The sequence below is a fragment of the Parageobacillus caldoxylosilyticus genome (assembly GCF_019272935.1).
Classification (GTDB): Bacteria; Bacillota; Bacilli; order Bacillales; family Anoxybacillaceae; genus Saccharococcus; species Saccharococcus caldoxylosilyticus.
Window position 1 is genome coordinate 3,381,664 of the sequence record NZ_CP040553.1, and the last position, 115,343, is coordinate 3,497,006.

Annotated in this window: 104 protein-coding genes, 4 pseudogenes and 1 riboswitch (2 of these 109 only partly in view); of the genes and pseudogenes, 80 read left to right on the forward strand and 28 right to left on the reverse strand. The window is 42.2% G+C overall.

What is annotated here, in order from left to right; genetic code table 11:
* From BV455_RS17325 to BV455_RS17345, 5 genes are all read right to left on the reverse strand, one after another.
* Positions 1-1,074, reverse strand: partial view of an ATP-binding protein gene (locus tag BV455_RS17325; RefSeq protein WP_061579492.1) — the 5' portion only. It extends 195 nt beyond the left edge of the window; only the first 1,074 of its 1,269 coding nucleotides appear in the window; it begins with the start codon at positions 1,072-1,074; its stop codon lies beyond the left edge, outside the window.
* Positions 1,075-1,168: 94 nt separating this feature from the next.
* On the reverse strand, positions 1,169-1,819 hold the full coding sequence (locus BV455_RS17330; RefSeq protein WP_061579493.1) for an amino acid ABC transporter permease: 651 nt from the start codon (positions 1,817-1,819) through the stop codon (positions 1,169-1,171).
* An 18-nt stretch (positions 1,820-1,837) separates the two neighbouring features.
* Positions 1,838-2,491: an amino acid ABC transporter permease gene (locus tag BV455_RS17335; RefSeq protein WP_017437278.1), complete on the reverse strand. Its 654-nt coding sequence runs from the start codon at positions 2,489-2,491 to the stop codon at positions 1,838-1,840.
* A gap of 76 nt (positions 2,492-2,567) precedes the next feature.
* The gene (locus BV455_RS17340) at positions 2,568-3,428 is read right to left on the reverse strand and encodes a glutamate ABC transporter substrate-binding protein (RefSeq protein ID WP_218687469.1); all 861 of its coding nucleotides are present in this window, start codon (positions 3,426-3,428) and stop codon (positions 2,568-2,570) included.
* 46 nt (positions 3,429-3,474) lie between these two features.
* Complete coding sequence (locus BV455_RS17345; protein WP_017437280.1) at positions 3,475-4,203, reverse strand: amino acid ABC transporter ATP-binding protein; 729 nt, start codon at positions 4,201-4,203, stop codon at positions 3,475-3,477.
* 226 nt (positions 4,204-4,429) lie between these two features.
* On the opposite strand from BV455_RS17345, the gene BV455_RS17350 reads away from it, so the two are divergent.
* A complete protein-coding gene (locus BV455_RS17350; RefSeq protein ID WP_017437282.1) occupies positions 4,430-5,377 on the forward strand; it encodes an aldo/keto reductase family protein in 948 nt (315 codons plus the stop codon).
* A 120-nt stretch (positions 5,378-5,497) separates the two neighbouring features.
* Here BV455_RS17350 and BV455_RS17355 read toward each other — a convergent pair whose 3' ends face one another.
* A complete protein-coding gene (locus tag BV455_RS17355) occupies positions 5,498-7,066 on the reverse strand; it encodes an IS1182 family transposase (protein WP_218687463.1) in 1,569 nt (522 codons plus the stop codon).
* Positions 7,067-7,805: 739 nt separating this feature from the next.
* Between BV455_RS17355 and BV455_RS17360 the strand changes: the two genes are divergently transcribed.
* From BV455_RS17360 to BV455_RS17480, 27 genes and pseudogenes are all read left to right on the forward strand, one after another.
* Positions 7,806-8,837 (forward strand): TRAP transporter substrate-binding protein, encoded by a 1,032-nt coding sequence (locus BV455_RS17360; protein WP_061579496.1) that lies wholly within the window; start codon positions 7,806-7,808, stop codon positions 8,835-8,837.
* A gap of 42 nt (positions 8,838-8,879) precedes the next feature.
* Positions 8,880-9,470: a TRAP transporter small permease gene (locus BV455_RS17365; RefSeq protein ID WP_081804201.1), complete on the forward strand. Its 591-nt coding sequence runs from the start codon at positions 8,880-8,882 to the stop codon at positions 9,468-9,470.
* A gap of 24 nt (positions 9,471-9,494) precedes the next feature.
* Complete coding sequence (locus tag BV455_RS17370; RefSeq protein ID WP_061579497.1) at positions 9,495-10,772, forward strand: TRAP transporter large permease; 1,278 nt, start codon at positions 9,495-9,497, stop codon at positions 10,770-10,772.
* 65 nt (positions 10,773-10,837) lie between these two features.
* Positions 10,838-11,890 carry a TRAP transporter substrate-binding protein gene (locus tag BV455_RS17375; RefSeq protein ID WP_218687470.1) on the forward strand — a complete coding sequence of 351 codons (1,053 nt, stop codon included), beginning with the start codon at positions 10,838-10,840 and terminating at the stop codon, positions 11,888-11,890.
* A gap of 192 nt (positions 11,891-12,082) precedes the next feature.
* The gene (locus BV455_RS17380; protein WP_017437287.1) at positions 12,083-13,339 is read left to right on the forward strand and encodes a nickel pincer cofactor-dependent isomerase, group 22; all 1,257 of its coding nucleotides are present in this window, start codon (positions 12,083-12,085) and stop codon (positions 13,337-13,339) included.
* Between the two features lie 101 nt (positions 13,340-13,440).
* A complete protein-coding gene (locus tag BV455_RS17385) occupies positions 13,441-15,639 on the forward strand; it encodes a dihydroxy-acid dehydratase domain-containing protein (RefSeq protein WP_042410647.1) in 2,199 nt (732 codons plus the stop codon).
* A gap of 202 nt (positions 15,640-15,841) precedes the next feature.
* Entirely contained in the window at positions 15,842-16,618 is a 777-nt protein-coding gene (locus BV455_RS17390) for an IclR family transcriptional regulator (protein WP_017437289.1), read from the forward strand.
* 74 nt (positions 16,619-16,692) lie between these two features.
* Positions 16,693-17,592, forward strand: coding sequence for a fumarylacetoacetate hydrolase family protein (locus BV455_RS17395; protein WP_218687471.1), 900 nt, complete (start codon positions 16,693-16,695; stop codon positions 17,590-17,592).
* A gap of 87 nt (positions 17,593-17,679) precedes the next feature.
* Positions 17,680-19,146 (forward strand): alpha-ketoglutaric semialdehyde dehydrogenase GucD, encoded by a 1,467-nt coding sequence (gene gucD / locus BV455_RS17400; protein ID WP_218687472.1) that lies wholly within the window; start codon positions 17,680-17,682, stop codon positions 19,144-19,146.
* A 128-nt stretch (positions 19,147-19,274) separates the two neighbouring features.
* The gene (gene larE / locus BV455_RS17405; RefSeq protein ID WP_061579501.1) at positions 19,275-20,102 is read left to right on the forward strand and encodes an ATP-dependent sacrificial sulfur transferase LarE; all 828 of its coding nucleotides are present in this window, start codon (positions 19,275-19,277) and stop codon (positions 20,100-20,102) included.
* A complete protein-coding gene (larB, locus tag BV455_RS17410; RefSeq protein ID WP_218687473.1) occupies positions 20,099-20,923 on the forward strand; it encodes a nickel pincer cofactor biosynthesis protein LarB in 825 nt (274 codons plus the stop codon). The genes larE and larB overlap by 4 nt, the downstream gene beginning before the upstream one ends.
* On the forward strand, positions 20,904-22,175 hold the full coding sequence (gene larC, locus BV455_RS17415) for a nickel pincer cofactor biosynthesis protein LarC (protein WP_218687474.1): 1,272 nt from the start codon (positions 20,904-20,906) through the stop codon (positions 22,173-22,175). The genes larB and larC overlap by 20 nt, the downstream gene beginning before the upstream one ends.
* Positions 22,175-22,804 carry an urease accessory protein gene (locus BV455_RS17420; RefSeq protein ID WP_218687475.1) on the forward strand — a complete coding sequence of 210 codons (630 nt, stop codon included), beginning with the start codon at positions 22,175-22,177 and terminating at the stop codon, positions 22,802-22,804. The genes larC and BV455_RS17420 overlap by 1 nt, the downstream gene beginning before the upstream one ends.
* Positions 22,805-22,828: 24 nt before the next feature.
* Positions 22,829-23,212 (forward strand): dihydrodipicolinate synthase family protein, encoded by a 384-nt coding sequence (locus BV455_RS20700; RefSeq protein WP_280638357.1) that lies wholly within the window; start codon positions 22,829-22,831, stop codon positions 23,210-23,212.
* Positions 23,213-23,238: 26 nt separating this feature from the next.
* The gene (locus tag BV455_RS20705) at positions 23,239-23,778 is read left to right on the forward strand and encodes a dihydrodipicolinate synthase family protein (protein WP_280638358.1); all 540 of its coding nucleotides are present in this window, start codon (positions 23,239-23,241) and stop codon (positions 23,776-23,778) included.
* Positions 23,779-23,882: 104 nt separating this feature from the next.
* Positions 23,883-24,836 carry a U32 family peptidase gene (locus BV455_RS17430; protein WP_017437297.1) on the forward strand — a complete coding sequence of 318 codons (954 nt, stop codon included), beginning with the start codon at positions 23,883-23,885 and terminating at the stop codon, positions 24,834-24,836.
* Between the two features lie 23 nt (positions 24,837-24,859).
* On the forward strand, positions 24,860-25,183 hold the full coding sequence (locus BV455_RS17435; protein ID WP_218687476.1) for a UxaA family hydrolase: 324 nt from the start codon (positions 24,860-24,862) through the stop codon (positions 25,181-25,183).
* On the forward strand, positions 25,155-26,321 hold the full coding sequence (locus tag BV455_RS17440) for a UxaA family hydrolase (protein WP_042410633.1): 1,167 nt from the start codon (positions 25,155-25,157) through the stop codon (positions 26,319-26,321). The genes BV455_RS17435 and BV455_RS17440 overlap by 29 nt, the downstream gene beginning before the upstream one ends.
* Positions 26,322-26,632: 311 nt before the next feature.
* Positions 26,633-27,592: a sugar kinase gene (locus tag BV455_RS17445; RefSeq protein WP_218687477.1), complete on the forward strand. Its 960-nt coding sequence runs from the start codon at positions 26,633-26,635 to the stop codon at positions 27,590-27,592.
* Between the two features lie 13 nt (positions 27,593-27,605).
* Positions 27,606-28,280: a bifunctional 4-hydroxy-2-oxoglutarate aldolase/2-dehydro-3-deoxy-phosphogluconate aldolase gene (locus BV455_RS17450; RefSeq protein ID WP_042410630.1), complete on the forward strand. Its 675-nt coding sequence runs from the start codon at positions 27,606-27,608 to the stop codon at positions 28,278-28,280.
* Positions 28,267-29,415, forward strand: a complete 1,149-nt coding sequence (gene dgoD, locus BV455_RS17455; RefSeq protein ID WP_017437302.1) for a galactonate dehydratase — start codon at positions 28,267-28,269, stop codon at positions 29,413-29,415. Before BV455_RS17450 ends, dgoD begins: the two co-directional genes overlap by 14 nt.
* Positions 29,416-29,654: 239 nt before the next feature.
* On the forward strand, positions 29,655-30,659 hold the full coding sequence (locus BV455_RS17460) for a C-terminal binding protein (protein WP_218687478.1): 1,005 nt from the start codon (positions 29,655-29,657) through the stop codon (positions 30,657-30,659).
* Positions 30,660-30,812: pseudogene (locus tag BV455_RS21010) on the forward strand (aldo/keto reductase); the annotation flags it as partial.
* Positions 30,813-30,933: 121 nt separating this feature from the next.
* Complete coding sequence (locus BV455_RS17465) at positions 30,934-32,664, forward strand: sigma 54-interacting transcriptional regulator (RefSeq protein WP_218687479.1); 1,731 nt, start codon at positions 30,934-30,936, stop codon at positions 32,662-32,664.
* A gap of 175 nt (positions 32,665-32,839) precedes the next feature.
* Complete coding sequence (locus tag BV455_RS17470) at positions 32,840-34,036, forward strand: iron-containing alcohol dehydrogenase (RefSeq protein WP_042410622.1); 1,197 nt, start codon at positions 32,840-32,842, stop codon at positions 34,034-34,036.
* 20 nt (positions 34,037-34,056) lie between these two features.
* Positions 34,057-35,391, forward strand: a complete 1,335-nt coding sequence (locus BV455_RS17475; RefSeq protein ID WP_017437306.1) for a GntP family permease — start codon at positions 34,057-34,059, stop codon at positions 35,389-35,391.
* Between the two features lie 5 nt (positions 35,392-35,396).
* Positions 35,397-35,983, forward strand: a pseudogene (locus BV455_RS17480) (aldehyde dehydrogenase family protein); the annotation flags it as partial.
* 137 nt (positions 35,984-36,120) lie between these two features.
* Here BV455_RS17480 and madM read toward each other — a convergent pair.
* Positions 36,121-36,882 (reverse strand): malonate transporter subunit MadM, encoded by a 762-nt coding sequence (gene madM / locus BV455_RS17485; protein ID WP_017437308.1) that lies wholly within the window; start codon positions 36,880-36,882, stop codon positions 36,121-36,123.
* A gap of 28 nt (positions 36,883-36,910) precedes the next feature.
* The gene (madL, locus tag BV455_RS17490) at positions 36,911-37,276 is read right to left on the reverse strand and encodes a malonate transporter subunit MadL (RefSeq protein ID WP_042410617.1); all 366 of its coding nucleotides are present in this window, start codon (positions 37,274-37,276) and stop codon (positions 36,911-36,913) included.
* Positions 37,277-37,662: 386 nt separating this feature from the next.
* Here madL and BV455_RS17495 point away from each other — a divergent pair, with 386 nt between their 5' ends.
* The 8 genes from BV455_RS17495 (at position 37,663) to BV455_RS20710 (ending at position 44,714) form a co-directional block, all read left to right on the forward strand.
* Positions 37,663-38,316 (forward strand): GntR family transcriptional regulator, encoded by a 654-nt coding sequence (locus BV455_RS17495; RefSeq protein ID WP_017437310.1) that lies wholly within the window; start codon positions 37,663-37,665, stop codon positions 38,314-38,316.
* Between the two features lie 78 nt (positions 38,317-38,394).
* Positions 38,395-39,333 carry a malonate decarboxylase subunit epsilon gene (mdcH, locus tag BV455_RS17500; protein WP_042410615.1) on the forward strand — a complete coding sequence of 313 codons (939 nt, stop codon included), beginning with the start codon at positions 38,395-38,397 and terminating at the stop codon, positions 39,331-39,333.
* Between the two features lie 75 nt (positions 39,334-39,408).
* Positions 39,409-41,061, forward strand: a complete 1,653-nt coding sequence (mdcA, locus tag BV455_RS17505; RefSeq protein ID WP_042410614.1) for a malonate decarboxylase subunit alpha — start codon at positions 39,409-39,411, stop codon at positions 41,059-41,061.
* A gap of 17 nt (positions 41,062-41,078) precedes the next feature.
* The gene (locus BV455_RS17510; RefSeq protein ID WP_042410612.1) at positions 41,079-41,954 is read left to right on the forward strand and encodes a triphosphoribosyl-dephospho-CoA synthase; all 876 of its coding nucleotides are present in this window, start codon (positions 41,079-41,081) and stop codon (positions 41,952-41,954) included.
* 25 nt (positions 41,955-41,979) lie between these two features.
* Positions 41,980-42,291: a malonate decarboxylase subunit delta gene (locus tag BV455_RS17515; protein ID WP_042410611.1), complete on the forward strand. Its 312-nt coding sequence runs from the start codon at positions 41,980-41,982 to the stop codon at positions 42,289-42,291.
* Entirely contained in the window at positions 42,272-43,966 is a 1,695-nt protein-coding gene (mdcD, locus tag BV455_RS17520; RefSeq protein WP_042410607.1) for a biotin-independent malonate decarboxylase subunit beta, read from the forward strand. The genes BV455_RS17515 and mdcD overlap by 20 nt, the downstream gene beginning before the upstream one ends.
* A complete protein-coding gene (locus tag BV455_RS17525) occupies positions 43,957-44,577 on the forward strand; it encodes a malonate decarboxylase holo-ACP synthase (protein WP_042410605.1) in 621 nt (206 codons plus the stop codon). Before mdcD ends, BV455_RS17525 begins: the two co-directional genes overlap by 10 nt.
* A gap of 5 nt (positions 44,578-44,582) precedes the next feature.
* Entirely contained in the window at positions 44,583-44,714 is a 132-nt protein-coding gene (locus BV455_RS20710) for a hypothetical protein (RefSeq protein ID WP_017437317.1), read from the forward strand.
* Positions 44,715-44,845: 131 nt separating this feature from the next.
* On the opposite strand, the gene BV455_RS17530 is transcribed toward BV455_RS20710, so the two are convergent.
* Positions 44,846-45,250: a DUF1259 domain-containing protein gene (locus BV455_RS17530; protein ID WP_042410603.1), complete on the reverse strand. Its 405-nt coding sequence runs from the start codon at positions 45,248-45,250 to the stop codon at positions 44,846-44,848.
* A 251-nt stretch (positions 45,251-45,501) separates the two neighbouring features.
* On the opposite strand from BV455_RS17530, the gene BV455_RS17535 reads away from it, so the two are divergent.
* From BV455_RS17535 to BV455_RS17580, 10 genes are all read left to right on the forward strand, one after another.
* A complete protein-coding gene (locus BV455_RS17535; RefSeq protein ID WP_042410600.1) occupies positions 45,502-46,920 on the forward strand; it encodes a PTS mannitol transporter subunit IIBC in 1,419 nt (472 codons plus the stop codon).
* A gap of 197 nt (positions 46,921-47,117) precedes the next feature.
* Positions 47,118-49,193: a BglG family transcription antiterminator gene (locus BV455_RS17540; protein ID WP_042410598.1), complete on the forward strand. Its 2,076-nt coding sequence runs from the start codon at positions 47,118-47,120 to the stop codon at positions 49,191-49,193.
* A gap of 27 nt (positions 49,194-49,220) precedes the next feature.
* Entirely contained in the window at positions 49,221-49,652 is a 432-nt protein-coding gene (locus tag BV455_RS17545) for a PTS mannitol transporter subunit IIA (protein WP_375154099.1), read from the forward strand.
* Between the two features lie 2 nt (positions 49,653-49,654).
* On the forward strand, positions 49,655-50,803 hold the full coding sequence (locus BV455_RS17550; RefSeq protein WP_218687480.1) for a mannitol-1-phosphate 5-dehydrogenase: 1,149 nt from the start codon (positions 49,655-49,657) through the stop codon (positions 50,801-50,803).
* A gap of 160 nt (positions 50,804-50,963) precedes the next feature.
* The gene (locus BV455_RS17555; protein ID WP_061579604.1) at positions 50,964-51,980 is read left to right on the forward strand and encodes a tripartite tricarboxylate transporter substrate binding protein; all 1,017 of its coding nucleotides are present in this window, start codon (positions 50,964-50,966) and stop codon (positions 51,978-51,980) included.
* Between the two features lie 54 nt (positions 51,981-52,034).
* Positions 52,035-52,490, forward strand: a complete 456-nt coding sequence (locus tag BV455_RS17560) for a tripartite tricarboxylate transporter TctB family protein (RefSeq protein WP_061579603.1) — start codon at positions 52,035-52,037, stop codon at positions 52,488-52,490.
* A gap of 12 nt (positions 52,491-52,502) precedes the next feature.
* The gene (locus BV455_RS17565; protein ID WP_218687481.1) at positions 52,503-54,029 is read left to right on the forward strand and encodes a tripartite tricarboxylate transporter permease; all 1,527 of its coding nucleotides are present in this window, start codon (positions 52,503-52,505) and stop codon (positions 54,027-54,029) included.
* 64 nt (positions 54,030-54,093) lie between these two features.
* The gene (locus BV455_RS17570; protein WP_218687482.1) at positions 54,094-55,722 is read left to right on the forward strand and encodes an ATP-binding protein; all 1,629 of its coding nucleotides are present in this window, start codon (positions 54,094-54,096) and stop codon (positions 55,720-55,722) included.
* Entirely contained in the window at positions 55,682-56,380 is a 699-nt protein-coding gene (locus tag BV455_RS17575) for a response regulator (RefSeq protein WP_218688068.1), read from the forward strand. Before BV455_RS17570 ends, BV455_RS17575 begins: the two co-directional genes overlap by 41 nt.
* 11 nt (positions 56,381-56,391) lie before the next feature.
* Positions 56,392-57,315: an AEC family transporter gene (locus tag BV455_RS17580; RefSeq protein WP_061579599.1), complete on the forward strand. Its 924-nt coding sequence runs from the start codon at positions 56,392-56,394 to the stop codon at positions 57,313-57,315.
* A 47-nt stretch (positions 57,316-57,362) separates the two neighbouring features.
* On the opposite strand, the gene BV455_RS17585 is transcribed toward BV455_RS17580, so the two are convergent.
* Positions 57,363-59,009, reverse strand: coding sequence for an alkaline phosphatase (locus BV455_RS17585; RefSeq protein ID WP_218687483.1), 1,647 nt, complete (start codon positions 59,007-59,009; stop codon positions 57,363-57,365).
* 224 nt (positions 59,010-59,233) lie between these two features.
* On the opposite strand from BV455_RS17585, the gene BV455_RS17590 reads away from it, so the two are divergent.
* The 3 genes from BV455_RS17590 to BV455_RS17600 are packed head-to-tail and all read left to right on the forward strand — an operon-like array spanning position 59,234 to position 63,209.
* Complete coding sequence (locus BV455_RS17590) at positions 59,234-60,244, forward strand: LacI family DNA-binding transcriptional regulator (RefSeq protein ID WP_061579597.1); 1,011 nt, start codon at positions 59,234-59,236, stop codon at positions 60,242-60,244.
* A gap of 19 nt (positions 60,245-60,263) precedes the next feature.
* The gene (gene gntK / locus BV455_RS17595; protein WP_061579596.1) at positions 60,264-61,808 is read left to right on the forward strand and encodes a gluconokinase; all 1,545 of its coding nucleotides are present in this window, start codon (positions 60,264-60,266) and stop codon (positions 61,806-61,808) included.
* 51 nt (positions 61,809-61,859) lie between these two features.
* Positions 61,860-63,209, forward strand: coding sequence for a GntP family permease (locus tag BV455_RS17600; RefSeq protein WP_061579595.1), 1,350 nt, complete (start codon positions 61,860-61,862; stop codon positions 63,207-63,209).
* A gap of 97 nt (positions 63,210-63,306) precedes the next feature.
* Here BV455_RS17600 and BV455_RS17605 read toward each other — a convergent pair whose 3' ends face one another.
* A complete protein-coding gene (locus tag BV455_RS17605) occupies positions 63,307-63,642 on the reverse strand; it encodes a GNAT family N-acetyltransferase (RefSeq protein WP_342393775.1) in 336 nt (111 codons plus the stop codon).
* 113 nt (positions 63,643-63,755) lie between these two features.
* Here BV455_RS17605 and BV455_RS20505 point away from each other — a divergent pair.
* A pseudogene (locus BV455_RS20505) lies at positions 63,756-64,031 on the forward strand (PDC sensor domain-containing protein); the annotation flags it as partial.
* Positions 64,032-64,174: 143 nt separating this feature from the next.
* Here the strand turns inward: BV455_RS20505 and atzF are convergent.
* The 4 genes from atzF to BV455_RS17630 are packed head-to-tail and all read right to left on the reverse strand — an operon-like array spanning position 64,175 to position 71,024.
* Positions 64,175-65,953 (reverse strand): allophanate hydrolase, encoded by a 1,779-nt coding sequence (gene atzF / locus BV455_RS17615; RefSeq protein WP_061579592.1) that lies wholly within the window; start codon positions 65,951-65,953, stop codon positions 64,175-64,177.
* A gap of 5 nt (positions 65,954-65,958) precedes the next feature.
* Complete coding sequence (gene uca / locus BV455_RS17620; protein WP_061579591.1) at positions 65,959-69,597, reverse strand: urea carboxylase; 3,639 nt, start codon at positions 69,595-69,597, stop codon at positions 65,959-65,961.
* Positions 69,598-69,624: 27 nt separating this feature from the next.
* Positions 69,625-70,269, reverse strand: coding sequence for an urea amidolyase associated protein UAAP2 (locus tag BV455_RS17625; protein ID WP_409991355.1), 645 nt, complete (start codon positions 70,267-70,269; stop codon positions 69,625-69,627).
* 35 nt (positions 70,270-70,304) lie between these two features.
* Positions 70,305-71,024 carry an urea amidolyase associated protein UAAP1 gene (locus BV455_RS17630; RefSeq protein ID WP_061579589.1) on the reverse strand — a complete coding sequence of 240 codons (720 nt, stop codon included), beginning with the start codon at positions 71,022-71,024 and terminating at the stop codon, positions 70,305-70,307.
* 93 nt (positions 71,025-71,117) lie between these two features.
* A riboswitch (guanidine-I (ykkC/yxkD leader) is annotated at positions 71,118-71,219 on the reverse strand.
* Positions 71,220-71,585: 366 nt separating this feature from the next.
* Here BV455_RS17630 and BV455_RS17635 point away from each other — a divergent pair.
* Positions 71,586-72,926, forward strand: coding sequence for an APC family permease (locus BV455_RS17635; RefSeq protein ID WP_061579588.1), 1,341 nt, complete (start codon positions 71,586-71,588; stop codon positions 72,924-72,926).
* A gap of 260 nt (positions 72,927-73,186) precedes the next feature.
* On the opposite strand, the gene BV455_RS17640 is transcribed toward BV455_RS17635, so the two are convergent.
* Positions 73,187-74,068: a hypothetical protein gene (locus BV455_RS17640; protein WP_061579587.1), complete on the reverse strand. Its 882-nt coding sequence runs from the start codon at positions 74,066-74,068 to the stop codon at positions 73,187-73,189.
* Between the two features lie 314 nt (positions 74,069-74,382).
* Positions 74,383-75,717, reverse strand: a complete 1,335-nt coding sequence (locus BV455_RS17645; protein WP_061579586.1) for a 5'-deoxyadenosine deaminase — start codon at positions 75,715-75,717, stop codon at positions 74,383-74,385.
* A 439-nt stretch (positions 75,718-76,156) separates the two neighbouring features.
* Here BV455_RS17645 and BV455_RS17650 point away from each other — a divergent pair, with 439 nt between their 5' ends.
* The 7 genes and pseudogenes from BV455_RS17650 to BV455_RS17680 all read left to right on the forward strand — a co-directional run bounded on the left by BV455_RS17650 (position 76,157) and on the right by BV455_RS17680 (position 82,313).
* Positions 76,157-77,482 carry an NCS2 family permease gene (locus BV455_RS17650; RefSeq protein ID WP_218687484.1) on the forward strand — a complete coding sequence of 442 codons (1,326 nt, stop codon included), beginning with the start codon at positions 76,157-76,159 and terminating at the stop codon, positions 77,480-77,482.
* Between the two features lie 88 nt (positions 77,483-77,570).
* Positions 77,571-78,019: pseudogene (locus BV455_RS20820) on the forward strand (XdhC family protein).
* Between the two features lie 49 nt (positions 78,020-78,068).
* Entirely contained in the window at positions 78,069-78,350 is a 282-nt protein-coding gene (locus BV455_RS17660; protein WP_218687485.1) for a glycosyltransferase family protein, read from the forward strand.
* Entirely contained in the window at positions 78,331-78,711 is a 381-nt protein-coding gene (locus BV455_RS21015; protein ID WP_218687486.1) for an NTP transferase domain-containing protein, read from the forward strand. The genes BV455_RS17660 and BV455_RS21015 overlap by 20 nt, the downstream gene beginning before the upstream one ends.
* A complete protein-coding gene (locus tag BV455_RS17670; protein ID WP_015375199.1) occupies positions 78,662-79,528 on the forward strand; it encodes an FAD binding domain-containing protein in 867 nt (288 codons plus the stop codon). The genes BV455_RS21015 and BV455_RS17670 overlap by 50 nt, the downstream gene beginning before the upstream one ends.
* 2 nt (positions 79,529-79,530) lie before the next feature.
* Positions 79,531-81,831 (forward strand): xanthine dehydrogenase subunit D, encoded by a 2,301-nt coding sequence (gene pucD, locus BV455_RS17675; protein WP_218687487.1) that lies wholly within the window; start codon positions 79,531-79,533, stop codon positions 81,829-81,831.
* Positions 81,810-82,313, forward strand: coding sequence for a (2Fe-2S)-binding protein (locus BV455_RS17680; RefSeq protein WP_218687488.1), 504 nt, complete (start codon positions 81,810-81,812; stop codon positions 82,311-82,313). The genes pucD and BV455_RS17680 overlap by 22 nt, the downstream gene beginning before the upstream one ends.
* A gap of 117 nt (positions 82,314-82,430) precedes the next feature.
* Here the strand turns inward: BV455_RS17680 and uraH are convergent, their stop codons facing one another.
* The 4 genes from uraH to BV455_RS17700 all read right to left on the reverse strand — a co-directional run bounded on the left by uraH (position 82,431) and on the right by BV455_RS17700 (position 87,543).
* Positions 82,431-82,793, reverse strand: a complete 363-nt coding sequence (uraH, locus tag BV455_RS17685) for a hydroxyisourate hydrolase (RefSeq protein ID WP_004439900.1) — start codon at positions 82,791-82,793, stop codon at positions 82,431-82,433.
* A 15-nt stretch (positions 82,794-82,808) separates the two neighbouring features.
* Positions 82,809-84,299, reverse strand: a complete 1,491-nt coding sequence (pucL, locus tag BV455_RS17690; protein ID WP_218687489.1) for a factor-independent urate hydroxylase — start codon at positions 84,297-84,299, stop codon at positions 82,809-82,811.
* A 21-nt stretch (positions 84,300-84,320) separates the two neighbouring features.
* Complete coding sequence (locus BV455_RS17695; protein WP_218687490.1) at positions 84,321-85,640, reverse strand: nucleobase:cation symporter-2 family protein; 1,320 nt, start codon at positions 85,638-85,640, stop codon at positions 84,321-84,323.
* 286 nt (positions 85,641-85,926) lie between these two features.
* Complete coding sequence (locus tag BV455_RS17700) at positions 85,927-87,543, reverse strand: PucR family transcriptional regulator (protein ID WP_015375193.1); 1,617 nt, start codon at positions 87,541-87,543, stop codon at positions 85,927-85,929.
* A 176-nt stretch (positions 87,544-87,719) separates the two neighbouring features.
* Here BV455_RS17700 and BV455_RS17705 point away from each other — a divergent pair, with 176 nt between their 5' ends.
* The 19 genes from BV455_RS17705 to BV455_RS17785 all read left to right on the forward strand — a co-directional run bounded on the left by BV455_RS17705 (position 87,720) and on the right by BV455_RS17785 (position 104,543).
* Positions 87,720-88,958, forward strand: coding sequence for an allantoate amidohydrolase (locus tag BV455_RS17705; protein WP_041470520.1), 1,239 nt, complete (start codon positions 87,720-87,722; stop codon positions 88,956-88,958).
* A gap of 32 nt (positions 88,959-88,990) precedes the next feature.
* On the forward strand, positions 88,991-90,247 hold the full coding sequence (locus BV455_RS17710; protein ID WP_218687491.1) for an ArgE/DapE family deacylase: 1,257 nt from the start codon (positions 88,991-88,993) through the stop codon (positions 90,245-90,247).
* Between the two features lie 308 nt (positions 90,248-90,555).
* A complete protein-coding gene (locus tag BV455_RS20510; RefSeq protein ID WP_245005296.1) occupies positions 90,556-90,693 on the forward strand; it encodes a hypothetical protein in 138 nt (45 codons plus the stop codon).
* Positions 90,694-90,702: 9 nt separating this feature from the next.
* Positions 90,703-92,043 carry an NCS1 family nucleobase:cation symporter-1 gene (locus tag BV455_RS17715; protein WP_245005297.1) on the forward strand — a complete coding sequence of 447 codons (1,341 nt, stop codon included), beginning with the start codon at positions 90,703-90,705 and terminating at the stop codon, positions 92,041-92,043.
* Positions 92,044-92,056: 13 nt separating this feature from the next.
* Positions 92,057-92,845 (forward strand): amidohydrolase family protein, encoded by a 789-nt coding sequence (locus BV455_RS20825; protein WP_342393764.1) that lies wholly within the window; start codon positions 92,057-92,059, stop codon positions 92,843-92,845.
* Positions 92,846-92,907: 62 nt separating this feature from the next.
* Entirely contained in the window at positions 92,908-93,420 is a 513-nt protein-coding gene (locus BV455_RS20830) for an amidohydrolase family protein (protein ID WP_342393765.1), read from the forward strand.
* A gap of 786 nt (positions 93,421-94,206) precedes the next feature.
* Positions 94,207-95,463: an urea ABC transporter substrate-binding protein gene (gene urtA, locus BV455_RS17725; RefSeq protein ID WP_218687492.1), complete on the forward strand. Its 1,257-nt coding sequence runs from the start codon at positions 94,207-94,209 to the stop codon at positions 95,461-95,463.
* A 67-nt stretch (positions 95,464-95,530) separates the two neighbouring features.
* Positions 95,531-96,430 (forward strand): urea ABC transporter permease subunit UrtB, encoded by a 900-nt coding sequence (gene urtB / locus BV455_RS17730; RefSeq protein WP_218687493.1) that lies wholly within the window; start codon positions 95,531-95,533, stop codon positions 96,428-96,430.
* A 12-nt stretch (positions 96,431-96,442) separates the two neighbouring features.
* Positions 96,443-97,516, forward strand: a complete 1,074-nt coding sequence (urtC, locus tag BV455_RS17735) for an urea ABC transporter permease subunit UrtC (protein ID WP_218687494.1) — start codon at positions 96,443-96,445, stop codon at positions 97,514-97,516.
* Entirely contained in the window at positions 97,473-98,222 is a 750-nt protein-coding gene (gene urtD / locus BV455_RS17740; protein ID WP_218687495.1) for an urea ABC transporter ATP-binding protein UrtD, read from the forward strand. The genes urtC and urtD overlap by 44 nt, the downstream gene beginning before the upstream one ends.
* Positions 98,216-98,917 (forward strand): urea ABC transporter ATP-binding subunit UrtE, encoded by a 702-nt coding sequence (urtE, locus tag BV455_RS17745; RefSeq protein WP_218687496.1) that lies wholly within the window; start codon positions 98,216-98,218, stop codon positions 98,915-98,917. Before urtD ends, urtE begins: the two co-directional genes overlap by 7 nt.
* A gap of 27 nt (positions 98,918-98,944) precedes the next feature.
* Positions 98,945-99,247: an urease subunit gamma gene (locus BV455_RS17750; protein WP_013401012.1), complete on the forward strand. Its 303-nt coding sequence runs from the start codon at positions 98,945-98,947 to the stop codon at positions 99,245-99,247.
* A 19-nt stretch (positions 99,248-99,266) separates the two neighbouring features.
* Positions 99,267-99,593: an urease subunit beta gene (locus BV455_RS17755; RefSeq protein ID WP_218687497.1), complete on the forward strand. Its 327-nt coding sequence runs from the start codon at positions 99,267-99,269 to the stop codon at positions 99,591-99,593.
* Positions 99,594-99,597: 4 nt separating this feature from the next.
* On the forward strand, positions 99,598-101,307 hold the full coding sequence (ureC, locus tag BV455_RS17760) for an urease subunit alpha (protein ID WP_218687498.1): 1,710 nt from the start codon (positions 99,598-99,600) through the stop codon (positions 101,305-101,307).
* Positions 101,308-101,319: 12 nt separating this feature from the next.
* Positions 101,320-101,769, forward strand: a complete 450-nt coding sequence (gene ureE, locus BV455_RS17765; protein WP_081161991.1) for an urease accessory protein UreE — start codon at positions 101,320-101,322, stop codon at positions 101,767-101,769.
* Positions 101,762-102,433, forward strand: coding sequence for an urease accessory protein UreF (locus tag BV455_RS17770; protein WP_042411791.1), 672 nt, complete (start codon positions 101,762-101,764; stop codon positions 102,431-102,433). The genes ureE and BV455_RS17770 overlap by 8 nt, the downstream gene beginning before the upstream one ends.
* Before the next feature lie 26 nt (positions 102,434-102,459).
* Entirely contained in the window at positions 102,460-103,074 is a 615-nt protein-coding gene (gene ureG / locus BV455_RS17775) for an urease accessory protein UreG (protein WP_042411793.1), read from the forward strand.
* Positions 103,071-103,886 (forward strand): urease accessory protein UreD, encoded by an 816-nt coding sequence (locus BV455_RS17780; protein WP_218687499.1) that lies wholly within the window; start codon positions 103,071-103,073, stop codon positions 103,884-103,886. Before ureG ends, BV455_RS17780 begins: the two co-directional genes overlap by 4 nt.
* Positions 103,887-103,910: 24 nt before the next feature.
* Positions 103,911-104,543, forward strand: a complete 633-nt coding sequence (locus BV455_RS17785) for an urease accessory protein UreH (protein ID WP_082791620.1) — start codon at positions 103,911-103,913, stop codon at positions 104,541-104,543.
* A gap of 201 nt (positions 104,544-104,744) precedes the next feature.
* On the opposite strand, the gene BV455_RS17790 is transcribed toward BV455_RS17785, so the two are convergent.
* Positions 104,745-105,224, reverse strand: coding sequence for a GNAT family N-acetyltransferase (locus tag BV455_RS17790; RefSeq protein WP_061579563.1), 480 nt, complete (start codon positions 105,222-105,224; stop codon positions 104,745-104,747).
* A 498-nt stretch (positions 105,225-105,722) separates the two neighbouring features.
* On the opposite strand from BV455_RS17790, the gene BV455_RS17795 reads away from it, so the two are divergent.
* A complete protein-coding gene (locus tag BV455_RS17795; protein WP_061579562.1) occupies positions 105,723-106,283 on the forward strand; it encodes a sugar O-acetyltransferase in 561 nt (186 codons plus the stop codon).
* Between the two features lie 78 nt (positions 106,284-106,361).
* Here the strand turns inward: BV455_RS17795 and BV455_RS17800 are convergent, their stop codons facing one another.
* The 6 genes from BV455_RS17800 to BV455_RS17825 all read right to left on the reverse strand — a co-directional run bounded on the left by BV455_RS17800 (position 106,362) and on the right by BV455_RS17825 (position 113,292).
* Entirely contained in the window at positions 106,362-107,015 is a 654-nt protein-coding gene (locus BV455_RS17800) for a cyclase family protein (protein WP_218687500.1), read from the reverse strand.
* Positions 107,012-107,830 carry a carbon-nitrogen hydrolase family protein gene (locus BV455_RS17805; RefSeq protein WP_218687501.1) on the reverse strand — a complete coding sequence of 273 codons (819 nt, stop codon included), beginning with the start codon at positions 107,828-107,830 and terminating at the stop codon, positions 107,012-107,014. The genes BV455_RS17800 and BV455_RS17805 overlap by 4 nt, the downstream gene beginning before the upstream one ends.
* 3 nt (positions 107,831-107,833) lie before the next feature.
* The gene (locus tag BV455_RS17810) at positions 107,834-109,210 is read right to left on the reverse strand and encodes a purine-cytosine permease family protein (protein ID WP_218687502.1); all 1,377 of its coding nucleotides are present in this window, start codon (positions 109,208-109,210) and stop codon (positions 107,834-107,836) included.
* 86 nt (positions 109,211-109,296) lie between these two features.
* Positions 109,297-110,748 carry an aldehyde dehydrogenase family protein gene (locus BV455_RS17815; RefSeq protein ID WP_218687503.1) on the reverse strand — a complete coding sequence of 484 codons (1,452 nt, stop codon included), beginning with the start codon at positions 110,746-110,748 and terminating at the stop codon, positions 109,297-109,299.
* A 27-nt stretch (positions 110,749-110,775) separates the two neighbouring features.
* The gene (speB, locus tag BV455_RS17820) at positions 110,776-111,750 is read right to left on the reverse strand and encodes an agmatinase (RefSeq protein WP_218687504.1); all 975 of its coding nucleotides are present in this window, start codon (positions 111,748-111,750) and stop codon (positions 110,776-110,778) included.
* 147 nt (positions 111,751-111,897) lie between these two features.
* Positions 111,898-113,292 (reverse strand): sigma-54 interaction domain-containing protein, encoded by a 1,395-nt coding sequence (locus BV455_RS17825; protein WP_061579557.1) that lies wholly within the window; start codon positions 113,290-113,292, stop codon positions 111,898-111,900.
* Positions 113,293-113,436: 144 nt separating this feature from the next.
* Here BV455_RS17825 and gabT point away from each other — a divergent pair, with 144 nt between their 5' ends.
* Positions 113,437-114,783, forward strand: coding sequence for a 4-aminobutyrate--2-oxoglutarate transaminase (gabT, locus tag BV455_RS17830; protein WP_061579556.1), 1,347 nt, complete (start codon positions 113,437-113,439; stop codon positions 114,781-114,783).
* 40 nt (positions 114,784-114,823) lie between these two features.
* Positions 114,824-115,343, forward strand: the beginning of a protein-coding gene (locus tag BV455_RS17835) for an aldehyde dehydrogenase family protein (RefSeq protein WP_061579555.1). The gene runs 920 nt beyond the window's last position; 520 of the gene's 1,440 nt are visible here — the first part of the coding sequence; the start codon lies at positions 114,824-114,826; its stop codon lies off the right edge, out of view.

Here is a 115,343-nt window from a genome sequence, read left to right on the forward strand (position 1 = left end):
AGCCGCGTCTTCTTTGGCGATGCCCGTTCCGGTATCGGTAATTTCGATCACAAGGTGGCGTTCCTGCAACCGCGCATGCAGATGGATTGCACCGGTCGACGGAATCGCTTCCACCGCGTTGGCCACTAAATTGTTAAGAACCGAAAGCAGCGGGTAGACGTGATCGGTGGACAAATCTACTGGGCATGTATGCGTAAATGTAATCGTTTTTCCCGCCATCTCGGCATATTTTTCGTTTGCGCGAATTACCATGCCGCACAGCTCATCAATCGGAAGACGTTCTTGCAGCGGCTGGCGTCCGATTAATTTGGACAGGCCGGCGAAAACGCGCTGTACATCTTTTTTCACTTCATGAATATGTTCGGCGATATAAAGTGCAGCGTGCGGTTCAACTTTTTTTCCTTCTATTAAAAAGGAATATAGTTCATAGCTTTTGCGAGTAATTTCTTCGATTAACTGCATCGATTTTTGTAAATAAAACGTTTCCTCATACATTCCTGTGTTAATCATAAGCAATCGTTCTAATTCCTGCTTTCGCGCCTCCGCCAGTGACTGGAAATGTTTGGTCATCAAAATATTGTACACTCCAATGACACAATAGCTGCGTAAAATCGCAAACAATACTAATACAACCATTGATTGATAGGTAACGGTAAACGGTTCGCCTAGCAAATAGCGGACCAACAATTCACAAGCATTGGAAAAAAAGTCAAGCCCCGCGCCAAACACCCCGGCACGGATTGGCATTTTCATCAAGCGGCGAAAGCGAACTGCGGATACGATGAGAGCAAAGCTGATATAGTAACATGCCGCCGGGGCATGGGTGAAAAAGCTATCGGCAACAGCCGCCTCTCCTGTCAATAGATCGAGAAGAACGCGGAAAATGACGACGAAACAGCCTGCACAAATCCCGATTATAAGCGGGGGAAGCGCTGCAAAGGAAATGAGTCCGAAAAAAAATACTGCTCCTCCTAATGAGAATCGAAACGGGCTGTCAAACGGATTAATTTTCATTTCGCCGAAGAAGGCGGTAGCCATGATGAGGATGGTGATCATCAAAAGCCGTTCATGCATTGTTTTTCCCCTGTCCACACGCTGTTTCCCCTTTTTTGTTCTATTATATAACAAAAGGGGGGAAAATAGACCTAATTACACGAGGTTTCCTAGATTAGCGCTGTCTGTATTCCAGTTTTCGAGAAACAAGCGACAGTGAATAATTGACAGCAAAATACATCAGCGCTACTAAAATGAAAATTGGAATGACATAGTTGACATTTTGTCCGTTAATAATTTGCGCATGGTTCATCAATTCTGGAAGGGAGATAACGATCGCTAACGATGTATCCTTCAGTAATGAAATAAATTGACTGACAATTGGCGGCACCATTCGGCGCAAGGCTTGCGGCAAAATGATATACCATAACGTTTGCACATACGTGAGCCCGGAAGAGCGCGCCGCTTCCATTTGCCCTTTGTCAATCGAGTTGAGCCCGCTGCGCACAATTTCCGACAGCATCGCTGATTCAAAGACAACTAGGGCGACAATGGCGGCATAAAATTTATCCAGCTTCAACCCTACTTCCGGAAGGGCGAAATACGTAAAGAAAATAATCAAAAGCAGCGGGAGATTGCGAATCGTTTCCACCATAACAGCAAAAATTTGCGAAATGCCAGGGATTTTTGTATAGCGTATCACACCAATGATGATTCCAAAGATAAAACTAAAAATAATGGATATAAACGCAACTTCTAACGTCACTAAAAATCCTTGCAATAAAAAGGTGAGATGCGCTGGGGCGTATGCACCGGCAAAGTCCATCGCTGTGTCCCTCCTCGCTTACCGGGTTTTGGCCAGGCGGCGTTCCAAATAGCCGACGCCTAAACTTAACGGTATGGTTAATACAAGATAAAATAGAGCGACGAAAATATAGACATCAAAGGTGACGAACGTTTCCGACGAAATTAAATCGCCGAAATACATAAGGTCGAGCCCGGCGATCACTCCTAACACAGATGAGTTTTTCACTAGATTGATAAATTGGTTTCCAAGCGGCGGAATGACAATTTTAATCGCCTGCGGCAAGATGATGTAGCGCATCGTCTGCAAGTACGTCAGTCCCGAAGAGCGCGCGGCTTCCATTTGTCCTTTTGGAACGGCCAATATTCCTGAACGGATGACTTCGGCGATAAATGCGGCGGTGTATACCATCAAACCGAGCGTGCCCGCGGTAAACGGATCAAAGCGGATGCCAACGGCGGGCAGACCGACGAAAAAGACAAAGACGATTAAAACAAGCGGAATGTTGCGGATGAATTCGACATAGGCCGCTCCAAGCCAGTTTAACGGACGGATCGGCGCAATCCGAAAAATGGCGATAATGATGCCGATGGCTAAGCTTCCGATGAGGGCGAGAACACTGGCTTTTAACGTATTGGTAAACCCTTGCAAATACATATCCCAATGGTCGAACAAAATGGAATATCGTAACATGACGGCTTTTCACCTCGTTTCGTCCTGAAGATGAAACAGATGAGCGAAACCAATACCGCTCATCTGTTTTTTCGTATTATTGTTGCGGTTTTTTTCCGATCCATTTTTCGTAAATTTTGTCGTACTCGCCGTTTTCTTTAATTTCTTTTAAGTATTCGTTAATGACTTGCAATAGTTCTTTATCGCCTTTGCGGACGGCGATGCCGTATGGTTCTTCGGTAAACGTTTCGTCAAGAACGCGGTAGTTTGGATCTTGTTTTGCCATTCCCCAAAGCAGCGCATTGTCCGTTGTAAGCGCATCGCCTTGTCCAGCTTTTAAGGCCGTAAACGCTTCAGCGTAGTTTTCAAATTCTAATACATTGACTTGTGGTGCTACTTTGCGAATGTTTTGCGCGGAAGTAGAACCTTTTGCCGTTAACACGGTCATCCCTTTTTTCAAATCTTTCACGCTGTTAATCTTGCTGTCTTTTTTGACTAGCAGCGATTGGCCGGCCATAAAATAGACATCGGAGAAATCCACTTCTTTTTTCCGCTCTTCCGTGATGGTCATCGTTGCGATAATCGCGTCGATTTCGCCGTTATTCAGCATTGGGATGCGTGTTTTGGATGTTACTTCTTTTAATTCGATTTTGTTTTCGTCACCGAGAATTTTTTTCGCTAACCCTTTGGCGATATCGATATCAAATCCTTCTACTTTTCCGGTTTCCGGATTTTTGAGCCCAAACAGGTTTAAGTCATATTTGACGCCGACAATCAGTTTGCCGCGCTTTTTAATTTTCTCTAACGTGTTCGTCCCGGCCGACGTTTCCGTCGATTTCGCCCCGTCCCCTTTGTTGGACGTGGATGATTCGCTGCTGCATCCGGCTAAAGCAGTAATACTCAATAATGCGATAAGTGCAAGGGTGATCCATATTTTCCAAACCGTTTTTCTTTTCATAAAAAAACCCCCTTTGTTTGATTCGAAACATTTCTTTGCTCATTCATTAATGGTTGAGAATGCGGCGCAGAAATACTTTCGCCCGTTCTTCTTTTGGGTTGGCGAAAAACTCTTCCGGCGGCGCTTCTTCTAAAATGCGGCCTTGGTCCATAAATACGATGCGGTCTGCTACCTCGCGGGCAAATCCCATTTCGTGGGTGACGACGACCATTGTCATGCCTTCTTTCGCCAATTGTTTCATGACGTCGAGCACTTCGCCGATCGTTTCCGGGTCAAGCGCTGATGTTGGCTCGTCAAAGAGCATAATTTTTGGTTTCATCGCCAAGCCTCTGGCGATCGCCACGCGCTGTTGCTGGCCGCCGGATAGCTCGGAAGGGTAGGCATTTGCTTTGTCAGGAATGCCAACTTTTTCTAAATAATACATTGCCGTTTCTTTCGCTTCTTTCTCAGGAATGCGAAGCACTTTCATCGGCGCTAGTGTAATGTTTTGCAATACGGTCATGTGTGGATACAAGTTAAAATGCTGAAACACCATGCCGATGTTGCGCCGCAGTTGGTTAATGTCGATGTGTTTGTCATTGACTTTGACGTTATCCACGATTAATTCGCCGCTCGAAATTGTTTCCAAACGATTGATGCAGCGAACTAATGTGCTTTTCCCCGACCCGGATGGCCCGATAATGACGACGACTTCCCCTTGATGGATCGTTAAATTAATATCTTTTAAGACATGGAAATCACCGTAATATTTGTTTACTTGATGAAAATAAATCAATAAACCCCCTCCTTTTTGTGAAAATTGTTGTTGTTTTCAGAATTGATTGTAAACAAGAACTACAGAAATCTACCGAAAACGACGATAATCTTCTAAGAGGAGCGATGTGGGATGTAATAGGTGTCGGAATATTTTATAAAATTTATTTCCACATGAATATTAAAAGTATTATAATGATTATGTGTACGAGTGGATTTGTCTATACTTTTGGAAAGGGGAGAAAACGATGAAATACCGGAAGCTCGGGCGAACAGGGCTGAAAGTAAGTGAGATTAGTTTAGGCAGCTGGCTTACATACGGCAATTCAATTGAGAAAGAAGCGGCGATTCGTGTCATTGATAAAGCGTATGAGTTGGGAATCAACTCGTTTGATACAGCCAACGTGTACGCCCGCGGGGAAGCAGAAAAAATCGTCGGCGAAGCATTGCGCAAATATCCGCGCGAATCATACGTATTGGCGACGAAAGTGTTTTGGCCGATGGGGGACGGCCCAAACGACCGCGGCTTGTCGCGCAAACATGTGTTTGAACAGCTCCATGCCAGCTTAAAACGTCTGCAATTAGATTACGTCGACATTTATTATTGTCACCGCTATGATAAGGAAACGCCGGTAGAGGAAACGCTCCGTACCATTGATGATCTTGTGCGTCAAGGCAAAGTGCTATATGTCGGTGTCAGCGAATGGACAGCCCAGCAAATTCAAGAAGCGCTTGGCACGGCGGATAAATATTTATTGGACCGCATCGTCGTCAACCAGCCGCAATATAACATGTTCCACCGTTACATTGAGAAAGAAATCATTCCGGTTTGCGAACAAAACGGCATTAGCCAAATCGTTTTCTCGCCGCTGGCACAAGGCGTGCTGACCGGAAAATATAAACGCGGGCAAAAAGCGCCGGAAGGAAGCCGGGCGAGCGACCCGAAATCCAATATGTTTATGAGTGACTTACTAAAAGAGGAAATTCTCGTCAAAGTCGAGCAATTAGAAAAAGTAGCCGCCGAACTCGGCATCACCCTTTCCCAATTGGCGCTCGCCTGGGTATTGCGCCAGCCGAACGTCGCGAGCGCTCTCATCGGCGCCAGCCGGCCGGAACAAGTCGAAGAAAACGTCAAAGCCGTGGACGTCCAATTAACAGAAGATGTGCTTGAGAAAATTGAACAAATTCTTGCATAGGTAAACTAGAGAGAAAGAGGCTGTCTCAAAAGGTCGTTAAACCGACCTTTTGGGGACAGCCTCTGTTTCTTTTCTTTACTATTTGGTTATTTATTCCTTTTTTGAAGCAGGAATTTCTCCTTATTTCTGAATTTTATCCTGTTTTTTCTTTGTTGGATCGGTTGTGGCCGCCCACTTTCTCAAATTGTGAGCAGCACAAATAAGCCCCCATTCCAAGGTAATTTTTGGGAGCCCTCTTAACAAAAAGCGCTGAAATTGCTGGTTGTGCTTGATTTGCCCAAACACCGGCTCGTTTTCGATTTGTCGTTTTCGGTACGTCGCCGCCCCTTCTTCCGTGGACAGCCGTTTACGGATCTCTTGCCGTTGTTGTTGATTTTTCAAGGAAACGCGGATGGTTTTCGTGTCTTTGCCTTTGGCGCATGTCGCCTGAAACGGACATCCGGCACAAGCCGTACAACGATACGTCCGTTTGACGGTAACGTACCCGTTGTCGGTCGTTTCCTTCCGTTCATACACAAACACCAACCGTTCCCCTTTAGCGCAAATCCACTCATCCAGCTCCTCATCATACGTCATGTTCTCGATTCGGCCGATCTCCTTCGCCCACGCTTTCGTTTGTTCCCGATCTAACGTGTTGTACTTGATCAGGGCGACTATCTTCTTTTTCTCACAGTACGTGTAGTTCTCCTCACTCCCATAGGCGGAATCCGCAATGGCTTGTTTAGGCATTGGACGCCCATAGGCGGCCAATTGCTCCAAATGCGGAATGAAACATCCGGCATCCCCTGCCCGTTGATGCACGCTAAATCCAGTGATGAATTGGTTCTCTGTCCCAATCTGCACATTGTACCCCGGTTTGAGCTGGCCATTTTTCATATGGTCGTCCTTCATCCGCATAAACGTGGCATCCGGATCCGTTTTCGAAAAACTGTTCCGTTCGCCTAATCTTTCTTTGTATTCTTCATATTTTTTCTTACGGGGGAGAAGATCTTGTTCCAATTGCCGTTTGGCTTTCTTTAACGTACGATTCTTCGGCTCTTTCTTTAGGCGCTCTTCCACTTGTTCGATGACGGCTTCGATCCTTTCGGACGTGATCGGTGAAGCTTCCAGCTTTTCTTGAAAATCCCCCTCTTGTTCCGCCTCTTCATCTTCTTTCGTCACCTGTTCGATCGAGGCAACGATTTTCCGGAATTTCTCCTCCAGTTTCTGATCGTACTTTTCCGTTGATTTGCGCCAAACGAATGTATATCGGTTGGCATTGGCCTCGATTTTCGTTCCATCCAGAAAATAATCCTCTAACTTGACCAACCCTTCTTGACGCAGAAGATCGACAATGGAGAAAAACGTTTCGTAAATGATGTCCTTCATCCGTTCCGACCGAAATCGGTTGATCGTGCGAAAATCCGGTGTTTGATGGCCGGATAGCCACATAAAGTAAATGTTTTCTTTCAACTGCTTGGCGATTTGGCGAGAGGAGTAGATCCGATTGGCGTAGGCATACAGGATGACTTTCAACATCATTTTCGGATGATAGGCTGGACGCCCTCCGCCAGGATAGAGGGAAACGAACAGAGCCGGATCCATTTTTTCCACTGCCAGATCCACAATCCGGCAAAGATGATGTTTGGGAATGAAAATTTCAAGATCCATTGGCAAAATGAGTTGATCTCGGTTATAATAAATGTACATAAGAAAACCGTCCTTTCTTTGGTAGGGTTGTGGTGACTCTATTATACCAAAAGAGGAACGGTTTTCTTCTTTTTTATCCAAAAAAGTGTCCCAAAAGCGAACGCTATGCGAACACTTTTGGGACATCCTCTTTTTTAGTCTAAAGATTTTTGTCTATTCAAAGTTAAATTTATGAAGAGTAAATGAGTTGTGTGTAGAAGGAATATAGGGAGAAAAAAAGAAGAACAAATGGCTAACAGTATGATTATAATTTCTGTATACAATCAAACTTATCGTGTGAAATTTATTTTAAAATCTCACTTATCTCATTAATACTCGCTCATCTTTGCGAAAATTGAATAAATGTAACGAAAATCTATATATTAGAAGAGAAGGGATTTCAACAGAATTATGTAGACATTTTTAATAAAAATTTAGCTTGACTATTATGAAAATTTGTAATATTATAAAATCGATTCAACGGCGTTAATTATTTTATCTATATTATAAAACTGTGTTTTATAATATAAAACAATAATGTTGCTTTCTGCCCATACACAAAAACAACTTCTTTGGATGATGATTACCGTCACAGAAATTCTTTTTATCTTGGTTATATTAATAAACACGGTTTTATAATTTAAAACGAAACTTTCTTGTAATATATTTTGAAAGCGCTTAATATATTCACCTTTTCTGGTTGGATAAGTAGCAAATTTTGTTTCTAGAAATCAAAAAAGAGAGGAGCTGTTCCAAAAAAATGAAAAAAATTGGCGTACTCTTTTTCACGTTTTTCGTTTTCATTTCTGTTATTTTGTCAGGTTGTAGTACTGAAAAACAAGCAGCACAGGGGGGAGGGAAAAACGGAGGAACTAAAGTGATTAAAGTAGCAAACTATTTTGCAGAAGATCATCCACAAAATATTGCTTTGAGAGAAAAATTTAAAAAAATGGTTGAAGAAAAGTCAGGTGGAACTCTTAAAGTACAGATTTATCCCAATAGTACTCTAGGGGCTGAAAAGGAATTTTATGACGGTGTGCGCAATGGCACTATTGAAATGGGGATTCCTGGCTTGATTATGCAAAATGATATTCCAAAAATGGGGGTACCAGAGTGGCCGTTTTTATTTAAAGATTTTGAACATGTAAGAAAAGTATTAAATGGACCGATTGGAAAGGAAATTACGGCAGATCTTGAAAAAAAGCATGGTGTTCATCCGTTAGCATGGAGTGCAAATGGGTTTAGAATGTTTTCGTCTAATAAAACAATAAATTCTATGGATGACTTTAAGGGGCTACGCATTAGAATGCCTAATATTCCTAACTATATTACTATAGGAAAATTACTTGGAGCAAATGTTACGCCAATGCCAATATCAGAGGTTTTTACGGCACTGGAACAAAAAGTGGTTGATGGACAGGATAATCCTATTGCCACATTACGTGCTTCGGGATGGTATGAGGTCCAAAGTAATGTACTAGAGTCCAAGCATATGTTTAGTCCAAATATCTATATTATTAACAGTAAATTTTGGCATAGTTTGACCCTGGAGCAACAAAAAATTATTGAAGAAGCTGCAAAAGAATCAGCCAATTACGAATTTGAACTTATGGAAAAGAGTTATGGAGAAGATAAAAAATTTTTAGAACAACATGGAATTAAGTTTACAACACCGAGCCCAGAATTTACTAAACAAATGCAAGAAGCAGTACAGCCGTTATATGATGAACTTTTTAAAAAATATGATTGGGCAAAAGGCTTATATGAAAGGATAAAAGCAGAAGCTAAGTAAATAAGTAAAACGGATAAAAATGGAAAAAGGATGGTGAATCTATTGAAGAAACTTAGCAAACTAGTAAATGGTATTTTAAATGTATTGATCGTATTGACTCTTGCCATGATGTGTATTTTGGTATTCGGTAATGTTGTCTTACGTTATGTATTTAACTCAGGTATAACTTGGTCCGAAGAAATGTCCCGTTTCCTATTTGTATGGATGGTCTTTTTAGGGGCAATTGCTGCTTTGAAAGAAAATATGCATCTTGGAGTAGACATAGTTATCAATGCATTGCCTCATAAAGCAAAAAAAGTAGTGTTTATCGTTAGCAATTTGTTGGTTCTATATGTTCTTTGGTTATTGTTAAACGGAAGCTGGAAAATGGCTGTGTTGAATATGGATAGCAAAGCGCCCGCGACGGGCACTCCTTTAGGTTTAGTATATGGCATAGGCGTAGTAACAAGTATAGGAATGGCTATTATAGTCTTAGTCAATATGTTTCGAACGCTTTTTGTACGGAACGCATCGTTATCTATGATTTCCAATTCTGATGAGGCAATTATCACTCAGGTGGTCGGTGATGGTGATCAAAAAAAGAACAATATAAAGGATATCGACGCTAATGATTCTACAAAATTAACCGTTTAAATTAAATTACATAATTGGAGGTAGATTATGGTAGGTATATTTTTAGGATCGTTGTTCGGTTCATTAGCTATAGGCATCCCTATTGCTTTCGCACTTATTATAAGTGGTATTGCCTTAATGGTTTTTATGGGAAATTTCGATAGCCAGATTATTGCGCAAAATCTTATAAACGGAGCAAATAACTTTTCATTAATGGCAATTCCGTTTTTTGTCCTTGCTGGTGAGTTAATGAATGCAGGAGGAATATCAAAACGAATTGTTGCTTTTGCAATGTCGCTTGTTGGCCATATACGTGGAGGATTAGGTTTTGTTGCAATTATTGCAAGTGTTTTATTTGCTGGTTTATCTGGTTCGGCAGTAGCCGATACTGCTGCGCTTGGAGCGATTTTAATCCCGATGATGGTTTCCAGGAAATACAATGTTAATCGGTCAACTGGTATTGTTTGTGCCGCCGGAATTATTGCTCCTGTAATTCCTCCTAGTATACCGATGATTATTTTTGGTGTAACAGCAGGCGTCTCTATTACCCAATTGTTTATGGGAGGAATAGTCCCAGGAATTTTAATGGGAGCAGGGTTAATGATTGTGTGGGCGATACTTTCTAGAAGGGATACATGTGAATTGCCGAAAAGAAAAACAACTAAAGAAATTCTTGCTGCAGTACGCGAAGCTATTTGGGCATTGCTATTACCAGTGATTATTATCGGTGGATTAAGAGGAGGGATTTTTACTCCTACCGAAGCAGGAGTTATAGCCGTGTTTTACGCCTTATTGATAGGAACATTGATTTATAGAGAGTTAAAAATTAAAGATTTGTATCAAATCTTCCTTGCGGCTGCTAAAACAACAAGTGTTGTTATGTTCGTTGCGGCTGCTGCTATGGTTTCGGCCTGGTTAATCACAGTGGCGAATGTACCAGCGGAAATGGCGAATATGCTAGGGGGGTTAGTTAATAAACCTTTACTACTTATGATTATAATTAATATCTTATTATTATTGGTTGGATTGGTTATGGACCTTACACCAGCGATCCTTATCTTTACTCCGGTTTTATTGCCGCTTGCTAAATTAGCTGGAATAGATCCGATTTATTTTGGGATTATTATGGTGATTAATTTATGTATTGGATTGATTACTCCGCCAGTAGGAACAGTTTTATACGTAGGCTGCGGAATCAGCAAACTCAGTTTGTGGGAATTAACTAAGGGAATTTGGCCGTTTTTGATCGTTCACGTTGTAATATTAATGTTGCTGATTTTATTCCCTTCAATAGTTACTGTTCCTTTAGGATGGTTTAACTAGATTTGTTTAGGCAATAGTCATAGGATGGGAGACTGAAAATGAAAAGGATGTTAGGGGGATAAAGTATGAAAAAAATCTTTAAGGCTAGGAAATTTATTGTTAGCCTTCTATCAGTGGGGTTACTTTTTCTAAGCGCTTGTGGTTCTAATGCTACCCAAGGAGGAACAAAGTCTAATAATCATGGAATCCAAGAAAGGATTATTAAAGCAGGAATCGGGCTAAATGAAGATCATCCAGAAGGGCAAGGACTTCTGAAATTCAAGGAAATAGTGGAGAAAAAAAGTGGGGGAAAATTGAAAGTTCAAACGTATTTTAGCGCAACTTTAGGCGATGATTTAAAAATGACCGAGGCGCTGCAAAGTGGCACACAAGAAATTACTATCCCATCAACTTCTCCTTTAGTTGGAATAGTCAAAGAATTCGGTATATTCGATTTTCCATTCCTTTTTAATACTGCAGAAGAAGCGGATGCGATTTTAGACGGACCTATAGGTAAAAAATTGTTAGAAAAACTTCCTGAACATGGGTTGATTGGTCTTGCTTATTGGGAGAACGGGTTCCGGAATGTCACTAATAGCAAACATCCAATTAATACGATAGATGATTTTAAAGGCTTAAAATTACGGACCATGCAAAATCAGGTGCATATTGATGCGTTTAAAAAACTGGGTGCTAACCCAACGCCAATGGCTTTTTCAGAAGTTTTCACAGCTCTTGAAAGCAAAACAGTTGATGGTCAAGAAAATCCATTAGCGACAATTAAATCTAATAAATATTATGAGGTACAAGACTATTTAAGCCTTACTAAGCATGTTTACACACCATTTGTTTTCTTAGTCAGCAAAAAATTCTGGGATAGCTTATCACCAGAAGAACAGAAGATTCTACAGGATGCAGCTGTGGAAGCTGGCAAGTATCAACGAGAGCTTAGTCGTCAAGAAGATAAAAAGGCATTAGAGGAGTTAAAGAAAACCGGTATTAAAATTAATGAAGTAAGTGATGGGGAACGGAAAAAGATGGAAGAAGCTATTAAACCTGTTATCGATAAATATGCTAAAGAATTTGGAGAAGATCTCGTAAATGAAATGTATAGCAAATTAGAAAAAATTCGCAAATAATTGGAAAAATATGGTTAATATTTATTAAGCAGGTTTTAAGATGAATGCAAGGATTGATAGATAGGGAAGAGGTGCTTCTGGCTTTAGTATTGGCGTTTCTTCCCTATTTCCTCCAAAGATACGCTGATAGAGAATTCTATTGCTGTGGTTTGTTTATGTAATAAAAAAATCAATTTAATAGAGGGAGGAAAAATGGGAATAATTAATGATCTGCTCAAAGACGTGCCAATTCCGAAAATGATCAAGATTAGGCAAAACTTTCACGCTCCTGAAATTGCAGATGTTCCTAAAGCAGTCCATAAGAGTATTCAGCAAGCCAATGTTCTCCATAGAATTTCCCCCGGCGATCGAGTGGCAATTGCTGTAGGAAGCCGCGGCGTGGCAGATATAGCCATTATTACTAGGGAAGTCGTAAACGCTGTTAAACAGGTAGGTGGAAATCCTTTCATCGTACCGGCAATGGGTAGTCACGGGGGGGCAACTGCTGAAGGTCAGAAAGAGGTACTAATACACTTGGGAGTTACAGAAGAATTTGTAGGTGCGCCTATTTGTTCTAGTATGGAAGTAGTAGAAGTAGGAAGGTTAGATAATGGGCTTCCAGTTTACACGGATAAACTTGCATATGAGGCAGATAAAATAATTGTCATAAATAGGGTTAAACCACATACCGCTTTTCGGGGGCCAGTTGAAAGCGGATTGATGAAAATGATAACAATTGGTCTCGGTAAGCAAAAAGGTGCCGAAGCAGCCCATAAATATAGCTTTAAGTATATGAGTAAACATGTGATTGAAATGGCAAAAATAGTTATTCGTAAGGCGCCAGTTATTTTTGGTGTAGCTGTTTTGGAAAATGCATATGATCGCCCTGCCAAAATTGTTACAGTCCCAGCCGAGCATATCGAGACAGTGGAACCTGAACTATTGATAAAGGCAAAAGCATTGATGCCCAGAATTATGTTTAGCCCAATTGATGTGCTTGTAGTAGATGAAATAGGGAAGGATATTTCAGGAGATGGAATGGATCCAAATATTACAGGCAGGTACGCTACTCCCTATGCAACTGGCGGCCCGGAAGTGACACGCATAGTGGTATTAAGTTTATCTGAAAAAACACAGGGCAACGCCAATGGTATTGGTCTTGCTGATATCACAACAAATAAAGTTAAGGAACAAATCGTATGGGAAAAAGGATACGCTAATGCTTTAACAAGCACAGTGGTTTCTGTAGTAAAACTACCAATGTGTTTAGAAACAGAAGAATTAGCAGTGAAAGCAGCTATCAAAACCTGCAATGCTTTTGATATGAACAGAGTCAGAATGGTCAGGATAAAAAATACGCTGGTACTTAGAGATATTTGGATTTCTGAGAGTCTCTTAGATGAAGCCAGACAAATGAAGGATATAGAGATTTTATCAGAACCTTTCGAAATGGATTTTTCAATCACTTAGAAAAAATATAATTTCTGTGTCTAGTATTAACTAACTTTATCCTCATTCAAATTCAAATAGCCACAAACAAATCTTCTATTTATTGGGGAAGGGGTAATATTATGCCAGCGGTTAAATATCCATATATTGAGAGCAAAGTCAATCCATATCGTGATAACGTGCAGGGAAAAGCAAATGAACCTATATGTGTGGCAGGCCTGCTTGATCGTTCTAAACAGATCCTTGGTCCCGAATTAAAAGGAATGCAGCCAGATTGGACGTTGGAAGAAATATATGACAGATTACATAATAATGCTCCTAGAATTGCAATTATAGGAGGATCCGCTGATCACCCTGCTCATATTATGGATTTTCAAACGATCGCTCGAGCCGCCATTCGCATTTGGCAAAATGGAGGAGTTCCGTTTCAATTTTCGACACCAGTAATGTGTGACGGGACGGCACAGAGCAATCAAGGAATGAGTTATTCCCTACAAAGTCGAAATGCTGTCGCACAGATGATTGTTAATCAGATGGAAGCACATAGCTATCATGGGGCTTTTGTTATTCAAGGTTGCGATAAACAACCGCTTGGGGTTGTCAGTGCTTTAGCACATCTTGATCGTGTTCGGAGGGAAAGAGGCGAAGCTCCTTTCTTTGCCACTTTTGCTCCGGCGCATGTTTTAAAAGGAGGAACCATTCCCCCGCGCTTATATGCTGAATTAGAAGAAGTTGCCCGGCATGCCGAGTCAATAGGGGAGGAAGATATTGCATACGATTTGCGCGATGCACTTTCATATATTTTGCAATGTTCATCAAACACTGCATTCCAAGGTGTATTGGAAAGAGCAAGAGAAAAAGGGATTATTACAATAGAACAACATGAAGATTATGAAAAACGTTTAGCAGTAGCAACTTGCGATAGTCAGGGTGGGGTGTGCGCATTTAACGGAACTGGCAATAGTTCCAGACATCTCATAGCAGGTTTGGGACTGATTCATCCTGCACTTGAGCTTTTAACTGCTCCGCCTACACAGGAACAAATAAACGCCGCGCTGGATAGCTTGGTGCATTTCATTAATAACCCAATATATGGAGTTACGAATATAATGGCTGCAAATATTAAAAATGCCATTAGAATTCACAGTGCTACTGGCGGATCTACCAATATCATGATGCATATTGTGGCAGCAATGCTTTATGGAGGGTACAAGTTTGATTTACGGGAGTACGATAAAATCCATCATGAAGTACCGATTCCAGATTTATTTGACTACAGTTTAACACAAGGAAGAGATATCTACGCTTTAGCCATTCAGTGCTGCAGTGGGAAAATAAGAGGAATGGAAACCGTATTTCATGAGTTGATGAATAACGGAGTTCCAATGGACATTGATGCGCCGACGGTTACGGGAACGACATGGAGAGAAAGACTTTCCGTGAAGAAAGATCAATTGCCAGCCGAAAACGTTGAAAATAATCCGATTATTCTCTCTAAACCAAAACGGCCATTTAGTGGCGTTGATGTTTTATCAGGAAACTTTTTTGAAAGTGCGGTAGTAAAAATTAGCGGAATGTCAACCACACAAATTGATGAGTTCGATAAGAAAATTGCATTTGTTCTATATTATGAGAATGAAGATGACGCAAATGAAGGGCTTCTAGATGTTAATCTGTTAGAAAAACTGAAGTTAAATCGTAGTTTTAATTATAAAAGCTTGATCGCTGTATTAAAACATAATTCCCCGCATCTATTTGATTCGTTAAAAGACAAGGAATATGATGAATTATTCGATACGATGGTGAAAGAAGGTGCACTTAAAATAGCTGTCGTTATATCCGGTCAAGGACCAGAGGCGTTTGGTATGCCGGAAATGTTTACACCAATGCAACATATTAATGCGAACAGACAGTTAAAGCGCATTGCTACTCTCATTAGTGATGGGCGCTATTCAGGTGTAACATACGGTGCGGCTATTGGTCATATGACTCCCGAGGCGATTAAGGGTGGAGGCATACTCTATTTGAAAACAGGAGATCTTCTATATATTGGCCTTCGGGAACGGAAAATTCAGTTTTTAAATGAAAGTGCTTTTCAAGACGGTAAACTTTTATTTGAATTTGAGAGTATTAAACAGGAAAGAAAAGAGATTGCGAAAAACAGACTAGAAAATATGCGTAAACGTCAACGGCGTATTGCAGCTAGCAATCGTTTAATTGGGCATACGGATGCTGCAAATGGGGTAGTTCCTTTCTATGTAGCCGAGGAAGCAGTATACGATTATAAAAAAGATGTTATCTTCCCTGTTTATGGAAAATGAAATAGTAAGTAATTAAGGAGGTGAGGGATATTATTAAGTGCCGAACAATGATACTCAAACAACAAAAAATAAAAATAGTAGGAATTTTTAGTTAGTATTCTTCACTCTCTATATATTATAATTATAAAGTAATTCATTGCTAAAAATGTTCTAGAAAACACAGGTATAGTTCCAATATCCATTGTTAAAGAGGGTGAAGAATATGCCATTGATTCAATCTGTTGACCGTGCTCTTCGTATCTTAGATCTATTTGATGAATATGAAACAGAGTTAAAAATTACGGATATTAGCGAAAAAATGCAACTTCATAAAAGTACTGTACATTCACTGTTAAAAACACTCCAACACCACCATTATATAGAGCAGAACCCGGAAAACGGTAAGTATAGATTGGGAATGAAATTGTTTGAGAGAGGAAATTTAGTGATTCGCCATCTTGATATTCGGGCAATTTCCAAGAAGCACCTAATTGATATATCAGTAAAAACTGGTAATACCGTTCATCTTGTTATACTTGATGGGAAAGAAGGAATTTATATTGACAAGGTAGAAGGAACCTCGGGGACAGTTTTATATTCGAGGATTGGAAGGAGAGTTCCTGTTCACAGTAGTGCGGTAGGAAAAGCATTAATTGCTTTCAAAGATGATAAAGAACTTAAAGAGTTTTTAAAAGGGTATGTTTATAAGCGTCATACTGCTAACACTATCACTAGTGAAGAACAATTTCTTGCCGAGCTCGAAAAAGTTAGAAAAAATGGCTATGCGCTTGATAATGAAGAAAACGAACCAGGTATTACATGTGTAGCTGTTCCTATTTGGGATCATTCTGGAAATGTTATAGCGGCGATGAGCATATCCCAACCGTCTGCGAAAGTCAATGATTTGGTACTTAAGGAAGAAGTACAGCTATTAAAAAATGCCGCTAATCTCATTTCTAAAGAGTTGGGGTATTCTAAACATGGCAGTTCACATCTGTAAATACCATTTAGGTCCCTTTTTTGTCGAAATAATAAAACAGAGTTTTTTAATATAAAACAAAAGGAGACGAATGTATGAGGATCATTCGATATTTAAACGAAAATTCAGATGCCGTATTAGCTGCTGTTACAGATGATAATCAAATATACCCTCTTCCATTCAACGACTTTATAGATATTATTTATGAAGCAAAAAGTGCCGGATTGACCCCTTTAAATTATATTTATGGATTCATTACCGGAAAAAAGAGTTTGCAAAAAGATTTGTCTCAATTAAACCTGCTTGTGCCGATTGTTGCGCCTGAGGTTTGGGCTTCAGGTGTAACGTACGAAAAAAGTCGTGAAGCAAGAAATTACGAAACGACAGATAAAGCAAATGGTGGTGAAACATGTTACGACAAGGTATATAACGCGGCAAGACCTGAGATATTCTTGAAATCTACCGCTGCCCGTACTATAGGTCCTAATGAACCGGTTTATTTGCGGAGTGATTCTAACTGGCAAATTCCCGAACCTGAAGTGGGCTTAGTGATAACCAAAGAAGGGGAAATTGTTGGATATACGATTGGTAATGATATGAGCTGCAGAGATATTGAAGGGGAAAATCCTCTTTATTTACCACAGGCTAAAATATGGAAGAATTCCTGTTCGATTGGCCCAGCAATCCGACTTTCTGAAACGGTAAAAAATCCGTATGATCTTCAAATAACGTGCCGTATATATCGAAACAACCAACTTGTAGTAGAGGAAAGTGCAAATACAAGACAACTAAAAAGAAGATATGATGAATTAGTTTCTTTCTTAATTCGTGATAACAAAGTATTTGATGGAACCGTATTGTTAACGGGTACATCAATAGTTCCGCCAAATCATTTCACCCTTCAAGATCAGGATCGTATTGAGATTGAAATTCCAGAAATAGGTGTGCTTTCAAATCCAGTAAAAGCATTAGCACACAAAACAGTTGTAAAGTAAATATAAAAGTTTTCCTTTATGTTGCAGATAGCAAGGTTATTTAGGTTTCCATATTCAAAAATAATAGGGAATAGGAGTGAAGTTGTTATGACAGTGCAAACAGAAGTAAAAACCTATTTCAACTATATCAATGGAGAATGGGTAAGTTCAGTAACGAATGAAGTGGAAGCAAGCATAAACCCGGCTAATAAAAACGAAGTTGTTGGATATATTCAACGTTCATCTATAGAAGATTTAAACGAGGCAGTGGCCGCAGCGAAACGGGCGCAAAAATCATGGCGGAAACGATCCGGAGTAGAGAGAGGGGAGTATTTATACAGAGCAGCAGATATTCTTGAAAGACGTCTCGAAGAAATTGCGGAAACGATGACAAGAGAAATGGGAAAGACGTTTGGTGAAGCAAAAGCAGAAACAATGAGGGGAGTCCATATATTACGTTATTATGCCGGAGAAGGAGTTAGAAAAATTGGCGATGTTATTCCATCAAGTGATAATGAGGCTTTAATGTTCACTACGCGAGTTCCGCTCGGAGTCGTTGGCGTCATTTCGCCGTGGAATTTCCCTGTAGCTATTCCTATATGGAAGATGGCGCCTGCTCTTGTATATGGAAACACAGTTGTTTTAAAACCTGCAAGCGAAGCTGCTGTAACGGCTGCCAAAGTGATGGAGTGTTTCCATGAAGCCGGTTTTCCGAAGGGAGTCGTCAATATGATATGCGGTCCGGGTTCTGTAATCGGTCAAGGGATCGCGAATCATCCGGATATTAACGGAGTTACGTTTACAGGTTCAAATACTGTAGGAAAACTGGTGGGAAAAGCAGCTTTTGAACGCGGCGCGAAATACCAACTTGAAATGGGAGGAAAAAATCCTGTCATTGTCGCTAAAGATGCGGACTTGGATCTTGCTGTCGAAGGAACGATAAATGGGGGATTGCGTTCAACGGGTCAGAAATGCACTGCTACAAGCCGTGTCTTTGTGGAAAGCGAAGTATATGAAACATTTAAAGAAAAACTTCTCGCAAAAGTAAAGCAACTAAAAATAGGAAATGGGATGGACAGCGAAACATGGATGGGTCCATGTGTAAGTGAGGCGCAATTAAATACCGTTCTCTCCTATATTGAAAAAGGAAAAGCAGAAGGGGCAGATTTAATTTACGGCGGCAAAAGATGTATAGAAGGTGAATTCGCTAACGGCTTTTATGTAGAACCGACTATTTTTGAAAATGTAGACATAAACATGACTATTGCACGGGAAGAAATATTTGGACCTGTGCTTGCATTGATCAAAGTTCATAGCATCGAGGAAGCGTTAGAACTCGCCAATGACACAGAATACGGGTTAAGCGCATCCATTTATACTAAAGATATTAGCAACATTCTCTCGTTTATTAATGAAATAGAAGCTGGATTAGTAAAAGTGAATGCCGAAACAGCTGGAGTGGAGTTTCAAGCTCCTTTTGGTGGTATGAAACAATCAAGTTCTCATTCTAGAGAACAAGGGCAAGCAGCAATAGAGTTTTTTACATCTATTAAAACAGTATTGGTTAAAGCATAAATCATCGTGTTCCCCTCATCCATTTTGAGGGGAACATCCTATCACTTCATTAAAGATATGTGCGGCGACCAATATAGTATGTATCCATCTTTTGATAAACGAAGCTGTATCCACGGAGGGATATAAATTTGGAAGAGAACTTATTGGAGACAAAAAAAGAGCATCTTATTCATCTCTTAAGAGATATGGGAAACGTATTGGTGGCTTTTTCGGGTGGAGTAGATAGTACATTCCTGTTAGCGATTGCAAAGCAAGTACTTGGTGATCGCGTGATGGCGGTTACTGCAGTTTCAGAAACGTTTCCGACTAGGGAAGTACAGTTGGCCTCCAAGCTTGCCAAACAAATAGGTGTCAAACACTTGAAGCTTCAAATAAATGAATTAGAAAATGCCGATTTTGTCAAAAATGACTTTACCCGCTGCTTTCATTGTAAGAATCATTTGTACACACAGTTAAAAGAGTTGGTGAAGAAATATGGAGATGTATATACGATTGTTGACGGTTCTAATATGGATGATTTAGGAGAATACCGTCCGGGACTGAAAGCAGCAAGACAGCTTGGTGTGCGGAGTCCTCTCCAAGAAGCGAGGTTTTACAAAGATGAAATCCGAATATTGTCAAAGGAAATGGGGCTAGAAACATGGAATAAGCCTTCCTTTGCCTGCTTATCATCGCGTATCCCTTACGGAACGAAAATTACAAAAGAGAAAATCGATCAACTTGATAAATCGGAAGAATTTCTTTTGGAGCTTGGTTTTTATCAAGTTCGTGTTCGCCATCATGGAGAAATAGCTAGAATTGAGGTTTTTCCTGAAGAGATGCCGCGTATCATTCAATATCATCAGGAAATCCATAATAAATTAAGAGAACTGGGATTTCTATATGTAACCCTTGACCTAGGAGGATATAGATCAGGAAGTATGAATGAAGTTTTGAAAAAAGGAATGGTAAAATGAAGGATTCGCTTAGAGAAATACTTGAGCAATTAAAAGGCGGGAATATCTCTGTAGAAGAAGCATACGAAACATTGCGCACATACGATGATATTGGATATGCAACGTTGGACATTCACCGCGAAAAAAGGAAGGGTTTCCCAGAAATAATTTTTGGAGAAGGGAAAAATAAAGAACATTTACTTGGTATTTTCGAAAGATTAATGAAATTCCACAAAAAAGTACTTGCTACACGGATTAATAAGGAAAAGGCAGATTATCTGATAATAAATTTACAAGATCGTTATCCTCTCGAATGCTTTCATTATCATCATGATGCAAGGGTTTTTTATTGGGTTTCTAAAGACTATGTGGAAACAAAAAAACAAGGATACATAGCCGTTGTCAGTGCAGGAACATCCGATTTTGCTGTCGCTGAAGAAGCTGCTGTGACCGCTGAGTTTTTAGGTTGCGAAGTCAAGAGAGTATACGATGTAGGTGTTGCTGGTATTCATCGTTTATTGGATAGAGCATCTGTTATTGAACAGGCACACGTTGTGATCGTAGTTGCAGGTATGGAAGGGGCGCTTGCAAGTGTAGTGGGAGGGCTTGTTTCCAAACCTGTTATTGCTGTACCTACAAGTGTGGGATATGGAGCTAATTTCCAAGGGATTTCCGCTTTGCTTACTATGTTAAATTCATGCGCTAGCGGAGTTGCGGTTGTTAATATTGATAACGGTTTCGGGGCCGGATATTATGCTGCTACTATTCTATCTGTCATTGAACAGTCCATCGTAAAGGCGATGAAACAAGAGGAGGAGAGAAATGAAGATTCTCTATCTTGATTGTTTTTCGGGAATTAGCGGCGATATGATGGTTGGCGCTTTAGTAGATGCGGGGGTATCACCGGAACGGATTGAAACAGAATTAAAAAAGCTTCCGATTTCAGGATATAAATTACAATGGAGCAAGGTTATAAAAAAGGGGATTTCTGCTACAAAGTTGGATGTAATCCTGGATGATAACTACAGAGACAAACATGATGCCTACTCCCACCATCATGACTCGTTAAATCATTCAACCCTGCATTCACATCGGCATTATTCTTACATAGTCGATATGATCAATCACTCGGAATTACATCCGGAAGTAAAGAAACGCAGTCAACAAATTTTTCATGCTATTGCCACGGCAGAGGCAAAAATCCATCATATTCCTGTTGAAAAAGTTCATTTCCACGAGATAGGTGCAATTGACTCAATTGTTGATATTGTCGCCACTGCTGTCGCGTTAGAAGAGCTTAAAATTGATCAAATCATTTCTTCTCCTATTCCGGTTGGAAGTGGATATATCGATTGTGCGCATGGGACCTACCCTGTTCCAGCTCCTGCGACGTTGGAGATACTTCGAAACGTACCAATCAAGGCTAGCAAATTGCCGTTTGAGTTAACAACCCCAACGGGAGCAGGGATTGTGAAAAGTCAAGTGACTTCATTTGGACCAATTCCGACGATGACCATATCGTATATTGGGTATGGTGCAGGAACACGTGATTTACCGAACCAGCCAAATGTTTTACGAGTTGTAGTAGGCGAAATGGCTGATGCTTTGCTAGAACATGAATATTCATTGCCTTTGCAACAAGAGATCATTCATATTCTAGAGTGCCATGTAGATGACATGTCGGGGGAGGCGTTGGGATATGTAATGGAAGGGCTTTTTCAAAGAGGGGCACTCGATGTGTTTTATACACCCATTTTTATGAAGAAAAACCGCCCTGGGGTCCTTCTTACTGTTTTGGCTTCGTCCAATAGTGTAGAGGAATGTGAACAATTTATTTTCAAAGAAACGACAACCCTTGGTGTCAGAAAAAATATATGTACAAGAAGTATTCTAGGAAGAAATAGTGTAAGTGTTCCTACACCGTATGGAAATATTCGTGTAAAACAGGCTATTCAAAATGGAAAAATAATAAGACAAGTACCAGAATACGAGGATGTAAAAAAAGCCGCTACGGATCATCAAGCTGCTTTTTTAGAAGTATATACAGCGGCGGTGGAATATGCTAGGAAAAGATCAAGGGGAGAAGAATCGTAATGGAATTAGGTGTATTTTCAACTTTAATGGTCGGACTTTTTTTAGGAATTAAACACTCTTTGGAGCCTGATCACGTAATAGCTGTCTCAACTATTGCCAGCAAAAGCAAAAGCTTGTTTCGCTCCCTGCTAGCAGGTGTATTTTGGGGGCTTGGGCATAGTTCTGTTTTATTAATAGTTGGATTATTGATTATTGCACTTAAATTCCAAATACCACCAAAAATAGAGTCATGTTTTGAAATGATTGTAGGAATGATGCTCGTTTATTTAGGTATTACTTCGATTTTAGGGAAAAAACATAGAAATTATAATAAAGGCATTTTCAATGATTCGAGTGCCGTTTATATGAAATCTGTTGCTGTTGGAAGTATACATGGACTGGCAGGAAGCGCGGCCTTAACTGTCTTGGCCTTATCAACCGTAAACAATCTGTTGAGTGCTGTCTTATATATTTTGTTTTTTGGAGCGGGGACGATTATTGGAATGTCCTGTTTTACTACTGCTTTGGCTATTCCGATTGTACTAAGTGTGAAACGTTTTGATGTAAAAAAGACGCTGGAATTTGCATCATCGATAGTTAGCATATGTTTTGGAATTTACTATTTATACCACATCGTTACGGTATTTTAAATTTATTTTGGAAGGATGAAAGCAATGGATTATAAGTTTAAAGGAATCATCCCACCTGTAGTTACGTTATTTAATAAGGATGGAGAGTTCGATTGGGAAGCCAATTATATGCTTGCGGATCATTTAATCAAAAAAGGCGTTCACGGATTGCTCTATATGGGAAGCATGGGGGAATTCTCTTCTTTGACTGTTGAAGAAAGAAAACTTTTTGTCGAAAAAATGGTTCGATATGTAGATGGGCGTGTCCCTGTTTTAATTGGTACAGGAACTGCCTCATTAAAGGACACTATTTATTTATCACAACACGCTGAGTATATCGGAGCTAACGGTGTACTAGTGGTAAATCCATTTTATTGGAAATATACGGAGCGCCAATTATATGACTATTATGTAAATGTAGCTAAGTAAATGTAGCTAAAAGTATCAAAATTCCTTTGATTATATACAATATTCCTTCACTCACAGGTCAAGATTTATCCCCTAGCCTTATATTAAGGTTAGCAATGGATCAAGAGAATATAGTTGGAGTTAAAGATACGACGGAAAGATTAGGGCATATTCGACAATTAATTGGCATTGCGGAGCAAAGAGCAGATTTCTCTGTTTTTGCCGCTTTCGACGATCTTCTCCTTCCTGCGCTTCAAATGGGGGCAGCTGGCGGAATCAATGGTACTGCTACTTTCTTGCCGGAACTATCTGTCCGATTATTTGAGAGTTTTAAAGCTGGCCAATATCAAACAGCGCTAACTCTAAATGAATCCATCCTCAAGCTTATGTCCATTTATGAGCTTTCCCAACCTTTATTTATTGCGGTTAAGGAAGCAGTTCATCAGCTTATTTTAGGCCATCAAACGAGTCCACGGTTACCTATCGCAGAATACGACGACTTAAAAAAGGCGGTTCAGTTATTTCTAAAACAAAATAATTTATTTTCCTACAGTAATGAAGAACTAAACGCGAAGGGCTGCAAATAGGACTGCTAACGAAGAAGCTAATCGATTAGCCGCTCTCTATCACTACACTAAGATTATTTTCTATCAATCGTATTTTAATAAAAGAGAAAGGATGCATTATATTTATGAAAGAAACGAGAGAATTTCTTAAATCATTGGGCTACCCAAGCAGCGATCTCTATGATCTTCCTACGTCTACAAAACGTTTCCCTGACGGGGCGCAATACCGTATTGAGATCCCAAGTGTAGAAGGTCCACGTGCTTTACAAGCAGCGCTTGAGGAGGCAGACCGATTGGGAGTAACCATTCACCGCGTATCGCAGGGAAGTGGAATTATGCTGTTAACAGATGATGAGATTAGGGAAATGTGCCAGATTTGCGCGAATCGGGGGATGGAGTTAAGCCTTTTTGTCGGCCCTAGGGGTACATGGGATATTAGCGCCCAACCATTTACAAGTTCAGGGAAAGTTGTGGGGCTTAGACACGAAGGAATCGATCAGCTGGTTTATGCCATTGAGGATTTAAAAAGAGGAGCAAGTTTAGGATTGCGTGGTGCTTTAGTTGCTGATGAAGGTTTGTTGCTTTTAACGAAGGAAATGAAAAAGCAAGGAATATTACCGCAAAATTTTGTGGTTAAAGTATCCGTTCAAATGATGGCATCCAACCCGGTGTCTATCAAGCTGATGGCGGAATTAGGCGCGGATACGTATAACGTTCCTACCGCTTTGACTTTGCCTAAACTGGCGGCTATTCGTCAAGTAATTGACATTCCAATTGATATATATGTGGAGGTACCAGACGGATTTGGCGGTTTTATTAGACATTATGAGATTCCGGAAATTATTCGTATTTTATCACCTGTTTACATTAAATTTGGGTTACGCAATCATCCAGATGTATATCCATCAGGTAGACATCTGGAATCGATTAATATGGATCTATGTCGCGAAAGAGTTCGCCGAGCAGCATTAGGAATGCGGATTATTGAACAATACTACCCGGAAGCAGTGATGTCTGAACTAGGAGCAGAGGGGTTGGGTGTCCCGGTAATCGGCTCGTTCAAAAAATCTACGGTTTGAAAGAGGAGAAGGGGAGAAGCTATATGACGTCTTTTTACCGAACTGTTATGATGAATCCCAAAGATAATGTTGCCACTGCCTTAGACTATATCCCTGCTGGCAGTGTAGTAAAAGTAACATGTCAGGGAAAAGAGTACGATATTGAAATCAAAGAAAATATTGAGTTTGGGCATAAATTTGCTGTTGTTCCTATTAAGAAAGGCAAGGATATATTCAAATATGGGGAAGTTATTGGAGTTGCCTCTAAGGATATTGCCGTAGGTGAGCATGTGCATATCCATAATGTAGAGGGGAAAAGAGGAAGGGGAGATAAGATAAATGAAAACAGCTCAGCTTTGGGGTTATAGACGTCCTGACGGTCGAGTGGGAGTTCGCAATCATGTGCTTATATTGCCTACCATTGTTTGCGCTACACAGGCAGCAAAACAGGTAACAGAACTTGTTCATGGTACTGTGTCCTTTATTCACCAGCATGGTTGCGCTCAAGTAGGTGTTGATTATGATCAAACATTCCGCACATACGTTGGAATGGGGACCAATCCAAACGTGTATGGTGTAATCGTTATGGGACTTGGTTGTGAGACGCACCAAGGGAGAAGTGTTGCCCAGGAAATTGCCAAAAGCGGCAAGCCGGTTGAACTGGTATCCATTCAAGATCATGGGGGGACGCTTGGAGCCGTTGCAGAGGCGGCGCGAATTGCAACGAAAATGGTACAAGATGCTTCTGCTTTAGTCCGAGAACCGTTTGATATTAGCGAATTAATTGTAGGAACAGAATGTGGAGGATCAGATGCCTGTTCGGGGCTCTCAGCCAACCCGGCAGTTGGTTATGTAAGCGACATGATTGTTGACAGAGGAGGAACAGTGATTTTAGCAGAAACAACCGAACTAATTGGGGCAGAACACCTTTTAGCCAATCGTGCTGTTGACGACCGAGTAGCTAAAAAAGTATATCAAGTCATTGAAGCGATGGAGAAACGGGCAATCATGATGGGAGTGGATATTCGTACCGGAAATCCAAGTCCAGGGAATCGAAAGGGAGGCCTCACAACACTAGAAGAGAAATCACTTGGAGCGGCTGCCAAGGCTGGTACCAGACCTTTGCAAGAGTTAATCGACTATGCTCAGCGGCCGACAAAAAAAGGGTTAGTATGGATGGATACCCCTGGTCATGATATTGAACAGCTGACGGGAATGGTTGCTGGTGGGGCACAAATCGTCTTATTTACAAGTGGACGTGGAACACCAACTGGTTCGCCAATTGCACCTGTCATTAAAATTGCTACCAATACTCCGATGTTTGAAAAAATGAGGGAAAACATGGACATTAATGCAGGAACAATCATTGAAGGAACGGAGTCTCTAGAATCGGTAGGCGAAAGAATTTTCAACGAACTTTTATTAACAGCCTCTGGAAAGCTTACGAAAGCAGAAATTCTAAAACAACATGATTTTGGCATTTGGAGAATTGGCCCAACATTTTAGTAGTTAAAAATATTTGAATATTATTAATAATTGAATTTGTGAGCAATATTTATAGAAATGCCTTACCCATTAAGTTTTTCTTGACTATTCGAACTTCTGGAGCAAGAAATGTGCTATCTATTTTTCGGCTGCCAAAAGGCAAGCCATTGACTTGCCTTTAACAGTCAAGAGATCTGCGCTTTGTTAGTGGAAAATTCAAATGCCAATATTTCTTTGGTGTCTATTCATTCAAGAGATTATCGGTAAAACCTTTTGAATTCATGTTATTTGCCGGGAACAGGCAAGCACAAAAACATACGGGGGGACTTATTGTGAAAGAACTTGATGTTGTAACATTCGGGGAAACAATGGCCTTATTTACCCCCGAACTCACGCTTCCACTCGAATATAGCGATAGATTTTATAAGCAGATTGGAGGAGCGGAATCCAATGTAGCGATTGGGTTGCGAAGACTAGGTCACTCGGTAGGTTGGTTTAGCAAATTAGGTAATGATCCCTTTGGAAGATATATTCACAAATTTATTAGAGGCGAAGGGGTAGACACTTCTAGATGCATCTATACAGATGAGGCTCCCACAGGTATTTTTTTCAAAGAGAAATACTCACCAACAAATGTAAAAGTGTATTATTATCGCAAAAACTCTGCTGCTAGTTTATTATCTCCCAATGACCTTGATGAAGATTATATTGCTCGCGCGAAATTTCTTCATTTAACGGGGATTACCCCTGCCCTTAGCCCATCATGCAGGGAGACAGTTTTTAAGGCTATTGAAATTGCCAAAAAACATGAGGTGAAAATTGTTTTTGATCCGAATATCCGATTAAAGCTTTGGAATATGGAGAAAGCGAGATCCGTTTTATTAGAAATTGCCAAAGAAGCAGATATTATTTTACCTGGATTGGATGAAGGTGAAATACTGTCAGGTCGGAAAACTCCTGAGGAAATTGCGGATTTCTTTGGAAAAGAAAAAATTGTCATCATCAAAATGGGGGAAAAGGGAGCATACTACCGATCTGGGAATGAAAGTGGCTATGTAAAAGGATTCCCTGTCTCTCAAATAGTAGATCCAGTTGGAGCTGGCGACGGATTTGCAGCGGGGGTAATAAGTGGAATTTTAAGAAATGAGCCTATTTTTTCGGCAGTGAAACGCGGAAATGCGGTTGGAGCTATGGTTGTTGGAGTAAGTGGGGACGTTGAAGGGTTGCCGAGCAGTGAAGAATTGGAAGAGTTTATGAAAGGTGTAATTCACTTTCAAGGTGTAAAACGGTAAGGAGGAAGATGTTTTGGACAAGATTACAAATCTAAACCGCTTAAAGAAATCTAAGTTAGTCGCAGTAATTAGAAAACCAAAACCATCTCAAATTTTCCAAATTGCAGAAGCATTGATAGAAGGTGGGGTAGAGGTGCTAGAAGTTACGGTGGACACCCCTGGAAGCTTTGAAATGATCACTCATCTTAAAGAAAAATTTGGAACAAAGGCTATCGTTGGTGCAGGAACAGTACTTGATGCGCAAACTGCTAAAAGAGCGATTGAGGCGGGTTCAGATTTTATTTTTTCACCGATACTTGACGAGGAGACCATTTATTTAACCAATCGATATGGTAAAATTTCGATTCCTGGTGCCATGACACCAACTGAAATTGTAAGAGCATATCAAGCAGGTGCTGATCTTTTAAAGGTATTTCCTGCTAGTTCTCTAGGACCTAAATACTTTAAGGAATTAAGTGGACCGTTAGGATATATTCCAATGATGCCGACTGGCGGTGTGTCTTTAGATAATGTGGCAGAGTTTATACAAAGTGGTGCAGCAGCGGTAGGAGTGGGGAGCGCATTGCTTAATAAACAAGTAATTGAGGAGGGGCGCTTCGATATTTTGAAAGAAACTGCACAAAAGTTTATCGAGAAAATACGAAATGCGATGGTTATGGAGGAGAAAGTGCAAAATGAGGATTACTAAATTTGAAACTTTTATCGTTCCACCGCGATGGCTATTCCTCAAAATTAGCACCGATGAAGGGATTGTCGGTTGGGGTGAACCGATTATAGAGGGAAGGGCAAATACGGTGAAAACAGCGGTAGAAGAATTAAGTGAATATTTGATAGGAAAAGATCCGCTGAAGATCGAGGATCACTGGACCGTTCTTTATCGAGGTGGATTTTATCGCGGAGGCCCGATTTTAATGAGTGCCATATCAGGAATCGATCAAGCGCTTTGGGATATAAAGGGGAAATATTTTAACGCACCCGTTCATCAATTGCTAGGTGGTCCTGTTCGTGATTCTATCCGTGTTTACAGTTGGATTGGAGGAGACCGCCCTAGCGATATCGCTGAAGCAGCAAAAAAGGCGAAAGATGCAGGATTTACGGCCGTAAAAATGAATGCTACCGAGGAACTTCAGTATATTGATTCTCATAAAAAGATTGATGAAATTATAGAAAGGGTTGCTACAATTCGACAAGTAGCTGGTGATGACTTCGATATAGGTATTGATTTTCATGGACGTGTCCATAAACCAATGGCAAAGATTTTAGCAAAAGAACTAGAACCTTACCATCCTATGTTTATCGAAGAACCTGTATTACCGGAGCATAACGAAGCGCTGCGTGAGGTTGCCAAGCATACCACCATTCCAATTGCAACGGGAGAAAGAATGTTTTCCCGTTGGAATTTTAAAACCATTTTATCCGAGGGCTATGTAGATATTATTCAGCCCGACCTTTCCCACGCGGGGGGAATTACCGAAGTGAGAAAGATAGCTGTGATGGCTGAAGCCTATGATGTTGCGTTAGCTCCTCATTGCCCGTTAGGCCCAATTGCATTGGCAGCTTCTTTGCAAATCGATGCGGTGTCCTATAACGCTTTTATTCAAGAACAAAGCCTTGGTATACATTATAATCAAGGAAACGATCTCTTAGATTATTTAGTAGATTCTTCTGTGCTTGAATACAAAAATGGATATGTAAAAATCCCACAGGGGCCGGGATTAGGGATAGATATTAACGAAGAGTATGTAAGGAAAATGGCAGAAACAGGACATAATTGGAAAAATCCTGTTTGGCGCCATAAAGATGGTTCAGTTGCTGAATGGTAGATATACTTTTTAAGGATTTTTATCTATATTCTTTCAGGTGGATACAGATTATAAGGATAGTGATATTTTTAAATTTTATGTATTGACCATGTACCGCAGCCTAAAGTTGAATGCAGTATAGTATATATTGCTTTCGTTGCAACTATAGTAAACATAGTATGATTGCTTGTCTGCTCTGCCTTTTACGATGGATGAACGAAGGTACAGAAAAATACATAAATAATGTAGGGAGGGAAAAAATGAAAAAATTTAAAGTAGTGGTTACCGATTATGAATTTCAAACATTAGCTCCTGAACAAGAAGTGCTTTCCTCATTGAATGTAGACTTCGTAGCCGTACAGTGCCGTACTGAGGAAGAAGTAATCGCTGCCTGCAAAGATGCCGATGCGATTATTAATCAATATGCCCCTGTCTCTGCGAAGGTAATTGCAAACTTAGAAAACTGCAAAGTTATCTCACGATATGGGGTAGGTGTCAATACCGTCGATGTGGACGCGGCTACCCAAAAAGGCATCATTGTTGCCAACGTAACAGATTATTCGGTAGATGAAGTATCCGACCATGCTTTTGCTTTATTGCTTTCATTGGTGCGCAAAGTTGTCAAATTAAATAGTGAAGTGAAAAATGGAGTGTGGAATTTTAATTTAGGAAAACCGATTTATCGATTACGCGGCAGAACACTTGGACTTGTAGGACTGGGAAGAATTCCACAGGCATTGGCTAAAAAAGCACAATCTTTTGGCTTGAATATCATTGCTTATGATCCATATATTTCGCAAGAGGTAGCCCATCAATTGAATGTTAAATTGGTAGAATTAAACGATCTATTTAAACAATCTGATTACATTTCCGTCCATGCACCGTTGACGAAAGATACACGTGGAATGATCAGCGACGAACAATTTGATCTTGCGAAAAAGGAACTATTTATTGTAAATACAGCCCGCGGTTCTGTTATTGATGAGGCTGCATTAATTCGCGCTTTGCAGGATGGAAAGATTGCAGGTGCAGGTCTAGATGTTACGGAATATGAGCCTATTCAACCAGATAATCCTCTTCTTAAAATGGAGAATGTGATTATTACACCGCATGTTGCCTGGTACTCTGAGGAATCTGAAAGTGAATTAAAACGAAAAACCGCCCAGAATGTTGCTGATGTATTATCGGGATATTATCCCAAATATTTAGTGAATCCTAGCGTGAAAGGGAAAGTGCATTTAAGAGAAAAAGAATTGTACGTATAAAAAGCAGTCGCCAAACTCGGTATCACCCTTTCCCAATTGCGCTTGCCTGGGTATTGCGCCAGCCGGCCGGAACAAGTCGAAGAAAACGTCAAAGCCGTGGACATCGACTTAACGGAAGATGTTCTTGAGAAAATTGAACAAATTCTTGCATAAACATAGAAAGAAGCAAGCGGGAGGCTTGCTTCTTTTTTATGATGACAAGCGGAGATAAAGGATTTCTCTTGCCAGCGGCGAAAAATACGAAAATAGACAAATGGGGAAGGAGGGACTTTGTATGAGCGGCAATGTGGATGAACGTGGAGAAATGGTATTGCGTGCTGACCAGACATTAAACGAGGCGTTGCAACTGTTTATCCGCTTTGAGGTAAACGAAGTTCCGATAATCGACTATCAGCGCAGGGAAATAGGCCGGTTGACATGCAGGACATTGCTAAAAGCGGTGGCGGACAAATGGGATGGCCGAACGACTATAGAGTCGCTATGGAACGGAGAGAAAGAAGCCGAACAGGTAGGGAGGGATCCGGCTGATGCCCCAAAGGTAAGCCGTGCGTCCGTGTCAGAGCTGACCGCCATGGTCGAGCGACTCAAGCGAGAGCTGCAAGAGACGCAAAGCATAGTGGAAACGATGAAAACGGTTCTTGACTCGGCCTATGAAGGCATTGTCGTCGTGGATGCGCATGGCATTATCCAGGAAATAAATAAGGCCTATTGCCAGTTTCTTGGCATTCGCCGCGAAGACGCCGTTGGGAAGCATGTCACCGAGGTTATTGAAAATACGAGGCTACATATTTGTTTGGAATCCGGCATACCAGAGAGAGGATTTATCCAAAAAATTTACGGGCAGCCGATGGTCGTCCACCGCATTCCAATCTGGCGCGACGGAAAAGTGATTGGGGCGATTGGAGTCCTCATTTTCCAAGGTGTTTCCGAGGTTTACCAAATTTTTAAGCGCCTGCAGGATTTGTCGCGTGAGGCGAGCCGAAAGGAAGAAAAAGAAGAACGTGCTGCTCCTTCGAGAAAACAAATTTTCGGCTTAAACAGCATCATCGGCCGCAGCCCAGTGATCGCAGAAATCAAACAAATGGTGAGAAGAGCAGCGCGTGTGCCATCCACGGTGTTAATTACCGGGGAAAGCGGAACAGGAAAAGAAGTGCTGGCGAAAGCGATTCACCAATCGAGTCCGTACGCTGACGGCAATTTTATCAGCGTCAATTGTGCAGCAATCCCTGAATCGCTTCTCGAGGCAGAATTGTTTGGATATGAAGAAGGGGCGTTTACCGGAGCGAAAAAAGGCGGAAAGCCGGGAAAGTTTCAACTCGCCCATAAAGGGACGCTATTTTTGGATGAAATAGGCGATATGCCGCTATATATGCAAGCGAAAATATTGCGGGCCCTAGAGGAGAAAAAAGTGGAGCGGGTCGGCGGAGTGGAGGAAATGGAGCTCGATGTTCGCATCATTGCCGCTACGAATAAAAATTTAGAGGAAATGGTGCTAAAAGGGCAGTTTCGAGAAGATCTTTTTTACCGCCTCAATATTATTCGCATCCATATTCCTGCCCTGCGGGAGCGGAAAATGGATATCCCTTATTTGCTTGCCTACCATATGGAAAGGATTTGCGAGCAGTTCGGTTTAAAACAAAAAGAATTCACAAAAGAGGCGATGCAAGTGCTCATGGATTATTCATGGCCGGGAAATATTCGCGAGCTTGTTAATGTCGTCGAATGGCTTGTCGGCATGGTCGATGGTCAAAAAATCCAAAAGGAGCATTTGCCTGCCCATATTCTTTCCCCACAGCGATTGGCAAAACATGGCGATAAAGAGGGAGAAAAGAGAAAGATTGTGGTGCAGACCGATACAAACTGGCGGGAAATAGTAGACGCTTATGAGCGGGAAAGAATTAAACAAGCGTTGATTGAGGAAAGAGGAAATAAAGCAGCGGCAGCGCGAAAACTTGGCATGCATCGGTCCACTCTTTATGAAAAACTAAAAAAATATAATCTATAAACATGTTGGAATCATGTACAAATATGTCGGGGATATGTCTGGGAATTGTCGGTGCATCATTGTGTTGATGAAAAACTGAATACTTAAATTGATTAGTAAATAACAGACTTCCGGTTTGGCATGTCATTTGCATGATTATGATATTGAAAATGTTACGAAAGAGGGAGGAGAAACGATGTCACAAGTGTATCAACTTCTCATGCCGGGCCGGATTTTGTATGGACGCGGCGCTTTTAACGAAGTCGGAAAACAAGCGCGTCTGTTTGGAAACAAAGTGCTTATTATCAGCGATCCGGTTATGGAACAGCTTGGCAATGTCGCGCTTTGTGAAGAGCATTTACGGAAAGAAGCGCTTCCGTTTGCCAAGTATACAGGAGTAGATACGGAGCCAACCGATATTCATGTGAAAGAAGCGCTTGAAGTTTGCCGCACAGAGCAGTGTGACGTCATCGTTGCCATTGGTGGAGGAAGCAGTATTGATACGGCGAAAGCGGTGGCGGTCATGATGACAAATGAAGGAACGATCAGCGATTATGTTGGCAATGTCAAGCCGTTTGTCAATAAACCGCTTCCGCTCATCGCCGTTCCGACGACTGCAGGAACCGGTTCCGAAGTCACGAAAGTCACGGTTATCATTGATACGAAAACGAACGTCAAAATGATGATTTCCCAGCCAGAATTATTGCCTGCCGTGGCGATTGTCGATCCGCTTCTTACCGTATCGTGTCCGCCGGCGGTGACAGCGGCGACAGGGGTAGACGCGTTATGCCATGCGATCGAAGCCTATATTTCGCGGCGCGCCCATCCAGTGACCGACGTGTTGGCGCTATCAGCGATGGAAGCGATCATGGGGAATTTGCGCAAATCGTATGAAAACGGCAACGATATCGATGCACGCGAGAAGATGGCAATTGGCGCGATGGTGGCAGGTGCTGCGTTTTCGAACGCATCGGTGACGCTTGTCCATGGGATGTCCCGACCGATTGGGGCACTATTTCACGTGCCGCATGGCGTGTCGAATGCGATGCTGCTGCCGGGGGTGCTGGAATTTACAAAAGAGAGTGCGATAGAAAGACTTGCAGTGATCGCCCGTCTGATCAAGCCAGAATTAAAGACTGCTTCCGATGAAGAAGCAGCAGATGCGCTTATTTTGGAAGTAAAGCAGCTCTGCCGGGATCTCCATATTCCAAATATGAAAACATGGGGAATTGAAAAAGAGCAGTTTGACAAGGCCGTTGACAAAATGGCAGCCGATGCGCTAGCAAGCGGCAGTCCGGGAAATAATCCGCGCGTGCCGACTCACGAAGAAATTGTCCAGCTTTATCACGTCTGCTATGACTATCAATTCGATCATCAAGTGATGCGTCACTAAAAAGGCGAGGGGGAAATTTTATGTTAGGGATGGTCGGGTTATTTGTCTCGTTAGGTTTATTAATCTTTTTGACGATGCGGGGGATTAACATTATCATTGCAGCGATTATTTGTTCTGTTTTGATAGCGCTTACAGGCGGATTGAACCTGGAAAAAGCGATGATGGAAAGCTATATGACGGGATTTACCGGCTATTTTGCCAGTTGGTTTCTCATCTTTTTAGCCGGCGCGATTTTTGGAAAAGTCATGGAAGACACCGGTGCAGCCGACTCCATTGCCAATTGGGTAAAAACAAAATTTGGCGCCAAACATGCGGTGTTGGCGGTAGTCGCGGCATGCGCGATTATGACGTATGGCGGCGTAAGTCTGTTTGTTGTCGGCTTTTCCGTCTATCCGATCGCCGTGTCGTTGTTTCGTCAGTCGAATACGCCGCATCGCTTCATTCCGGCGGCGATGGTGTTCGGTTCTGTGTCCTTTACGATGACTTCCCCTTATTCGCCGGAAATTCAAAACATTATTCCAACGCAATTTTTCCATACTACGCCGGGCGCGGGAGGATGGATTGGGATATTGATTGGCATTGTCATTGCTGTTTTAGGATCCGTCTATTTAACGCGCGCGGTGCAAAAAGCAAAAGAAAACGGAGAGACATTTTCGCTTCCATATAGACATGAAGCAATAGCGAACGAGGCAGCAAACGAAATCGCCTCCACATTGGAAGAAACAGAAAGCCGTCCGCTTCCACACATTGTGTGCGCATTGCTTCCATTAATTACTGTCATCATTTCATTGAATATATTGGCGAAGTTTATTTCTTCGACATCGGCGGGAGTCGTTTCGCTTGTTCTTGGAATTGTGTTATGTTGGGTATTAAATGCTAAATTTATCCGTAAGTTTTGGGAGTCAATGGCAGTTGGCGCCCAAGACGCTCTAGTGGCCGCAGCGAATACATGCGCTGTTGTCGGCTTCGGTACCGTAGCGAAAAATGTTCCTGCGTTTCAGACGGCGGTCAATGCGCTCGTGCACCTCCCTGGTCCGGATCTTCTCGGTTTGGCGCTTGGCGTCACCATCATTTGCGGAATGACTGGCTCCGCCTCCGGAGGATTAGGCATTGCCCTGCCGATTTTAGCGCCGATTTATATGGCGAAAGGGCTTGATCCGGGAGCGATGCATCGAGTATCCGCTTTAGCGTCAGGAGGATTGGATTCGCTTCCGCACAACGGCTATATTGTCACAACGATTCGCGCCGTTTGTCATGAAACCCATGAGCGAACGTATAAACCGATTTTTGTTCTTTCTGTTGTGATTCCGTTAATCGGTATGTTCCTTGCAGTGATTCTTTATTCTATTTTCTAACCATTTCAATTGTGATGCCGGATGCCGACTTGAATCTTGCCGTTACGAACATGATCAATGCCGCATTTAGTTCAGTGGGGGAACGATGCATGGCATGTTCCGTTGTCGTAGCTGTCGGCGATATTGCCGATAGGCTTGTGGAACGTTTGAAGAAAGCGGCGGACGAGATGAAAATCGGCAACGGATTGCAGAAAGATGTCTTTTTAGGCCCTGTCATTCGCGAATCGCATAAAGAACGGACAATTAAAATATATTGAAATCGGCGAAAAAGAAGGAGCGCTTCTTGCCCGTGACGGCCGTCGCGACGCTGCGACCAGCGGGGAAGGCTATTTTATCGGCCCGACGATTTTTGACCATGTGAAGCCGGGCATGACGATTTGAACGGATGAAATTTTTGATCCTGTCTTGTCGGTGGTTCGAGGCTCGGGATTTAGATGAAGCAATTCAAAGCGCCAACCAGTCCGAATTTGCAAACGGCGCGTGCATTTATACCAACAGCGTCAAAGCGATCCGCCAATTCCACGAAGAAATCGATGCCGGCATGCTTGGCGTCAACGTGGCGGTCCCGGCGCCGATGGCCTTCTTCCTATTTCTCATTTAAATTCCACAAAATGCTTTTTTGAATTTTTTATAAAAAAATCCCCTCCATAGTAAACAGTATTGACCTTTGTTTCATTCTGTTTACTATAAGGGGACGATGGTAGGAAGGCTCCATTACCTCCTATTTTTCTAAAATATAGATTTAATTATCAAAAATAATACCGATGGACATAAAAGGCAGCCTAATCCGGTATAGAATGTTGCAGTCATTGCTCCGTAAGGTACGAGCTTCGGATCAGTGGCAGCTAATCCACCGGCTACGCCGCTCGTCGTTCCCATTAATCCTCCAAACACAAGAGCGGTTCGAGGGTTATTAAGACCGATATACTTTGCCACAAACGGGGTCCCAATCATTACTAAAACTGATTTTACTACTCCTGCTGCAATCGATAGAGCTATCACCTCGGAACTTGCGCCGACCGCGGCTCCTGTTACAGGACCCACAATATAAGTGACTGCCCCTGCTCCTATGGTTGTCAAACTAACCGCATCCGTATATCCGAATAATACCGCTATTATGACTCCGACAAAAAACGATACAATGACACCGAGAAATAACGAAATAACCCCGCTTGCTCCCGCTCTTTTAATTTCCTCAAAGCTGGCTCCGAAGGCGGTAGCAACGATAGCAAAATCCCGAAGCATCCCTCCTCCCATTAAGCCGATACCGGAAAACAATTGAATATCGGCAAGCCCTTTTTCTCCGCCTGTATGAATTCCACCTAGATAGGCAAGAAGTAATCCAAACATGATGGCAATGGCTGACCCATGAAGCCGCCCTTTCGTTAGTTTGTCGGAAATTTGATAGGATATATACATGATAATTCCGACTAAGGCAAATGAGACAATAAGCCCATTATTTTGAAATACGGCAATAAGTGTATCTATCATATTTATGCCTCCTCATCGTCGTGTAAAATCAATTCAGCGATTTTTTCCCTATTTTGCCAACGACTGGGACAAGCGCACAGCTAGCTACGGTTGCGGCTATCCCAGCCAGTAAGGCCACAGGCCCCCCTTTTACTGCAGCGGCTACATTTTGCTGGGAAGCCATTGCGACGACGATTGGGATATACATCGCTCCCCAAAAGCTTAATCCTTGTTGTGATTGCGAATTTAATTTATTCTTCTTTTTTAAGTAATCTACTATCAGTACTAACATCAACATAGCGATACCGACACCGCCGACATTTGCTTTTACACCAAGCACTTTTCCTAATAAATCCCCTAAAAATACGCCGACTAACATACAGATCGATAATAAAGAAACCCCATAAATGACCAATTTTATCCCTTCTCTCCTTTTCATTATGATATTGGAATAACTAAATGAAGATATCTGGTATAGATGCATGATCATTATTCATCATGATTGGTGGATGTTTGCTGGGGAGGAGTGGTTCATACGCAGGAGAATGCTTTTATCACCTTATTCTACAGCAAGACATATGGCATGAACAGCAAGTTTTTCTTTCCCTCCTTTACACCTTGAATTTATTGGTAAGCGTTTTCAAATATGGTGGATTGTCGCTTATCTACAGTCGACTGTATTCCTAATATACATAGAACAACAAATAAAAATTACTAAATTTTTTTATGTAATATTAAAAAAATAAAAAAATAAACTTTTCATATAAAGGGAATCGACAGTCGACAAAGGAGGAAATCTGCATGGCTAGCATAGATTTCAGTAAAAACGCTCTATCTAACTTAATTGCCGAACATATTGCCGAGCAAATTATAACAGGAGAATTAAAGCCCGGACAAAAATTAATCGAAAATGACTATGCTGCAGAGTACGGGACGAGTAGAGCGCCGGTGCGGGAAGCCTTTTATTTGCTTACAATCGAAGGGCTCGTAGAACGAATTCCAAGAAAAGGGACAGTGGTAAAGGGGTATACAGAGGAGGAAATATACGATTTACTAGAAATTCGCATACTGCTTGAATCACTAGCTATGAAACGGATTATGAAGCACGGTATCGACTCATCAGTTATGGAAGAAATGGAACAAATCTTACATGAAATGCATCATGTAAGAGAAGTAAAAAGGTATACGGAGCTGAATTATTCGTTCCATATGTGCCTAATCGAAATGAGCAAAAGCAATATTATTCGCAGTATGTACTCCCGCTTGGCGCCTCCGCTTTTACGAATACAAAGCTTATCGTTTGCCAATGAAGGAAATATTGAAAAATCGTTAACCGAACATATAATGATAGTCGATCTTTTACAAAAGGGAAACTTATCAGAAGCAGCTAATGTATTAGCGAGGCATAACCATGATGTAATTGTAAGCATTAAAAAACGCCTGAAAAAGATATAAGGTCGGATGTGATGAAATGAAAAGGGCTTCTTTTAGTCGACTGACGACTACAATTATAGAGAAAAGTGGGAGATGGTTATGAGTATCGCATTTTTATTTCCCGGTCAAGGATCACAGCAACCCAACATGCTTCATCATCTTCCCCAACATCCAGTCATTGAGAAAACACTGCACGAGGCAAGCAAAGTACTCAAGGACGATATTTTACGATGGGATTCAGCGAAGGCGTTACAATCTACGGTTGCTGTTCAAGTAGCGCTGTTAGTTGCTGGCGTAGCAGTCGCTAGAGCATTACAAGCGGAAGGAGTACGGCCGGACATGGTAGCCGGTCATTCGGTCGGGGCGTTTGGCGCTGCCGTAACGGCTAATGCCTTAACGTTTCGCGATGCGATATCGCTAGTAAAGCTACGCGGAGAGCTGATGGAAAGCGCTTATCCGCACGGTTACGGCATGGGAGTCGTTGTTGGCATAGAGGAGCGGCAGTTAGCTCGCCTCATTGCAAACCATTTTACTAATGAAAATCCTGTATATATCGCTAATTTAAACTCGCCAAAACAAATTACGATTTCAGGATCGATACGCGGAATTGAAAAAATTTTAGCACTGGCCCGGGAGGAAGGAGCAAGCAAGGCTGAATTTTTAAACGTTCGTGTTCCTTCCCATTGTGTATTAATGAAATCTGTATCATCGCAATTAAGGAATGCGATGGAAATGATTCCTTTTCAACCTCCGCAGATTCCTTATGCAGCAAATCGAACTGCTCGTCCGCTACGCGACCCGGAAGCCATTAAGGAAGATTTGGCACTCAGTGTTTCCCATCCCGTACGTTGGCATGAAGCCATATGTGTGCTGTTCGAATTAGGAGCACAGTTATTTATTGAAATGCCGCCAAAAAACGTGTTGACAAACCTTGCTCAACAGGCTTTTCCATGCAGACGCTCTATCTCAGTGGCGGATAGCGGGATAAGAACGGTTTGTGTTGTTGCACAACGCATGAAAGAAAACAGTAATTGCTAGCAGCAACTTTTTCACTATCAACGCTTATTTCATCGTTAGCGAAAATGTATATCGAGGAAAAGGGGAGAATGAACGATGAATAGAATACACCGGTCTAAACGTTCATGGACAACGCGTCGCGATGCGAAGGCAAAGCGAATGGCAAAATTGGAGCGAGTCGTGAACGGAAAAATTATACCAACAGATAAAATTGTAGAGGCATTAGAAGCGGTTATTGCTCCAGGGGATCGTGTTGTGTTAGAAGGAAATAATCAAAAACAAGCTTCGTTTCTATCCAAGGCATTATCCAAAGTTAACCCTGAGAAAGTGAACGGATTACATATGATTATGTCCAGTGTATCGCGACCAGAGCATTTAGATATATTTGAAAAAGGAATCGCTAGAAAAATTGATTTTTCTTATGCCGGCCCGCAAAGTCTTCGCATGTCACAAATGCTGGAAGACGGAAAGCTTATTATAGGGGAAATCCATACCTATCTTGAGCTATATGGGCGGTTATTTATTGATTTGACTCCGTCTGTTGCACTAGTGGCGGCGGATAAAGCAGACCGATCGGGCAATTTGTATACAGGACCTAATACAGAGGAAACTCCAACGCTTGTTGAAGCTACGGCATTCCGGGACGGAATCGTTATAGCCCAAGTAAATGAACTGGCAGATGAATTGCCACGGGTAGATATACCTGGCTCTTGGATTGATTTTATCGTTATTGCTGACCAGCCTTATGAATTAGAACCTCTTTTTACAAGAGATCCTCGCCTTATTACAGAAATCCAGATTCTTATGGCGATGATGACGATTAGAGGGATATATGAACGTCATAACATCCAATCTCTCAACCATGGAATCGGATTTAATACTGCGGCGATTGAGTTATTGCTTCCAACGTACGGAGAATCATTAGGATTGAAGGGGAAAATTTGCAGACATTGGGCATTGAATCCGCATCCTACCCTTATACCAGCTATTGAAACAGGATGGGTAGAAAGCATTCATTGTTTTGGAGGAGAAGTAGGAATGGAAAAGTATATTGCGGCACGTCCCGATGTGTTCTTTACTGGAAAAGATGGGAGTTTACGTTCAAACCGGGCATTATCCCAAGTAGCTGGACAGTATGCTGTCGATCTTTTTATCGGTTCTACTCTACAGATGGATAGGGATGGGAATTCTTCAACAGTAACGATTGGAAGACTGGCAGGATTCGGCGGGGCACCAAACATGGGGCATGATCCTCGTGGACGGCGCCATTCCACTCCTGCATGGCTAGATATGATAACGTCCGATCATCCGATCGCGAAAGGAAAAAAATTAGTCGTGCAGATAGTAGAAACGTTTCAAAAAGGAAATCGACCGGTATTTGTTGAGTCTTTAGATGCGATTGAAGTAGGGAAAAAGGCGAATTTGGCGACAGCGCCAATTATGATATATGGGGATGATGTGACCCATGTTGTCACTGAAGAAGGAATCGCATATTTGTATAAGGCGAATAGTTTAGAAGAACGCCGTCAGGCCATTGCGGCAATCGCCGGAGTCACACCGATTGGGCTAGAACATGATCCAAAAAGAACTGAGCAGTTGCGAAGGGATGGATTGGTGGCGTTTCCGGAGGATTTAGGCATACGCCGTACCGATGCCAAACGTTCTTTATTAGCAGCAAAAAGCATTGAAGAACTGGTTGAATGGTCAGAGGGATTGTATGAACCGCCGGCTAGATTTCGCAGCTGGTAAGAGGGGGAGTAGAATAAGTGATTTGGAATGACGCTATACAATGCAGCCATTATTTGTCTCAATTAGCGGTTGCTGCTCTTATTGAGGAAGCGGAGCTTACTCCGAAGCCGGGGCTTGTGGATCAACAAAACTCTGGAGCTCATACGGATTTAACATTAGAGATGATGATTCGTTCTGCCCAAGCGCTGCAAACAACGTTTGCTAATATTGCTTATATTGCTTTTCAACGGGAACCTAGCCAACAGTTACGGGAAGAAATCGCGAAAATTGGCCGTTGTGGGGAAAAGGTGATGTTTGAAACGACTGGGGGAATTAATACACATAAAGGAGCGATTTGGGCGCTTGGGTTGTTAGTAGCAAGTGCTGCGATGCATAAGCCGGGAACACCTTCCAAAGAAATCGCCTCTACTGCCGGACGGATTGCTTCCTATCCAGACCGCTATGCTCCGCAACAGATGTCAAACGGATTGAAAGTACAGCAGAGATATGGAGTTCCCGGGGCAAGAGGGGAGGCGCAGCACGGATTTCCCCATGTCATTCATATTGCACTCCCGACTTTACACAAAGCACGACAAAATAACATTCCAGAGACGTTAGCAAGAATTGATGCCCTTATTTCATTAATTGCTTATCTAGATGATACATGTATACTACATCGCGGTGGAATGGAAGCGTTAATAACCGCTAAGAAGCTCGCAAAAGCCATTATTTCGGTTGGCGGTGTGTCCACTTCAGAGGGATGGAATGGACTTCTTCAGCTCGATCAGGAACTATTGACGCGCAATGCCTCGCCGGGCGGAAGTGCCGATTTGCTGGCAGCAGCATTATTTCTTGATCGTCTATATCAAGAAACAGCTAATCAATCAAACAAGTGCGTAACGATGACGATGTAAACAAACATGGATGGAGGGGGATTAGATGGAAACATTATTTTTCGAATATCCAGCAACAAAAACGTTGCCTCGCCGCGCACACGTAGGGGTCGTTGGTTCGGGAGATTTAGAAATTTTAATGGAGCCATCCGCAGAAGCACGCACGAAGGTTACAGTACGGACGAGCGTAAAAGGATTTGGTAAAACATGGGCAAAAGTCCTAGAACGTTTTTTTACTGTTCATGATGTCGCTGCTACGGTTAAAATTAACGATTTTGGCGCTACTCCGGGAGTGGTGACGATGAGATTGGCACAAGCATTGGAGGTGAGTCAAGATAATGCTATTCTTAAAAGATAGTTTCGTGGAGTTGAATGCACGAAACCGTGCGAAGGCTATCCTTGATCAGGGAACGTTTCGCGAAATTGTCGGACCTTTTGACGGCCTCGAATCTCCTCATCTAGTGCCACAAGGAATTGTTCCACAAAGTGATGATGGTGTTATCGTAGCACGTGGGGAAATTGAAGGGGAACCGGCGGTGGTTATTTCGATTGAAGGAAATTTTCAAGGGGGAGGCATCGGGGAAGTATCCGGCGCAAAGATAGCCGGTGCTTTAGAGCTAGCTCTTCGCGATCAGGAAAACGGTATTCGTACCCGGCCGGTCATCGTATTTGATACAGGTGGAGTGCGTCTTCAGGAAGCGAACTACGGATTGCTTGCGATTGCCGAAATTGGGGCAGCGATTGTCGCGTTACGGCAATATGTGCCTGTTGTCGGCGTCATCCCTGGAAAAATCGGATGCTTCGGCGGAATGTCCATTGCTGCAGGATTATGCAGTTCCCTCATTATGACGCGGGAAGGCCGAATTGGTCTGAATGGACCTGAGGTGATTGAGCAAGAGGCGGGGATCGAAGAATTTGATTCTAGCGACCGTCGGTTGATTTGGAATACGATTGGCGGCGCGCAGCGCTTTGCCGCCGGATTTGTCGATGAGCTTGTAGATGATGATATTTCTGCTATAAAAGAGGCAATTCATCGCATTTTTAGAAAAGAAACCGTAGGAAGCCCACGGAGCTCGCAAGTCGATGTGTATCGTTCATTTTTTGCCTCTATCGATCTTTCGCAACCAATAACACCTAACAAATTCCGCGAGCTTTGGCAACAACATATAGCTGGAAAAGGTGTGCATTCCCCAAATTCACTGCAAACCGGAATGAATAAGGATGATGAAGTCGAAAGCCGGGGAAGAACGTGGTTTTACGCCTTGGCGCATGCATTGAAAATAAATAAAGAAGTCCCGTCTGTATTATGTGCCGATGCGATGCTAGGGAAGGAAGAAGTTCGTTATATTGCGGTTGTTCCAAATCGTCATCACCGATTTTATCGAGTTCGTCATGGAGAAGTCGGCATCGAAGAAGGGTGGACTATCGCAAAATACGTCCGTGAAGTGATAGAGGCAGATCAACATGGCAAGAAGAGAGCTATCGTGGCTATTGTGGACGTACCAAGTCAGGCATACGGATATCATGAAGAGTTGTTCGGCCTTCACCAAGCGTGCGCAGCGGCAGTCGATGCGTATGCGACGGCACGACTGGCAGGACATCCTGTGATTGCGCTCATTGTCGGAAATGCGATATCTGGAGCTTTTTTGGCGCATGGTTTGCAGGCGAATTGCATTCTTGCTCTTAATGATGATCATGTTAATATACATGTAATGTCTAAAAAATCGGCTGCAAGAATTACCCGCCGCACCATCGAGGAACTGGAGGAAGCTACAAAGAAAATACCTGCCATGGCTTATGACGTTCGTTCTTTTGCAACGTTAGGGGCATTGCATGAACTCATTGATGGAGTAAACGCAGATATTCCTCAGGTGCAAGACATAGATAAAGTATGTAATAGGCTGATAGAAGCCATTCAAACTGCTCGTTCTTCCCCTCGCGACTTACGCAACCGTCTTGCATCTAAGCAAGCGCAGAAAGGCAGAGAAGCTTCGATTCTTGTACGAAAGAAGTTGGCGGAACAATGGAAGTAAATCCTCACGATTTAATAAGAATAAAAGGATATTCCTATCTCATAACGGATGCCCAAGAACCTGAATGGGTGAAAGTGGCATTAACACAAGCACCTTATGTCGTTGTTCGCCGTGCCCCAATGGAAAAAGGACATATCCCTATAGGAATACGCGGTCAGCAGCGTCATGAACGGTTTGCTGCTTTCCTGCCTCAGGATGCGGTCACTGAGGTCATCACACCAGAGCAACTCGTTACGCAAAAACAATGGCAACAAAGTTCACGATACTACCAGCTTCCGGTATTACGGGCGCTGGATGATATATATGAAATTTTTCAATTTTATGGCCTAGTTTGGGGGCCTGTAGGAAGTGTAGGATTTGAGCTTGTTAGCGGTATACCAACTGCGAAGGATACGAGCGATTTGGATATTGTAGTACGTCTTCCGCATTTTCCTTCCATCGAAACAGCTAGACAACTCGTGGCGGAATTAACGCGCATACCGATAAGAATGGACGTACAGCTAGAAATCCCGGCTGGTGCTGTTTCATTATTAGAATATTCACAAGGAAGTCAGCTCATTTTACTAAAATCCGTATGTGGTCCTAAACTCATTTCTCATCCATACAGGTAGGAACGGTGGGGAAAGGCAGTGTGGTTTCACAACACTGCTTTTCTCATTATTTTATGTATGCGAAAAAGGAATACTTATTGGCGCAAACCGGACGGTATCAAAAGCGCTATTTAGAATATCTTGTTTCGGTTTCCTAAGTGACTGCCGACATGCAGAAAGGACTGAATCAACCAGACTCAGTCCTTTTTTGTTGTACGGCAGTATTTAGCAGTTGAATTGTTGCGGATCTATTTTATTATTAGGCTTTGCTAAATTGCAATGTTACCTTTTAGTATTTTAATACTCTGAATGCTTCTCGAATTTTTCTGGCAAATTCCAGTGGTGGTTCGATGGATTCAAAATGCATATACATTGCTCTTGGCTGTTCAAACAACCAGTGGTTATGGAGTGCTGTTACAATAATGTTTCTTTTTCTTAATTCTGTTAACAACGGGTTAACCTCTTCTTGAAGCAGTACTGTTTCACCTAGATTTAAAGCATTTCCTTGGAAGTCTAAATTTTCAAAGGAAAAAAATTGGGGGTTTACTAGCGGTGAATTTGTTCTTCTTCCAAGTATGGTAAATGGAATATTTCTAAATTTCTGCACAAGACATACTCCATTCGTAACACTTCCAGTTCCGCCAAGGATTCTTGCAAATTCCCGACATAAGTCTTTTATCGATTCCCGGCTCATAAATCATCCCTCTTTCGACAAAAATTTTTAGTATCCCTGTTTATATTTGTATGATTTTAGATTATTTATGAATGAGACAAGGGTCTATGACAAAAGTGGAATTTATAAGTTGTTGAAAAAAGTCGAACCAAAAACGCCTATTATTAAAAAATGACAATAATGTGTCGGACAAAATGATATTTACTTATCGTTGAATTAATGCCTGTAAGCGCTTTAGTATAAAGGTAGAGAAGCAAAAGGAGGAATGCAGCATGACTCATACAACAGAAAATCAGTCTGGCTTTCGGGTAAAGATTCAGCGTTTTGGTAGTTATTTAAGCGGAATGATTATGCCGAATATTGGGGCATTTATTGCGTGGGGAATTATTACGGCACTATTTATCCCGACAGGATGGCTGCCAAATGAAACATTTGCGAAGCTTGTTAGCCCAATGATTACGTATTTATTGCCGTTACTAATTGGATATACGGGCGGAAAAATGATTTATGATGTTCGCGGCGGCGTTGTCGGTGCCACAGCGACAATGGGAGTCATTGTCGGTTCGGAAATTCCGATGTTTCTAGGAGCTATGATCATGGGACCACTCGGTGGTTACCTGATCAAAAAGTTTGACCAGCTGATTCAAGGCAAAGTGAAACAAGGCTTTGAAATGCTTGTCAATAATTTTTCCGCCGGAATTATCGGCGGGCTGTTAACATTAGTTGCATTTAAAGGGATTGGCCCAGTCGTTTCGGCCATTAGCAAAACGTTAGCAGCAGGCGTAGAAAAAATTGTTGATTTGCACTTATTGCCATTGGCAAATATTTTTATTGAACCAGGAAAAGTGTTGTTCCTCAACAACGCTATTAACCATGGAATTTTAAGCCCGCTTGGCATTGAGCAAGCAGCAAAAACAGGAAAATCGATTTTATTCCTGCTTGAACCAAATCCTGGCCCGGGCCTTGGTATTTTGTTAGCATATTGGTTATTTGGAAAAGGAATGGCAAAGCAATCCGCGCCAGGAGCAATCATCATTCATTTCTTAGGGGGAATTCATGAAATTTACTTCCCATATGTTTTAATGAGACCGATTTTAATTCTCGCGGCAATCGCTGGCGGAGTGAGCGGGGTATTAACATTTACCATTTTCGATGCTGGTCTTGTGGCCGTTCCATCCCCAGGAAGTATTTTTGCCCTATTAGCAATGACGCCAAAAGGTAATTATCTTGGGGTTTTGGCGGGCGTATTGGTCGCAACGGCAGTGTCATTCTTCGTCGCATCGATTTTCTTAAAATCGGCGAAAAATAACGAAGAAGAAGATATAACAAAGGCGACTGAAAAAATGCAACAATTAAAAGGGAAAAAGAGCGATGTTGTTGCGGTGTTGAAAAATGAAGAAGAAGTAGTTCCAGCCAAAGTCAAAAAGATTGTATTCGCCTGCGATGCAGGAATGGGTTCGAGTGCGATGGGAGCTTCTATTTTGCGGAATAAAGTGCAAAAAGCAGGGCTAGACATTGAAGTAACGAATACGGCGATTAACCAGCTTCCGCCAGATGCGGATATCGTCATCACCCATAAAAATTTGACGGATCGCGCAAAAGAAAAATTGCCAAACGCTTTCCATGTATCAGTGGAAAATTTCTTGAGCAGTCCAAAATATGATGAGCTCATCGAAATGTTAAAGAAATAAAGGTAGGCGTTTGCTTACCTTTTTCTTTTCGCAAGAATGCATTTTATTAAAAGATGGCAACAATAAAAGGGACGAAAAAGCAATATCTAATTATTGTAATAAAAGGGACGGGGACCTAAAATTTTTATTGAACAGATGATTTATTATTCTAAATCATGTCAACAATTGGTTGCGCAAGGCGGGGAGGTGAAGGGGCCGTGTATATATCTGCGCGAGAGCGAAAAATACTCGATATTTTGTTGTCTAATGACGAAGGAATGACGGTAGGAGAACTTGCCGAGCGGTTAGACGTCAGCAACCGTACCATCCACCGGGATTTAAAAGGGATCGAACCTATTTTAAAGGATTACCGCTTGCGGCTGGTCAAAAAAGCAGGGGTCGGCATTCGGATTGTTGGGGAAGAAGAAAAGAAAAAAGAGCTAGCGCTTCATCTATTTCATTTGTCCAATAAGGAATATACACCAGAGGAACGACAGCTGATCATTCTGATTGCTTTGCTGGAAGCAACAGAGCCTGTCAAGCTTTTATCGCTGGCCAATGACCTCAACGTTACTGTCGCAACCATTAGCCATGATTTAGATAAAATCCATCAGATGATAGAAAAATACGGGCTATCCCTAATCCGAAAACGAGGATATGGGGTAGAAATTGCTGGATCCGAGTCCGCAAAGCGGAGAATGATGAGCGAGCTGCTATTTCGTCATGTGGATGAACATGAGTTTCTTTCGTTAATGAAAAAGTCTATTCAAAAAAAATCTATCGATACATGGAATACGGTCACAGAAAAACTTCTTGGACTAGTCGATAGAAAAAAATTGGCCATCATTGAACAACAAATTGAACGGATCAAGAAGGAGCTTCCTTTTACGATTGCCGACAGTTCACATATTGCACTAGTGGTTCACCTTGCCTTAGCAATAGAGCGGATCAGCCAAGGGGAATCGATTAATTTTGATCAGCAATATTTAGAAACGATTCAAACAACAAAAGAATATAAAACCGCGGAAAAAATTGCGCGATCGTTAGAACATGCTTTTCGCATCACGATTCCAAAAGAGGAAATCGGTTATATTACCATGCATTTAATGGGTGCGAAACTTCGCGACCGCCAAGGTTATATGCTAGAAGAGGCAAGTTTTGAAGTAGGCATCAAAGCGCAAGAGTTAATTCGTTTTGTCGGCGCTGAACTACATGTAGATATTACAAACGATTATACGTTATACGAAGATTTGGTCGTTCATTTAAAACCAGCACTTTATCGCATCCGGCATAACATGGGGATTGCCAATCCGCTTTTAGAAAAAATTGTCCAAGATTATCCGGAACTTTTTGCGGTATTAAAAGAAGGAGTGAAACAAGTATTTCCGGATGTAACCGTTCCAGACGAAGAAATTGGTTATTTAGTTCTCCACTTTGCGGCAGCGTTATTAAGAAAAAAGAAAGGATTGCGTGCGTTAGTGATCTGTTCGAGTGGACTAGGGACGGCAAAAATATTAGCAACAAGATTAAAAAAAGAAATTCCCGATATTGTACACATAGAACAGATTTCTGTTTTTGAATTGAGAAACACGGATGTAACGCCATATGACTTGATCGTTTCGACCGTCCCAATTGATGGATTGGCAAAACCGTATTTTGTTGTCAGTCCAATGCTGCGGGAAGAAGAGATTATGTCGATGAAACAGTTTTTAAAAAGCAGAAATGCGGTTTCTCGCAAGGAAGAGGTAGACGACGCGGCAGGAAAATCTCATGATGTGATCAAGAAAATGGCTTCCATTCAAAAAATGAGCGAAACCATTTTGCGAATTTTGGAAGGTTTTGCGTTACAACAGGTCAATAGCCATTCCATCAAAGAAGCGTTAGCAGAAGCGTGTCATCAGCTATGGAAAAAAGGAATCATTCTTGATTCGGAGAAAGTCCTTACAGAATTGTTGCGGAGAGAAGCATTAGGAGGATTGGGAATACCGGAGACGTCGCTCGCTTTGTACCATACCCGAAGCTCAGCGGTGCTTTTTCCGTCTTTCACGATTTATCGGCTAACCGAATGCCAAACCATTAAAGGAATGCACGATCAGCCAATGGCTGTGAATACCATTTTACTGCTGTTAGCGCCCGATTCACCTAGTCAGGAAACGCTTTCTGTTTTAAGCCACATCAGCTCGTTGATCATTAAAGATGAAGATAGCATGGCATTATTTGCAAACGGAGATCATGAACAGGTGTATTCGTTTTTGAGCTATCATTTAGAAAAGTTTTTTTACGACTATCTTTAACAATGTAGGGAGTGAATGACATTGTCAATGCCAATTTTACAGAAAGAAAACATTGTATTACATGCACGAGTAGAAAATAAAACGGAAGCCATTCGTTTAGCAGGACAAATTTTAGTGAATCAAGGTTATGTAGAAGATGCTTATATTGACAAAATGTTTGAACGCGAAGCGTTAACATCCACATATATGGGGAATTTTGTTGCTATTCCACATGGAACAGAGGATGCGAAGCAGTTTGTCAAACATTCTGGTATTTCGATTGTACAAATTCCTGATGGCGTTGATTTCGGGGATGGCAATATCGCAAAACTATTGATTGGAATTGCTGGGAAAAATAACGAACATTTGGAAATCCTCTCGAAAATCGCCATCGTTTGTTCAGAACAGGAAAATGTAGAAGCGATGATTAAAGCGGCGACAGAAGAAGAGATTCTTCGCCTGTTAAACGAGGTGAATTAAACATGCTAGCTGTTCATTTTGGCGCAGGAAATATTGGCAGAGGGTTTATCGGGAGTTTGCTTTCCCAGTCGGGCTATGAAGTTATGTTTGTGGATATTAATGATGAAGTGGTCCGTTTATTAAAGGAAAAACAGGAGTATCGGGTCATCATTGCCGATGAAAATAGACAAGAACAGCTGATTCGCAACGTTTCCGCTGTAAACAGTCAAACGGAACGTGAAAAGGTCATTGATTATATCACAAAAGCCCATCTCATTACAACGGCGGTCGGACCGCATATTTTATCGGCTATCGCCACGATTCTTACGGAGGGGCTGCAAAAAAGAATAACGATAAATAAAACACCGCTTCATATTATTGCTTGTGAAAATATGATCGGTGGAAGTGATGTGTTAAAAAGCCATGTTTTTGCAAAGATTTCCGAAACAGATAAGCCGTTATTCGAAACGTATTACGGTTTTCTGAATTGTGCGGTAGACCGTATCGTTCCGAATCAAAAACACGACGATCCTCTCTCCGTTGTGGTCGAGCCGTTTTTTGAATGGGTGATCGAAAAACAAAATATCATTGGTGACATTCCGCCGATTCAAGGAGCACATTTTGTTGATGATCTAAAGCCTTATATTGAGCGCAAGCTTTTTACCGTAAATACCGGGCATGCGATTGCCAGCTATTTAGGATACTATAAAAAATGGAAAACGATACAAGAAGCAATGAATGATGGAGAGATACGCTCGGATGTGGAAAAAGCGCTGCATGAATCAGGTGCGGTGTTAGTGAAGAAATATGGATGGAATGAAAACGAACATCAATCCTATATTCAAAAAATCATTCAACGCTTCCTGAATCCTTCCATCTCCGATGAAGTAGTCCGGGTTGCTCGTTCTCCAATTCGCAAACTTGGGGCGAATGATCGTCTCGTTGGACCGGCTACGCAATATTATGACTTGTTCGGACAAGTACCTCTTGGTTTAGTCAAAGGAATTGCCGCACTGTTATTGTTTGACTATGAAAACGATGACGAAGCAGTTGCATTGCAAAAAACCATTCAAGAAACAGGAGTAGAAGGGGCTCTATACCAATATTCACAATTAGAAAAAGATCATCCTCTTGTTATAGCAATAAAAGATCAATGGCAGCATTTAAAGTAAACGGATGACCTGCCTTGCCAAAATGTTTTGGCAAGGCAGGTTTTTTTATGAACAAAATGCACAAAATTCATTTTATTTTCAAAAACTTATCATTCAGAAAATTGTTGCTATAATTACTCTCAAACATGTAAACGCTATCAAAAATAAGGGGGATCAGAAAATGGTGAAAAAGTGGTGGAGCTTGATTGTAATGGGAATCATGATGTTTGTGTTAGCTGCCTGTGGAAGCACTACAACGACGAAACAGTCTAGCAAACCATCCAACTATCCGACGAAGCCAATTGTGTTTGTCGCTCCTTCCGGGGCTGGGGGAGGCTGGGATTTGACAGCAAGGGCGATCACGAAAGTATTGGATGAAACAAATTTAGTGAAGCAAACGATGACGGTGGAGAATAAACCAGGCGGCGGTGGGGCCGTGTTTATGGCGGAATACGCAACACAGGATAAAAACAATGATTATAAGTTGTTTGTCAATTCCCCGCCGATCATTATTAACAACTTAAAAGCGGAGGGAAACAGTCCATTCGGTTATAAAGATACGACACCGCTTGCTCAGTTGACGAAGGATTTTGGCGCGATTGTCGTTAAGGCGGATTCGAAATTCCAAACATTATCCCAACTGTTGGATGCGATTAAGCAAAATCCGAAGTCGGTAACGGTAGCTGGGGGATCTGCGCCAGGGTCGATGGATCATTTAGTCGCGATTCTTCCTATCTACAAATCTGGCATTGATCCGAAAGTGGTGAAATACGTATCATATGACGGTGGCGGGGAAGCGATCGCCGCGCTTCTTGGGGGAAATGCGGATGTGATTGCGACGGATGCTTCCTCTGTTGGGGAATACGTAAAAGCAGGAAAAGTGCGGGTGCTTGCCGTTTCCGCGCCAGAACGTCTTGGCGGTGCTTTAAAAGACGTGCCGACGATGAAAGAGCTTGGCATTGACGCGGAGTTTACGATTTGGCGTGGCGTCTTCGGGCCGAAACAAATGTCTGCGGACGCGAAAAAGTTTTGGGAAGATACATTCAAAAAATTGTCCGAGCATGAAAAATGGAAAGAGGAGCTAAAGAAGCAAGGATGGGAAGCAGAATATAGAGGTTCAGAAGAATTCACAAAATTTTTACAAGAGCAGGAACAGCAGATCAGCGATATGTTGAAATCGCTTGGAATGCATAAATAAGCAAACGGGGAAGAGAACGCTTCCCCATCTTTAATAAAAAATGGGGGTGTGTGTGTGAGTAAAACGTTTGACCGCGTTGCCGCGATTGCCTTTTTAGCCGTGGGAGCTTTGTTTATGGTGGAAAGTCAAAGAATCTCGAAAAGCGCTTATGGAAGTGCAGTCGGTCCGAACGTGTTTCCGTTTTTGTTAGGGCTTGTTCTTGCGCTATTAAGCATCAAATTGTTGCTAGAAACGATGCGATATGCGGATTCATGCAAAGAAAGGCAGCCATTGCAGTATAAAAAGTTTTTCATCATCTTGATTGCCGCCATTTTATATGCCGCCTTATTAGAAACTATTGGTTATGTGATTACGACTTTTTTATTCCTTGTCGTCGGGTTTCAAACGATGGAAAAAGGAGCTTTGTGGAAATCAGTAGTGATTGCCGCTTGCTTTTCGTTAGGAGTATACGGGTTATACGTTAAACTGTTGCAAGGAACATTGCCGAGTTGGCCGATTTGGTTTCAATAAAGGGGGGAGAGTATGAGTGCACTGACATTTTTAATCGATGGCTTTCAAACCGCACTGCAGCCGCACAATCTGCTTTTCGCTTTTCTTGGCGTGCTCATTGGGACGGCGGTAGGAGTGCTGCCAGGGATTGGCCCGATGAGCGGGGTAGCGCTGTTAATTCCCGTAACTGCTTCGATGACGTCCGGCCTTGACCCAGCTCAAGCGGCAACAAGTTCGATTATTTTGCTTGCCGGTGTCTATTACGGGGCGATGTACGGCGGTTCGACGACATCCATTTTATTAAATACACCTGGAGAATCTTCCTCTGTCGTCACCACATTGGACGGTTATCAAATGGCAAAGCAAGGGAGAGCGGGATCAGCGTTAGCAATTGCGGCAATCGGTTCGTTTGTCGCTGGCATTGTTTCTTTAATTGCCCTCGTGCTATTGGCAGAGCCACTTTCCAATGTAGCGTTGAAATTCGGTCCGGCTGAATATTTTTCACTAATGCTTCTAGGATTGGCCGCTGTCAGCGGGTTGGCAGGAAATTCGATGACAAAAGCGTGGATGATGACCGTTTTTGGCTTGTTGCTTTCGACGATTGGTCTTGATAATGTGTCAGGTGTGGCGCGATTTACGTATAACATTTCTTTTTTATACGGGGGATTGGAATTTTTAACGGTTGCGGTCGGCTTGTTTGCGTTAGGGGAGGTATTCAAAGCAATTTTGCATCAGGAAAAAAACGATGAAAAAGTCGCAAAAATCGGCCGTGTTCTTCCGTCGAAAGCGGAGCTGAAAGAAAGCGCGGGTCCGATTGCGCGCGGTTCGCTGCTCGGATTTTTCGTCGGAGTATTGCCGGGAGCGGGGGCAACGCTCGCCTCGTTTTTCTCCTATATCATGGAAAAGAAAATAAGCAAAACGCCTGAAAAATTCGGAAAGGGAACGATTGCTGGCGTGGCGGCGCCGGAATCTGCGAATAATGCCGCTTCGGGAGGGGCGATGGTTCCACTGTTGACGCTTGGAATTCCCGGTTCGGGAACGACCGCGATTTTAATGGGGGCGTTAATTATGTATAACGTCCAGCCCGGTCCGCTGCTCTTTGATGAACACCCGGATGTAGCATGGGGATTAATCGCCAGCATGTTTATCGGCAATGTGATGCTGCTGATTTTAAACATGCCGCTCGTCAAAATATTTGCAAAAATTATTGAAACGCCGCCTAAATATTTGCTGCCGCTTATTATTGCGATTTCTGTATTTGGTGTTTACGCGGTGCAGGTGACGACGTTTGATGTCTTTTTATTAATCGCATTTGGTGTATTAGGCTATCTGCTGGCAGAACATGACTTTCCGCTGGCGCCGCTTGTATTAGGACTTGTGCTTGGCCCGATGATTGAAAATAACATGCGAAGAGCGCTTACGGCTTCGAACGGCGACTTTATGGTATTTTTCGAAAAGCCAATCTCGCTTGTTTTGCTTATCATTGCGTTTTTATGGATCGTCGTACCACTTGTCATGAAACTAAAAGGGAAATCGGTCATTGTCAGCGAAGATATGTAAAGGGAGAAAGACTACTGCCTTTCGGCGGATAGTCTTTCTCTATTTTCCATTAAGGGGAGATAGCATGAAGCTCCAAACGCGGCTCATTATCATTATTTGTTCCTTGCTTTTATTTGTCATCGTTTTTCTTTCCTTTTTGTTTCAGCACATGTTTGCCGCCACGCTAAAAGAACAGATCGGAATGCGCGCGCTGAACGTAGCAGAAACGGTGGCTGCTACGCCGTTAGTCAAGGACGCTTTTAGGCAGCCGGACCCGCACCGACAAATTCAGCCGTTCGCAGAAATGATTCGCCGCAAAACCGGCGCGGAGTATGTCGTGGTTGGAAATAGACAAGGAATTCGTTATGCACATCCGCTTCCAGACCGGATTGGAAAGAAGATGGTGGGCGGAGATAATAAAGAGGTGCTTGAGGGAAAAGCGATTATTTCGGAAGCGGTCGGTTCGCTCGGTCCGGCGATACGCGGAAAAGCGCCGATTTTCGATGAGAAAGGGAATGTCATCGGCATTGTTTCTGTTGGCTTTCTGCTTGAGGATATTGAAGATATCGTTTGGTCTTATAACGTGAAAATCCTTTTCTTTTCCATCCTTGCACTATTTTTGGGAGCCAGCGGAGCCATCCTGATCGCGAAAACGGTAAAAAAATCGATTCACGGATTGGAGCCAAAAGAAATCGGACTGTTATATCAAGAGAAACAGGCGATTTTAGAGGCGATTCGCGAAGGAATTATTGCCGTGAATCAGGAAGGAATTATTACAATGATCAACAAAACGGCGATGACTTTGCTTGGATATGAAAAGGAGCAGGATGTATTAGGGAAATATATTTTGCATATTATTCCCCATTCCCGACTGCTCGAAGTTATTCGAACGGGAACGGCGGAATATGACGATGAGATGATATTAGGCGAAGAGACAGTGATTACCAATCGCATTCCGATTAAGGATAAAGCAGGAAAGGTGATCGGCGCCGTATCGACGTTCCGCAATAAGTCGGAACTATATCGTTTGACGAAGGAGCTTTCCCAACTAAAAAGCTACGCTGACGCGCTGCGGGCGCAAACGCATGAGTTTTCCAACAAATTGTATGTCATTTCCGGACTCATTCAGTTGGAATCATATGAAGAGGCGCTAGAACTCATTTCTAAAGAAACCAATCTTCATCAGGACATCGTTCGTTTCGTGATGAAAGAAATTCCCGATCCTATTATCGGAGGGCTGTTCATCGGTAAATTTAACCGCGCGAATGAATTAAAGATTCAGTTTGATATTGACCGGCAAAGCAGTTTTAAAGATATTCCAAAGCATTTGGATCGCGATCACCTTTTGACGATTATCGGCAATATTGTGGATAATGCAATGGAAGCGGTATTGCACAACGGATGCGAAGAAAAGAGAGTGACCGTATTTTTAACTGATCTTGGCGACGATTTAATTATTGAAGTGGAAGATAACGGACCAGGCATTCAAGCGGAAATAGCCGATCAAATATTTGAACGTGGTTTTTCGACGAAAGCGGCCGCCCGTCGCGGCTATGGCCTTGATTTGGTGAAAAAATCGCTGACGGTGCTTGGCGGTCATATTACTTATCAATCGGAACAGGGAAAAGGAACTGTCTTTACGATCATCATTCCAAAACAACGGAGGGTTGATGATGGCTCGCAATATTCAAGTGCTCATTGTCGAAGACGATAAACGTATTGCCGAGATTAACCGCCGTTTTGTCGAAAAGGTGGAAGGCTATGAAGTGATCGGAATCGCCACTAACGAGCAGGAAGGAAAAGAACTGGTGGAAGTGTTGCAGCCGGATTTAGTCTTGCTCGATATATATTTTCCGGATATGAATGGACTCGCATTTTTAAAATGGATTCGTGCGCATTTTACCAATATAGATATTATTATGATCACTGCGGCAAGAGAAATTGACACCTTGAAGCAAGCGATGCATGGAGGGGTGTTTGACTACATTATCAAACCCATTATGCTCGACCGGTTTACCGAAACGCTGGTGAGATATAAAGAATACTATCATAAAATGCACGAACTGATGAAAGGAAAAGAATTAATCGGACAAGAGGACATCGATCAGCTAATCCGCCGCGAACAGACTACAAGCGATGCGGATGACTCATTGCCGAAGGGCATCCAGCCGCTGACATTAGAGAAGGTGCTGGCGGTGGTAAAGCAGTGTAAAGACGGCATTACGGCGGAAGAAGTAGGCAAACGGATCGGCGCAAGCCGGACAACATCACGACGCTATTTAGAATATCTTGTGTCGATTTCCCAAGTGACGGCCGATATTTCATACGGTTCGGTAGGAAGGCCGGAACGAATTTATAAGCTAAAAAGATAGGAGGAGGGGAAGTGGATATTTTTCTTCTTATTTTACTCCATGTGATACTGCCAGTATTTTTTCTTGTCGGCCTTGGGGCGCTTTTGCATCGTATTTTCCATTTTGATATGAATACCTTGTCCAAATTAAATGTCTATGTGTTATTGCCGGCTGTTGGGTTTGCAAATATTTATGAAAGTAACATTAACGGTGATGTTCTGTTGGACGTACTCGCGTTTTTACTGCTGCAAAATGGAGCGTTAATTGTCATTAGCACGATCATGGCAAAATTAATGAAGCTGGACCGCAGTTTAGCGGCGACGTTCCAAAATACGATTGTCCTCAACAATTCTGGCAATTTCGGCATCCCTGTCAGCCAGCTTGTCTTTCACCAGCAGCCGTTAGGGCTGTCGATTCAAATTGTCGTCACAATTTTTCAAAATTTCCTTACGAATACATACGGTGTGTTTAATTTTTTATCTGCTAGTCAAAAGAAAGGGAAAGTGACGGCAGAATTTTTAAAAAACCCGATTCTTTATGCACTTCTTCTTGGATTGCTGTTTCGGTCTTTGCACATTCCGGTTCCATCGTTTATTTGGAATCCTCTTCAAAATGTCGCCAATGCATTTTTGGCCATTGCTTTACTGACGCTAGGAGCACAAGTGGCTTATATTAATCTGAAACAGCTGCCGCCGTTGTTGTATGTGAGTGTGTTTAGCCGTCTCCTTCTTTCACCAGCGGTTGCCGCTTTGATTATTTTCGCCTTGCATCTTGAAGGAGTGACCGCTCAAGCTTTATTGATCGCAAGTTCGTATCCTTGTTCGAGAAACACCGCGCTTTATGCACTCGAATACGGCCACCATCCGGATTATGCCGCTCAGGCGGTATTTGTGTCAACGCTGCTTAGTTCGGTGACGGTAACGATGATCGTGTATCTTTCCAAGATTTTATTCTAAAAATCATAACGAAAGGCGCGAGTGATTGTTTCGCGCCTTTTGCAATGTTATCGGATTTGTTGAAAAAGCTTGATCGCTTGCTTTGGAACCCAGAACTGGTCCCTGCTGTAAACGACAAGTCCTTCTAACTCGTATGTTTTGTTCCCGATGATCATCAAGTTTTTGTTCACAGGAAGTTTCGCCGCCGTGTTTCCTTTCTTTACGATGAAGACAGGATTTTGTACGTCCGTTTGGTCAATCGTTACGGTTGCCCCGATTGCTTCGAATTCTTTTTTGGCGTTGACAAATAACCGTTTATTTAAATCTTTTAAGTCAAAGCCCATCGCTTTTGCCATGATGCGGGCTAAATCCGTATTTTCAAATGTGCCAATCGGACGGTTTGGACCGTAAGTGTAGAGAAATACATCTTCGCCCGTATGTCCTCCTGTAGTAAATCCGAGATTAGCGCGCGCGGCCAGCAATTCCGTGAATGTTTTGCGAAGATCCGTTGATTCGCTTAATCTTTGCTTCTCTTCGGCTGTTAATAAATCTAATCCATACAAACGAGCGACTTCTTCCAGGTTTGATTTGTCCGGCTTTAATTGGCTCATCGCGCCGTCTAGCGTCATTTTCGCTTTTTTCAGCGGTCCAATATATGCGGAAACTGGAGTTTTAGGGTATGTTTGATCGGTGTTGCGGTTGCCGATCGTAATGCCGCTGTTGCTGTGGTCAGCCACAGCGATCACAAGCGTGTCGTTGCGTTTTTTCGCAAAGGAAAGCGCTTCTTTCACTGCCTTGTCAAACGCCAGCACCTCGCTAATGATGCCGATAGGGTCATTGGCATGGGCAGCCCAGTCAACTTGGCTCCCTTCGACAAAAAGGAAAAAGCCATCTTTATCTTTTGACAGCGTATCGATCGCTTTTTTTGTCATTTCTACCAGCGTCGGCTCGTTTGGTCTTATATATGGACGGTTCATGTCTTGCGCAAGCGCGTCATCGGCAAATGCTCCCCAAATTTTATCGGATTTGGAACGAAGCAGCTCATCGCGCGTTTCCACGACGTCATATCCTTTTTTCTTAATGACTTCTAGCATGTTTTCGTTGTCTTTTCGGTTGTTTGTTTTGCTTCCAGGAAGCAATGCATCCTTTCCTCCGCCTAGGACGACTTCGATGTCTTGATATACTTGCTGTTCAGCGATATCCGGAAACAAGCTTCGGTGCGGAACATGAGCGGAGAAACCAGCTGGTGTCGCATGTTGAATAGCCGCCGTTGCGATAATTCCCGTTGCTTTTCCCATTAATTCGGCTCCTTCGAGTACATTGGCTACCGGCTTGAGCGCTTGTTCTTTCGGAATCGGCTGTAATCCAGGCGAATTGACAACACTCGGGAGGATCCCGATATACTTATCGTTTGATTTGAATCCAGTAGCCATCGCTGTTGCCGCTGAAGCGGAGTCGGTAATTGCCGATTCCGCTGAGTACGTACGGACAGCGCCGCTTGCCATTTCGTCTAAAGCGAGTGGTTCGCCTTTGTACCATCTTGTTAATGTCGTAGCTCCCGCGCTTGTCCCATCCATTACCATCATAATGACATTTTTAATCGGCTCTTGTTTTTCCTCTTTTTTTGCTTCCTCGCGTGCAGCAAGGGCAAAAGATCCAGCTGCGAGGGAACCGATTAACGCAAAACTTACAATTTTTTGGCCAATGTTTTTCAAGTTTGCTACCTCCTTCAACAGTAGTATGTACTCTTATCATGGTCATAAAAACGATTTATTAACAATGTTTGGCAGTAAGGCAAATATTTTATGAAGAACTTGTTGCTTTTTTTCTCTAAAAAACAGTTGTAAAACGCTTTCAATTTGTTTTATAATTCTACTAAACCGGTTTATGAAAACGTTTATAAATACTAAATCGATTTAGTAATGAAAGAGGGATCCCTTTGAAGAAAGTAACGATGGCCGATGTCGCGAAATTGGCCAACGTCTCGAAAAGTACGGTATCACAATATTTGAATAAACGCTATGAATATATGAGCGAGGAAACGAGAAAACGAATTGCTCGGGCGATTGAAGAGCTAGGATATCAACCGAATATTATCGCTCGCAGCTTAAAACAGAAAACAACAGCAACGATCGGAGTCATTGTCTTTAATATTTTACATATGCTGACGATCCAAGTCTTGCATGCCATCGAAGAAGCGTGCCAAGAGCACGGTTTTCATGTCATCGTCTGCAATTCCGATGACGATCCGGAAAAAGAAAAAAAATATATTGACATGCTGCTTGCCAAACAAGTGGATGGCTTGATTGTTTTTACGACGGGAAAAAACGAAGATGTATATCAGCGGCTAGTGGCGGAGCGCTTTCCGCTCGTGTTTGTCGACCGGATGGTTCCGGGGATTGAAGCGGATGCGATTCTGCTTGATAATAAAAAAGCTGCCGCTTTAGCGGTCGAATATTTTGCCGAGCGTGGCTACCAACGCATCGGCGTCGTCGCTCCTCCGCTTGTTTCCCATGTTGTTCCAAGGGTGGAGCGGATTGAAGGATTTCGGCAGGCGCTAACGGAAAAAGGGCTTCCAGTTATCGCCGATTATTTTGTTGCGGCCGAAATTTCCTCCATTCAGAGTGAACTAGCGAAGCTATTTGCTTCAGGCCGTCCGCCGCAAGCGCTGTTTGCGATTAACGATTTGACATTGATGGAAATTTTGCATTTCGTCAAGAACAACGGCATCCATGTGCCTGATGATTTGGCGCTGATCAGCATTGATGATGTTCCGTTTGCCGATATTTATACGCCAACGTTAACGACCATTGCCCAGCCAACTTTTGCGATGGGGAAAAAAGCTGCAGAGCGTTTATTTATGCAGATTACCAAGAAACAAAAACATAAACCGCAAATTTTTCGTTTTCCGCCTACATTGATCGAGCGGAAATCCGTCCGACAAATATGATTGGAAAAGGGGCACGAAAATGACAGCAGACGATAAAGTAGTCATTGGTGTCGATATCGGCACGACAAGCACGAAAGCGGTGGCGTTTGGCGAACGCGGGCAGGTGCTCTCCTCCTATGCAGTGGATTATCCAATCATCCAGCCGCATCCGGGCTGGGCGGAACAAGATCCCGAGGAAATTTTCTCCGCCGTTGTCCAAACTGTAAACGCTGTCAATACCAAATTGCGGCTTGCCTCTCGTCAGGTGAAAGCGATTGGCTTTAGTGCGGCGATGCATTCGCTAATGGCGCTTGATGCGTCGGGTCGCCCGCTCACCCGCTGTATCATCTGGGCCGATAACCGCAGCGTCGGACAAGCGGACCGTCTTTTACGGGAACGGAACGGATTGGCTATTTATAAGCGGACTGGCACGCCGATTCATCCGATGTCACCGCTTCCGAAACTGCTTTGGCTGAAGGAAGAGCAGCCAGATGTATTCCGGAAGGCTCATAAGTTTGTGTCCATTAAAGAATACGTCTTGTACCGGCTATATGGCCAATATGTCATCGACTATTCAATTGCTTCCGCAACCGGATTGTTTCGCTTGGATACGCTTGATTGGGATGCGGATGTGCTTCAACTTCTAGGCATTACGAGGGCACAGTTATCTAGTTTAGTGCCGACAACACATGTATTGCAGGGCATGGAAAAAGAATGGGCCGAGCAAATGGGGCTTGACCCGGACGTACCAGTTGTCGTCGGCGCGAGTGACGGGGTGCTTGCCAACATCGGCGTTGGCGCGATTTTGCCGGGCGAAGCGGCGATTACGATCGGAACGAGCGGCGCGGTACGAACGATTTCCTCCGTGCAAAAAACGGACGAAAAAGGACGAACGTTTTGTTATGCCCTGACGCCAAACCATTGGGTCGCCGGGGGGCCGACAAATAATGGAGGGATTTTGCTGCGGTGGCTGCGCGATGAATTTGGCGGCCAGGAACGCGAAGTGGCGAAAAGGCTTGGCATCGATCCGTATGACTTGTTGACAAAATATGCGGAGCGAGTTCCGGCAGGGGCAGAAGGATTGTTGTTCCTCCCGTTTTTATCCGGAGAACGGGCGCCGTACTGGAATGCAAACGCCAGAGGCACGTTTTTTGGCATCAGCCTGCATCATAAGCGGGAACATTTCATTCGCGCGGTGATGGAAGGGGTATGCATGAGTATCTTTTCCGTCGCTCTGGCGATTCGTGATGTAACGGGACCGCTTTCGGAAATCCGCGTATCGGGCGGCTTTGCCAAATCGCCATTTTGGCGGCAAATGCTTGCCGATATGATGGGAAAAGAGTTGCTCGTTCCAGAAACGCATGAGGCGTCGGCATTAGGCGCCGCAGCGCTGGCACTGTATGCGCTTGGCGATATTCCGTCGCTTGATACGGTGAAAACGTGGATTCATATTACCGCCCGTCATGAACCGAATACGGAAAATACGCTCATTTATTCCGAATTATTTGATATGTATATGCGGTTGTATGAACGATTGAAAGACGAGTTTGATGTGATTGCTTCTTTCCAGCGTAGAAATGGATAACTACTAAATCGGTTTAGTTTACATCAAGTACAACAGAGGGGGGAATGGAAAATGGGAATTGCGATTGTCGTTGCAGCGATTGTTGTATTATTGCTGCTGATTACGGCTGCGAAAATGCATCCGTTTGTTGCCTTAATTTTGACGTCCGTTGGTGTCGGGCTTGCGATGGGCATGCCGCTGATCGCGCCTTCGCCGGAAACGCCGGGAATTATTGATTCGATTAAAGCAGGTCTTGGCAACACGCTTGGCTTTTTAGCAATTGTTTTGGCGCTCGGGACGATGCTTGGAAAAATGATGGCAGAGTCCGGAGGCGCCGAACGGATTGCGAAAACATTGATTAATCGTTTTGGCCAAAAACGCGTCCATTGGGCGATGATGGTCGTTGCCTTTTTAGTAGGTATTCCGGTATTTTTTCAAGTAGGATTCGTCCTGCTCATTCCGCTTGTATTTACGATTGCGATGGAGACGGGGATTTCGCTCGTGACGATTGGAATTCCGCTCGTTGCCGGATTGTCGGTCGTGCATGGACTGGTGCCGCCGCACCCAGCAGCGATGGCCGCAGTCGGTATATTTAAAGCAGACGTTGGAATGACGATTCTTTACTCGATTATTGTCGGACTGCCGACAGCCATTATCGCCGGTCCGCTGTTTGGAAAATGGATCGGGTCACGCATGTATAAAAAAGTACCGGCAGAAATCGCCGAGCAGCTTGTGCAGCATAAAGAAACGAAAGATTTGCCTGGATTCGGAAACACATTATTCACCATTTTACTTCCTGTTATTTTGATGTTAATCGCTTCTGTTGCCAATGTAACGTTGGACCAAACGTCAGAAACATCGAAAGTATTGCGCTTTATCGGGGATCCGATCGTCGCGCTGTTAATCGCAACGATTTATTCATTCTTCAGCCTTGGGTATGCGCGCGGATTCAACCGCGATAAAGTGTTAAAATTTGCGAACGACTGCCTTGGTCCAGTTGCAAATATTTTACTAGTTATCGGCGCTGGCGGAGCGTTTAATAAAGTGTTGCTTGACTCGGGCATTGGCGAGCAAATTGCCGATTTAGCGAAGCATTCCCATCTGTCTCCGCTCCTATTAGGATGGGGAATCGCCGCGCTGATTCGGATCGCGACAGGTTCTGCGACGGTATCGATGATGACAGCGGCCGGCATCGTCGCCCCAATTGCCGCGAGCATGCCTGGTACGAATATGGAGTTGCTCGTATTAGCGACGGGAGCTGGTTCTCTCATTCTATCGCACGTCAACGACTCTGGCTTCTGGATGATTAAAGAATATTTCGGCATGACCGTTAAAGAAACACTGATGACATGGACCGTGATGGAAACGATTATTTCGGTAGTGGCATTTATTTTCATCCTTTTATTGAACGTCATCGTGTAAACTAATGTTAACGTCTCCCCTTATTGCTGAGGTGGGGACGTTTTTTTACCATCGCTTCGTGAGTAACTATATCAACTTCCAACAACCCACAATCGCCTCAATCGGCATGTTTACAACTGTTTCGCAAGTAACAGTTCGTCACGGATGGAATGCTGCCTGAGCTGACAAGCGGGATGCTTGGCTTCACTTGTCTTGCTTGTTTTACGGTGTTCGGGAACACTTGGACAATCATCTGGTATCCTTGCTTTTGGTAAAAGCACAAGGCATACACATTATCGTTCGGCGTAATAAGGCGGATTGCAACGCATTCGTGCTCCGTGGTCAACACCTCTACCCGCCGCAGCAAAGGGCTGCCGATCCCTTGGTTTTCAACGACGCTGTCTAGAGAAAGAAAGTATAGGGCAACGGTTTGATACGTGGGTATTAACTGTATATCAAATTTGGGGTGATTTTGTTATATATAATGCTGTTATAAAAAATGACACAAGGGTGAGATTTTGTGTTTTTGTTAAGACGGCGATGGATAGGGAACATCATCAGCAATTATTAAACGATTTTCTGCAATCTAATCCCGAAATTGAAGCGGTGTGGTCGAATCATTTAGACGGAACATTTGTATATTCGAACCCTCCTGCCGGGCTTATCAATGCCAAGGCGCGTCCTTGGTTTATCGAAGCCAGCAAAGGACGGACATATGTGTCGGACCCGTATACGTCGGCATTAACGAAACGTCCTTGCATCACCATATCATCTCCTATTTACGATCATGACCGTATTGTCGGTGTGATCAGTGTGGACTTATCGATGGAAATGAACGAATAAATCCGTTTTATGTATTTGCGGGCGACTATGATGCAAACAAAACCCTTGAATCGCTCCGGTGTGGGGAGATTCAAGGGTTGGACGTATCATTGTACGTAATTATTGGATAAATACGTAGAAAGGATGGGCTGCCTGATCGTTCTTTATGCTTTAGAGTGGATCGAAGCGTTTTTCCATCCCCCAAAGGAAGTAATGTCTTCCGCTTCTTCTATAATATATCCTTCACATATAAACCCAGGCACCTCAGAACCGTCTTCTAGTTCTACCTTGCCGATACTGAGAGGAGCTGGAATAGAGGCGGTAAAGGCGCCAAATTGATCGATAGGCATTTCCCATATTTCCAATTGAATGGAGCTTCCGCCTTTTCGCGTTTTGATGAGTCCTGGTTTGGCCGGGAGGTTTGGAAGACGAACGAGTTGATATTTTGCCGCGGTCATCGCTTCACGGACAAAGCGTGCTCCATGTTCGTGCATTTGCTTTTCTAATGGAAAACCTCTCATATGCAAACCGCAAACGGCGACGAAGGTTGTTTCTTTTTTATGGTTAGGGAAAACGCATTTGGAATGCTTTTGGCCATCATATAAAAATAAGTTCGCTACGCTGCAGATGAGACCTTCCTGTCCGGAAAGAGTAAAAAATGTAACTCCAAATGGAATACTAGGTGCTGCATGGTCAGCAGGTACAGCAACAGCACACAAGTCTAATAAATTGCAATGGTTTGTATAACGCCCCATATCGCTATTGGTGCGAATCGGATCGTTTCTTACCTGATCACGTGTCCACGTTCCACCGCAAGTTGGTAAAACGAATACCGCATTGTGTAACAGCTTGCTAACTTCTAGTTTCATCGATTGCAATTGGTGTAAGGCGCGAAATACCGAAGCAGCATCATAATAAGAAGCAGTACCGGAACGTAAAACTTGTTCTGTCACCGGAAACGTTGCCTGTGGATGGGAATCAATAAAGTCTCCTAAGTCAGCCCATCGTTCCGCAACAAAAGGACCATCGTAAAGGAGAGAAGCTGCTTTAGAAAATAGTTGAGTATCGATATATTCGATCCGGATACCCAATGTTTGTAATTTGGTTACGGTACGATTCCATGCGTGTTCATATTCATTTGCAAATGGTCCAAAAAAGTCAAGCGGCTCTTCCGGCAAATATATTTTTTCTGGAAGCTGTGGAACGGGGGATGGAATGGCTTTGGACCATGGGTCTTTTTCGTCTATGCCGCGTACAATGGAATCGACTGTCAACGCATCATTTAAGCTATGAGTAAATACCGTTACACAATCAAGGCTAGCGCATGCAGGCACCACTCCTTTTACCGACCATGCACCACAGCTAGGTTTAAATCCGATAAGGTGATTTAATGCAGCAGGTACGCGTCCCGATCCCGCTGTATCAGTACCGAGAGCAAAAGCGGCGTGACCGCGGGCAACTGCAACAGCAGAGCCTGAGCTAGAGCCACCGCTAATCAGTTCTGGCCGGAAGGCGTTATGTGTTTCTCCGTAAGGACTTCTCGTCCCGACAAGTCCTGTAGCAAACTGGTCCAAATTCGTTTTGCCAACAGGAATGGCACCAGCTGCAATTAGTCGTTCGACCACAGTAGCATGCTCTGTTGGTGTGTAAGCATAATCGGGGCAGCCTGCTGTGGTAGGGATACCAGCTAAATCAATATTATCTTTAATAGCGAAAGGAACGCCCCAAAGCGGGGACGTCTTCGGATCTATATATTGCAATTGGTGTAAAAACGATTCAATCCATTCTAATGAAGGAGGTGTAATCCAAATATTCATTTTCGCATCTTCTTGGGCACGACGAATGATTTCATGGATAACCTCTACGGGAGTAATCGCTCCTTTTGCGTACATCTGTTGCAGCCACCCGATGGTCAGCAAGCGAGGGATGTTCATATTGCTCATTTTGTTCATACCTCCGTTTCTTTTTTCTCGAACATACTCACAATTAATTGTCCTGCTTGCACTTCTTCTCCTGGACGAACATGAACAGAAGCAATGTATCCGTTATAAGGGGATACTTGTGGAAATTCCATTTTCATGCTTTCTTCAATAATCAATATGTCTCCTTTTTGAATGTATTGTCCCGGGGATACGAGTACTTTCCATATACTTCCCGGTATTGTGCTGCGTATAGCTAACGCACCTTCTGGAAGATCGTCCTCTTTGTCCAATTGTTTCGTATGATCTTCCGGTACATATTCTGCAAGCCCGAGCTTTTTCCAACGTTCCCGTTCTGCTTGAAACGCTTGCTGCTGATGCCGGCGAAACAGTTCTGTACTTTCTTTAATAGACTCAAGAAAAGCTAAATACTCGCCAAGGCGAAAGGTTGTTTCGACAATTTCTACTTCAAATCGACCACGCAAAAAATCTTCTCGTATGTTTAAAAGTTCATCTGCTTCTACTGGGTAAAATTGAATTTGATCAAAAAAACGCAATAACCATGGTTTTCCAGGTTCAAAATTTTTCGTAGAACGGAGTCTATTCCACATTTGTACAGTTCGGCCAACAAGTTGGTATCCTCCGGGCCCTTCCATCCCATATATACATAAATATGCTCCGCCAATCCCGACTGCATTTTCTGGCGTCCACGTACGGGCAGGATTGTATTTGGTTGTTACAAGCCGGTGGCGTGGATCAAGGGGGATCGCTACAGGTGCACCTAAGTATACATCTCCTAATCCTAGAACAAGATAGTTGGCTGTAAATACGATGTTTTTTACGTCTTCGATACTGTTAAGACCATTAATTCTTCGAATAAATTCTAGATTGCTAGGACACCACGGTGCATCTGGACGGACATTTTGTTGATAACGTTCTATTGCTAGTTTCGTCGCCGGATCGTCCCAAGAAAGGGGGAGACGAACAATTCGAGATGGAACTTCAATCGACTCCAAAGGAGGTAGGTCACTATCTAACTCTAAAACTTTTTGGCACGCTTCCTTAACAGATATTTTCGATGCGTCAATATGAATTTGTAGAGAGCGAATGCCTGGTGTTATATCGAAAAATGGAATCTCCCCGCTATCTTTAATAGCTTGCATTAGAACATGCACTTGAAAACGATAAAGCACATTCAGTTCCAGCTCACCGTACTCTACCAGTAAGTTTTCATCCCCACAGCAGCGAATCGTAATAGGAAATCTTCTATTATTTTTTTCATAAGCAAGCAATGGATAATTTGCCGAAATTTCTTCATTTTGTTGCGGCAATTCAAGAATAGGAATCTCATTTCTCTTGCTATTTCCAATAGATTGTAAATATTGTTCCTGTTTTTTTCGCAAATGTTCTGCTTCCTCCAAGGTGATTAATTGAAAATATACCGTATCTCCCGGATGTAATTGGCCAATTTTCCATAATTCCGCTGATGCTGTTGTAACAGGACACACGAATCCACCTAGACTTGGGCCATCAGGGCCAAGGAGAATCGGCATGTCGCCCGTTAAATCAAGAGTACCGATGGCATAAGGATTATCGTGAATATTGGAAGGATGTAGACCTGCATCTCCACCGTCTTCGCGAGCCCATTGCGGAGCAGGTCCAATCAGACGAACACCGGTGCGAGAACTGTTAAAATGAACTTCCCATTTTGTTTCTGTAAGCTGGGTTAAATAATTTGGTTGTAAAAATTCTTCCGTGCAATGTGGTCCTGGTATAACACCGATGGTCCATGTGTGGGATATGGTTGGTCTAGAGGCAGAAGAAAGTTCCTCTGTATGGATCATGGATGAATGTTCTTTACTGACACGAACAGCAAGAACATCTCCTGCTCGTAAAGCGCGTCCCCCATGTCCACCGAAGCCGCCAAGTGTAAAGGTAGAAGAACTACCGAGAATGTCTGGCATATCAAAACCACCGGCAACAAGCAAGTAGGTGCGCATCCCTTCTTTCGCTTCACCAAAACTTAGTATTTGCCCTTTTTTTGCAAAAATCGGCTTATACATAGAAACTGGAATGCCGTCGAGCGTCGCTTGCATGTCCGCGCCAGTAATGCAGAACCACATATCGTTTCGAAAACGGTAGGAGCCGCCGCGCAATGTTAGCTCAAGACCAGGAGCTCCTTCGTCGTTACCAAGCAATTTGTTTCCAATTCGAAAAGAAAGTGAGTCCATTGGGCCGGATGGGGGAACTCCCACATCCCAATAGCCGATTCGTCCAGGCCAGTCTTGAACGGTTGTTTGCACTCCGCCGTCGAGCACTTCCAATGCATGTTCCGCTGGAAAAAATCCGTTTACGAATTGTGTATATACATTTCCTTCTTGAAATTCTTTTTCATGTAGAAGAGCTTTAATATAGGAAAGATTTGTAGTGATGCCATATAATCGCGTTTCTTCAAGGGCGTGAATTAGCTTTTCGATAGCGTCGGTTCTATCTTTTCCATGAACAATGATTTTCGCAAGCATAGGGTCATAAAGCGTAGTAATCGTTATGCCGTTTCTTACCCACGTTTCGACACGAGCTTTTTTAGGAAATATCACTTGATCGAGCTGACCAGCGCTTGGTCGAAAATCGTGAAAGCAATCTTCTGCATACAGGCGAACTTGGATGCTGTGGCCTCGAGGTTTTTTTATTAATGACGGTAAATGATGTAGCGCATCAGCAGCTTCAAGAATCATCCATTCGACTAAATCAATACCTAATACTTCTTCCGTTACACCATGTTCTACTTGAAGGCGTGTATTTACTTCTAAGAAGTAAAATGCATGTATTTGTGGGTCGTAAAGAAATTCGATGGTACCGGCACTTCGGTAGCCGACTTCGGCTGCAAGGCGCTTCGCTGCTTCTAACATGGCATTTCTTATATGTTCCGGTAAATTTGGAGCTGGACACTCCTCGATCATCTTTTGATTGCGACGCTGAATCGAACAATCTCTTTCTCCTAATGCCACTACTTCCCCAAAACGGTTACCAAATATTTGCACTTCTACATGGCGCGCCTTTCGTATATATTTTTCCAAAAAGACACCACCATCTTTAAAATTTGCTTCAGCAAGGTGACGTACCGCTTCAAAGGCAGAGCGCAATTCATCTTCATTTTCACACACGCGCATACCGATGCCGCCGCCTCCAGCTGTGCTTTTCAGAATAACAGGGTATCCAATAACGGCAGCTTGTTGTAGTGCTTCCTCAATCCCTGTTATGAGTTCAGTTCCTGGAAGTAAAGGAACACCTGCTTTTTTTGCAATTTCTCTTGCTAAGTGTTTTAATCCGAACATTTCAATCTGTTCGGGAGTAGGACCGATAAATGTAATGCCATGTTGACGGCAAGCGCGAGCAAATTCAGCATTTTCGCTCAGAAATCCATATCCAGGATGGATCGCGTCCGCTCCGGTTTCGACGGCTGTTTTTAAAATTAAATCAGCATCTAAATAGCTATCTTTAGCGGGGCCGTCCCCAATGAGGACGGCTTCGTCAGCATAATCCACATGGAGACTGTCCTGATCTGCTTTTGTATATACTGCTACGGATGGAATACCGAGTTTGCGCAATGTTCGTTCAATCCGGACGGCGATGGCGCCGCGGTTGGCGATCAGCACTTTCTTAAACATATGTCTTTCCTCCGTTCTAATCATTTTTTATTTGTCCCAAATAAGCAGCTGTATCGGTGTCGGATTATAGGCATTACATGGATTATTCAATTGCGGGCAGTTGCTAATGAGAATGGTAGTCCGTCGCAAAGCAAGCAATTCTACATAACGTCCCGGGCCGGAAATTCCGTCGGCAAATTCTAAGCCTCCCTCCGGAGTGACAGGGACATTCATAAAAAAGTTAACATTAGGGGCTAAGTCTCTTTTTGTATAATTTCCACCGTGTTGAGCTAAAAGAAGCATAAATGTATCGCGGCAATTGTGCATCGGCAGCGTGTCGTGCGAGTACCGTACTGTATTGCTTTGTGCAGAGCAGGCGCCGCCTAATGTATCGTGCCGTCCACACGTATCTGCGACAATTTTTAGTAATTCTTTTCCTGATTCCGAACGTAATATGGAACCTGTTGTAAGGTAAATATTTTTTTGGGCAGTGATTGTGGACACTGCACTGTAGTGGTCTTCCGGATTTTCCGCGTCAAAAAATAACGTATCCACCGCTTGGTTTCCTTCTAAATCGACAATACGGAGAACTTGACCTGGGAGCAATTCATGCATCCAACCTGTTCCTGCAGGGATGATTTTATCGTACACTGCTTCTTCCACTTTACGAGGGCTTTCTACTTTGTTTAACATTGTAATTCCTCCTTCGTTAAGATAGATTCAATAAGTTACATACCAATAAGCTGGTAGTATTCCCACGTATTTTCAAATGCGCGCCGATTTTCCAGGCGAAAGTTTACACAATAATCGTCAGAACCTGCTGGCGTGGAGTTAAATACTTCCATCCTTACAGGTACGGAAGGGTAAGGTGTTCGTGGGTCTAGTGGGTTTGGCGTATTTGATAGTACAAGCAATACATCCATCTCTGTACGCAGTGTGATCGTAGCTCCTTTCGGGCAATGTCCTACAACAAAGTGCATGTCACCATGATGATCACAATACACTTTTGAAAAAAGATTGACGACAGGAACTAAATCTCTCAGTCCTAACCCATTTCGGACGAGTTCCATCGCAAAGTTTTCTTCTCCACTGCGAAGCCAATCGTTTCGTAATTCTTGATAACTTGTTACTCCGTATTTGGCATCCGTCATTTCACGGGTAGTGTAACCAGAAATCGTATCGTGCCAACCGACACTATCTTCAACAATACTAGCCAACACTCGTCCGTTGTCACTCATTAAAACGTTTCCTTTGGTCAAATAGGCGGTATGTTGAGCTTTTAATGTATCAGGCATGTTATAGCGTTCGGACATGTCCTTTGCGTTATACAACAATAGCGAAACGTTTGCCCCCTCATCGAGAGCAGTAAAACGAATGAGTTTTCCCCGTCCGATTATGCCGGACCACTTTCCTCCGGGATTTAGCAACTTAGACCAGATTTTTTCCATTTTACAAACCTCCTTAAAAATTGTTTCCTAAAAAAACAAAGGGAGGCAGCAATGAGACAAATTGTCTTAATAAGACCATTTGTCTTAATTGATACCTCCCAGGCTTTTATCCTTCCGTGTACACAGCTCTCGGCTGTGCGTTTTCTCTCGGACCAGACCGGATCAAGCATCCGCGGAACCCTAGAAAACTTTAAGTATTTAGTTTTGTAATAATAACAAACATCTTATGTTATGAATTGTAACATTAAAACTTAGCAAGATCAAGAGTTTTTGGGATAAAAAATAAATTTTCTAAAAAATAGAACGATAAAATCAGTTTTATTATTTATTCTGTGCAAAAAAGTTTTTGGGGTTTTAAGGTGAAAAAATCTTGCTTTTTCTATTTTTTTATGTACAATGTGTTTTAAATTATGTTACATAATATTACCTATTATGTTAGAAAAATTAACAATCGATAAAGAGGAGGGGGAGGGAGACGAAGACGGTACAACTTGTCTAATTGAAAATGGGACCGGAAGGCAGACTGATACATTGGGAATAATAAAAGAAAGGGTGTTGAAAATGGAAAAAACACAAAAATTAAAACGAACACTTACATTATTTCAAGTTGTTTTCTTAGGTTTGGCTTGGATGACACCAATGATTTTTTTTACTAGCTTCGGTATTTTATTTGAAGCTTCGAAAGGAATGTTGACGGCAGCTTATATGTTGGCGTTTATTGCTATCTTTTTTACTGCCTCAAGCTATGGGAAAATGGCAAAAGCGTTTCCCGTTTCTGGTTCTGCTTTGACATACATTACGAAAGCAATGAATCCTTTTGTTGGATTTTTGGTTGGTTGGGCTATTTTACTTGATTACTTTTTTTCTTGTATTATTGCTGTTTTAATGTTTGGAATTAATCTTCATGCACAATTTCCGTCTATTCCGACTTATGTTTGGATCATTGTTCTTGATATTGTGATTATGATCATTAACATTATCGGTGTGAAGTCTTCTGCGAATGTAAGTAGAGTATTTGTGATTATGCAGATCATCTTTATCGCTATCTTCTGTTCCACTGTTCTTAATCATCTTCTCAGAACCGGATCCGCAACAACGGTTTCATCGTTAAGCAGTCCTTTTATCATGAATTCCCATGTGACGTTCTCTAACATTTTAGCTGGCGCTTCGATTGTTTGCTTTTCTTTTCTTGGATTTGATTCCATCACTACAATGGCAGAGGAAACCATTAATCCGAAAAAGAATATTCCTCGGGCCATTATGATTATTATTGTGATAGCGGCTGTTCTTTATTTTACTACTTCTTACTTAATCCAGCTTGCTTATCCTCATTTTACATTTCAAAATCCCGATTCTGCAGGTTTTGAGCTAGCAAAAACAGTAGGTGGCAACTTAATTAGTTCCCTCTTTACATTTGTGTTAATATTCGCGATATTGACTCAAGGTGTTTCTTCTATGACTACAGTGTCCCGTCTGTTGTATGTCATGGGTCGTAATGCATTGTTGCCAAAAAAATCATTTGGCTATGTTCATCCAAAATTTAAAACTCCAGTTTTTAATATTGTGATCGTTAGTATTCTTTCGCTTTTGGCTCTTGTCATTGATCTTGATACTTGTATTAAATTCGTTAATTTCGGGGCATTAGTAGCATTTATGTTTGTGAACTTATCTGTCATTGCGCATTACTTTATAAAGGAAAAACAACGTTCATTGCAGCAATTCATTTCTTATCTTCTTTTTCCGCTCATCGGCGCAGGATTTATTTTTTACTTGTTAACGCTTTTGGATAAATGGTCATTGCTGTTAGGGTCAGCTTGGCTTGTTATAGGTTTCGTTTATCTTGCTATTATAATAAAAAAACCGTACGAACAAGAGGGGAAGGAGAAAAAAGCGGTGATTTGAGACTGTTTCATACAATGCATTGGTGATGACAGTAAAAAAACGATCTTGAGAATTCGCTTTTCCAAAGGAGATTTCCTGTGGAAAAGCGTTATTTATTTTTAACAAAACAGCACATCCTAAGCGCTGGAGAACTCCTTTTTGGCGATGTTCGATGTACTCTAAAAAGCTGTTCACTGACTGTTCGATGGCATGAATATCCTTGTGAAACCGATTGGTAAGACGGACTCCTTCCGCCATTGCCAAAGACGTTCTACCGAATTTCATTGTAGGGAATAAGGTGGTAAAAAACATGATTTGATTTTTAGGTTTACTCTTATGTAAAGATTCATGACAAAATGATTCGAAATATATTGTATTTTTTGATTTTTTACCTTGCTTAAATGGGAGAGATGTGTATAATTTTGTATAGTTAATACCGACGTATACGGGTCCGACACATATGTCCGTCCTTTGCTGGCTTCGATAAACCAAGGACGCGCTTTGGCATTGATAAGCCCGGCAGGAGGGTTCGAATATACAAATGTTCCGTCTAAATGATTCGACCACACCGCTTCAATTTTGGGATTAGATTGCAGAAAATCGTTTAATAATTGCTGATGATGTTCCCTATCCATATGGTGTAAAGGACATGTTTGAAGAAGATGAGAAATTTTTTCTGTCGTGTTTCTGATGATCGTTTCATCCAGCGAAGCCGCTGCAACAGAACGGTCCTTTCCAATAATATCTTGTAGTTCGTTCGATGTCGATTCTAATGCTTCATTAACAGTTAAAATTTTCTCAATATTTTCGTGCTGTTCATCCATATCCATGATGACCCGATTGACATGCTCTTTATTTTTCATTGCCATATCTGTAATATTGCCCAGTAAACCGGCAATTTCTTGAACACTATCGGATTGTGCGTTTACTGCCTGTACGGAATTAGATACCATCGTTGTAATGTGGTCGAGCTTTCCTTGCAGCGAGTCAAGAAAATCGATAATCGTTAGCATCTCGTTGGATCCTGCTTCGATTTGCTTTATTTCTTTCTTCACGACATCAGTTGTTAAAGCTATTTCGCTTTGAATGAATGAAAGAATATCGCGCGTTTGTTGAACAGCCTTCGACGTTTGACTCGCCAATGCTCCAATTTCATTCGCCACAACAGAAAATCCCCTCCCGTGTTCCCCAGCTTTCGCTGCTTCAATTTATCCATGGAAGCGAACCCTAGGCAAATATGAGGCAAATAAGACCCTTGAATCTCCCCATACTGGAGCGATTCAAGGGTTGAGGCTGTTGAATATCTACAAAGTATTAGCAGCCTAATGAGTGGTTCAATGCGTTTTTCCATCCTCCAAAGGAAGTAATGTCTTCTGCTTCTTCTTTATTTTTGTCGTTCCTTATAAACTTGACAGCGTTCCAGGAAAATTCTGCTTTTTTCGGATCTAAGTGGTGCGAAATGTAAGATAACAGCATACTAAATAAAGCTTGCTCTTTTTAAAAGTCTTTTAATGGAACGGTTTGCTTCATATAAAACAATATTTTGGTCAATAGTTTTTAACACTTTATTTTCCATGACAATTTGTCCGTTAATGATGGTTGTTTCGACGTCATCTCTCGAAGCAGAATAAACGATTCGAGAAATGGGATCGACATCATAGGAAGGATACGTATGGAAATTGTTCAAATTTAAGATAACTAAATCTGCTTTTTTGCCAATTTCAATACTTCCAATTTCATTCTCTAATCCTACTGCTTTGGCACCGCCAATTGTTGCCATTTCGAAGACGCTCCTGGCATTCATAGCTGTAGGTCCATATGTAGGTTTCTGGATAAGTGCTGCTAGTCTCATTTCATTAAACATATTTAAATTGTTATTGCATGGGGCTCCATCGGCACCTAGGCTTAAAGAAACGCCCATGCTGAGTAAATCTGGAATATCAGCGATTCCTGATGCCAATTTTAAATTTGATCCAGGACAATGGCTGATATGAACCCCTTTTTCTTTGATTATTTTCTTTTCCTGCTCATTTAGCCATATACAGTGGGCTAGTATCAATCGTTCATTTGCCAGCCCCAGATAATCAAGATATTCAATGTTTCTCATGCCTGTTTCTTTTTGCACTATTTCAATTTCTTTTCTATTTTCTGCTGCATGGGTATGGACTTTCACATTATACTCTTCTGATAAATTTCTGATCTCTTTCAATAACTCTTCCGTACATGAAATGACAAAACGAGGAGAGAAGGCATAGCGAATTCTTCCGTTATCAAACATATTCCATTTTTCTAACAAATCGACGCTTTTTTGTATAGAATCAGACGTCTTTTCTTGCAATCCAATTGGAACATCATCGCCTTTATCCATCATCACTTTTCCTGACAAAGCTCTTATCCCGCTTTTGGCAATGGCTTGAAAAGCAAACTCTGTATGATGGACTGTTTCCATATCGACTACCGTCGTTGTCCCACTTTGAATAAGTTCCCCGATTCCAAGCATTGCAGAATAATAGATTGAATCTTCATCATGTGCTGCTTCCAATGGCCATATTCGCTTTTTCAACCAATCTAGTAGCTCTAAATCATCTCCTCTCCCTCGGAAAAGAGTTTGGCATAAGTGAATGTGAGTTTGTATAAATCCCGGTATAACGGTACGATTTTTCGCATCAATGATTTTATCAACCTGATTTGGATTTAATTCTGAACCGATTGAGTGAATCGTGTCATTTTTTATGAAAATGTCGCCGATTATAATCTCATTAGCTGGATTCATTGTAATAATTTGTGCATTTTTAATTAACAAAGTTCCCATTCGATTCCCCCCGATTGCTTGTCGCAACTATTTTATTGTTGGCTAACATAGCGTAATAATAGCTGTTTATATGAATGCAAATTGACTTTTCAACATGAGTGAAACGTTTTAACAACTTAATCTATGGTTGGTGTACAAGCATATGTATTCGTCGTTGATAACGATATCCTAAAATAAAGATAAATACATTTCAACAAATATGTAACAAATTATTACATGTATTCAAAGAGGAAAATAAAATTAGCCGTATTCGAAATTATTTCATTTTTTGTGTTATAAAAAATAACAAATTAAATGATAAAAAATTCTAAAAAAAAATATAATCGAATCGTTAATATTTCGTGAGGAGGTCGATTGTTTGGAGAGCGGTATTTTACTTTTACTTAGTCTCAATAGGCACAACTGAACATTTATATACTAAAGGGGGACAAAGAAGGAAGTGAGAAAGTATTTCCAGTTTGATGAACTTGGCACAAACTACCGGACAGAAATCGTTGCCGGGTTAACGACGTTCTTATCGATGGCTTATATTTTATTTGTAAACCCGTTCACGCTTTCATTGGGAGCGGTGAAAGATATTCCAAACGAACTTCGAATTGATCAAGGTGCGGTGTTTGTCGCAACCGCATTGGCTGCGGCGTACGGCTCGATTTTGATGGGGATTTTAGCAAGATATCCGATCGCGTTAGCGCCAGGGATGGGATTGAATGCGTTTTTTGCATTTACGGTTGTATTGCATATGCAAATTCCTTGGCAAACAGCGTTAGCAGGCGTATTTGTTTCAGGAATGATCTTTACAGTTTTAACGTTGACAGGTATTCGCGAAAAAATTATTGATGCGATTCCGATAGAATTAAAATATGCGGTCGGAGCGGGAATTGGTCTATTCATTACATTTATCGGATTCCAAAACGCTGGAATCATTGTCGACAATCCAGCGACGTTAGTCGGTTTAAGTGATTTTAAAAACGGGAATACGTTATTGGCCATTTTCGGTTTGTTTGTTACTGTTGTTTTAATGGTGAAAAAAGTAAATGGCGGTGTTTTTTACGGAATGGTGATTACCGCTGTTGTAGGAATGATTGTTGGATTAATTGAAGTTCCGCATAAAATTGTTGGAGCGATTCCTGACATTTCTCCTACTTTTGGAGTGGCGTTCGAACATTTGGACGACATTTTTACCTTAAAAATGTTAGGGGTTGTGTTAACGTTCTTTATCGTTGACTTTTTTGATGCGACCGGAACGCTTTTAGCGGTGGCGAACCAAGCGGGATTGTTAAAGGACAACAAGTTGCCGCGCGCAGGAAAAGCACTGCTTGTCGATGCGACAGCAGTGATGGTCGGAGCGATTTTCGGAACATCAACAACGACTTCTTACATTGAGTCATCCGCAGGTGTTGCGGCAGGCGGACGTTCAGGATTTTCAGCCGTTGTCACAGGGATTTTATTTTTGTTAGCGTTATTCTTCTCGCCGTTATTAAGCGTTATTACTGCTCCGGTAACAGCGCCAGCTCTAATTATCGTCGGGGTGTTAATGGCGTCTTCAATTGGGGAGATTGATTGGAAAAAATTAGAGGTTGCTGTCCCAGCCTTTTTCACGCTGATCACGATGCCGCTTTCTTACAGCATCGCCACGGGAATTGCGGTCGGTTTCATCTTCTATCCAATCACTATGATCTTAAAGGGCCGCGGCAAAGAAGTTCACCCAATTCTATATGTATTGTTTTTTGTTTTCCTTGCTTACTTTGTGTTCTTAAGAGAATAGAACGAAAAGAGGGTGCTCGCGAAAAAGGGTATCCCGTTTTACTTCTTTTTGTTATTTTCACTGTTTCCAACCAAAACCTCGGCTTATTATTTTCGGCGCCAGCCCTGATGCGGTTTCTCTTGCCAGTTTTGCAGCAAAAACCGGCTTTTCTGTTACTGTATGTGATTGGAGAGAAGCGCTATGCAATAAAAAAATTTTCCTGATGTAGATCAGCTCATTGTTGGATCCCCGCAAGAAGCAGTATCGAAATTACAGTTTACCCCTCGGGATTTTGTTGTCATTTTAACTCATCAATTTCAACGAGATAAAGAACTGTTGCAATTGATAGTGGAAAAAGACTTGCGGTACATCGGGGTCATGGGTTCTAAACAACGAACTTCTCGATTACTTAACTTCGGAGAATTGCCATTTCAAATCAGCACACCGGTCGGATTGACTATTGGAGCTGAAGGCCCTGAAGAAATTGCTATTAGTATTCTTGCTGAATTAATTCACGTAAAAAAGATGCTGTTAAAAAGCAAGGTGCCATTTTTATGAAATCCGTTAGAATTTTGGGATTTTCTTAGCGGCGGGAAAAAGCAGCCGAATGGGGACACATAAGCTTTCCCTTCCCATCAGGGATCGGACGATAGGAAGTTTATCTCTGTATGCGGCTGTTACATCTGAACTTGACCATATCTTTGTAATTACAAGAGAGGATGACACGTTAGATTGGATTGATTGGGTGTTAAGAATGAAAGCATTGAAAAATCGCTGGACGATTGTCCGTTGTTGCGAGGCAGAAAAAGGGCAATCGTTCTCTTTAAAAGTGGGTTTATCTAGGGCAAAAGGAGGAGAAAGCAGATGGGGTGGTCGTTCTCCTTGCTGATCAGCCTTTTATTCGAACAGAAATGATTAACGAACTAATCTTTCAGTACGAACAATACGTAAACGTAAGCAACCATAAAAAACTAGATTTTGTAGCCGCGATGTTTGGGAACTTATTAAGGCCGCCTGTTTTACTATCAAAAAATCTTTTTCTAAAACTGATAACACTCACAGGAGATGCTGGTGCACAAGGAATTATACGCCAAAATCCCGATTTAAACGGGATTTCCATCATCTATGAAGATCGAAAGGCTTTTTTGATATTGATACAAAGGAAGATTACCAATTGGCGAGAGAAGGAGGGATATAAAAATGAGCATGAGGATACTGGCTGCAAAAGTTTGGACTCCAACAGACATTAAAGAGGCATGGACATTAAGGGAAAAATTTCATTTGCAATCATGCTTTGTTGCTGGAGGGACACTGCTACAAACTCAGTGGGAAAAGGGGGTACCGTATCCTCCTCAACTGATAAGTCTTGAAAAAGTAGAAGGACTTGAGGGGATTAACTACAAAACGGAAGGAACAAAACGTTTTCTACAGATTGGTGCAATGACCAAGTTGGCCACTTGTCGCAATCATCCTGTTATTAAAGAAAAGTGGTCTTTATTATCAACAGCAATTCAGCAAATTGCTGCGCCAGCCATTCGTAACTTAGGAACGATTGGTGGAAATGTAGCCTATGGATTTGGTGATGCCATTCCTGCTCTTTTAACGATGGATGCGGAAGTGTCATACTTTGATGGAAAAACAATAAAAACCGAAAAACTAGATCATTGGTTGAATACAAGACAAAATAAGGAGGTTCTCCTTACTGGCGTCATTCTGCCAGAATATCGTCACTCTTCATTTGTTACTCAATTTTATAAAAAGGTTGGACGGAGAGAGGCTTTTTCAGGATCAGTTGTGACGGTTTCAGGAGTGATAGGCAAAAATGATGCAGGGGTGATCGATTTTGTTCGATTAGCAGTAGGTGGAGGAGATAATCGTCCTCATCGTTTAAAAGCAACAGAACAATTGCTAATAGATCAAATGATAAATCCCAAGTTGTTAAGGAATGTATATGAAACGATCCTTAATGAATTTCATCCCATTTCTGATGTTTTTTACTCTGATGACTATCGGCGATGGGTGACGGCCAATATCATTATTTCCGAATTAAGTAGATTGGAGGGATAATCATGAAATTTACCTATTCTAACAATTTACAGAGATCCCTTATACGACCAGATGGAGTAGATAAGGTAACAGGTAAATTAAAGTTTTTAACAGATCTTTCTTTTCCTAATATGCTTCATGGGAAAATTTTACGTAGTGCGTATCCTCATGCCAAAATTATTTCTATCTCTACAAAAAAAGCGGAAGAGTTGCCGGGAGTGCGAGCTGTTATTACTAGTAAAGATGTGCCGGGATTAAATCGATTTGGGTTAATTTTTCCCGATCAGCCGGTTTTGTGCGATGAGCGGGTTCGATATGTAGGAGATGCTGTTGCTGCTGTGGCAGCAGAAACGGAAGAAATAGCGGAAAAAGCGCTTCAGCTAATCGAAGTGGAATATGAGCCTTTGCCTGTTATCGATGATCCGGAACAGGCTCTTCTTCCTTCAGCACCTCGATTACATCCTGACGGAAATATTCTTCATCAAGCTTCCTATCAAAAAGGAAATGTAGAAGAAGCCTTTCAAACATGTGATGTGATTGTGGAAGAAACGTATGAGTTGCCTCGTCAAATGCACGCGTATATGGAAACGGAAGGAGGGGTGATTGTTCCAGAAAAGGATGGAAGGATTACTGTGTATGTCGGAACACAACATGGATATAAAGATCGTTTCCAATTAGCCCGAATTTTAAATGTTCCTGAAAGTAAAATCAGGGTGGTTTCCAGTCCAATCGGCGGATCTTTCGGCGGCAAAGATGAGTTGAATATTCAGCCGTACGGTGCATTATTGGCGATAAAAACTGGATGTCCGGTGAAAATTCACCAAAGCAGACGCGAATCTGTTAGATCCGGACTAAAAAGGCACCCAATGAAGATTACGATGAAGACAGGTGCCAGCCGTAATGGTAAAATTCTTGCTCATCAAGTACGAATTATTGCGGATACGGGTGCTTACGCTACGTTAGGTCCGGCTGTATTAGATTTTGCGGTTGAGCATGCAACAGGACCTTATATTATCCCAAATGTGCATGTTGAAGGGTTAAGTGTCTATACAAACAATGGTGTTGCTGGAGAGTTCAGAGGATTTGGAGGAAATCAAGTGACCTTTGCGTTGGAGGGGCAAATCGACCGTTTGGCGGTCAAGCTTGGAATCTGTCCAATGGAGTTGAGAAAAAGAAATCTCCGCAAAGCCGATGATCTAGGTCCAGTAGGTCAAGAGATTGCACCTACTGATGGGGCAGCACAAGTTTTAAAAGCGATTAGTCAATCTCCTCTTTTAAATAAAAAAGAGAGCATAGAGTGGGGAGAAGGCACTGATCGATGGAAAAAAACAGGTATAGGCGTTGCCATTGCGATGCACGGAGGAGGACTTGGATATGGACGTTTAGACCCAGCAGGGGGCCGTCTATCGTTAAATGAGGATGGAAAAATTGAAATTGCTTTCGGCTTCGAAGAATTTGGCCAAGGGCTGCTTTCTGTCATTGAACAGCTAGTAATAAAAGAAATAGGCTGCTCAGCAAATGATATAAAAATCACGATTGGCGATACTGATCGCGTTCCCCGCTCCGGTTCTTCTACCGCTTCACGGGGAACAAGCATGGTGTGGCATGCGCTTCAACGGATGAAAGATCCTTTTAAAAAAAGATTATTAGAAAAAGCTTCTCAATGCACTGGAGTGCCAGCCACTCAATTGTATTTAGGTCCCATTGGAATTTGGTCCTGCGATGGATTGAATTCTGAGCCTCTCATCACTTATCAGCAAATAGCCCATGAAACGAAGGATGATCCCATCCAAATCGAGACGGAATTTCATTTTCCAACGACTCCTTATTCCATTCCTGGCGGGCACTATTTATATTCTTTTGCCGCTTGTGCGGTAAAAGTCGAAGTAGATGAATTAACGGGAATAGTGCGAGTGAAAAATTTGGATCAGGCGGTTGCTGCAGGCCCGGTGATTTATCCAACAGGCTACTTGGGGCAAATTGAAGGCGGCTCAGTTATGGCATTAGGATATACATTACTAGAAGAAGCGATAATGGAAAAGGGAAAGTACGTAACAGAAAATTTCGACTCCTATCTTATTCCTACCATAAATGACATTCCGCTTTCTATGGATATAACAGCTATAGAAGAATTGTATGAGGGAGATCCGTATGGTCCAAGAGGTGTAGGCGAAATTGGGACGGTGGCCGTTGCTCCGGCGATTGCTAAAGCTATTTATGACGCGATTGGTTTGTGGGTTACTAAGCTGCCTGTGTCTCGTGAGGAAATTGTAAAAGCCGTGAATCAAAGGGAGATGAGAGAGTGGCTGACAACAAAATTGTAGGAAAAGCTAAATCCCCGTTGGAGGAAAAAATAAAAATCTCTCTTATTGTTAATGAACAAGCAAAGGAATTGTTTGTAGATGCAACTATGCGTCTTGTTGATATACTAAGAGAGGAATTGCAATTAACGGGCACAAAAGTTTCTTGTGGAATTGGTCGATGCGGTGCCTGTTCAGTCATTATGGATGGAAAATTAGTCAATTCTTGCTTAGTGAGGGCCTATCAATCAGATCAGAAGGAGATTATAACGATTGAAGGTTTAGGAAAGAATGGACTTCATCCGATTCAAAAGGCTTTTTTGGAAGAAGGAGGCTTTCAATGCGGATACTGCACATCGGGAATGATAATGGCTGTAAAATCCATTTTTGATCAATATGCCAACCCAACTGCGGAGCAAATTCTCGAAGGATTATCAGGAAATCTTTGTAGATGTACCGGTTATGGCGGCATCATCAGAGCGATTCAGAAACTAGCTCAATTATAAAATTATAAAGAGTACGGGTTTTCCCGCAAGTTTGCGGGAGATCTTTTTATTATAATCGGTTTCGTAGCGTAACAAAAGGGCTGATTCAACGTGTATTTGAATCAGCCCCATATATTTTTAGCTTCCTCGATATACTTGATATCCCCACGGAGAGATGAGCAAAGGAATATGGTAATGGGAATTAGGTTGAGAAATCCCAAAGCGAACCACCACTTTATCTAAAAATACAGGTTCATCCAATTCTAGGCCTTTTCTCAGAAAATAATCACCGATGTAAAATACAAGTTCATATTTCCCTGGAACAATTTCATGCTCATCTAATAATGGCTGGTCAACGCGACCATGTTGATTCGTGATAGTCGTTTGCAGCAGCCGTTTTTTTGTTTCCAATTCATCATCGAAACGAAACAACTTTATTTTTACATTTTCGGCTGGTGTTCCATGTGTTAAATCTAAAATATGTGTCGTTAACCCGCTCATCTAAGTGCTCCTTTATTATTGAATTTCAGCAGAAAGCATAGGAATGTTTTTGTGTTGCAAGTCTTCTTGTGTAACAGTAAAGCATTGAAATCCGTATGGTGGTCGCGGTTCAGTATATACTTTTCCTTGTGATCCAGGAATTTCCTCAACGATTTTATCCCATGTATGGTTTTGAGATTCAAAGTTTACTTCTTGGAGTTGAGGGAATCTTTCTAATATTCTGCAACCGATTAAATAAATTAAGTGTTGGATGGAAAGTGTTTCTGTTTCATGAAATACCGAAGTGGCAATGTCGCGAATTTGTTCGGCTGCAACATAATATTCTGGATTATCACCAAATGAGTCTTCAATGTTTTTGTATTTCCATTTGATGTTTAAGTAAACAAATAGCGGGCGGTTTGTATCCTCTGGAAGGGTTGTGTATTCGTCGCGAATAAAACCGACGAAAGAATTGCCGCTGACTTTTATTAATTGAAGGTCAGAAATTCCGCTGTATTGATCGATAATATCTATACTGTCATTTTCTCTTCGAACCATGTTTAAAGTAGCAAAGGAATATTCATTTCGGGATCTTTTAAAAACTAGGTCACTAGCTGTTATATTTCCATCACTTAATGTGAAAGTTGTTTCAAATGGAATTTCCTCTCCAATCAATGAAATAGTTTCAATATGAGAATATTTCTTTAAAAATGAAGTTGCTACATATTTTAAAAATCCTTCAATCGTTGTTCCAGTATAACTAGCTAAATGTCTTTGAATAAAATTTTTCATCGAGTCCGTTGCAACGACTAAGCTATTATCTCCTTCCGTAAAAGAGGTTAACAACTTTGCTCCTCCCACTGCTATTTTTACATTTACTCCAAAAATAATATTATTTCGACCAGAAAAAGAAGATTCAGGAATCGTTCTTATCCCTGTAAGTGGTTTTAAATATGTGCGGTAGGCAAATACGTCTCCTTTTCCATAATACATGACTCTTTCTTTATTATTGGTCATAGAAATCATCTCTCCCCCATTAATTATTTCTTGTAAACGAAACATCGCGATTTTTTTTATTTCTTCTAATGCTTGTTCAAACTCTGTTCTATAATTATTTTTTAGTCTTTCTTTTATCGTTCTATAAATATCTTGTTTTGTTTTTCCGCGAACTGCCATTATGAAAGGGAATCCAAACTTATCCATATATTCTTTGTTGAGTAGCATTAGATGATTATGTTCATCTTCTGTTAATTCATTTAATCCAGCATGTTTCTGTTCCTTTTGAGAGAAATCTGTTACTTTTGCATTAGTGCCTAAATGTGGGTGCATTCTAATTAATTTTAATTTTTCGTTCTCCGAAGCTGTTTCGACAATCTCCACCATTTTATCATATAGAGATTGAAATGAGGAGAATGGCCGATAGGGCTCTGCCCGTTCTGCCACCCATGAAGAATGCTCAAAAACTCCTCCTAATTGATTAATAAATTCAGAAGCACTCATTTCGTTTAATTGTTCTAATCGCATCATTTTCCCCCTTTTCTTGTGATTCTATTCTATTGTTGTTTTTAAAGTGTTATTAACAGTTGGCTTTTCCTTTAATGAAAGATTAAAAAACAAGTTTAAGATAATAGCAGTTAAGCTGCCTGTTACAATTCCATCTCCTAAAAGAATTCGCATGATTTGCGGCAATTGAGCAAAGAGATTAGGGACCACTGTTGAACCAAGCCCTAATGCAATCGAGCAGGCTACGATTAATAAGTTATTTTGCTGTTGAAAATCTACAGAGCTAAGCATTTTAATGCCAGAGGAAACTACCATTCCAAACATGACAACCATTGCTCCCCCTAATACAGGAGTAGGGATAATGGTTGTAAAGGCAGCGATTTTAGGAATTAATCCAAGCAAAACAAGAATGCTGCCAGCGGCAATTACAACGTTTCTCGTTTTAATCTTGGTTAGTTGAACAAGTCCGACATTTTGAGCAAAAGTGCTGTAAGGAAATGCGTTAAATAGGCCGCCTAAAATAAATGACAATCCTTCAGCGCGGTATCCGCGAACTAAGTCTTGATCGTTAATATCTTGTTCACAAATTTTGCTTAGAGCAAAGAAGGAGCCTGTAGACTCAATAATGATAACAATACCGACAAGGGTCATTGTTATCATTGGCCCCCACTCGAAGGAAGGTGTACCAAAATAAAATAGTTGAGGAACGTGAAACCATGATGCATTGGCGACATTCGTAAAATCTACCTTTCCCATGAAAGCAGCAACGATGGTTCCTGCGATAATCCCAAGAAGAACGGATATTGCTCGAATAAACCCATGGAAAAATCGATTAATGAGTAGAATGAAAACGAACACTCCGAAAGAAAGAAGTAAGTTTTCGGGATCTCCAAAATGAGGACTTCCTTCCCCGCCTGCCATGTTTTTGATGCCGGCTGGTACAAGGGAGACGCCAATAATGGTGACAACCGATCCTGTTACAACAGGAGGAAATAATTTTGCTAATTTACCAAATAATGGTGAAAAAATCAAAATAAAGATTCCTGCTGTAATGATGGAACCATAGATAGCATTCATTCCGTACTGTGTTCCAATTCCAATCATCGGCGTCACTGCAACAAAAGATGTACCTAATACAACAGGCAATCCTATTCCAAAAAACTTGTTCTTCCAAGCTTGAAGTAATGTTGCAATTCCGCATGTCAGCAAATCGATGGCTACTAAATATGCTATCTCCTTTGACGATAGATGTAACGCTCTTCCGACGATCAGAGGAACTAAAATGGCGCCAGCATACATGGCTAATACATGCTGTAAACCGAGAGAAACAATTCGGGCCTTTCCAAGATTTTTGTTCAATGGCATTCCCTCCTCTTTTCTGTGAAAATAATGAATCCATGAGCGGTTATTTTCATGCTTGGGTGGCGAGTAAAAGCTTACTCATGGATGTTTTTTGTAAATAAAATGACATTAATTGTTGCTTTATATAACATAATAAAGTAAGGTGATGTAGATGTCATTAGTTAATTTGTACAATTATTTTTTAGAGGAGTTGACAAATTGCATAAAAAACAAAAAGTTCAGTATGAAATTAGGCGGAGTAGGTAAATATCGATGTTACAAAATCTAACAATTATAAAAAAGACTTTTTTTATAAATGAAGTAAATTTTTGATGCGAAACGCTAAACGAAGGCGGAAGGTAGTATCAGGATCTTTTAGGCTTTTTCCGATTAGTTTTTCGCAATTTTCTAAACGATAAATTACGGTATTTCGATGAACGTATAGTTTCTTCGCTGTTTCTGAAATTTGACAATGGTTCTCTAGAAATACAAATAATGTATGCAATAGGATTTGGTTTTCGTGTATAGACTGATCTGATAATTTTTGTAATGTTTCGTTGTAAAAATCTTTTAAATCTTGTGTGGGGATCATCTGTAAAAGTTCGGAAATATCTTTTCTTCGATAGATTTGAATAAACTGGCGATTTCCTGACAGCCGGCCAGTCTGCAACGCTTCCAAAGCTTCCCTGAATCCTTTTTGGACATCTAAAAATTGTTGGCATAAGTTGCTAAGTCCGAAAGAAACAGTCCGATTATATCTGTTTTTGATTTTAATCTGCAGCTCTTCTAGGAAAGGGAGAATGATCGTATTGAGTTCTGTCCAAGATTCTGTGATAGGGAATAGTAAAATACAAATATTTCCTTTTACGAAATGATGAATGGATTTAGAAAAGATGTGACTTTCTTCTTCTATAAACTCAAAAATAGTATCAATTTCTTTGTGGGATTCTGTGAAACTTAACATCGTCCTGCTCTCATCAAGTTTTCCAACTGCACAAATATAGGATTGGTCATTGATAATCTGAAATTCTTTTGCCTTAATAGTCACTTCTTCTAGGGATTGAAATGCCCCTTCTGTAAAATTAATAAAAAACTCATTGCGCACTTTTTTTGTGTATTGTTTTAATGCATTTTCTTTCATTAATTCAAAGGAAATAACATTGGCTGCTTGCTCAATGGTTAAAATCATTGACGGGTTAGAAAAGGGAATCATACCTATTACAGCTAAGCAACCGCTGTTTTCCTCATGGGTGTAGATTGGAAATACAGAAACAACCTCTCGGTTAGATATAATGGAAAAACAAGAATAAGAAGTGTTTGGTAAAAAAAAGCGAAATCCATTTGTGTATAGTTTCCTGAGTTCATCAGAAAGATTGGAGAACGGATGAGAAGAACCGATAATTCGAAAATGCTTATTCAGTAATATAATTGGATATTTAATCATGGAAGATAAGCTTCTGAGCAAGGATGTTAACCCTTTGCCACTCATAATATGCTTGGTAAATTTTTGATGCGTTTCAATAGCTAAGAGCAATTCATTTGTTCGTTTATCAAGAATATAACTTAATAATTGGTTGACAACTTCTCCTAATGAAATATCTATTGGCAGTTCTATGATGGGGAATCCGATTTCATTGGCATAGGCAAGAGCGTTTTCCGGAATTTCTTCTAAAAACCGTTTTGTTTTAATGGCAAGACCTGCACATTGTTGTTCCACCATGCTTTTGATTAACTCAAGTAAGTCGTGTGGGTTGTCTTTAAGGTGATATGCTGTAGTTACAAGTAATTCATTCGGTTTTAAGTAATAGATGATATCGGGAGCATCCATCATATTTACACTATACACCTCTCTTTCTTTTCCCTTATGCCCCGCAATTAATCTTGCATTGTGGAAAGCAGGTATATGTAATATATCTGAAATCTTCATACTCCTCACTCCTTTTGGTTAAATTGCACAAAAAATTATAAAATTTATAGCGATTTTACCAATGAATATAGAGGAAAATCAAGCTAAAATCAACTTATATAACACAATATGTTATATTTTATAACATTTTATATAACATTTATTTTCATTTGAAAAAGAAAGAGGCGAGAGTGGGGATGCAGACGCTTTATCAAAAAGTAAACGCAGATCGAATCGTACGTCGGATTGAAGAACTTGCGAAATGCAGCATGACTAAAAAAGGAGTGACCCGCCTTTCCTTTTCAAGGGAAAGCGAAATGGCTAATGAGCTGGTGGCGCAATGGATGCAGGAAGCAGGCATGACAGTTCGCAGGGATGGTCTTAATAATATCATCGGTCGTTACGAAGGGAAATGGCCTGACGCGCCAGTACTGCTCATTGGGTCGCATCTCGACTCTATCATTGAAGCTGGGAAATATGACGGGGTACTTGGCGTGATTGCAGCGATTGAAGTGATTCAAACCCTATATGAAAACGGTATGAGACCCAACAATCCAATTGAAGTGATCGGCTTTTGCGATGAGGAAGGTGCTAGATTTCATACAACGCTGCTTGGCAGTCGGGCAATTGCGGGTAATCTGCGGGAAGAAGAACTGTTTGCGAAAGATGCAAATGGGATTACATTGGCAGAAGCCATGAAAGAGATCGGTCTTGATCCATTTCAATACCACACGGCTGCCCGTCATCCGAAAACAATCCTTGGTTATCTTGAATTGCATATTGAACAAGGTCCAATTCTTGAACAAATGAATCAAGCCTGCGGGGTCGTATCCGGGATTGCTGGACAGTCCCGATATAAATTCCGGGTGGAAGGATTAGTGGGGCATGCGGGAACCGTACCGTTGCCGCTGAGAAAAGACGCACTTGCCGGAACAGCGGAAATGATCCTGGCAATCGAACAGATCGTTCTCCAATATGAGAATCTGATGGCTACCGTAGGAAAGCTGTCTGTATTTCCGGGGGCCAGCAATGTGATTCCGGGATTGGTCGAAGGAACACTTGATGTCCGGTCGATTGACGATGGAACTAGAAGAACCGCACTGAACCGAATCATAGAGGAATGTAAGGAGATTGCCAAACAACGGGGATTAGTTTGCGAGTTTACAAAAGTCATGGAATCTCCTGCTGTGCTATGTTCGAGTCGTTTTATCGATGTGATTTCTTCGGTTCTCGAGGAGCGCAAAATGAAGTCAGTTCGACTTGTTAGCGGAGCGGGACATGATGCGATGGCATTAGCTTCTATAACTGACATTGGCATGATCTTTGTCAGATGCAAAAATGGTCTGAGTCATCATCCTGACGAATTTGTAGCAGCCGAGGACATTAAAATAGGAACCTCTGTGCTGCTGGATGTTGCTCTGAAGTTGACATCATAAAAAAGTCTTAAGATTAGAAGGGGGAATCATCAATGGCAACTATCAAATGTCAAGCGAAGCAGGAAATTTTGCAATGGATTGAATCTGAAAGGCACAACCTCATCAAATTTCTACGGGAACTGGTCGCCATACCGTCGGACAATCCGCCGGGCGACTGTTATGCCATCGCAGAGCACATTTATAAACGTCTGCATGATTTTCAATTTGAAGATGTCGCGCTGTTGGAAGTAGACCTGGAGGAAGTCAGGGAAAAAGGGATGGTTCGGGTAGCAAACGTTGTCGCTAAAACCATCTTTGGGGACGGAAAAGGGCCTGAAATTGTCCTCAACGCTCATGGAGATGTGGTGGCGCCGGGACTTGGCTGGACGTATGATCCGTATGGCGGACAAATCGTTGACGGGAAGCTGTATGGTCGCGGTGCTGCTGTATCCAAATCGGACATTGCATCGTATACCTTCGCGGTCATGGCCCTTCGTCAAGTGACAGAGAAGTTGTCGGGCAAAGCGTCCTTGGCGTTTAACTTCGATGAGGAGACAGGTGGAGAAATCGGTCCGAAGTGGATGATCGAAAAGGGATATATTCAGCCGGATATGGCGTTCTCAGCTGGATTCACGTATTCGATTGTAAACTCCCATAACGGATGTCTGCACCTTGAGATCCGAATCAAAGGCAAGTCGGCACATGCAGCAGTGCCGTATACAGGACATGACGCCATCGAAGCGATGACCGGCGTGCTACAGGCGCTGTACGACTATCGCCGGACGTTAGATCAAAAACGTTCCAGTGTTCCTGGAATCGAGTCTCCCACATTAGTAGTCGGATTAATCTCGGGAGGAATCAACACTAACGTGGTGCCGGATCAGTGCACAATCCGGATTGACCGCCGGTTGATCCCTGAGGAAGACGGGGAACAGGTGGAAATGGAAATTCGCGAACTGGTGGAACAGGTGGTTAAGCGCTATGAAGGAATCCGGGCGGAGTTTGAACGCATACTGCTGGCGAAAAGCTTCAAGCCGACACCGGTAGATTCCCTGTTGATCCAGACGCTTATGGCAAACTGGAAAGAAATTATGGACGGAGAGCCGGAGATTCACGGAATTCCGTTGTACACCGATGCGAGACATTTTGCGGAAGCCGGAGTTCCTGTCGTCCTGTTTGGCGCGGGTCCTCGGACCTTGTTGGAAGCCAACGGCCATCGGGCGGATGAACATGTCCGGATTGAAGATTTGGTCAAAGCAACAAAAATTGTGGCACTTACTCTTTATGATTTGCTTCGGACAGACAAATAACTTTATTCTCTTTATGCTTTAAACAACAAAAGAGGACTCCTTGGTACCGCGAGTTGGATGGTCGTTGTGGAAACAGAATTGCCTGCCAAGGAGTGTCCAAAATCCTTTCAATGTGATGGAATCCAACTATGTTCTTGTCATTACACTTTTTTGTTTATTGCTATAGCATAAATTTCAACGAACGTCCTTGCGGTTTGGTGTTTGAAACAAAAATGAGAGTACAGTGTACAGACAGTATGAGTAAGTAACACGGTATGACCAAATCTAGTAATCAAGTTCATAACAATCTATGGGGAGGGGGATTACAAATGAACAATAAAGTGGACAAAGTGCAGGAGGAATTATTTACCGAAACGATTACCGACTATAGCGAGCGGCTCTACAACGAGGACTTGGCTCCGCCAAAGGAGCGAAAATGGGGTTTCTTTAGCCTGTTGTCAATGTGAATGTCTGACGTGCACAGCATCGGCGGCTATACATTTGCTGCGGGACTGTTCTTTTTGGGGCTTGCAGGCTGGCAAGTTTTCATTGCGATTATTCTCGGTGCCCTGCTTGTAAATTATTTTGTCAACCTACTTTCTATTCCTGGAACGAAAATGGGTCTTCCATACCCCGTTATGGTGCGTATTTCATTTGGTGTGTTTGGTGCAAACATACCGGCGCTTATACGGGGGATTATCGCTATTTTTTGGTATGGCATACAAACATACCTTGCCTCGAATGCGGTGGTCGGTGTATTGTTACTATTTATGCCGGGGTTGGTTACTCTAAATGATATATCTTTTCTAGGCCTTTCTTTATTGGGGTGGATCGGATTCCTGATTCTCTGGGCTTTGCAATTGCTTATCGCAGTATATGGCATGGAGAAGATTCGCAAATTTGATAATTTTGCGGGTACCGCAGTATATGTGATGATGCTATTCTTGCTTATTTGGATCGTTGTTAAGGCGAATGGAAATATCAACATCATGGACAGATTTGTTGAAGCGTCTGCAGGTAAACAAATTCATTCTTTCTTTGCGGCAATCGCATTGGTAGTAGCGTATTTCTCGACACTGATGTTGAATGCCTGTGATTTTACACGTTTTTCTACTTCAACAAAGGTAACAAAACGTGGTAATTTATATGGTATACCAGTTAACTTGACAGCATTTTCCTTGGCTACTGTAGTTATTACAGCAGGTACAATTACAGTTTTTGGTGAGGCAATTGTTGATCCTGTTTTGATCGTGCAAAAGATTGAGAATAGTGTGGTCAATTTAATTGCAGCAATTGTTTTCATCGTTGCAACGTTAGCCATTAATATTGTCGCGAACCTTGTATCTCCTGCATATGATCTTGCCAATGCAGCGCCGAAACATATAAATTTCAAGAAAGGAACGATTATTACCGCTATTCTGTCTGTTCTTGTCATGCCCTGGAAAATTTATGGGAGCCCTGTAGGTGTCAACTATTTCTTGGGAGGGCTTGGAGCTTTCCTCGGTCCAATTTTCGGAGTAATGGTTATTGACTATTACTTAGTTAAGCAGCAAAAAGTTGATGTGCACTCTCTTTATAAGGAAGGTGCCACATCCCCTTATTGGTACAAAAATGGGTTTAACCTACAGGCGTTGGCTGCCTTTATTATCGGATCTATTTTCGCTACAATTGTCGCACTAGTTCCAATGTTTTCGTATTTTGCTCCCTTTTCATGGTTTATTGGTGCCATGATTTCTGCCGTCGCCTACCGTGGATTAATGCAACGCAATCAACAAATAGTTGTGGATAAAACTCAATCTATATCTGTAATCGAGTAAAAGGGGGATGGGCGTGAAAGAAAGTAGTTACGATCTTATTATACGCAATGGGCAGATTGTCACCGAAGATGGAATATTTCAAGGGGACATTGCTGTGTGCGGGCAAAAAATCGTTCAAATTGGATCTATACCGTCAGGGAGAAAAGCCAAGCTAGAGATTGATGCTTTCGGTCTGCACGTCTTGCCCGGTTTGATCGATACCCATGTTCACTTTAATGAACCCGGTCGGACGGACTGGGAAGGTTTCTACACAGGCTCCCGAAGTTTGGCTGCGGGGGGAGTCACAACTTTCTTTGATATGCCTCTTAATAGCAGTCCCCCGACTACATCGACATACGGCTTTCAAGTCAAAAAAGAAGCGGCCATACAAAAATCGATTCTTGATTTTGGCCTTTGGGGAGGACTTGTTCCAGGAAATCTGGATTCCCTGGAACATCTTAAAGATTTAGGTGTTATTGGATTCAAAGGTTTTATGTCCGATAGCGGCATCGATGAGTTCCTTCACGTAGACGATTGTACTTTATTTAAAGGAATGCAAAAAATTGCAAGGCTGGGTTCCATCCTGGCCCTCCATGCCGAAAGTGATGTCATTACGAAACAACTCGCAGATTGGTATAAATCACAAGGGAATCGGACTGCACGGGATTATGTGGCTTCCCGTCCCGTTATATCAGAAATCGAAGCTGTAGGCAGGGCAGCGGCATATGCGGAAATTACGGGATGCAAGTTGCATATCGTACACGCAAGCAGTGGTAAGGTCATCAAGTATATAAGCGAAGCAAAACAAAGGGGGTTGATATAACTGTTGAAACTTGCCCCCATTATCTGTCTTTTACCATTGAGGATCTGGAACGGCTTGGCGGAATGGCGAAATGTGCACCGCCTCTGCGGGAACGGGAGGATGTAGAATCGCTGTGGGAAGCTTTGAAATCCGGTGAAATTGATATCATCGGTTCAGATCATTCTCCTTCTCCTCCAGCAATGAAAGTTGCTTCGGATAACGGTGATTTCTTCAGTTTGTGGGGCGGAATATCGGGCGCACAGACAACCTTGAATGTTATGCTTGAGGAGGGGTATTGGCGGCGTGGAATTCCCTTGGAAGTCATTGTACGAGTAACAGCGACCAATCCGGCAAAACGGTTTGGTCTGTATCCACGGAAAGGTACTATTGCCGTTGGGAGTGACGCTGACCTGACATTGGTCGATTTGCAATCTTCTTTTGTCCTGAAGGAAACAGATCTTTTATATCGGCATCAACAAAGTCCGTATATAGGGAAAAGTTTCCGGGGGATAGTAACGCATACAATTCTTCGCGGAAGGGTTGTTTTTCAAAGAGGTGAAATAATTGATAACAACATTTCTGGGCAAATAGTATAATTATAGCCTGTTTCTTCTTCTAAGAAAATGGCATGAGTAATTCAGCTAAAGAGTAGAATGATAAGAAAATGAATGGGTAATATTTGTGAAAATATAAAAATCCAGAATAATAATGCATATTTGTGCATGTAACAGACGACGGCGGAGAAACCCGTACCAACGTGGCTGTTCGAACTGGTTCAGGACGTTTAAAGAGTCCATCGCAAAGTAGGTTTTCAATAAAGAAGCATTTGATCGGCGTCTTTTTCAACACTGGCGGTTTTCTGTTACATAAATAAGAGGAAATTGATCTATGTATTAAGATTGTGCTTCTAAAAGTAGATTTGTTCCACTAGTGTATATATGTTCGATTATGAAAATTAGGAAATCGTGATCATGTCCATCCCTTGGCGCTTCTTTTTTTAGTTACTGTATATTTTTCCGAGGGGGTGGATTTTTTTATGTGTTTATGCATCGATTATGCGTTTTGTAATATGTTCTCGTAGTAAAAAGGAAAAACAAGATTTAACACCCATATCCACCTTTAATGTAAGGATTTATGACAAAAATATTCGGAATATATTGCTTTTTTTGATTTTTATCTTGCTTAAACGGAAGAGGTATGTATAATATTGTATATAAATATCACATAATATGTAATTTTATATTACATAAAAAGAAGGAGGGAAAGAAAAAAAGCTTCTCACGGCCATGAGAAGCTTTCAGAAAATCAGGCATCATATGTGCAACGCTATGCCTGATTCTAATTATATCACAAATAATTAGAATCTTGTAAGGGGTGTTTACATGAAGAGATTGGAGTGGAAAGCTTTTAAACTGTTAGTCTTGCTTTTATGCGCGCTTGTGTTTGTATTAAGTGGATGTGCTGCATCGTCGGCAGTCGATGAGGTGAAAGAAAAGAAGAAAGAAACAAGCACATCGGAAACGGGTGACACGGTCAAGGTAGGCATTCTCCATTCACTGAGCGGCACGATGGCGATTAGCGAGGTATCGTTGCGTGATGCGGAGTTAATGGCAATTGAAGAGATTAATGAATCAGGGGGCTTGCTTGGAAAAAAGATTGAACCAGTGATTGAGGATGGTGCGTCAGATTGGCCGACATTTGCAGAAAAGGCGAAAAAATTGTTGCAGAAAGATAAAGTGGTGGCGATCTTTGGAGGATGGACATCAGCAAGTCGAAAAGCAATGCTTCCTGTCGTAGAGCAAAATAATGGTTTACTTTGGTATCCTGTGCAGTACGAAGGGATGGAGTCTTCACCAAATATTTTTTATACAGGTGCCACAACCAATCAGCAAATCGTCCCAGCGGTAAGCTGGCTACTAGAAAATAGAGGAAAGAAATTTTTCCTGCTTGGCTCCGATTATGTGTTTCCACGCACAGCAAATAAAATTATTAAAGCTCAATTAAAGGCAGAGGGCGGACAATTGGTAGGCGAAGAGTACACTCCGCTTGGTCATACGGATTATAGCACGATTATTAGCAAAATTAAAGAAGTGAAGCCGGATGTTGTGTTTAACACATTAAACGGAGACAGCAATGTCGCTTTCTTTAAGCAGTTAAAAGACGCTGGGATTACCGCAAAAGATTTAACGGTGATGTCTGTCAGCATTGCGGAAGAAGAAATTCGCGGAATCGGCGGCGATGTATTGGCCGGTCATCTTGCCGTCTGGAATTATTTCCAATCAACGGATACACTGGAAAATAAAGTGTTTGTAGAAAAATATAAAAAGAAATACGGGAAAGATCGAGTCACTGACGACCCGATTGAATCAGCGTATTTCGCCGTTCATTTATGGGCGGAAGCAGTAAAGAAAGCAGGCTCTTTTGATGTCGATAAGGTGAAAAAAGCGGCGGATGGCATTGAGTACAAAGCGCCAGGAGGAACGGTCAAAATCGATGGGGAAACGCAGCATACATGGAAGATTGTCAGAATAGGGGAAATCCAGCCAAATGGGCAGTTTAAAGAGCTATGGAATTCTGGAAAGGCGGTCAAGCCAGATCCTTATTTAAAAAGCTATCCATGGGCGAAAGATCTAAATTAAATGAAAAATATCCATTGCGGAAAGGAGTTTAGGCTCCTTTCCATTTCCAAGAAAGGAGGGGGCTTTGTTGTCCGTCGTTATTACGCAAATTTTTAACGGCTTCAGCTTAGGTTCGATTTTGCTTTTTGTCGCTATAGGGCTGGCGATTACCTTTGGACTAATGGGTGTCATCAACATGGCACATGGCGAATTGATAATGGTGGGAGCGTATATGACATACGTCGTTCAACAAATATTTGCCAAGTATGCCCCGCAATCGATGGGATATTATTTCTTCGTCGCCATTCCTGTTGCCTTTTTTGTTTCGGCTTTTCTTGGCTGGGGATTGGAAAAAATATTAATTCGACACCTATATCATCGGCCGTTAGATAGTTTGTTGGCGACATGGGGAGTTAGCTTGATTTTGCAGCAAATCGCGCGAACGATTTTTGGCGCGCCAAATGTAGCGGTGCTTCCTCCAGGATGGTTAGATGGAGGGATTCGCGTTGCGGGAGTGGTGTTTCCGTACAAACGGCTGTTTATTTTAGCATTTGTCATGCTATCCATTTTTGCCCTCTATGTTTATTTAAATAAAACGTCGGCTGGCCGCAGAATAAGGGCGGTTACGTTAAATCGAGATATGGCTTCTTGTCTTGGGATTTCTACTCGAAAAGTTGATGCATATGCTTTTGCCATTGGCTCCGGCTTTGCCGGTTTAGCGGGCTGTGCGTTGACATTGCTCGGTCCGATTGGCCCGACGATTGGAACGTATTATATTGTCGATGCGTTTATGGTTGTCATTTTAGGGGGAGTGGGGAAACTCATCGGCACGGTGCTGGGTGCGTTCGGAATCGGATTGGTCAGCACGCTGATGGAGTATTCGACAAGTGCGACGATGGCAAAAGTAATTATGTTTGCGCTTATTGTAGCCTTTTTGCAATGGAAGCCTTCGGGGCTTGTCAGTGTGAAAACAAGATCGCTCGATTGAGGGGTGCCAAAGATGACAAAAAAAGGCTGGCTTTATTGGCTGTTTTTCCTTGCTTTGTTTGCCGCGCCGTTTTATTTGACCGAATTTCGCTTATCGCTGCTCGGAAAATTTCTTTGCTTTGCCATGATTGCGATTGGGATTTCTTTGATTTGGGGCTATACCGGGATTTTAAGCTTAGGTCATGGCGTGTACTTTGGTTTAGGCGCTTACTGTATGGCGATGTATTTGAAGTTAGAGTCTTCGCATGGGCGTTTGCCTGATTTTATGGAGTGGAGCGGTGTGAATCGGCTCCCGTGGTTTTGGAAACCGTTTGAACATCCTCTATTTGCTATTTCTTTCGCCATCATCATCCCAGTGCTATTAGCGGCATTTCTGAGTTATTTTACGTTTAAAAATCGGATTAAAGGCGTCTATTTCTCTTTATTATCACAAGCTGTAGTTGTTGTTTTTGTTACGTTGTTCATCGGCAAGCAGGAATGGACAGGGGGAACAAATGGATTAACGAATTTCTCGACTGTTTTCGGTTTCCCTTTATCTTCTCCTTTTACTCAAATTATTCTTTACTGGATCACCGTTTGTTTGCTTTTGCTTATTTTCCTTTTTTCCCGTTGGTTAACGATGAGTCGATTTGGACGGGTGCTTGTAGCCATCCGGGATGGTGAAAATAGAGTCCGCTTTTTAGGTTTTAATCCAACAACGTACAAGGTGTTTGTCTATAGTCTTTCCGCGGCTTTTGCTGCGCTGGCGGGCGTAATGTTTGTATTGCAAGTAGGGCTTATTTCTCCGGCTATGATGGGAATTATTCCTTCGATTGAAATGGTGTTATGGGTTGCTGTCGGAGGAAGGAGTTCGTTAATTGGGGCTGTTATAGGTGCTATTGTTACGAACAGTGCGAAAAGCTTTTTTAGCGAAAATTATCCTGATATATGGCTGCTGTTTTTAGGAGGATTATTTATCGGTATGGTCATGTTTTTGCCCAACGGACTTGTAGGTGTATATCAGTCTTTTAGGCAAAGAAAAAGACAATGGGAGGGGAGAACAAATGAAGCCGGTTCTCATGTGTCGCGAAGTGTCGGTGGATTTTGACGGCTTTCACGCATTGCAAGGGGTAAATCTTGAAGTTTATCCGCACGAAGTCCGCTTTTTAATCGGACCAAACGGAGCGGGAAAGTCGACGCTCTTAGATGTGATCTGCGGAAAAACAAGAGCGTGCAGCGGTAAAGTGTTATTTTACTCACACGATATTACCAAAATGCCGGAGCACAAAATTGTCCGGCTTGGCATTTCGCGAAAATTTCAAAGTCCATCGATTTTTCATCAGTTGACGGTGTGGGAGAATATGGAATTGGCTTTGAGACAAGATCGCGGCTTATTCGCTGTTTTACGGGCAAAGTTGTCGCGAGAAGATCGGGATACTATTATCACGATGCTGCAACGAATCCAATTATTGGATTATGCTGAGCAAAAGGCTGGTTCTCTTTCACACGGCCAAAAGCAATGGCTCGAAATTGGCATGCAGCTTATCCAATTTCCCCATCTGCTGCTGCTTGATGAACCGATTGCCGGGATGAGCGAAGCGGAACGGGAACGAACAGGGGAGTTGATCCATGAAATCGCGCGCCACTGTGCCGTCGTCATTGTCGAGCATGATATGGATTTTGTGCGCCGCTTTTCCAAGCAAGTAACGGTCATGCATGAAGGGAAAGTATTATGTGAGGGGACGATGGAGGACATTCAGCGTAATGAAAAAGTGATCGAAGTTTATTTGGGAAGGGAGGAGAAAGCGTGTTAAGCGTGCAAAACGTTACAGCCGGATATGAACAAAGCGTTGTGTTGGAAAACGCAAGCATTAACGCGCAAAAAGGCGCTGTGACGGCGGTACTTGGGCGGAATGGCGTCGGAAAAACGACGCTCATCAAGAGCATCATCGGGTTAATCAAACCGATTGCCGGCAAAATCGAGTGGGAAGATGAAGATATTACCTCATTGCCGCCTGAAGAGAGAGTAAGAAAGGGGATAGGCTATGTTCCACAAGGAAGAGAAATCTTTTCTACGTTAACAGTGGAAGAAAATTTATTGCTAGGGTTTGAGGCGCTTTCTATGAAAGTCAATCCAGCACCGATTTTAGCAGAAATTTATGAGTTATTTCCTATATTAAAAGAAATGCTGCATCGAAAAGGGGGAGATTTAAGCGGCGGGCAGCAGCAACAGCTTGCCATTGCCCGTGCGCTGATTGGGCAGCCAAAATTGCTTTTGCTTGATGAGCCGATGGAGGGAATCCAGCCATCGATCGTACAGCTCATTCGCGATGTCATTGTCCAAATTGCCAAAGAAAAAATGGTTGGCATTGTGCTTGTCGAGCATAGCTTAGATTTGGCTTTTTCATGCGCGGACTACTTTTACATTCTTGATCGCGGCACCGTTGTAGCACAGGGGCGTGTTAGCGAAACGAATATGAATGACATTCAACAGTTTTTAACTGTTTAAAAATAAATAAAAAGGAAGGAGAGAGCAATGAGATTAACCGCTCGCGAACAAGAGAAGCTGCTTATTGTCGTAGCGGCGGATCTTGCCCGCCGCCGCAAAGAGAGAGGGTTAAAGCTGAATTATCCGGAAGCAGTCGCTCTAATTACATATGAAATTTTGGAAGGTGCGCGCGATGGGCGTACAGTGGCAGAGTTAATGCAATACGGGACAACGATTTTAACCCGTGATGATGTGATGGAAGGAGTACCGGAAATGATCGAAGACATACAAGTGGAAGCGACATTTCCGGATGGCACGAAGCTCGTTACAATTCATCACCCGATTCGCTAAAAGGGGGGGAGAAAAATAAATGATCCCAGGAGAATATTGGTTAAAACAAGAAGCAATTGTTTGCAATCGACATAAGCCGACTACAAAAATTATTGTAAAAAATCGCGGGGATCGTCCGATTCAAGTCGGTTCACACTTTCACTTTTTTGAAGTCAACTCATTTCTTGAATTTGACCGCCAAGCGGCGTACGGAAAGCATTTAAATATTCCAGCAGGAACAGCGGTGCGTTTTGAACCCGGGGATGCGAAGCAAGTGGAGCTTGTTCCTTTTTCTGGGGAACGTTGTGTTTACGGATTGAATAATTTGGTCAACGGACCGCTTGATCGAGACAAGAAAGGGGAGTAAATGGATGAGTTTTCAAATGCCGCGAAAACAATATGCGGACATGTTTGGACCGACAACAGGAGATTGTGTCCGTTTAGCGGATACCGATTTATGGATTGAGATTGAAAATGATTTCACCGTTTATGGCGATGAAGTGAAATTTGGCGGCGGAAAAGTCATTCGCGATGGAATGGGGCAACATCCGCTTGCCACGCGTGCGGAATCGGTAGATTTAGTGCTGACAAACGCGATTATTGTAGACTATACCGGAATCTATAAAGCCGATATCGGGATTAAAGACGGGAAGATTGCCGCTATCGGGAAAGCGGGCAATCCGCTGTTAATGGATGGAGTCAATATTATCATCGGAGCGGCGACAGAAGTTATTGCAGCGGAAGGAAAGATTGTCACTGCAGGAGGAATTGACGCCCATATTCACTTTATTTGTCCGCAACAAATCGAAACGGCTTTGTCATCGGGGATTACGACAATGATCGGAGGCGGAACAGGACCGGCGACAGGCACAAATGCGACGACGTGTACCCCTGGGGAATGGAACATCTACCGCATGCTGGAAGCTGCCGAAGCGTTTCCAATGAATTTTGGATTTTTAGGAAAAGGCAATGCATCGGCGAAAGAGCCGTTAGCGGAGCAAATCCGCGCAGGAGCCATTGGCCTAAAGCTTCACGAAGACTGGGGAACAACAGCGGCAGCTATTGATGCCAGTTTGCAGGTCGCGGATGAATATGATGTGCAAGTGGCGATTCATACCGATACGTTGAATGAAGGAGGATTTGTCGAAGATACGTTGCGGGCGATTAACGGGCGAGTCATCCACACCTATCATACGGAAGGAGCGGGCGGGGGGCATGCGCCGGATATTATTAAAGTAGCAAGTTTTCCAAATATATTGCCTTCTTCTACGAATCCAACGCGTCCTTATACAAAAAATACGTTAGATGAGCATTTGGACATGTTGATGGTTTGCCATCATTTAGACCCATCTGTTCCCGAAGATATTGCCTTTGCGGATTCCCGCATTCGCAAAGAAACGATTGCGGCGGAAGATATTCTCCATGATTTAGGCGTTTTTAGCATGATCAGCTCCGATTCGCAGGCGATGGGCCGCGTCGGGGAAGTGATTTTGCGCACATGGCAAACAGCGGATAAGATGAAAAAGCAATTTGGAAAATTGCCAGAAGACAAAGGAAGAGGCGATAATTTTCGCGTAAAGCGGTACATTGCCAAATATACGATTAATCCGGCGCTTACCCATGGGATTGCGAAGTACGTCGGATCGGTAGAGGTAGGGAAATTAGCCGATTTAGTCGTTTGGCATCCTGCATTTTTTGGCGTAAAACCGGAACTTGTTTTGAAAGGGGGAATGATTGCCTATAGCGTCATGGGAGATCCAAATGCCAGCATTCCGACTCCGCAGCCGGTCATGTATCGACCGATGTTTGCAAGTTATGGAAAAGCTTTATATAGAACTTCTATTACATTTGTATCAAAAACAGCTTTTGAACTTGGAATCCCGCAGCAACTGAATTTACAAAAAATAATTCAACCGGTAGAGCACATTCGCAGCTTATCGAAAAATGATATGGTGTATAACAATGCGCTGCCAAAGATTGATGTGGATCCGCAAACGTACGAGGTAAGAGTCGATGGAACACTTATTACGTGTGAATCAGCCGAAGTTGTTCCGATGGCGCAACGATATTTTTTATTTTGAGGTGATAAGAAAATGATTGTAAAAAAAATAGTCGGAAATATTAAAAAGTTAGACCAATTACCCCCGCATATAGAGCGAGTATATTTAAGTAGCGATGATTTAGTAAAACGAATTCAGCGCGTTGTCACCGATCACGGAACAGAACTAGGAATTCGTCTAAAAGAAACAAAGGAATTAACCGATGGCGATATCTTATTTATGGATGAGAAAAATATGATTGTTGTGAGCGTGCTGCCTGATGATTTGCTTGTCATTCGGCCCACATCAATGAAACAAATGGGAGAAATTGCGCACCAGCTTGGGAATCGTCATTTGCCTGCTCAATTCGAAGGGGAGGAAATGCTCGTTCAATATGACTACTTAGTAGAAGAGCTGCTAAAACAATTACATATCCCGTATCAGCGGGAAAAACGAACAGTAAAACAAGCATTTCGTTATATCGGTCATCGCCATGATGGATAAGCTGTTGCCTTTATTGCAACTGTGTGATTCGAACTTTCCTTCCGGAGCATTTTCTCATTCCTTTGGTTTTGAAACGTATATTTCCAATGAAAAAATCAATAACTATGAAACGTTTCGCGATGCGCTCTGTGTTTATATTCAAACGCAACTGACGTATACCGATGGCTTGGCGTGCCGGTTAACGTACGATTTTTTAGAGGAAAAATCGAAAGAGGATGTATGGCGGTTAAATGAAATGTTGGCTGCGCTTTGTCTGGCGAGAGAAACAAGAGAAGGAACGCGGATGATCGGGGAACGAATGTGGAAAATTTGCCGCGAAATCTATCGGTTTGACATATGGAATGATGATAAAAAGAAACGCGGGTATATGCATCCTGCTCTTGTTTTCGCCATATTTTGCTATCACTTGGAAATTCCGAAAGATACGACGGTTTTATCGTATTTGTATACTTCTGTCCAAGCTCTTGTTCAAAATGCGGTTCGCGGTATTCCGCTCGGCCAGACCGATGGGCAACGGCTGCTCGTTTCCGTACAGCCGCATTTGATAAAAGCGGTACAGAAGATCCATACGTTAACAGAAGAGGAGTTAGGAGCGGTAGCACCGGGATTGGAAATTGCGCAAATGCAGCATGAACAACTTTCTGTTCGTTTATTTATGTCTTAATTTTTTGAAAAGGAGATGAAATGGAGATGGAACCAGTAAGAATAGGAATCGGCGGACCGGTCGGTGCGGGAAAGACGATGCTTGTCGAAAAGCTTACTCGGGCGTTGCATCGTGAATTCAGCCTGGCAGTAGTAACAAATGATATATATACAAAAGAGGATGCGCAGTTTTTAGTGAAACATAGTGTGTTGCCGGAAGATCGGATTATTGGCGTGGAGACCGGAGGATGTCCGCATACAGCCATTCGTGAGGATGCTTCGATGAATTTTGCGGCGATTGATGAGTTAAAAGAACGTCACCCGGATTTAGAAATTATTTTTATCGAAAGCGGGGGCGATAATTTGGCCGCTACATTCAGTCCGGAGCTCGTTGATTTCTCTATTTATGTGATTGATGTAGCGCAAGGGGAAAAAATTCCACGCAAAGGTGGACAAGGAATGATTAAATCCGACTTGTTGGTTATTAATAAAATTGACCTCGCCCCTTATGTAGGGGCAAGTTTAGAAGTGATGGAGCGGGATGCAAAAGCGGCGCGCGGGACAAAACCGGTTATTTTCACCAATTTGAAAGAAGAAATTGGATTAGCGGAAGTAGTGGAGTGGATTAAAAAACAAGTGATGTTGGTAGGGTTAGAAGAATGAGCTGGTCAGGACTGTTACGGTGTACGGCTATGGAGGAAAACGGCCGTACGGTTATTTCGGATTGCTATTATGAGGGAGCGTTGAAGTTGACCCGGCCGATATACCTTCATCCTTCTCAGCCGACGATTTACTTGATTCATGTAGGAGGAGGGTATGTAGACGGAGATCGATATAAGACGGAAATAATGTTGCAAGAAAGAGCACATCTGATTGCCACCACGCAATCGGCAACGAAAATATATAAAATAGTCAAGATGCCAGTACAACAATATACGTCATTTTACCTGGATGATCAAAGTGTGCTCGAATTTTTTCCCGACCCAGTCATTGCTTATGAAAAAGCACAATTTTATCAAGAAACGACCGTTTATATGAAAGAAAGTTCTACGTTCATTTATGGAGATATTATTACACCGGGGTGGTCAGAAAGCGGTGAACTGTTTCGCTACGATTGGATCCGCTCTAAATTAAAGATATATTATGAGGGCAATTTAATGTTATTTGATCATCTCTATTTAGAACCGAGTAAAGGGATTACGGGAATTCTTCAGATGGAAGGATATACTCATTTTGGTTCTCTTTTTGTGATTAGTCCTTTTATTACAAAGCATATTCTTCAAAAATTTGAATGGATGGCAACGCGTTTTCCTGTTTCTGCTCACCTTGGGTGGTCTATCCCTATGATTCCGGGATTGATTGTTCGTGTTTTAGCTCACGAAACGCATGTGATTGAAACGATTTTTCAAATGATTCATCAGTTTATTCGCGAAGAATGTTTTCAAGAGGAACCTATTTTTCTGCGAAAGTACTAAAAAAGATAAGGAGATGAACTGCTGGTGAGTGCCGTATTACCGGTTTTGCTTTTTGGATTTGTCTTGGGTATCAAACATGCAACCGAACCGGATCATGTCATTGCTGTATCCACCATTGCCAGCCGAACAAATAAGCTTTCTCTTTCGTCGCTCGCAGGGGTTTTTTGGGGGATCGGCCATACCGTAACCCTATTTGTCATTGGCATGGTTATGATAGGGATGGAACAACAAATACCAGAAACCACAGCAATGTGGCTGGAACTAGTCGTTGGAGTGATGATCGTCATCTTAGGGGGTGCAAGTTTTCGCTCGACTTATACAATTCCTGCTAAAAAGGAAGTGAAGATAAACCACCTTCATTTAAAGTCGACATTCATTGGTATTGTTCATGGACTAGCTGGCAGTGCCGGAATGGTACTTTTAACGTTAACAACCGTTGATAATCGATTTCAGGCACTGCTATTTATACTTATATTTGGCATGGGAACGATAGTTGGCATGATGTTATTTACTACTTTTCTAGGGCTGCCGTTTATCTGGATGAAACAGAAGCAAACGATTTATCAGTTCATTGTAAAAGTAGTTTCGCTAGTTAGTATAGTATATGGTTTATACTATATGTATCACATTGGTATAGAAGAAGGACTGTTATTTTAAACATATACACCATCCCCGTCTTTCAAAGAGAGGAGGGGATGGTTTTTGTTATCGTGACTAAAACACAAACATAAACGGGTGTTTTTCGCAAATCGCAATATCATGAAATATATATTCCATTTCGAAATAGGCGAGATCAATTTTTGTGTAGAAGAAGGATGATGGTAGACATTTAGAAACGTCACTACTTTCATCCGTTATTTACAGTAGTTGTTTGACAAGCAACAGCTCATCCCGGATCGGAATGCCGTCTGAGCTAACGTGCGGAATGCTCGGTTTAATTTGTCTTGCTTTTTCTACGGCATTTGGGAAGACTTTGACAATCTGGTAGCCTCGTTTTTGATAAAAGCGCAAAGCGTGCAAATTATCGTTCGTCGTGATTAAGCGGACCGTGCTACATCCATGCTGCTCGGCGAATGCTTCCGCTTGTTGCAAAAGAGCGCTGCCGACTCCTTGGTTTTCGAATAGGCTGTCTAGCGAAACAATTTCGCATTCCCCATCATGGATGACAAAGGTGATCAGCCCCGCTATTTCTCCATTGCCTTGGACCGCGGCGAACCCGTCCAGCTCGCTGCAATCATACACTCCCGTCGAAACGACCATTTGCGGACTTACCCAATGGGTGATAAAAAATTGTTGTACTTTTATGCGGTCTAGATGATGGGTAGGGATAATGTTCATGCCCCTGCCACTCCTTGTTGTAATTTGTACTTAATTTTATCATACAGGAGATAAGGTATCTTTGTTTCTTCATGTCTCTGATAGAGGCATGATGTGAGTGATTGCAATGCTTGAAACAATGGTCCAGTGCGACAAAATATTTGCAGGATGGCGCTAGTGATAAAGAAGAACGTGTTTTTTCCTATACAATATATATAAGGGCGACACACCATTTCACGGGAATATATGTTCTGTTTGATAATGGAAACGAAAACACGGTTTAAGACGACATGATTTTAAGGCGACGGGCAGACGAAATTGGCGCAGGATTTTAAAGGCGAAGCGCCGAATAGAGAATGAACGGTGTTAACTTGCCATATGCCATTCATTTGAGGCGTTGTGCATGGATGCGGACATATACTGCAGCGTCATCTGTTTGTCATTAGCAATGGGCGCTGGCAAGAAGCACTTGAAGTGATGACAGCAATTAGATCTGTGGTAGAAAATGGAGGTATATCAATGAAAACAGAAAAAGAGAAAATGTTAAATGGCGAACTGTACAACCCGGCAGATCCCCAATTAGTAAAAGAGCGGGAACGCGCGAGACGACTAACTCGTTTATATAACCAAACTTTAGAAAACGAATACGAAAAACGAACGGAACTTTTAAAAGAACTGTTTGGTTCGACGGGAAACAATCTGCATATTGAACCGAATTTTCGTTGCGATTATGGCTATAACATTCACGTCGGTGAAAACTTTTATATGAATTTTGATTGTGTCATTTTGGATGTATGTGAAGTGAGGATCGGCGATAATTGCTTTATCGGTCCTGGCGTGCACATATATACAGCTATGCATCCGTTACATCCGCAGGAAAGAAATTCAGGGCTGGAATACGGAATGCCGGTGAGCATCGGTAATAATGTATGGATCGGCGGGAGAGCTGTGATCAACCCTGGCGTGAAAATAGGCGACAATGTCGTGATAGCTTCCGGTGCTGTAGTTACAAAAGATGTACCGGATCATGTTGTAGTTGCCGGAAATCCTGCAAAGATAATAAAACAAATTGAAATGTGAACCTCTCATCACTAAAGCCATGAGAGGTTCATAGACTTCCTTCACCAATGAACAAAACATTTTTTCGCGGGTTTAATATCATGAATCCAATTCCACCGCCACCGCTCTCACCGGCGAGCCGTCACATTCCGGCAAATAAAGGGGAAGCGCGATAATATACGGATCGGCAAAGTCAATTTTATCGAAGTTCGTAAAATTTTCCCCGATCACTCCATTTACAGCGGTAATTGCTTCATGCGCAGGGAAGGAAGAGCCGTCAGGCGGATCGATGTTTAACGCATCGATGAAAAACGTGTGGATTCCTCTTTCCAGCATTGCCTGGATGACGTCGATCGCAATGTACGGGTGGCGAAAATAGCGCTCCGTTCCCGCATATTGGGACCAACCAGTGTGAAATAGGACAATCATTCCCGGTTCCAGTTGCGGCAAATAATGTTTGACATCATTTAATGTAATCGCCTCACCATCGTTTTTTCCGGTTACATCGATGACGATTCCTTTACCGATAAAGTAGGTTAACGGAACTCCCGCTATTTGCGCGCCATCTTCCCGAAAATGAAAGGGGGCGTCTACGTGTGTGCCGCTATGCGAACCAAGAACAAGGCGGCTGACATGGTAGCCGTTTTCGGCGAATGTTGCCGCTGGCTCGATATGCGGTTTTGGATCTCCTGGATAAATCGGGGTTTGTTCAGTAATGGGCATCGATAGGTCAATGATTTTTTTGATGTTCATATCCATTTCGCTCCTTGAAAAATATCTGTTCGCCGCTCATTCATCATTGTGTAAAAGGTTTGCTTTAATTCCTGGCGCCAGTTCTCATCTATCGTTGCTCGTATGATTTCTTCTTGATCATCCATGTTGGCGATGGCGATTTCGCTTCCATCTGGTCCATAAATACAGGATAAACCAAAGAAATGGAAAGAGAAAGACCGTCCTACTTGATTACATGCGGCGACATAGACGGTATTATCGAGCGCGCGTGCCATCGCAAATTTTTGAAAAGGCGCATGAAACGGGGATTCCCACGCACACGGAACGAGAAGAAGCTCGGCTCCACGGACTGACAGATGCCTTGCTAGTTCTGGAAAAGCCAAGTCCCAACAAATCATTAAACCGATGCGGCCGAGCTCTGTATTCACTAGTACTGGTTTGGCCCCGGGAGTAAACCACGCTTTTTCTAACGGGGTTAAATGGATTTTTCGATAATTCCCTGCACATTGTCCGCTTGGATGAATCAGGATGAGAGAGTTATAGAGATTTGTCTCGTCATCTTTTTCGACGTATCCGTAAGCAATATACAATTGAAGTTTTTGCGCAAGCCTGCTCATTCGCTGAAATATAAAATCATTCCATGTTTGCGCAACCTCTTTCAGCGTTTCCGACAACACGTAACCAGTGGTACAAAGTTCCGGAAACAGGAGAAGGCGGACATTGGGGAATTTTTGTTTACATTCGTTTGCGATGGCTTCCATTTTTGCAAGGTTGCCAGAAATATCGCCATTTACCGGCGTCATTTGCGCCAAGGCTATTTCATACGATGTTGCCATGAATTATCCCTCCATGCTAGTTGGAGCTTGGAGTTCTATGGTATGTTCTGCGCTTGATGTTTGTTTGGTAACTTTCATCAATCCCCAATAGCCTGCTCCCGATAAGAGAAACGTTAATATGGTCGAGCCGATCGTAAGCGGATGAACATACGTAAAGTAATAGGCGAAAACAGCTCCGATGATGTACGTCACATATGCGGCCACATTGACTCCTTTTTGATAACGATACCGTCCTTTTGTGTCAAAAAGAATATCTTCCGCATCATATGTTCCTTTTTTGATCAAAAAGTAATCGACGAGCACAATGGCGAATACCGGAATGAACAGTGTGGCAATGAGCATGATAAAATTAAAGAAATGGGACATGAGTGTTTCTTTTAACAAGGCGCCGAGAGTACAAATGATTCCCATGATCAATGTCGGCTTCCAAAATCCCGCGCGCGGGAATACGTTCATAAAGGACATCGTCGCACTATATAATGCCATGACATTGGTAGATAGTACAGAAAAGAAAACGACAATGGATGCGATCAACCCAAATCCGTAAGCGGCAAGGAGGATAGTAGGGTCGTATGTTCGTTCCATGTTAGAAGCAATGCTGAATCCGCTTACAACCGCACCAAGCCCCATTGCCACAATCGAAGCGACAAGATAGCCAAAGTAGGTTCCCCAAAATCCGCTTTTTTCCGACTGACAGTTTCGATTAAAATCACAAACGGTCGACATCCACGAAAATGCTGTTGCAACTACGATATCAAAAGCGATGATTGTCGTGACCGATGGATGTTTGCTTAGTTTCATTTCTAATAGTGTTGAGATGTGATACGTTGTAAAAATTTTATAAAAAACGAGAAAGGATAAAAGCAACATGGCGATCGATATATATTTTTCGATTCGTTCTACCCCGCGGTGGCCGAAAATCGTAATGATCACGACAAGCAGTTCGGTTAAAATCACAAATAAATTAATATTGCTGTATCCCGTAGCGTAATGAACCGCATAATTCAGGCTAAGGCCAGCCATATACGCTTGAATCCAGCTCCAGCCAATTAAAATAATTGTATTGACAAGGGCTGGAAGGATCGCTCCTTTTTGTCCGAAGGCGGCTCTGGTGATAACCATGGTGGGGAGTCCGGTTCGAATACCGATGTTTCCTGTAAGAGCGAGCGGAATGGCGCCGATCGCAGAGCCGACAATAATCGCGAACATCGCACTGGAAAAGGAAATATCGGGAACGAACATCATGCCTGTCATCACGGTAGTAATGACGACGTTAGCAGCAATCCAAAGAGTAAAGGTACTAAAAAAATTCATACTGCGTTTGTTCATCGGTGTTGGCAGAATATCATCATGTCCAAAACGTTCTGTCCATTTCGCCATCAACAATTCCCCCTTCACTTAAAATTTATAATATTCGGAATAATTTTCATATAAATCGATTTCGCCGCAAGGACGAAATCGAAAAGTTATTGATACCACTCGAGAGGTTTTCCATTTTGGCTTATATTCACATGTTTTGTTTCCGTAAAAGCGGCAAATCCTTGTGGGCCAAGCTCCCTGCCGATTCCGCTTTGTTTAAAGCCGCCCCAAGGCGCATCGACATAAGGAGTGTGATAACTGTTAATCCAAATCGTTCCTGCTCTCAGTTTCCTGGCGATTTGTTCTGCCTGTTCGAGATCGCGGCTAAATATGCCGGCTGCCAGCCCATATACTGTATCATTTGCCAATTCGATTGCTTCTTTATCATTTTTGAAGCGTTGTACGGTAATGACAGGACCAAAGATTTCTTCCTGCACGATGCGCATGTCTTGATGGACATTTATGAAAACGGCGGGGGATAAGTAATATCCTTGTTCTTTGATGCGTTCGCCGCCTCGGAGCAGGACAGCTCCTTCTTGCAATCCGAGTTGGATATATGTTTCTACTTTTTCTAAATGAGAGGAGCTTATTAATGGCCCCATCTCCGTTTTTTCGTCTAAAGGATCTCCGATGTGAAGGGAATCTAGTCTTTTTATCAGTTTATCTATAAATGAATCATAAAGACGTTCATGGACAAGAATTCGTGAAGCGGCAACACACACTTCCCCTTGATTGAAAAAAGAAGCAAACATTCCCCACTTTACAGCGTTATCAAGATCAGCATCTTCGCAAACCAAAAGTGGAGATTTTCCGCCGAGTTCCAGGGAAACCCGTTTGAAGCCGCCAGCGCATTGTTCGTAAATCCATCGCCCTGTTTTTGTTCCGCCGGTAAATGATATTTTTTCCACATGAGGATGTGTCACCAATGTTTCCCCAACAGGAAAGCCGCCTCCAGGAACAAGATTAAACACACCTGGCGGCAGACCGACGGAATCGATAAGTTTTGTTAGTTCCATTAGAGATAATGGAGTTAATTCTGAAGGTTTAAAAACAATGGTATTTCCCGCAGCGAGCGCAGGTGCAATTTTCCATATCCCCAATAAAAGCGGGAAATTCCAAGGAACAATGAGTGCACAAACTCCAATAGGTTCTTCGATGATTTTACTTATTGTTCCATCAGCCATTTTCTTTTCTGTAATGGTTCGTTGTTCAAGAAAGTCGGCATAATAACGAAGGCATTGTACAGAATCGCTCACATCGAGACGTGACTCGCGAATTGGCTTTCCCGTATTGATCGTCTCTATATAAGCAAATTTTTCTTTGTTTTTCTCTAGTAGATCTGCTAATTGACGAAGAACGGAAATTCGATAACTTGGATTCGACGGCCAATTTGTGTATTGAAAAGCATGGCGGGCGGCTTCGATCGCTTCCAATGTTTGTTGCAAGGACGCTTCATTAATTTCTGTTATCACTTGTTCATTAGAAGGATTGATGATCGTTCTTTTTTCTCCGTTTCCTATATGCCATGCACCGTTTATGTACACATGGTAATTGGACATAAAAACTCTCCTTTTAGTGAGATGCTCTTATTGTGTTGTTGTTGCAGACAAGTTTTTTTGCAGTGATCGTCTTTTCTTTAAAGCAACCAGCGTGATCATTTCATATATAATTGCAGATGCTAACACAGCTGTAATTTCTCCGCTATCATAAGCAGGCAATACTTCCACTAGGTCAAATCCGACAATATTTAGCCCATCGAGTCCTCTTACATATTCTAGTGCTTCATAGCTAGTTGGTCCTCCTACTTCCGGTGTGCCAGTGCCGGGAGCAAACGCAGGATCAACAAAGTCGATATCATAGGAAACGAAAACAGGTTTGTCACCTACACGTTGGTGAATGCGTTTCATTACTTCAGAAAATCCAATTTGTCGAACTTCCTTCATGGTAATCACTTCAAAACCAAGCCGTCGTGCATCTTCGATATCATCCGCACTGTAAAGCGGTCCGCGCATGCCAATTTGGATGGAATGATCAACATCTAGCAATCCTTCCTCGACAGCACGGCGGAATGGCGTACCATGCATATATTTTTCACCGTAATAATGATCCCAAGTATCTCCGTGAGAGTCGAAATGAACAAGTGCCACTGGCCCATAGTGCTTATAAAATGCCCGTAAGTTTCCTAATGTAATGGAATGGTCGCCGCCCATAATAATCGGGACGATATTTTTCTCTAAGAGTGGCAGCAACTCTTTTACGATATTATCGTATGTTCGCAGCGCGTTTCCTGGAATGACGTCAATATCGCCATAATCTACTCCAGAACAATATTCAAAGATATTAATATCCATATCTGGATTGTAAGGGCGAAGCAATACGGAAAAATTTCGAATGTGCTGCGGGCCATATCGTTGTCCGGTTCGGTTAGAAGCAGCAGTATCAAACGGCACACCCAGTACAACAAAATCCACATTGTCTGTTGTTTTGATATTTTCTAAACGCATAAATGTTCGAACTCCACAAAAGCGGGGAGATTGGGATGAATCTTTTGGCTTATACATGTAAAAACCTCCTTTAAAGAAATGGAAATATTCTGCTTTTTATAAATGCAAAAAGTGTGCCAAAAAAGAATAAGCTTTTTTGCAAAGAAATACGATGAATTAATTCAAAAGTGAATTAAAAATAAAAAATCAATTCAAAAATGGATTTTAATCCATTTTTGAATTGATGCGGTATTTTTTTAGTTTTCTCACTACGGTTGGCTGACTAATTCCAAGGTAATCTGCCATTTCATAAGTCGTTTTACATTGTTTTGCTGCGCGTAAGAGCCATTGTCGTTCTACTTGTTCGATTGCTTCTTTAAGCGTAGTGGGTTCTTTCTCTTTTTCTAACCATTGATTAGATCGTGTAGATTGGGAATGTTTTTGGATAGAAAAAGGGAGATATTCAGGATAAATGGCTTTTGTTTCGGAGGTAATGACTAATCTTTCCATCATATTTTCTAATTCTCGTACATTGCCAGGCCAGTCATAATGGACAAGATGGTCAACAATGGACGGATGAAAATATTTATCCGTATGGTATTTTTTGTTGAATTTTTCTAAAAAATATTGTGCCAACATGAAAATGTCTTCTTTTCTCTCCCGTAAAGCAGGTACGTAAATGGGAATAACATGTAAACGATAAAATAAATCTTGACGGAACTTCCCCTGTTTTACCATTTCCTCTAAGTTCTGATTTGTCGAGGCAATAAGGCGAAAGTCAATCGTTCTTTCTTTAATTCCCCCAACGCGTGTTACTTTTTTCTCTTGTAAAACTTTTAGTAGCTTCGCTTGCATCGAAAGTGGGAGTTCGCCAATTTCATCAAGAAAAAGAGTCCCCTTATCTGCTAATTCGATCAGTCCTGGCTTCCCGGTTTTTTGCGCGCCGGTAAACGACCCTTTTTCATATCCAAACATTTCTGATTCAAATAGCGATTCAGGAATAGCGCTACAGTTCACTTCGATAAATGGTTGGTTTCGTCTCGGACTATTTTGATGGAGGGCGCGAGCAAATACATTTTTCCCCACTCCGGACTCGCCAAGAAAAAGAACCGTTGCATCGGATTTGGCAACCCGATGCACTAGCTTCCAAATACGCTGCATGACTTTGCTTTGAATGACGATATTTTCCTGTTTTAATTCTTCCATTTCGATTTGATAATGCTCCATCTGTCTTCTTAGCTTTTCATAGTCTTCTTTTAAACGTTCTAACTCTGTTAAATCATGCGAAAAACTAATCACGCGAATAATGTTGTTTTGTTTGTCAAATACAGGTACGCCTGTTGCCATTACGACACGCCCAGTTGGTGTTCGTTGCATGACTTGAATTTCTTTTCTCTCCTTTAACACTTTGGCCGTAACAGAAGGGGAAAATATATTTTCTTTCTCTAATTGATATACGGATTTTCCAATAAGATAGGAAACCTCTTTTCCATAAATAGAAAGACAGTTGGGGCTGGCGCGGAGAACAATGCCATTTCCATCTGTAATGACAATATTATCGTTAGATGATTTTAATATGGCACGTAACTCCAATTCCAAAACATCCGTTACACGTTGCATGATCTCCCTCCTAGCTGCCTATCAGAACTTACATTACTTAATTATTCAAAGAAGCGGAAAATCCCTTTTTATTTGTCATAAAGTTTTTGGCATGTTTTTTGCATCTATAAGCAGGTGAATACAAAGTAATGGAGGGAGAAACAGATGAAGACGGGAGTAAAAAAATTTATACAGTTAAAAACCAACATTCCAGGACCAAAAGCAACAGAATTACTAAGAAAAAAAGAACAGAACGTTCCTCGGGGACCGTTTAATACAGTATCTACGTTTGCTGCCAAAGGGGAAGGGGCACTCTTAACAGACGTGGACGGAAACACGTTTATTGATCTTGCTGGGGCGATTGGAAGTCTCAATGTCGGTCATTGCCCGCCGAAAGTGGTGGAAGCGATTAAAGCTCAAGTTGACCAGTATATTCACCCTTGCTTTCATGTGATGATGTATGAGCCGTATATTCAATTAGCAGAAAAATTAAATGAAATTACTCCAGGCACTCATCATAAGAAAACATTTTTCCTAAATAGCGGTGCTGAAGCGGTCGAAAACGCTGTAAAGATTGCACGGAAATATACAGGCAGAAAAGCCATTATCTCCTTTGAGAGAGGATTCCACGGACGGACGCTTCTTGCGATGTCACTAACAAGTAAAGTAAAACCATATAAATTTGGATTCGGTCCATTTGCGCCAGATACGTACAAAATTCCGTATCCATATTATTACCGCAAACCATCCGGCATGACAAACGAGGAATTAGATGCAGAGATTTTAAGACGTTTGGAAGACTTCTTTGTATCCGAAGTTCCAGCAGAAGAAGTAGCAGCAATTATTATGGAGCCAGTACAAGGTGAAGGTGGCTTTATTGTTCCGTCGAAAACGTTTGTGCAAGGAGTAAAACAAATTTGCGAAAAATATGGTATTCTATTTATAGCAGATGAAATCCAAACAGGATTCGGACGAACGGGAAAGATGTTTGCTATTGAACATTTTGATGTTGTGCCGGATTTAATAACCATGTCGAAATCCATTGGAGCAGGTGTACCAATCAGTGCGGTTACTGGAAGAGCAGAAGTAATGGATGCGCCAAATCCAGGAGAAATCGGCGGGACATATGGAGGCAGCCCTCTTGGCTGTGTAGCGGCATTACAAGTCATTAATATGCTGCAACACGAGCAGTTAGTCAAGCGTGCCAATGTGATCGGCCAAACGGTAATGAACCGGTTCAGACAGCTCCAGGAGAAATACGAAACAGTTGGTGATGTACGTGGACTTGGAGCCATGGTGGCAATGGAATTTGTGAAGGATTCTGAGTCAAAAGCGCCGAATAAAGAATTAACAGCAGCAATTTTACAAGAATGCCATCAACGCGGTGTCATTGTCATGAGCGCTGGCATATACAGCAACGTCATTCGTCTATTAACACCGCTTGTTATTACAGATGAGCAGCTAGCGGAAGCATTAGATGTGATGGAGGAAGTGATTAGTGAATTGGCATGATGTGTTAAGGTAAAAAGTGATGAAGAAAGAGGGGGAAACGATGAAAACAGTGCTTGACAAAAAGAAACTGTATATTAACGGCGAATGGGTGGAAGCAAAATCGTATACCACATTAACGTCCCCTTATTCGGGGGAAGCGTTGGCAGAAATTCCTATGGCAACAGAAGAAGAAGTCGAACGGGCAATTTCTGCAGCTTATGAAGCAAGAAAAGAAATGGCCAGCATGCCGGCGTACAAGCGGGCGGAGATTTTAGAAAAAGTAGTCGCAGAGCTGCAAGAGCGCGCAGAAGAAGCGGCGCGAATCATTGCGCTCGAAGCAGCCAAACCGATTACAACGGCAAAAGGAGAAGTGGCGCGGACGATTCAAACGTACAAATTTGCCGCCGAGGAAGCAAAACGGATTCATGGCGAAACGATTCCGCTTGACGCGGCACCAGGCGGGGAAAATCGCGTTGCGTTTACTGTCAGAGAACCAATTGGGGTCATCGGTGCGATAACACCGTTTAACTTTCCGATGAACCTTGTTGCACACAAACTAGGCCCAGCGATTGCCTCGGGCA

Coding starts and splice junctions, on each gene's coding strand:
- BV455_RS17330 (WP_061579493.1), bottom strand. CDS start 1,819: ATGGACTTTGCCGGTGCATACGCCCCAGCGCATCTCACCTTTTTATTG.
- BV455_RS17335 (WP_017437278.1), bottom strand. CDS start 2,491: ATGTTACGATATTCCATTTTGTTCGACCATTGGGATATGTATTTGCAA.
- BV455_RS17340 (WP_218687469.1), bottom strand. CDS start 3,428: ATGAAAAGAAAAACGGTTTGGAAAATATGGATCACCCTTGCACTTATC.
- BV455_RS17350 (WP_017437282.1), top strand. CDS start 4,430: ATGAAATACCGGAAGCTCGGGCGAACAGGGCTGAAAGTAAGTGAGATT.
- BV455_RS17355 (WP_218687463.1), bottom strand. CDS start 7,066: ATGTACATTTATTATAACCGAGATCAACTCATTTTGCCAATGGATCTT.
- BV455_RS17360 (WP_061579496.1), top strand. CDS start 7,806: ATGAAAAAAATTGGCGTACTCTTTTTCACGTTTTTCGTTTTCATTTCT.
- BV455_RS17375 (WP_218687470.1), top strand. CDS start 10,838: ATGAAAAAAATCTTTAAGGCTAGGAAATTTATTGTTAGCCTTCTATCA.
- BV455_RS17380 (WP_017437287.1), top strand. CDS start 12,083: ATGGGAATAATTAATGATCTGCTCAAAGACGTGCCAATTCCGAAAATG.
- BV455_RS17385 (WP_042410647.1), top strand. CDS start 13,441: ATGCCAGCGGTTAAATATCCATATATTGAGAGCAAAGTCAATCCATAT.
- BV455_RS17390 (WP_017437289.1), top strand. CDS start 15,842: ATGCCATTGATTCAATCTGTTGACCGTGCTCTTCGTATCTTAGATCTA.
- BV455_RS17395 (WP_218687471.1), top strand. CDS start 16,693: ATGAGGATCATTCGATATTTAAACGAAAATTCAGATGCCGTATTAGCT.
- gucD (WP_218687472.1), top strand. CDS start 17,680: ATGACAGTGCAAACAGAAGTAAAAACCTATTTCAACTATATCAATGGA.
- larB (WP_218687473.1), top strand. CDS start 20,099: ATGAAGGATTCGCTTAGAGAAATACTTGAGCAATTAAAAGGCGGGAAT.
- larC (WP_218687474.1), top strand. CDS start 20,904: ATGAAGATTCTCTATCTTGATTGTTTTTCGGGAATTAGCGGCGATATG.
- BV455_RS17420 (WP_218687475.1), top strand. CDS start 22,175: ATGGAATTAGGTGTATTTTCAACTTTAATGGTCGGACTTTTTTTAGGA.
- BV455_RS20700 (WP_280638357.1), top strand. CDS start 22,829: ATGGATTATAAGTTTAAAGGAATCATCCCACCTGTAGTTACGTTATTT.
- BV455_RS17430 (WP_017437297.1), top strand. CDS start 23,883: ATGAAAGAAACGAGAGAATTTCTTAAATCATTGGGCTACCCAAGCAGC.
- BV455_RS17435 (WP_218687476.1), top strand. CDS start 24,860: ATGACGTCTTTTTACCGAACTGTTATGATGAATCCCAAAGATAATGTT.
- BV455_RS17440 (WP_042410633.1), top strand. CDS start 25,155: ATGAAAACAGCTCAGCTTTGGGGTTATAGACGTCCTGACGGTCGAGTG.
- dgoD (WP_017437302.1), top strand. CDS start 28,267: ATGAGGATTACTAAATTTGAAACTTTTATCGTTCCACCGCGATGGCTA.
- BV455_RS17460 (WP_218687478.1), top strand. CDS start 29,655: ATGAAAAAATTTAAAGTAGTGGTTACCGATTATGAATTTCAAACATTA.
- BV455_RS17465 (WP_218687479.1), top strand. CDS start 30,934: ATGAGCGGCAATGTGGATGAACGTGGAGAAATGGTATTGCGTGCTGAC.
- BV455_RS17470 (WP_042410622.1), top strand. CDS start 32,840: ATGTCACAAGTGTATCAACTTCTCATGCCGGGCCGGATTTTGTATGGA.
- BV455_RS17475 (WP_017437306.1), top strand. CDS start 34,057: ATGTTAGGGATGGTCGGGTTATTTGTCTCGTTAGGTTTATTAATCTTT.
- madM (WP_017437308.1), bottom strand. CDS start 36,882: ATGATAGATACACTTATTGCCGTATTTCAAAATAATGGGCTTATTGTC.
- BV455_RS17495 (WP_017437310.1), top strand. CDS start 37,663: ATGGCTAGCATAGATTTCAGTAAAAACGCTCTATCTAACTTAATTGCC.
- mdcH (WP_042410615.1), top strand. CDS start 38,395: ATGAGTATCGCATTTTTATTTCCCGGTCAAGGATCACAGCAACCCAAC.
- mdcA (WP_042410614.1), top strand. CDS start 39,409: ATGAATAGAATACACCGGTCTAAACGTTCATGGACAACGCGTCGCGAT.
- BV455_RS17515 (WP_042410611.1), top strand. CDS start 41,980: ATGGAAACATTATTTTTCGAATATCCAGCAACAAAAACGTTGCCTCGC.
- mdcD (WP_042410607.1), top strand. CDS start 42,272: ATGCTATTCTTAAAAGATAGTTTCGTGGAGTTGAATGCACGAAACCGT.
- BV455_RS17525 (WP_042410605.1), top strand. CDS start 43,957: ATGGAAGTAAATCCTCACGATTTAATAAGAATAAAAGGATATTCCTAT.
- BV455_RS17530 (WP_042410603.1), bottom strand. CDS start 45,250: ATGAGCCGGGAATCGATAAAAGACTTATGTCGGGAATTTGCAAGAATC.
- BV455_RS17535 (WP_042410600.1), top strand. CDS start 45,502: ATGACTCATACAACAGAAAATCAGTCTGGCTTTCGGGTAAAGATTCAG.
- BV455_RS17545 (WP_375154099.1), top strand. CDS start 49,221: ATGCCAATTTTACAGAAAGAAAACATTGTATTACATGCACGAGTAGAA.
- BV455_RS17550 (WP_218687480.1), top strand. CDS start 49,655: ATGCTAGCTGTTCATTTTGGCGCAGGAAATATTGGCAGAGGGTTTATC.
- BV455_RS17555 (WP_061579604.1), top strand. CDS start 50,964: ATGGTGAAAAAGTGGTGGAGCTTGATTGTAATGGGAATCATGATGTTT.
- BV455_RS17565 (WP_218687481.1), top strand. CDS start 52,503: ATGAGTGCACTGACATTTTTAATCGATGGCTTTCAAACCGCACTGCAG.
- BV455_RS17570 (WP_218687482.1), top strand. CDS start 54,094: ATGAAGCTCCAAACGCGGCTCATTATCATTATTTGTTCCTTGCTTTTA.
- BV455_RS17575 (WP_218688068.1), top strand. CDS start 55,682: ATGGCTCGCAATATTCAAGTGCTCATTGTCGAAGACGATAAACGTATT.
- gntK (WP_061579596.1), top strand. CDS start 60,264: ATGACAGCAGACGATAAAGTAGTCATTGGTGTCGATATCGGCACGACA.
- BV455_RS17600 (WP_061579595.1), top strand. CDS start 61,860: ATGGGAATTGCGATTGTCGTTGCAGCGATTGTTGTATTATTGCTGCTG.
- atzF (WP_061579592.1), bottom strand. CDS start 65,953: ATGAGCAATATGAACATCCCTCGCTTGCTGACCATCGGGTGGCTGCAA.
- uca (WP_061579591.1), bottom strand. CDS start 69,597: ATGTTTAAGAAAGTGCTGATCGCCAACCGCGGCGCCATCGCCGTCCGG.
- BV455_RS17625 (WP_409991355.1), bottom strand. CDS start 70,269: ATGTTAAACAAAGTAGAAAGCCCTCGTAAAGTGGAAGAAGCAGTGTAC.
- BV455_RS17630 (WP_061579589.1), bottom strand. CDS start 71,024: ATGGAAAAAATCTGGTCTAAGTTGCTAAATCCCGGAGGAAAGTGGTCC.
- BV455_RS17635 (WP_061579588.1), top strand. CDS start 71,586: ATGGAAAAAACACAAAAATTAAAACGAACACTTACATTATTTCAAGTT.
- BV455_RS17645 (WP_061579586.1), bottom strand. CDS start 75,717: ATGGGAACTTTGTTAATTAAAAATGCACAAATTATTACAATGAATCCA.
- BV455_RS17660 (WP_218687485.1), top strand. CDS start 78,069: ATGGGGACACATAAGCTTTCCCTTCCCATCAGGGATCGGACGATAGGA.
- BV455_RS17670 (WP_015375199.1), top strand. CDS start 78,662: ATGAGCATGAGGATACTGGCTGCAAAAGTTTGGACTCCAACAGACATT.
- pucD (WP_218687487.1), top strand. CDS start 79,531: ATGAAATTTACCTATTCTAACAATTTACAGAGATCCCTTATACGACCA.
- uraH (WP_004439900.1), bottom strand. CDS start 82,793: ATGAGCGGGTTAACGACACATATTTTAGATTTAACACATGGAACACCA.
- pucL (WP_218687489.1), bottom strand. CDS start 84,299: ATGATGCGATTAGAACAATTAAACGAAATGAGTGCTTCTGAATTTATT.
- BV455_RS17695 (WP_218687490.1), bottom strand. CDS start 85,640: ATGCCATTGAACAAAAATCTTGGAAAGGCCCGAATTGTTTCTCTCGGT.
- BV455_RS17700 (WP_015375193.1), bottom strand. CDS start 87,543: ATGAAGATTTCAGATATATTACATATACCTGCTTTCCACAATGCAAGA.
- BV455_RS17705 (WP_041470520.1), top strand. CDS start 87,720: ATGCAGACGCTTTATCAAAAAGTAAACGCAGATCGAATCGTACGTCGG.
- BV455_RS17710 (WP_218687491.1), top strand. CDS start 88,991: ATGGCAACTATCAAATGTCAAGCGAAGCAGGAAATTTTGCAATGGATT.
- BV455_RS20510 (WP_245005296.1), top strand. CDS start 90,556: ATGAACAATAAAGTGGACAAAGTGCAGGAGGAATTATTTACCGAAACG.
- BV455_RS20830 (WP_342393765.1), top strand. CDS start 92,908: ATGGCGAAATGTGCACCGCCTCTGCGGGAACGGGAGGATGTAGAATCG.
- urtA (WP_218687492.1), top strand. CDS start 94,207: ATGAAGAGATTGGAGTGGAAAGCTTTTAAACTGTTAGTCTTGCTTTTA.
- urtC (WP_218687494.1), top strand. CDS start 96,443: ATGACAAAAAAAGGCTGGCTTTATTGGCTGTTTTTCCTTGCTTTGTTT.
- urtD (WP_218687495.1), top strand. CDS start 97,473: ATGAAGCCGGTTCTCATGTGTCGCGAAGTGTCGGTGGATTTTGACGGC.
- BV455_RS17750 (WP_013401012.1), top strand. CDS start 98,945: ATGAGATTAACCGCTCGCGAACAAGAGAAGCTGCTTATTGTCGTAGCG.
- BV455_RS17755 (WP_218687497.1), top strand. CDS start 99,267: ATGATCCCAGGAGAATATTGGTTAAAACAAGAAGCAATTGTTTGCAAT.
- ureC (WP_218687498.1), top strand. CDS start 99,598: ATGAGTTTTCAAATGCCGCGAAAACAATATGCGGACATGTTTGGACCG.
- ureE (WP_081161991.1), top strand. CDS start 101,320: ATGATTGTAAAAAAAATAGTCGGAAATATTAAAAAGTTAGACCAATTA.
- BV455_RS17770 (WP_042411791.1), top strand. CDS start 101,762: ATGGATAAGCTGTTGCCTTTATTGCAACTGTGTGATTCGAACTTTCCT.
- ureG (WP_042411793.1), top strand. CDS start 102,460: ATGGAACCAGTAAGAATAGGAATCGGCGGACCGGTCGGTGCGGGAAAG.
- BV455_RS17780 (WP_218687499.1), top strand. CDS start 103,071: ATGAGCTGGTCAGGACTGTTACGGTGTACGGCTATGGAGGAAAACGGC.
- BV455_RS17790 (WP_061579563.1), bottom strand. CDS start 105,224: ATGAACATTATCCCTACCCATCATCTAGACCGCATAAAAGTACAACAA.
- BV455_RS17795 (WP_061579562.1), top strand. CDS start 105,723: ATGAAAACAGAAAAAGAGAAAATGTTAAATGGCGAACTGTACAACCCG.
- BV455_RS17800 (WP_218687500.1), bottom strand. CDS start 107,015: ATGAACATCAAAAAAATCATTGACCTATCGATGCCCATTACTGAACAA.
- BV455_RS17805 (WP_218687501.1), bottom strand. CDS start 107,830: ATGGCAACATCGTATGAAATAGCCTTGGCGCAAATGACGCCGGTAAAT.
- BV455_RS17810 (WP_218687502.1), bottom strand. CDS start 109,210: ATGGCGAAATGGACAGAACGTTTTGGACATGATGATATTCTGCCAACA.
- BV455_RS17815 (WP_218687503.1), bottom strand. CDS start 110,748: ATGTCCAATTACCATGTGTACATAAACGGTGCATGGCATATAGGAAAC.
- speB (WP_218687504.1), bottom strand. CDS start 111,750: ATGTATAAGCCAAAAGATTCATCCCAATCTCCCCGCTTTTGTGGAGTT.
- BV455_RS17825 (WP_061579557.1), bottom strand. CDS start 113,292: ATGCAACGTGTAACGGATGTTTTGGAATTGGAGTTACGTGCCATATTA.
- gabT (WP_061579556.1), top strand. CDS start 113,437: ATGAAGACGGGAGTAAAAAAATTTATACAGTTAAAAACCAACATTCCA.